This is a genomic window from Ruegeria sp. BC6 (genome assembly GCF_056539185.1).
In genome coordinates this window covers 1-106,148 of record NZ_JBQFUM010000007.1, presented here as the reverse complement: position 1 = coordinate 106,148, position 106,148 = coordinate 1, and the positions used below count along the sequence as shown (strand labels likewise).

At 59.4% G+C, this 106,148-nt stretch carries 121 protein-coding genes and 2 tRNA genes; 54 read left to right on the top strand and 69 right to left on the bottom strand.

Annotation, left to right across the window (positions count from 1 at the left end; all coding sequences use genetic code 11):
• Nucleotides 1–293: 293 nt before the first annotated feature.
• Complete coding sequence (msrQ, locus tag ACR0MM_RS17770; protein WP_480697665.1) at nt 294–908, bottom strand: protein-methionine-sulfoxide reductase heme-binding subunit MsrQ; 615 nt, start codon at nt 906–908, stop codon at nt 294–296.
• Between the two features lie 4 nt (nt 909–912).
• On the bottom strand, nt 913–1,815 hold the full coding sequence (msrP, locus tag ACR0MM_RS17765; RefSeq protein WP_480697663.1) for a protein-methionine-sulfoxide reductase catalytic subunit MsrP: 903 nt from the start codon (nt 1,813–1,815) through the stop codon (nt 913–915).
• Between the two features lie 224 nt (nt 1,816–2,039).
• Between msrP and ACR0MM_RS17760 the strand changes: the two genes are divergently transcribed.
• On the top strand, nt 2,040–3,023 hold the full coding sequence (locus tag ACR0MM_RS17760) for a hypothetical protein (RefSeq protein ID WP_170368111.1): 984 nt from the start codon (nt 2,040–2,042) through the stop codon (nt 3,021–3,023).
• 64 nt (nt 3,024–3,087) lie between these two features.
• On the opposite strand, the gene clpB is transcribed toward ACR0MM_RS17760, so the two are convergent.
• The 3 genes from clpB to ACR0MM_RS17745 all read right to left on the bottom strand — a co-directional run bounded on the left by clpB (nt 3,088) and on the right by ACR0MM_RS17745 (nt 7,504).
• Nucleotides 3,088–5,706 (bottom strand): ATP-dependent chaperone ClpB, encoded by a 2,619-nt coding sequence (gene clpB, locus ACR0MM_RS17755; protein WP_480697661.1) that lies wholly within the window; start codon nt 5,704–5,706, stop codon nt 3,088–3,090.
• Nucleotides 5,707–5,832: 126 nt separating this feature from the next.
• A complete protein-coding gene (locus ACR0MM_RS17750) occupies nt 5,833–6,147 on the bottom strand; it encodes a hypothetical protein (RefSeq protein WP_093965477.1) in 315 nt (104 codons plus the stop codon).
• Nucleotides 6,148–6,247: 100 nt separating this feature from the next.
• Nucleotides 6,248–7,504 carry a tetratricopeptide repeat protein gene (locus tag ACR0MM_RS17745; protein ID WP_480697659.1) on the bottom strand — a complete coding sequence of 419 codons (1,257 nt, stop codon included), beginning with the start codon at nt 7,502–7,504 and terminating at the stop codon, nt 6,248–6,250.
• An 87-nt stretch (nt 7,505–7,591) separates the two neighbouring features.
• Between ACR0MM_RS17745 and pyrF the strand changes: the two genes are divergently transcribed.
• Complete coding sequence (gene pyrF, locus ACR0MM_RS17740; RefSeq protein WP_170373399.1) at nt 7,592–8,308, top strand: orotidine-5'-phosphate decarboxylase; 717 nt, start codon at nt 7,592–7,594, stop codon at nt 8,306–8,308.
• Between the two features lie 373 nt (nt 8,309–8,681).
• Nucleotides 8,682–9,935 (top strand): DNA polymerase IV, encoded by a 1,254-nt coding sequence (locus ACR0MM_RS17735; protein ID WP_480697657.1) that lies wholly within the window; start codon nt 8,682–8,684, stop codon nt 9,933–9,935.
• 6 nt (nt 9,936–9,941) lie between these two features.
• On the opposite strand, the gene ACR0MM_RS17730 is transcribed toward ACR0MM_RS17735, so the two are convergent.
• Nucleotides 9,942–10,802 carry an N-formylglutamate amidohydrolase gene (locus tag ACR0MM_RS17730; protein WP_480697655.1) on the bottom strand — a complete coding sequence of 287 codons (861 nt, stop codon included), beginning with the start codon at nt 10,800–10,802 and terminating at the stop codon, nt 9,942–9,944.
• A 148-nt stretch (nt 10,803–10,950) separates the two neighbouring features.
• Between ACR0MM_RS17730 and ACR0MM_RS17725 the strand changes: the two genes are divergently transcribed.
• The 6 genes from ACR0MM_RS17725 to ACR0MM_RS17700 all read left to right on the top strand — a co-directional run bounded on the left by ACR0MM_RS17725 (nt 10,951) and on the right by ACR0MM_RS17700 (nt 14,866).
• Nucleotides 10,951–11,025 (top strand) — tRNA-Val (locus tag ACR0MM_RS17725).
• A 93-nt stretch (nt 11,026–11,118) separates the two neighbouring features.
• Complete coding sequence (gene ykgO, locus ACR0MM_RS17720; RefSeq protein ID WP_005648635.1) at nt 11,119–11,244, top strand: type B 50S ribosomal protein L36; 126 nt, start codon at nt 11,119–11,121, stop codon at nt 11,242–11,244.
• A gap of 115 nt (nt 11,245–11,359) precedes the next feature.
• Entirely contained in the window at nt 11,360–12,523 is a 1,164-nt protein-coding gene (locus tag ACR0MM_RS17715) for a WD40/YVTN/BNR-like repeat-containing protein (protein ID WP_480697653.1), read from the top strand.
• A gap of 151 nt (nt 12,524–12,674) precedes the next feature.
• A complete protein-coding gene (locus tag ACR0MM_RS17710; protein ID WP_480697651.1) occupies nt 12,675–13,688 on the top strand; it encodes a Fe(3+) ABC transporter substrate-binding protein in 1,014 nt (337 codons plus the stop codon).
• Nucleotides 13,689–13,796: 108 nt separating this feature from the next.
• Nucleotides 13,797–14,351 carry a helix-turn-helix domain-containing protein gene (locus ACR0MM_RS17705; protein WP_170342880.1) on the top strand — a complete coding sequence of 185 codons (555 nt, stop codon included), beginning with the start codon at nt 13,797–13,799 and terminating at the stop codon, nt 14,349–14,351.
• Entirely contained in the window at nt 14,348–14,866 is a 519-nt protein-coding gene (locus ACR0MM_RS17700) for a GNAT family N-acetyltransferase (protein WP_170436452.1), read from the top strand. The genes ACR0MM_RS17705 and ACR0MM_RS17700 overlap by 4 nt, the downstream gene beginning before the upstream one ends.
• Here ACR0MM_RS17700 and ACR0MM_RS17695 read toward each other — a convergent pair.
• The 4 genes from ACR0MM_RS17695 to ACR0MM_RS17680 all read right to left on the bottom strand — a co-directional run bounded on the left by ACR0MM_RS17695 (nt 14,863) and on the right by ACR0MM_RS17680 (nt 18,430).
• Nucleotides 14,863–15,501, bottom strand: coding sequence for a nucleoside/nucleotide kinase family protein (locus ACR0MM_RS17695; RefSeq protein WP_170530437.1), 639 nt, complete (start codon nt 15,499–15,501; stop codon nt 14,863–14,865). The two genes, ACR0MM_RS17700 and ACR0MM_RS17695, sit on opposite strands and share 4 nt — an antisense overlap.
• Nucleotides 15,498–16,274, bottom strand: a complete 777-nt coding sequence (locus ACR0MM_RS17690) for an ATP-binding cassette domain-containing protein (RefSeq protein WP_170442155.1) — start codon at nt 16,272–16,274, stop codon at nt 15,498–15,500. Before ACR0MM_RS17690 ends, ACR0MM_RS17695 begins: the two co-directional genes overlap by 4 nt.
• Nucleotides 16,274–17,347 carry an ABC transporter permease gene (locus tag ACR0MM_RS17685; RefSeq protein ID WP_480697648.1) on the bottom strand — a complete coding sequence of 358 codons (1,074 nt, stop codon included), beginning with the start codon at nt 17,345–17,347 and terminating at the stop codon, nt 16,274–16,276. Before ACR0MM_RS17685 ends, ACR0MM_RS17690 begins: the two co-directional genes overlap by 1 nt.
• Nucleotides 17,348–17,461: 114 nt before the next feature.
• Nucleotides 17,462–18,430 carry a sugar ABC transporter substrate-binding protein gene (locus ACR0MM_RS17680; RefSeq protein WP_170366448.1) on the bottom strand — a complete coding sequence of 323 codons (969 nt, stop codon included), beginning with the start codon at nt 18,428–18,430 and terminating at the stop codon, nt 17,462–17,464.
• Between the two features lie 306 nt (nt 18,431–18,736).
• Here ACR0MM_RS17680 and ACR0MM_RS17675 point away from each other — a divergent pair, with 306 nt between their 5' ends.
• The 6 genes from ACR0MM_RS17675 to ACR0MM_RS17650 all read left to right on the top strand — a co-directional run bounded on the left by ACR0MM_RS17675 (nt 18,737) and on the right by ACR0MM_RS17650 (nt 22,943).
• Nucleotides 18,737–19,861, top strand: coding sequence for an ROK family transcriptional regulator (locus tag ACR0MM_RS17675; RefSeq protein WP_480697671.1), 1,125 nt, complete (start codon nt 18,737–18,739; stop codon nt 19,859–19,861).
• Between the two features lie 259 nt (nt 19,862–20,120).
• Entirely contained in the window at nt 20,121–20,462 is a 342-nt protein-coding gene (locus ACR0MM_RS17670) for a hypothetical protein (protein ID WP_244952491.1), read from the top strand.
• Nucleotides 20,459–21,124: a MotA/TolQ/ExbB proton channel family protein gene (locus tag ACR0MM_RS17665; protein WP_480697646.1), complete on the top strand. Its 666-nt coding sequence runs from the start codon at nt 20,459–20,461 to the stop codon at nt 21,122–21,124. Before ACR0MM_RS17670 ends, ACR0MM_RS17665 begins: the two co-directional genes overlap by 4 nt.
• 31 nt (nt 21,125–21,155) lie before the next feature.
• Nucleotides 21,156–21,482 carry an ExbD/TolR family protein gene (locus ACR0MM_RS17660; RefSeq protein ID WP_480697644.1) on the top strand — a complete coding sequence of 109 codons (327 nt, stop codon included), beginning with the start codon at nt 21,156–21,158 and terminating at the stop codon, nt 21,480–21,482.
• Between the two features lie 4 nt (nt 21,483–21,486).
• Nucleotides 21,487–21,864, top strand: coding sequence for an ExbD/TolR family protein (locus ACR0MM_RS17655; protein ID WP_170343511.1), 378 nt, complete (start codon nt 21,487–21,489; stop codon nt 21,862–21,864).
• Nucleotides 21,861–22,943: an energy transducer TonB family protein gene (locus ACR0MM_RS17650; RefSeq protein WP_480697642.1), complete on the top strand. Its 1,083-nt coding sequence runs from the start codon at nt 21,861–21,863 to the stop codon at nt 22,941–22,943. Before ACR0MM_RS17655 ends, ACR0MM_RS17650 begins: the two co-directional genes overlap by 4 nt.
• A 44-nt stretch (nt 22,944–22,987) precedes the next feature.
• Here the strand turns inward: ACR0MM_RS17650 and ACR0MM_RS17645 are convergent, their stop codons facing one another.
• Nucleotides 22,988–23,902: a LysR family transcriptional regulator gene (locus tag ACR0MM_RS17645; protein ID WP_480697640.1), complete on the bottom strand. Its 915-nt coding sequence runs from the start codon at nt 23,900–23,902 to the stop codon at nt 22,988–22,990.
• A gap of 110 nt (nt 23,903–24,012) precedes the next feature.
• Between ACR0MM_RS17645 and ACR0MM_RS17640 the strand changes: the two genes are divergently transcribed.
• From ACR0MM_RS17640 to ACR0MM_RS17615, 6 genes are all read left to right on the top strand, one after another.
• On the top strand, nt 24,013–24,708 hold the full coding sequence (locus ACR0MM_RS17640; RefSeq protein WP_480697638.1) for an NAD(P)H-dependent oxidoreductase: 696 nt from the start codon (nt 24,013–24,015) through the stop codon (nt 24,706–24,708).
• Between the two features lie 54 nt (nt 24,709–24,762).
• Entirely contained in the window at nt 24,763–25,539 is a 777-nt protein-coding gene (locus ACR0MM_RS17635; RefSeq protein WP_480697636.1) for a CmcJ/NvfI family oxidoreductase, read from the top strand.
• A gap of 13 nt (nt 25,540–25,552) precedes the next feature.
• Nucleotides 25,553–26,518, top strand: a complete 966-nt coding sequence (locus tag ACR0MM_RS17630) for an LLM class oxidoreductase (RefSeq protein ID WP_480697634.1) — start codon at nt 25,553–25,555, stop codon at nt 26,516–26,518.
• Between the two features lie 12 nt (nt 26,519–26,530).
• A complete protein-coding gene (locus ACR0MM_RS17625) occupies nt 26,531–27,319 on the top strand; it encodes an SDR family NAD(P)-dependent oxidoreductase (RefSeq protein WP_170372801.1) in 789 nt (262 codons plus the stop codon).
• Nucleotides 27,320–27,397: 78 nt separating this feature from the next.
• Nucleotides 27,398–28,246, top strand: coding sequence for an enoyl-CoA hydratase/isomerase family protein (locus tag ACR0MM_RS17620; RefSeq protein WP_480697632.1), 849 nt, complete (start codon nt 27,398–27,400; stop codon nt 28,244–28,246).
• A 561-nt stretch (nt 28,247–28,807) separates the two neighbouring features.
• Nucleotides 28,808–30,355, top strand: coding sequence for an arylsulfatase (locus ACR0MM_RS17615; RefSeq protein WP_170446028.1), 1,548 nt, complete (start codon nt 28,808–28,810; stop codon nt 30,353–30,355).
• Between the two features lie 63 nt (nt 30,356–30,418).
• Here the strand turns inward: ACR0MM_RS17615 and ACR0MM_RS17610 are convergent, their stop codons facing one another.
• Nucleotides 30,419–30,658, bottom strand: a complete 240-nt coding sequence (locus tag ACR0MM_RS17610; RefSeq protein WP_480697630.1) for a hypothetical protein — start codon at nt 30,656–30,658, stop codon at nt 30,419–30,421.
• A gap of 42 nt (nt 30,659–30,700) precedes the next feature.
• Between ACR0MM_RS17610 and ACR0MM_RS17605 the strand changes: the two genes are divergently transcribed.
• Nucleotides 30,701–31,588: a sulfotransferase domain-containing protein gene (locus ACR0MM_RS17605; protein WP_480697628.1), complete on the top strand. Its 888-nt coding sequence runs from the start codon at nt 30,701–30,703 to the stop codon at nt 31,586–31,588.
• Nucleotides 31,589–31,688: 100 nt separating this feature from the next.
• Here ACR0MM_RS17605 and ACR0MM_RS17600 read toward each other — a convergent pair whose 3' ends face one another.
• Entirely contained in the window at nt 31,689–32,468 is a 780-nt protein-coding gene (locus ACR0MM_RS17600; protein ID WP_480697626.1) for an MOSC domain-containing protein, read from the bottom strand.
• A 398-nt stretch (nt 32,469–32,866) separates the two neighbouring features.
• Here ACR0MM_RS17600 and ACR0MM_RS17595 point away from each other — a divergent pair, with 398 nt between their 5' ends.
• The 16 genes from ACR0MM_RS17595 to ACR0MM_RS17520 all read left to right on the top strand — a co-directional run bounded on the left by ACR0MM_RS17595 (nt 32,867) and on the right by ACR0MM_RS17520 (nt 50,502).
• Nucleotides 32,867–34,186: an ABC transporter substrate-binding protein gene (locus tag ACR0MM_RS17595; protein ID WP_480697624.1), complete on the top strand. Its 1,320-nt coding sequence runs from the start codon at nt 32,867–32,869 to the stop codon at nt 34,184–34,186.
• Nucleotides 34,187–34,265: 79 nt separating this feature from the next.
• Entirely contained in the window at nt 34,266–35,213 is a 948-nt protein-coding gene (locus tag ACR0MM_RS17590) for a carbohydrate ABC transporter permease (RefSeq protein WP_480697622.1), read from the top strand.
• Nucleotides 35,210–36,148: a carbohydrate ABC transporter permease gene (locus tag ACR0MM_RS17585; RefSeq protein WP_010442361.1), complete on the top strand. Its 939-nt coding sequence runs from the start codon at nt 35,210–35,212 to the stop codon at nt 36,146–36,148. The genes ACR0MM_RS17590 and ACR0MM_RS17585 overlap by 4 nt, the downstream gene beginning before the upstream one ends.
• Complete coding sequence (locus tag ACR0MM_RS17580; protein WP_170343500.1) at nt 36,145–36,333, top strand: hypothetical protein; 189 nt, start codon at nt 36,145–36,147, stop codon at nt 36,331–36,333. Before ACR0MM_RS17585 ends, ACR0MM_RS17580 begins: the two co-directional genes overlap by 4 nt.
• Before the next feature lie 2 nt (nt 36,334–36,335).
• Nucleotides 36,336–37,433 carry an ABC transporter ATP-binding protein gene (locus tag ACR0MM_RS17575; RefSeq protein ID WP_480697620.1) on the top strand — a complete coding sequence of 366 codons (1,098 nt, stop codon included), beginning with the start codon at nt 36,336–36,338 and terminating at the stop codon, nt 37,431–37,433.
• On the top strand, nt 37,426–38,418 hold the full coding sequence (locus ACR0MM_RS17570; RefSeq protein ID WP_480697618.1) for an ABC transporter ATP-binding protein: 993 nt from the start codon (nt 37,426–37,428) through the stop codon (nt 38,416–38,418). The genes ACR0MM_RS17575 and ACR0MM_RS17570 overlap by 8 nt, the downstream gene beginning before the upstream one ends.
• Before the next feature lie 11 nt (nt 38,419–38,429).
• Complete coding sequence (locus tag ACR0MM_RS17565) at nt 38,430–40,052, top strand: dihydroxyacetone kinase subunit DhaK (protein WP_480697616.1); 1,623 nt, start codon at nt 38,430–38,432, stop codon at nt 40,050–40,052.
• 7 nt (nt 40,053–40,059) lie between these two features.
• Complete coding sequence (locus ACR0MM_RS17560; RefSeq protein WP_170366378.1) at nt 40,060–41,118, top strand: LacI family DNA-binding transcriptional regulator; 1,059 nt, start codon at nt 40,060–40,062, stop codon at nt 41,116–41,118.
• A gap of 26 nt (nt 41,119–41,144) precedes the next feature.
• A complete protein-coding gene (locus ACR0MM_RS17555; RefSeq protein ID WP_170436494.1) occupies nt 41,145–42,200 on the top strand; it encodes a sugar phosphate isomerase/epimerase family protein in 1,056 nt (351 codons plus the stop codon).
• On the top strand, nt 42,200–43,354 hold the full coding sequence (locus tag ACR0MM_RS17550) for a Gfo/Idh/MocA family protein (RefSeq protein ID WP_480697613.1): 1,155 nt from the start codon (nt 42,200–42,202) through the stop codon (nt 43,352–43,354). Before ACR0MM_RS17555 ends, ACR0MM_RS17550 begins: the two co-directional genes overlap by 1 nt.
• Before the next feature lie 732 nt (nt 43,355–44,086).
• Entirely contained in the window at nt 44,087–44,854 is a 768-nt protein-coding gene (gene hdhA, locus ACR0MM_RS17545; RefSeq protein WP_170436909.1) for a 7-alpha-hydroxysteroid dehydrogenase, read from the top strand.
• A gap of 36 nt (nt 44,855–44,890) precedes the next feature.
• Complete coding sequence (locus ACR0MM_RS17540) at nt 44,891–45,685, top strand: SDR family oxidoreductase (protein ID WP_170436912.1); 795 nt, start codon at nt 44,891–44,893, stop codon at nt 45,683–45,685.
• Nucleotides 45,648–46,406, top strand: coding sequence for a hypothetical protein (locus ACR0MM_RS17535; RefSeq protein WP_480697611.1), 759 nt, complete (start codon nt 45,648–45,650; stop codon nt 46,404–46,406). Before ACR0MM_RS17540 ends, ACR0MM_RS17535 begins: the two co-directional genes overlap by 38 nt.
• Nucleotides 46,407–46,447: 41 nt before the next feature.
• Complete coding sequence (locus tag ACR0MM_RS17530) at nt 46,448–46,918, top strand: hypothetical protein (RefSeq protein ID WP_216602383.1); 471 nt, start codon at nt 46,448–46,450, stop codon at nt 46,916–46,918.
• Nucleotides 46,919–48,341: 1,423 nt separating this feature from the next.
• Nucleotides 48,342–49,808, top strand: coding sequence for a peptidoglycan-binding protein (locus ACR0MM_RS17525; protein WP_480697609.1), 1,467 nt, complete (start codon nt 48,342–48,344; stop codon nt 49,806–49,808).
• Nucleotides 49,809–49,842: 34 nt separating this feature from the next.
• Nucleotides 49,843–50,502, top strand: coding sequence for a C39 family peptidase (locus ACR0MM_RS17520; protein WP_480697607.1), 660 nt, complete (start codon nt 49,843–49,845; stop codon nt 50,500–50,502).
• Nucleotides 50,503–50,997: 495 nt separating this feature from the next.
• On the opposite strand, the gene ACR0MM_RS17515 is transcribed toward ACR0MM_RS17520, so the two are convergent.
• The 9 genes from ACR0MM_RS17515 to ACR0MM_RS17475 all read right to left on the bottom strand — a co-directional run bounded on the left by ACR0MM_RS17515 (nt 50,998) and on the right by ACR0MM_RS17475 (nt 59,159).
• Nucleotides 50,998–51,624: a hypothetical protein gene (locus tag ACR0MM_RS17515; RefSeq protein ID WP_480534668.1), complete on the bottom strand. Its 627-nt coding sequence runs from the start codon at nt 51,622–51,624 to the stop codon at nt 50,998–51,000.
• Nucleotides 51,625–51,655: 31 nt separating this feature from the next.
• Nucleotides 51,656–52,072, bottom strand: coding sequence for a MarR family transcriptional regulator (locus ACR0MM_RS17510; RefSeq protein WP_480697605.1), 417 nt, complete (start codon nt 52,070–52,072; stop codon nt 51,656–51,658).
• A gap of 628 nt (nt 52,073–52,700) precedes the next feature.
• Nucleotides 52,701–52,910, bottom strand: a complete 210-nt coding sequence (locus ACR0MM_RS17505) for a MerR family transcriptional regulator (protein WP_058272409.1) — start codon at nt 52,908–52,910, stop codon at nt 52,701–52,703.
• 111 nt (nt 52,911–53,021) lie between these two features.
• Nucleotides 53,022–54,122, bottom strand: coding sequence for a hypothetical protein (locus tag ACR0MM_RS17500; protein ID WP_480697603.1), 1,101 nt, complete (start codon nt 54,120–54,122; stop codon nt 53,022–53,024).
• Between the two features lie 26 nt (nt 54,123–54,148).
• Entirely contained in the window at nt 54,149–55,315 is a 1,167-nt protein-coding gene (locus ACR0MM_RS17495; RefSeq protein WP_480697601.1) for a tyrosine-type recombinase/integrase, read from the bottom strand.
• 148 nt (nt 55,316–55,463) lie between these two features.
• Nucleotides 55,464–55,540 (bottom strand) — tRNA-Arg (locus tag ACR0MM_RS17490).
• 64 nt (nt 55,541–55,604) lie between these two features.
• Nucleotides 55,605–56,987: a sensor histidine kinase gene (locus ACR0MM_RS17485; RefSeq protein ID WP_480697599.1), complete on the bottom strand. Its 1,383-nt coding sequence runs from the start codon at nt 56,985–56,987 to the stop codon at nt 55,605–55,607.
• A gap of 18 nt (nt 56,988–57,005) precedes the next feature.
• Entirely contained in the window at nt 57,006–58,424 is a 1,419-nt protein-coding gene (locus tag ACR0MM_RS17480) for a dihydrolipoyl dehydrogenase family protein (protein WP_480697597.1), read from the bottom strand.
• Between the two features lie 3 nt (nt 58,425–58,427).
• The gene (locus tag ACR0MM_RS17475) at nt 58,428–59,159 is read right to left on the bottom strand and encodes a TVP38/TMEM64 family protein (protein ID WP_480697669.1); all 732 of its coding nucleotides are present in this window, start codon (nt 59,157–59,159) and stop codon (nt 58,428–58,430) included.
• A gap of 295 nt (nt 59,160–59,454) precedes the next feature.
• Here ACR0MM_RS17475 and rpmH point away from each other — a divergent pair, with 295 nt between their 5' ends.
• From rpmH to ACR0MM_RS17400, 15 genes are all read left to right on the top strand, one after another.
• Nucleotides 59,455–59,589 carry a 50S ribosomal protein L34 gene (rpmH, locus tag ACR0MM_RS17470; protein WP_005980833.1) on the top strand — a complete coding sequence of 45 codons (135 nt, stop codon included), beginning with the start codon at nt 59,455–59,457 and terminating at the stop codon, nt 59,587–59,589.
• Between the two features lie 26 nt (nt 59,590–59,615).
• On the top strand, nt 59,616–60,038 hold the full coding sequence (gene rnpA / locus ACR0MM_RS17465) for a ribonuclease P protein component (RefSeq protein WP_480697595.1): 423 nt from the start codon (nt 59,616–59,618) through the stop codon (nt 60,036–60,038).
• Nucleotides 60,035–60,274, top strand: a complete 240-nt coding sequence (gene yidD / locus ACR0MM_RS17460; RefSeq protein ID WP_149775064.1) for a membrane protein insertion efficiency factor YidD — start codon at nt 60,035–60,037, stop codon at nt 60,272–60,274. The genes rnpA and yidD overlap by 4 nt, the downstream gene beginning before the upstream one ends.
• A 78-nt stretch (nt 60,275–60,352) precedes the next feature.
• Nucleotides 60,353–61,975, top strand: coding sequence for an acyl-CoA dehydrogenase family protein (locus tag ACR0MM_RS17455; RefSeq protein WP_480697592.1), 1,623 nt, complete (start codon nt 60,353–60,355; stop codon nt 61,973–61,975).
• A gap of 42 nt (nt 61,976–62,017) precedes the next feature.
• Nucleotides 62,018–62,911: a tRNA 2-thiocytidine(32) synthetase TtcA gene (gene ttcA, locus ACR0MM_RS17450; RefSeq protein ID WP_480697590.1), complete on the top strand. Its 894-nt coding sequence runs from the start codon at nt 62,018–62,020 to the stop codon at nt 62,909–62,911.
• A 281-nt stretch (nt 62,912–63,192) separates the two neighbouring features.
• Nucleotides 63,193–64,530: a putative bifunctional diguanylate cyclase/phosphodiesterase gene (locus ACR0MM_RS17445; RefSeq protein WP_480697588.1), complete on the top strand. Its 1,338-nt coding sequence runs from the start codon at nt 63,193–63,195 to the stop codon at nt 64,528–64,530.
• Between the two features lie 116 nt (nt 64,531–64,646).
• Nucleotides 64,647–66,473, top strand: coding sequence for a membrane protein insertase YidC (yidC, locus tag ACR0MM_RS17440; protein ID WP_170366397.1), 1,827 nt, complete (start codon nt 64,647–64,649; stop codon nt 66,471–66,473).
• Nucleotides 66,470–67,207, top strand: a complete 738-nt coding sequence (locus tag ACR0MM_RS17435) for an MOSC domain-containing protein (protein ID WP_480697586.1) — start codon at nt 66,470–66,472, stop codon at nt 67,205–67,207. Before yidC ends, ACR0MM_RS17435 begins: the two co-directional genes overlap by 4 nt.
• Entirely contained in the window at nt 67,204–67,857 is a 654-nt protein-coding gene (yihA, locus tag ACR0MM_RS17430) for a ribosome biogenesis GTP-binding protein YihA/YsxC (protein WP_480697584.1), read from the top strand. The genes ACR0MM_RS17435 and yihA overlap by 4 nt, the downstream gene beginning before the upstream one ends.
• Before the next feature lie 8 nt (nt 67,858–67,865).
• A complete protein-coding gene (locus tag ACR0MM_RS17425) occupies nt 67,866–68,222 on the top strand; it encodes a DUF2946 family protein (protein WP_480697582.1) in 357 nt (118 codons plus the stop codon).
• 66 nt (nt 68,223–68,288) lie between these two features.
• Nucleotides 68,289–69,692: a PepSY-associated TM helix domain-containing protein gene (locus ACR0MM_RS17420; RefSeq protein ID WP_480697580.1), complete on the top strand. Its 1,404-nt coding sequence runs from the start codon at nt 68,289–68,291 to the stop codon at nt 69,690–69,692.
• Nucleotides 69,693–69,848: 156 nt separating this feature from the next.
• Entirely contained in the window at nt 69,849–70,712 is an 864-nt protein-coding gene (gene argB, locus ACR0MM_RS17415) for an acetylglutamate kinase (RefSeq protein ID WP_170583286.1), read from the top strand.
• 52 nt (nt 70,713–70,764) lie between these two features.
• Nucleotides 70,765–71,559, top strand: a complete 795-nt coding sequence (locus ACR0MM_RS17410; RefSeq protein ID WP_480697667.1) for a sterol desaturase family protein — start codon at nt 70,765–70,767, stop codon at nt 71,557–71,559.
• Nucleotides 71,496–72,209 carry a ferredoxin gene (locus tag ACR0MM_RS17405; protein WP_480697578.1) on the top strand — a complete coding sequence of 238 codons (714 nt, stop codon included), beginning with the start codon at nt 71,496–71,498 and terminating at the stop codon, nt 72,207–72,209. Before ACR0MM_RS17410 ends, ACR0MM_RS17405 begins: the two co-directional genes overlap by 64 nt.
• Nucleotides 72,206–72,703 carry a SixA phosphatase family protein gene (locus tag ACR0MM_RS17400; protein WP_480697576.1) on the top strand — a complete coding sequence of 166 codons (498 nt, stop codon included), beginning with the start codon at nt 72,206–72,208 and terminating at the stop codon, nt 72,701–72,703. Before ACR0MM_RS17405 ends, ACR0MM_RS17400 begins: the two co-directional genes overlap by 4 nt.
• A gap of 49 nt (nt 72,704–72,752) precedes the next feature.
• On the opposite strand, the gene ACR0MM_RS17395 is transcribed toward ACR0MM_RS17400, so the two are convergent.
• From ACR0MM_RS17395 to rpmC, 32 genes are all read right to left on the bottom strand, one after another.
• A complete protein-coding gene (locus ACR0MM_RS17395) occupies nt 72,753–73,544 on the bottom strand; it encodes an amino acid ABC transporter ATP-binding protein (RefSeq protein ID WP_170361666.1) in 792 nt (263 codons plus the stop codon).
• A gap of 12 nt (nt 73,545–73,556) precedes the next feature.
• Nucleotides 73,557–74,855, bottom strand: a complete 1,299-nt coding sequence (locus ACR0MM_RS17390) for an amino acid ABC transporter permease (protein ID WP_170342939.1) — start codon at nt 74,853–74,855, stop codon at nt 73,557–73,559.
• A gap of 3 nt (nt 74,856–74,858) precedes the next feature.
• Nucleotides 74,859–76,091, bottom strand: coding sequence for an amino acid ABC transporter permease (locus tag ACR0MM_RS17385; RefSeq protein WP_170361668.1), 1,233 nt, complete (start codon nt 76,089–76,091; stop codon nt 74,859–74,861).
• 126 nt (nt 76,092–76,217) lie between these two features.
• Complete coding sequence (locus ACR0MM_RS17380) at nt 76,218–77,234, bottom strand: amino acid ABC transporter substrate-binding protein (RefSeq protein WP_170343472.1); 1,017 nt, start codon at nt 77,232–77,234, stop codon at nt 76,218–76,220.
• A gap of 210 nt (nt 77,235–77,444) precedes the next feature.
• Nucleotides 77,445–78,152: an ATP12 family chaperone protein gene (locus ACR0MM_RS17375; protein ID WP_480697574.1), complete on the bottom strand. Its 708-nt coding sequence runs from the start codon at nt 78,150–78,152 to the stop codon at nt 77,445–77,447.
• 4 nt (nt 78,153–78,156) lie between these two features.
• Nucleotides 78,157–78,828 (bottom strand): HAD-IA family hydrolase, encoded by a 672-nt coding sequence (locus ACR0MM_RS17370; protein ID WP_480697572.1) that lies wholly within the window; start codon nt 78,826–78,828, stop codon nt 78,157–78,159.
• On the bottom strand, nt 78,825–79,868 hold the full coding sequence (locus ACR0MM_RS17365; protein ID WP_480697570.1) for an RluA family pseudouridine synthase: 1,044 nt from the start codon (nt 79,866–79,868) through the stop codon (nt 78,825–78,827). Before ACR0MM_RS17365 ends, ACR0MM_RS17370 begins: the two co-directional genes overlap by 4 nt.
• A gap of 133 nt (nt 79,869–80,001) precedes the next feature.
• Nucleotides 80,002–80,808, bottom strand: coding sequence for a crotonase/enoyl-CoA hydratase family protein (locus tag ACR0MM_RS17360; protein WP_480697568.1), 807 nt, complete (start codon nt 80,806–80,808; stop codon nt 80,002–80,004).
• A gap of 96 nt (nt 80,809–80,904) precedes the next feature.
• Nucleotides 80,905–82,218, bottom strand: coding sequence for a replication-associated recombination protein A (locus ACR0MM_RS17355; RefSeq protein WP_480697566.1), 1,314 nt, complete (start codon nt 82,216–82,218; stop codon nt 80,905–80,907).
• Nucleotides 82,219–82,222: 4 nt separating this feature from the next.
• Nucleotides 82,223–83,608: a trypsin-like peptidase domain-containing protein gene (locus ACR0MM_RS17350; protein ID WP_480697564.1), complete on the bottom strand. Its 1,386-nt coding sequence runs from the start codon at nt 83,606–83,608 to the stop codon at nt 82,223–82,225.
• 171 nt (nt 83,609–83,779) lie between these two features.
• Nucleotides 83,780–84,205, bottom strand: a complete 426-nt coding sequence (gene rplQ, locus ACR0MM_RS17345) for a 50S ribosomal protein L17 (protein WP_170583305.1) — start codon at nt 84,203–84,205, stop codon at nt 83,780–83,782.
• Between the two features lie 118 nt (nt 84,206–84,323).
• Nucleotides 84,324–85,340, bottom strand: a complete 1,017-nt coding sequence (locus ACR0MM_RS17340; RefSeq protein ID WP_170342951.1) for a DNA-directed RNA polymerase subunit alpha — start codon at nt 85,338–85,340, stop codon at nt 84,324–84,326.
• Nucleotides 85,341–85,456: 116 nt separating this feature from the next.
• Nucleotides 85,457–85,846, bottom strand: a complete 390-nt coding sequence (rpsK, locus tag ACR0MM_RS17335; protein ID WP_093965380.1) for a 30S ribosomal protein S11 — start codon at nt 85,844–85,846, stop codon at nt 85,457–85,459.
• A 15-nt stretch (nt 85,847–85,861) separates the two neighbouring features.
• Nucleotides 85,862–86,230, bottom strand: coding sequence for a 30S ribosomal protein S13 (gene rpsM / locus ACR0MM_RS17330; protein ID WP_093965378.1), 369 nt, complete (start codon nt 86,228–86,230; stop codon nt 85,862–85,864).
• A 199-nt stretch (nt 86,231–86,429) separates the two neighbouring features.
• Nucleotides 86,430–87,074: an adenylate kinase gene (locus tag ACR0MM_RS17325; RefSeq protein WP_170343464.1), complete on the bottom strand. Its 645-nt coding sequence runs from the start codon at nt 87,072–87,074 to the stop codon at nt 86,430–86,432.
• Entirely contained in the window at nt 87,071–88,435 is a 1,365-nt protein-coding gene (gene secY, locus ACR0MM_RS17320; protein WP_093965375.1) for a preprotein translocase subunit SecY, read from the bottom strand. The genes ACR0MM_RS17325 and secY overlap by 4 nt, the downstream gene beginning before the upstream one ends.
• 109 nt (nt 88,436–88,544) lie before the next feature.
• Nucleotides 88,545–89,018: a 50S ribosomal protein L15 gene (gene rplO, locus ACR0MM_RS17315; RefSeq protein WP_170342955.1), complete on the bottom strand. Its 474-nt coding sequence runs from the start codon at nt 89,016–89,018 to the stop codon at nt 88,545–88,547.
• 149 nt (nt 89,019–89,167) lie between these two features.
• Entirely contained in the window at nt 89,168–89,998 is an 831-nt protein-coding gene (locus ACR0MM_RS17310; RefSeq protein WP_480697562.1) for a hypothetical protein, read from the bottom strand.
• Between the two features lie 193 nt (nt 89,999–90,191).
• The gene (locus tag ACR0MM_RS17305; RefSeq protein WP_170343462.1) at nt 90,192–90,407 is read right to left on the bottom strand and encodes a DUF1127 domain-containing protein; all 216 of its coding nucleotides are present in this window, start codon (nt 90,405–90,407) and stop codon (nt 90,192–90,194) included.
• Nucleotides 90,408–90,557: 150 nt separating this feature from the next.
• The gene (locus ACR0MM_RS17300) at nt 90,558–91,013 is read right to left on the bottom strand and encodes an SRPBCC domain-containing protein (protein WP_170343461.1); all 456 of its coding nucleotides are present in this window, start codon (nt 91,011–91,013) and stop codon (nt 90,558–90,560) included.
• Nucleotides 91,006–91,341, bottom strand: coding sequence for an ArsR/SmtB family transcription factor (locus ACR0MM_RS17295; RefSeq protein WP_170342961.1), 336 nt, complete (start codon nt 91,339–91,341; stop codon nt 91,006–91,008). The genes ACR0MM_RS17300 and ACR0MM_RS17295 overlap by 8 nt, the downstream gene beginning before the upstream one ends.
• Nucleotides 91,342–91,578: 237 nt before the next feature.
• Nucleotides 91,579–91,767, bottom strand: a complete 189-nt coding sequence (gene rpmD / locus ACR0MM_RS17290; RefSeq protein ID WP_093965366.1) for a 50S ribosomal protein L30 — start codon at nt 91,765–91,767, stop codon at nt 91,579–91,581.
• Nucleotides 91,768–91,779: 12 nt separating this feature from the next.
• The gene (gene rpsE / locus ACR0MM_RS17285) at nt 91,780–92,343 is read right to left on the bottom strand and encodes a 30S ribosomal protein S5 (RefSeq protein WP_093965365.1); all 564 of its coding nucleotides are present in this window, start codon (nt 92,341–92,343) and stop codon (nt 91,780–91,782) included.
• Between the two features lie 114 nt (nt 92,344–92,457).
• Nucleotides 92,458–92,817: a 50S ribosomal protein L18 gene (gene rplR / locus ACR0MM_RS17280; protein WP_170366431.1), complete on the bottom strand. Its 360-nt coding sequence runs from the start codon at nt 92,815–92,817 to the stop codon at nt 92,458–92,460.
• Between the two features lie 11 nt (nt 92,818–92,828).
• The gene (gene rplF / locus ACR0MM_RS17275; protein WP_093965363.1) at nt 92,829–93,362 is read right to left on the bottom strand and encodes a 50S ribosomal protein L6; all 534 of its coding nucleotides are present in this window, start codon (nt 93,360–93,362) and stop codon (nt 92,829–92,831) included.
• An 11-nt stretch (nt 93,363–93,373) separates the two neighbouring features.
• A complete protein-coding gene (rpsH, locus tag ACR0MM_RS17270; protein ID WP_093965361.1) occupies nt 93,374–93,766 on the bottom strand; it encodes a 30S ribosomal protein S8 in 393 nt (130 codons plus the stop codon).
• A gap of 13 nt (nt 93,767–93,779) precedes the next feature.
• On the bottom strand, nt 93,780–94,085 hold the full coding sequence (gene rpsN, locus ACR0MM_RS17265) for a 30S ribosomal protein S14 (protein ID WP_093965360.1): 306 nt from the start codon (nt 94,083–94,085) through the stop codon (nt 93,780–93,782).
• Nucleotides 94,086–94,104: 19 nt separating this feature from the next.
• On the bottom strand, nt 94,105–94,665 hold the full coding sequence (gene rplE / locus ACR0MM_RS17260) for a 50S ribosomal protein L5 (RefSeq protein ID WP_093965358.1): 561 nt from the start codon (nt 94,663–94,665) through the stop codon (nt 94,105–94,107).
• The gene (gene rplX / locus ACR0MM_RS17255; RefSeq protein ID WP_093965356.1) at nt 94,658–94,969 is read right to left on the bottom strand and encodes a 50S ribosomal protein L24; all 312 of its coding nucleotides are present in this window, start codon (nt 94,967–94,969) and stop codon (nt 94,658–94,660) included. Before rplX ends, rplE begins: the two co-directional genes overlap by 8 nt.
• Nucleotides 94,970–94,971: 2 nt before the next feature.
• Nucleotides 94,972–95,340 (bottom strand): 50S ribosomal protein L14, encoded by a 369-nt coding sequence (gene rplN / locus ACR0MM_RS17250; RefSeq protein ID WP_005621870.1) that lies wholly within the window; start codon nt 95,338–95,340, stop codon nt 94,972–94,974.
• Between the two features lie 76 nt (nt 95,341–95,416).
• Complete coding sequence (gene rpsQ, locus ACR0MM_RS17245) at nt 95,417–95,647, bottom strand: 30S ribosomal protein S17 (RefSeq protein ID WP_170342963.1); 231 nt, start codon at nt 95,645–95,647, stop codon at nt 95,417–95,419.
• 4 nt (nt 95,648–95,651) lie between these two features.
• Nucleotides 95,652–95,858 (bottom strand): 50S ribosomal protein L29, encoded by a 207-nt coding sequence (gene rpmC / locus ACR0MM_RS17240; RefSeq protein ID WP_093965352.1) that lies wholly within the window; start codon nt 95,856–95,858, stop codon nt 95,652–95,654.
• 305 nt (nt 95,859–96,163) lie between these two features.
• Between rpmC and ACR0MM_RS17235 the strand changes: the two genes are divergently transcribed.
• Nucleotides 96,164–96,757 carry a thermonuclease family protein gene (locus tag ACR0MM_RS17235; RefSeq protein ID WP_480697560.1) on the top strand — a complete coding sequence of 198 codons (594 nt, stop codon included), beginning with the start codon at nt 96,164–96,166 and terminating at the stop codon, nt 96,755–96,757.
• A 16-nt stretch (nt 96,758–96,773) separates the two neighbouring features.
• Here ACR0MM_RS17235 and ACR0MM_RS17230 read toward each other — a convergent pair whose 3' ends face one another.
• From ACR0MM_RS17230 to ACR0MM_RS17160, 15 genes are all read right to left on the bottom strand, one after another.
• Nucleotides 96,774–97,394, bottom strand: coding sequence for a 2OG-Fe(II) oxygenase family protein (locus ACR0MM_RS17230; RefSeq protein WP_480697558.1), 621 nt, complete (start codon nt 97,392–97,394; stop codon nt 96,774–96,776).
• 75 nt (nt 97,395–97,469) lie between these two features.
• On the bottom strand, nt 97,470–97,871 hold the full coding sequence (locus tag ACR0MM_RS17225) for a YybH family protein (RefSeq protein ID WP_170457666.1): 402 nt from the start codon (nt 97,869–97,871) through the stop codon (nt 97,470–97,472).
• Between the two features lie 124 nt (nt 97,872–97,995).
• Nucleotides 97,996–98,409, bottom strand: a complete 414-nt coding sequence (rplP, locus tag ACR0MM_RS17220; RefSeq protein WP_005980704.1) for a 50S ribosomal protein L16 — start codon at nt 98,407–98,409, stop codon at nt 97,996–97,998.
• A 12-nt stretch (nt 98,410–98,421) separates the two neighbouring features.
• Nucleotides 98,422–99,132: a 30S ribosomal protein S3 gene (gene rpsC / locus ACR0MM_RS17215; RefSeq protein WP_093965346.1), complete on the bottom strand. Its 711-nt coding sequence runs from the start codon at nt 99,130–99,132 to the stop codon at nt 98,422–98,424.
• Nucleotides 99,132–99,512, bottom strand: coding sequence for a 50S ribosomal protein L22 (gene rplV / locus ACR0MM_RS17210; protein WP_039538267.1), 381 nt, complete (start codon nt 99,510–99,512; stop codon nt 99,132–99,134). Before rplV ends, rpsC begins: the two co-directional genes overlap by 1 nt.
• Nucleotides 99,513–99,515: 3 nt before the next feature.
• Entirely contained in the window at nt 99,516–99,794 is a 279-nt protein-coding gene (gene rpsS, locus ACR0MM_RS17205) for a 30S ribosomal protein S19 (RefSeq protein ID WP_005980699.1), read from the bottom strand.
• Nucleotides 99,795–99,797: 3 nt separating this feature from the next.
• Entirely contained in the window at nt 99,798–100,640 is an 843-nt protein-coding gene (gene rplB, locus ACR0MM_RS17200) for a 50S ribosomal protein L2 (protein WP_093965344.1), read from the bottom strand.
• Between the two features lie 207 nt (nt 100,641–100,847).
• On the bottom strand, nt 100,848–101,768 hold the full coding sequence (locus tag ACR0MM_RS17195; protein ID WP_480697556.1) for a hypothetical protein: 921 nt from the start codon (nt 101,766–101,768) through the stop codon (nt 100,848–100,850).
• The gene (locus tag ACR0MM_RS17190; protein WP_480697554.1) at nt 101,765–102,433 is read right to left on the bottom strand and encodes a class I SAM-dependent methyltransferase; all 669 of its coding nucleotides are present in this window, start codon (nt 102,431–102,433) and stop codon (nt 101,765–101,767) included. The genes ACR0MM_RS17195 and ACR0MM_RS17190 overlap by 4 nt, the downstream gene beginning before the upstream one ends.
• 192 nt (nt 102,434–102,625) lie before the next feature.
• Nucleotides 102,626–102,922: a 50S ribosomal protein L23 gene (locus tag ACR0MM_RS17185; RefSeq protein WP_093965341.1), complete on the bottom strand. Its 297-nt coding sequence runs from the start codon at nt 102,920–102,922 to the stop codon at nt 102,626–102,628.
• Nucleotides 102,919–103,536, bottom strand: a complete 618-nt coding sequence (rplD, locus tag ACR0MM_RS17180) for a 50S ribosomal protein L4 (RefSeq protein WP_170342972.1) — start codon at nt 103,534–103,536, stop codon at nt 102,919–102,921. Before rplD ends, ACR0MM_RS17185 begins: the two co-directional genes overlap by 4 nt.
• Entirely contained in the window at nt 103,533–104,258 is a 726-nt protein-coding gene (gene rplC, locus ACR0MM_RS17175; protein WP_170343454.1) for a 50S ribosomal protein L3, read from the bottom strand. Before rplC ends, rplD begins: the two co-directional genes overlap by 4 nt.
• Before the next feature lie 18 nt (nt 104,259–104,276).
• Nucleotides 104,277–104,591, bottom strand: a complete 315-nt coding sequence (gene rpsJ, locus ACR0MM_RS17170; protein ID WP_008756422.1) for a 30S ribosomal protein S10 — start codon at nt 104,589–104,591, stop codon at nt 104,277–104,279.
• Between the two features lie 222 nt (nt 104,592–104,813).
• The gene (locus ACR0MM_RS17165) at nt 104,814–105,761 is read right to left on the bottom strand and encodes an aldo/keto reductase (RefSeq protein WP_480697552.1); all 948 of its coding nucleotides are present in this window, start codon (nt 105,759–105,761) and stop codon (nt 104,814–104,816) included.
• A 235-nt stretch (nt 105,762–105,996) separates the two neighbouring features.
• Nucleotides 105,997–106,148, bottom strand: a 152-nt coding sequence (locus ACR0MM_RS17160) for an EF-Tu C-terminal domain-related protein (RefSeq protein ID WP_480696004.1), incomplete at its 5' end; no start/stop codon positions are given.

The window sequence follows — 106,148 nt, the reverse complement described above, 5'->3', positions numbered from 1 at the left end:
CCGGTCTCTCCCAGGCGTCTCAACCGTCTTTCCAGTCCGTCAGGCCGTCACTCCGACCAACCAACACCGCCTCAGCAGCGCCGGTGAAGGGCGTTCTAAGGATAACTACAAATCACCGCAAGCAGAAAATGACAGGAATTGGGAAAAAATCGCGAAAACAAGAATAATTGTTTATTTTCAGTATATTGATCCCGTCACGTCTCCCCTGGACTCAGTTTTCGCCCAGGCCTCGCAGTGCAAAAACACTCACTGTATGACTTGCCCACATGGTTACCCACAGGCCAGCGCCCGAGTCACGCGGAATCGGCGTGCCGGGACGCCGTATTGAATGCCGGTTTGGGCAGGCGCAGCAGCAACAGGACAAGAATCACTAACAGGTAGATCAGGGGCGCGATCTGAAAGCCCTTCGCCAGCATGGCGTAGTGCAGCCCCGCAAGAATGGCTGCCGGGTAGACCAGCTTGTGCAGGCGCCGCCAAGCCGCCCCCAGCCACCGGACCGAGGCATTGTTCGACGTGATCCCAAGCGGCAGCATCAGAACGAATGCCGCCATGCCGACCGTAATGTAGGGTCGCTTTATAATGTCTGCCCAGATTTGACCTGGGTCTTGCACGTCCAGAACCAGCCAAACCAAAAGATGGCACGCCACATAGGATAGGGTCAAAACGCCAATGGCCCGCCTGAACTTCATGAGGTTCAAGCCGGTGAGCCGCCTCAGCGGCGTGACCGCCAAACCCAGGATCAACAACTGAAGCGCCAGTTCTCCATATTCATGTTCCAAAGCCTCGATCGGTTCGACCCCAAGGCCACCGGTCATGCCTTGGTAGAACAACCAGGGCACCGGAACCAATCCGGCGATGTAGACCGCCCAGACAGGAACGCGGCGCAGTATGTGGTTCAGCTTGTGCATGGCCTCAGTAGTATTCCCTGAGATCCATGCCGTTATAAAGCCCTGCGACCTCTTTTTCGTAACCGTTGAACATCAGTGTTGGTTGTCGCTTTGCAAACAACCCGCCGCCGATGCGGCGTTCCGAGGCCTGAGACCACCGCGGATGATCCACGGTCGGGTTCACGTTGCTGTAGAACCCGTATTCACGCGGGTTGGCCATGTTCCAACTGGTTGGCGGCTCTTCCTCGGTCAAAGTGATGCGTACGATGGATTTGATCGACTTGAAGCCATATTTCCACGGAACCACCAGGCGCAGCGGGGCGCCGTTCTGATTGGGGATCGGGCGGCCATAGATACCCGTCGCCATGATCGTCAACGGATGCATGGCTTCATCCAGCCGTAGACCTTCCCGATACGGCCAGTCCAGAACCGGATATGCAACGCCCGGCATCTCGTCGGGGCGCAGCGCGGTTTCGAAGGCCACGTATTTCGCCCCCTCCTGCACACCGGCCATGTTCAGCAGATCGGCCAGTTCGAACCCGTTCCACGGCACGACCATCGACCAGGCCTCGACACAGCGGAAACGGTAGATGCGTTCTTCGATCGTCATTTCGGACATGATGTCCTGGAAATCGTACTCTCCCGGACGGTCAACCAACCCGTCGATCGTGACGCTCCATGGTTCGGTCTTGAGGGTATGGGCGTATTTCGCAGGGTCGTCCTTGCGGGTCCCGAACTCATAGTAGTTGTTGTAGGACGTGATCTCTTCCCACGTGTTCTGCTCCAGCGCATCTTCCGCACCTGCACGGCCCGCGATCATCGCCAGTCCCGATCCGGCGAGTCCCGCCATGATCTGTCGGCGGTTCAGGAACGCCGCCCGCGGGGTCGTATCGGCATGTGTCAGGGTGTTGATCCAGCGGTGCGCCATTCCGTTCTCCGTTCAATTACAAAAATCAGCCTTGAGTTAGCCCCGTTTTAGCACCGGACCAACGCAACTTGCGTCACGATTGAGAGACGGGACTGTAACGAAGCCTACGTTGCATTCCCGTCGCGCACAGACGAACACCTGTTTGGAACGGCATCAACGGGATGGAAGCTGCACATCCGATAAGGTATCGCCAAAACCACCAGAGACTGTGTGAAGGCCGCCCCGTGTTACTGACCAAAACCATTCCTTTGTCCCTTTCGATCCTGTGGCGCTTTGCGGTGACGTTCCCGATCCTGCTCATCGGCCTTTTTCTATACGGCGCGTTGGGTGGCGTGATCGGGTTCGTCATCGGGTTGATCCTGCCCGGAACACTGTTCATCGCAACCTTCCTGATCAGCGCCTCATCCGGCGTGATCCCGATCATGGTCGGCGCCCGGTTCGGGTTCCAGTCGAAGCTGATCCGACCCGGTGTGGGCTATCGCAAGCTGATCGTTCCCGCCATTGCCTATGGCGCGGCGGAGTCTCTTGCGATCGGCCTGATCCTTGCGCCAGTGGTCGGGTTGGCCTTTGTTCAGGTCGCGCCGAATCTGGTCGATCTGACCAAGACCCCCGAAACACCGGCCCTGGACTGGCTGACCTCGGCCGGCGCGTCGGTTTCGGTGGCGGGCCTCGTCGTCACGGTTGCGGTATTCACGGTAGCCTCGGCTGCGCGGGCCAGTCTGCTGGTTCCCCTGGCCGCCGCAGCCTTGGGCAGTGACCCGGACGACCGACCCTATACGCCCTTCCGCAATCTGGGTGCCTCCTTTTGGCCGCTCTTTGCTTTGGTAGCCATCAGCTATGTATCGATGATGGTGCTTTACGTCCTCGCCTTTCTGGCCGTGGCCTTCGTGGCGGGGCTACCGGCGTTGGCAACGTCCGTTACCGAAATCGAAGGCCTATTCCGCGGTGGCGCCATCGAAAACCCGATCTGGCCTGCAGTGGCCTTGTTTCTCAGCTTTATCCTGGTCGGGCTTTGGGGGCTGAGCCTGCAATCCGCTGGCGCGGTATTGGCCTATCTGAAACTGCAGGGCGGGCGCCCCAGCCGCCATATGGTGGATCCGGCCCAGCGCATGGCTCCGCCGGCACCACCACCATCGCCCGAGTCCGGTCCGCGCCTGAGTGCCGACGACTTGCGAGCATTGCGCAAAAGCCGTCAGAACCACGACTGATTGGTGCGCATGAAAAAGGCCCGCCATTTCTGGCGGGCCTTTCCTGTTTCAGCCAAGCCGCAGGTTAGTGGACCACGGCCTCGTCCGGGCGCGAGCGGTCGCTGGTGCCCAACCGGTCGCCGATGATCAGACCATCAGGTCCGGCAGTTACCGGCACGGTGTCGCCATCCCGGATGTCGCCGGCCAGCAAAGCCTCGGCCAGCGGGTTCTGCAGGGCACGCTGGATAACGCGCTTGAGCGGACGCGCCCCGAAGACCGGGTCGTAGCCTTCGTTGGCCAGCCACTCCTTGGCGGCATCGTCCAGCACAAGATCGATCTTGCGCCCAGCAAGCCGCTTCCGCAGGCGGGACAGCTGGATGTCGACGATTGCATCCATGTCCGACCTCTGAAGCCGGTCGAAGATGATGGTCTCATCCAGACGGTTCAAGAACTCGGGCCGGAAATGCGCCCGGACCGCGTCCATCACGTCGCGCTTGGCCTGCGCCGTGTCGGCCCCTTCGGCCAACTGGCTGAGCGCCTGCGACCCAAGGTTCGAGGTCAGCACTATCAGCGTCTGCTTGAAGTCGACCGTACGGCCCTGGCCATCAGTCAGGACACCATCGTCCAACACCTGCAACAGCACGTTGAACACGTCCGGATGCGCCTTCTCGACCTCGTCGAACAGCACCACCTGGTACGGCCGGCGACGGACGGCTTCGGTCAGAACGCCACCTTCCTCATACCCGACATAGCCCGGCGGAGCACCGATCAGGCGGGCGACGGCGTGTTTCTCCATGAACTCGGACATGTCGATCCGCACCATCGCCTGTTCGTCGTCGAACAGGTATTCGGCGACGGCCTTGGTCAGCTCGGTCTTACCCACACCGGTCGGGCCGAGGAACAGGAACGAGCCCAGCGGGCGGTTCTCGTCGTTCAGACCGGCCCGGGCCCGGCGCACGGCATTGGCCACGGCGCGCACGGCCTCGTCCTGGCCGACCACGCGGGTATGCAGCGCTTCTTCCATGCGCAGCAGCTTTTCGCGCTCGCCTTCCAGCATCTTCGAGGTCGGGATACCGGTCCAGCGTTCGACCACGGCCGCGATCTGTTCGGGACGCACCGTTTCCTTGGCCATGACCGCGTTGCTTTCCTGGCTTTCGGCCTCGGCCAGCTTGCGCTCCAGCTCGGGGATCACGCCATAGGACAGCTCACCGGCCTTGGCCAGGTTGCCCTCGCGCTTGGCGATCTCCAGCTCGGCGCGCGCCTTGTCCAGCTGCTCTTTCAGCTCTCGGGCGCTGGCCAGCTTGTCCCGCTCGGCCTGCCACTGGGCGGTCAGCTCGGCGGATTTCTCCTTGAGCTCGGCCAGTTCCTTCTGCAAGGCTTCAAGCCGATCTTTCGAAGCCGCGTCATCTTCAAGCTTCAGCGCCTCTTCCTCGATCTGGAGTTGCAGGATCTGGCGATCCAGCTGGTCCAGCTCTTCCGGCTTGCTGTCTACTTCCATGCGCAGACGCGAGGCGGCCTCGTCCACGAGGTCGATCGCTTTGTCAGGCAGGAAACGGTCGGTGATGTAGCGGTGCGACAAGGTCGCGGCCGACACCAGCGCCGAATCCGATATGCGCACGCCGTGGTGCAGCTCGTATTTCTCCTTGATGCCGCGCAGGATGCTGATCGTGTCCTCGACCGTGGGTTCCTGCACGTAGACGGGCTGGAACCGGCGGGCAAGGGCCGCGTCCTTCTCGACGTATTTGCGGTACTCGTCCAGCGTGGTGGCACCGATGCAGTGCAACTCGCCCCGCGCCAGCGCGGGCTTGATCAGGTTGGCCGCATCCATCGCACCGTCGGATTTGCCGGCACCCACCAGCGTGTGCATCTCGTCGATGAACAGGATGATCTCGCCGGCGGCGGCGGTGACCTCGTTCAGAACGGCCTTCAGGCGTTCCTCGAACTCGCCACGGTATTTCGCACCGGCGATCAGGGCACCCATGTCCAACGCCAGCAGCTTCTTGTCCTTCAGCGATTCCGGAACGTCGCCGTTCACGATGCGCAGAGCCAGACCTTCGGCGATGGCGGTCTTACCCACACCGGGCTCACCGATCAGAACCGGGTTGTTCTTGGTCCGGCGCGACAGAACCTGCATGGCGCGGCGGATTTCCTCGTCGCGGCCGATGATCGGGTCGATCTTGCCCTCGCGGGCGGCCTCGGTCAGGTCGCGGGCATATTTCTTCAGCGCGTCATAGCCTTCTTCGGCATTGGCGCTGTCGGCGGTGCGGCCCTTGCGGATGTCGTTGATCGCCTCGTTCAGCTTCTGGGCGGACACGGCACCAGCTTCCAGGGCCTCTTTGGCCTTGGATTTGACGATGCACAGCGCCATCACCACGCGCTCGACCGGCACGAAACTGTCGCCGGCCTTCTTGGCGATCTTCTCGGCCTCGTCCAGAACCTTGGCGGTCTGACCGTCCAGATAAACCTGGCCCGCGTCGCCGCTGACCTTCGGGATCTTGGCCAGGGCAACATCCAGCGCCTCGACCACGCGCTCGGGCGCGCCGCCCGCACGTTTGATCAGGTTGCTGGCCAGCCCCTGGTCATCATCCATCAGTGCTTTCAGAATATGTTCGGGAGCCAGTCTCTGGTGTCCCTCGCGCAGCGCAATGGTTTGCGCCGCCTGCACGAAACCTCGTGCACGCTCGGTGAACTTGTTCAAGTCCATGGCATTCTCCTTTTCCAAGCGCCCGTTAAATTTGCGCCTGCTTGGCAGCACGCAGTGGTCCGGGCCTCATGGATCAATTTGGGAAATGTTCCCGCTGCTTCAAGAGGGTAGCGGGCGAAAAAACGCTCAGCCGCGGGGAATCGTATAGACGGTATAGCCGCCGGTTTCGGCCACCTGCTGAGCATTCTGCATTTCGACCAACGACTGCGCGGCGGCGCTGCCGGTGGGGCACGAGACAAGGTCGGCCGTGTGGTCCAGGAAATTGACGGTAAAGGCGGTTTCGCCGGTCAACTGGCACCAGTCATCTTCGGACCGATAGCCGCCGACCAGGTACAAATCGTCGTTGGTGGGTGGCGGGGCAGCGCCCGTCTCGGGTTGTGGAGGGGTGTCGTCACAAGCGGCGAGCGCGGCCACGGCGGCCAGCGGAAATAGGTGCTTCATGGTCTGTCCCTTTGGTGCAATTTTTGGTCCTGAATGGCGGCATCATAGCACAGTTGGGCCAAAGCGGGGAAACCAGGGCCTCCCCTGCCAGCCGTGGCGGTCAATCGCCTTCGATTTCCCGGATCAGTTTTGTTGCAACGTCGTCGCCCTGCTCGGCCGCAAGACGGTAATATTTCAACGCGCCTTCGATCTCGCCCGCCTCGTGCAGCAGCCGGCCGAACTTACGCTGCGAGGCCATATGGCCAAGTTCGGCCGCTCTGCCCCACAGGACAAAAGCCGCCTGCGTGTCCTGGGGCACGCCGTCCCGCCCGTGATAGGTCAGCGACCCCAGATTATGCAGAGCCACGACGTCATCCTCTTCGGCGGCCCGGAAATAATACTCCAGCGCCTTTTCGATATCCTTGGGATATCCGTTCTGGCCGGTTTCGTAGATCAAGCCCAGATGCACCGCAGCATCGACGTTTCCGTGATCGGCGGCCCGCTCCAGATAGTCGACCGCGCGGTCCATATCCTGTGCGACATGCATTCCGTCGCGATGGAAGATGCCAAGGCGGACCATAGAAGGATCATACCCAAAGAACGCAGCCCGTTCATAATACTCGAGCGCCTTGTCGATGTCGGGCGCGACACCATCCCCGTGTTCATAGCCGTATGCCACGTTGTGCATTCCCATGGACAGGCCGGCATCGGCGGCCGCCATGTACCACCCGAACGCCGTTTCATCGTTTTCGGGAACGATCTGACCCTCGTTATAGAGCGAAGCGAGCGTGTTCATGGCGAGCCCGCTCCACTCCATCGCAGCCATTTCGGAAAACTCGAGCGCCATCTGCAATTCGCCGCCCTTCAGAAGCGCGCGGGCAAACGCCGCCACAACCTCGGCATCAGCTTCGTCCGCGTTCAACAGGGTATCGGCGCAGATGCCGATTGCGTCCTCAGCGTCCATGTCCGCCCATTCCACCCCGTCGAAATAGGGCGACTGGCCCGGAGCGGCAGCGGCCATCAGGCACTCATATTCTCCGTCCGAATAGTCGGGCTCGTATGGCGGATCGTCGGGGTTTGGTTCCGGCCGGGGTCGCAGGTCGGTGACAAGCAGGCGTCGTGTGTCTTCTTTGGGGACGCTGACCTCCTCCGGTTCGGGAGCACCTCCATTGAATTCGGCCAGTTGCTCGCGTGCAAGCTGCGAGTAGATCGGGCACTCCGCATAGACCTCGGCAAAGCTTTGGATGGCCGCCGCCGACCCGCTGTCTTTGACGTCCGCCCAGACCAGCCGGGCCTCTCCGCAATCCGTTTCGCCGGCCCAGACAGCGCCCGCCCCGGCCAAAACAGCTGCCGAAGCCACCACACCCAACCGTATCATCCCTTACTTCCCTGCGTCTTTTCTTGTCTGATTGCGCCACACGCTCTACAGAAGCGCCGATCCCGTCAAGCCTGAAAGGTCGAAACAATGCCCAAAGCCCTGCCCCAAACCGCAGATGACCGCCTGATCGTCGCCCTCGACGTACCCAACGCACTGGAAGGGCTGAAAATGGCCGAGACGCTGGGCGACGCGGTATCGTTTTACAAGATCGGTCTGGGGATGCTGACCGGTGGTGGGTTGGCCTTGGCAAACGAGTTGAAGCAGGAGCACGGCAAGCGCATCTTTCTGGACATGAAGCTGTTCGACATCGGCAACACGGTCGAGAATGCAGTGCGGGGGCTGGCGCAGTTCGATCTGGATTTCCTCACGGTGCATGGCGACCCCCACGTTGTGCGTGCCGCCAAGGAAGGCGCAGCAGGCAAGGACCTGAAGATCCTGGCGGTGACCATCCTGACCTCGCTGAACCGTGACGATCTGGATGCAGGTTTGATGAAGTCCGGCGACATGCAGGACATGGTTCTGGAACGCGCGGCCCGCGCATTCGAGGCGGGCGCCGACGGCGTGATCGCCAGTCCGCAAGAGGCGGCCCCGATCCGCGCCCTGCCCCAGGCCAACGGCCGACTGATCGTCACCCCTGGCGTGCGGCCGTCCGGATCGGATCTTGGCGATCAGAAACGCGTCGCGACACCCGCCGCCGCAATCAGTGACGGGGCCGATCACATCGTGGTCGGGCGGCCGATTTATCAGGCCGCCGACCCCAAAGCTGCAGCCGACGCCGTACTGGCCGAGTTGCGTTCGGTGTAACATTTCGAGGGCAAGTCGCGTCAAATCCCGATTCCAGAAGCACGATTTGGCCCGCAAGCGGTTGACCTTGCGTCACTTTTGGCCGCTGCCGCGCCAAATTGCCTCTGTGCCCCAAAACACACATGAAAAACACGAGTTTTGGGACCTGTTTCGTAGGCCTATCGAAATCGACATTTTTGGGCGATTCTGATCAAGAGACACTCCCCAACGGGCCGCGTCTTCCTGAGGCCCGTTACCTCCCCCCGCGAAACTGCGGGGGGTCTTCTTGTCGGCCCCACCTTTTCGTTCAATCGCTTTGCGCTGCAGCGTGCTGTGTTGTACTTTTGGCACCTCGGACAGACCGCTCATTCGCGGTGCCCGTGGAAAGGAAATGATGCCCGCTCTCTGTCGCGATTGCCTTGCCAGTCTTCACGACGAACGGCGCTGCCCCTCCTGCGGCAGCCCGCGGGTGTTGCGGCATCCAGAGCTGTTCGATCTGACCATCGCCCATATGGATTGCGATGCGTTCTATGCCTCGGTCGAAAAGCGCGACAACCCCGAACTGGCGGACAAGCCGGTGATCATCGGCGGGGGGCGGCGTGGCGTGGTGTCAACGGCCTGCTATGTGGCGCGTATTCGCGGCGTACGCTCGGCGATGCCAATGTTTCAGGCGCTGAAACTTTGCCCGGACGCAGTGGTGATCAAACCGCGCATGTCCGTCTACGTCGAGGTCTCACGGCAGATCCGCGCGATGATGGACGAACTGACGCCGGATATCGAACCCCTGTCACTGGACGAGGCGTTCATGGACCTGTCAGGCACCCAGCGACTGCATGGCGCGCCGCCCGCGGTGATGCTGGCACGGCTAGTCAAACGCATGAAAGACGAGCTGGGCCTGACAGGCTCGATCGGGCTTTCGCACAACAAGTTTCTGGCCAAGGTGGCGTCCGACCTGGACAAACCGCGCGGGTTTTCCGTGATCGGCAAGGCGGAAACCGCCGAGTTTCTGAACGACAAGCCGGTGCGGTTGATCTGGGGCATCGGACCGGCTGCGCAGGAGTCACTGGAACGGGCCGGCATTCGCATATTCTCGGACTTGCTGCGATGGGATCAAGAGGCCCTCACGGCGCGCTTCGGCTCGATGGGCTATCGGCTGTGGCACCTGGCCAGAGGGCAGGACAAGCGGCGCGTTTCAGCCCACGAGCCGATGAAGTCGATCAGCAATGAAACAACGTTTTTCGAGGACACCGCCAACCCCGACACTCTGGACGGCCACCTTTGGCGCATGGCCGAAAAGGTGGCCGACCGTGCGAAGGCCAAGGGGCTGGCCGGGCGGGTCGTGACGCTGAAGCTCAAGAAGGCCAACCACAAATTGCTGACCCGCCGGGTCTCTTTGCGGGATGCGACGCAGATGGCCGACCGCATCTACCGCACCGCCCGCGGGCTGTTCGATCAGGTCGGCGATCAGGGCCCTTATCGTCTGCTGGGCTGCGGATTGTCAGACCTGTGCGCCGAAGATCAGGCCGACATATCCGGCGACCTGCTGGACCCCGGAGCCACGCAACGCTCGAAAGCAGAACGTGCGACAGACGAGATCCGCCGAAAATATGGAACTGATGCAATCGTTAAGGGCCGAGCGCTGCGGTAGCTCTTACTATTCGGCGGCCAACCGTGCCGGCTGAGGACCAATTCGGGCGATATCCGCGATCACTTCTTCCAGGATATCCCTGAACGCCAGGAAATTGGCGTTGGGCTCGATCGTGTTCTCATTCATGTAGAGCGCCCGGTCGATCTCGATCTGAATCGCATGCTGATGGCGGGCAGGACGCCCGTAGGTCTGGGTCACGTACGCCCCTGCAAAGGGCGTGTTGCGGGCCACGGTCAGACCGGCGGACGAAAAGGCCGCTTCGATCTGATCAACAATGACGCCCGATGCCGAGGCACCGAATCGATCCCCCAGCACGATCTCGGGACGGCGCCCCTTGGGGTTCCCGGCCATGGCAACGGCCTCGTGCGGCATCGAGTGGCAGTCGATCAGAATGGCCTGTCCAAACATGTCGATCGATTCGGCCAAAAGAGACTTCAGGCGGGCGTGATAGGGGCGCCAATAGGTGTCGATGCGCAGGCGCGCTTCGTCCATCGTAAGCTTGCCGCTGTAGATTGCGCGACCGTTGGATACGACACGGGGGATCACGCCCAACCCCGATACCACGCGCGGGTTGTGCCCCTGGCGGCGCGCGCCCAGAATCAACGCAGGATCCAGTTCTTCGGCGCTGCGGTTGAGGTCAAGGAACGCGCGCGGCATCTGCGCCGCAATCAACGGTGCGCCATGGATCGAGGCGGAAGCGAACAGTTGATCGACAAAGGCATCTTCGGAAGAGCGAATCACATTGCGGTTCAGAACCGAACGATCCAGAAAGCCCGGCAAATAGTTCCGGCCGCTATGTGGCGAAGAAAAAACAACGCACGACGTGCGTTCTGCGGGCATTTCCAAAGCGTATGCGGCGCTGTGCATGGCCTCTCCTTCTTTGCCGATAACATAGACCGGAAAATTGTTGGACCAAACCCCTTGAACCCCTTCGCGACTCCTTTTATAGACCCCTCCACCGGCGCGGAGATCCGCGCCCCGTTTCGTTATGGGGCAGGATACGCAAAGGGAAAGTGGGCGGTTAGCTCAGCGGTAGAGCACTTCGTTGACATCGAAGGGGTCACAAGTTCGATCCTTGTACCGCCCACCATCGTTTCACTGTTTCGGGTCTGACCCGGGGCACCCGCTAACCCAGGCGCTGGCCACGTCCTTGATGAAGGCGCCGCAGAATTGGAGAGAGACCATGAAGGTCAAGAACTCGCTCCGCTCGCTCAAGAACCGGCACCGCGACTGCCGGGTTGTGCGTCGCAAAGGCCGCGTCTATGTGATCAACAAGACGCAGCGCAAGTTCAAAGCTCGTCAGGGCTGAGAACGGCAAATCGCTGTTTCAAAGAACCGCGCCTCCGGGCGCGGTTTTTTTGTGCCGCGCGCCGAGACTGACCGTTCGTGTTAGGCTGTTGAAAACAGCCGGGAGCGCGAAACGGATGAAACACTCTTGCATCGACATACTGGTGGGCACCACCAAGGGTGCCTTCGTGATCATCGGAGACCGCGAGCGCGCATCTTGGCGCGTTACGGGTCCGCATTGCGGTGGCTGGCCCATCAACCACGTCGTCGGAGATGACGAAACCGGGACACTCTGGGCCGGCGGCGGCGGCGACTGGCACGGAGCCGGCGTATGGCGCTCCGAGGATGGGGGCCAGAGCTGGGAGGTCACCAAGCTCACCCAAGGGCAGCAGGACGAGTGGGCCGCGAACGATCCCGACTTTGCCGAGTTAATCGGATGGACCGGGGAAGCAGCACCGTTCGGCGACGAGTTCTCGCAGATCTGGTCGCTGCATCATACGGGCGGGGCATTGTACGCGGGAACAAAACCGGCGCGGTTGTTGGTCAGTTCGGATGCTGGGCAGACCTGGGAAACGGTCAATGGCCTGACCGATCACCCCTCAGCCGAAGACTGGTCACCGGGGGCCGCAGGCTTGGTGCTGCACACGATCGTTGCCGATCCAGACGATGCGCAAAAGCTGTGGGTGGGCATATCGGCGGCCGGAGTATTCGCCTCGGAAGACGGCGGCACTACGTGGGAGCGGCGCAACCGGCTGTCGAACGCCGAGAGTTGCGGGCAGCACGACCATCCGGCCGCGCCGCGGGACGGTCAAATCGGTCATTGCGTACACAACATGGTCCGGGCGCCCGGCACCAAAGGGCTGCTGTATCAACAGAACCATCATGGTGTCTGGCGTTCGTCCGATGACGGGCGCAGCTGGGACGATATCTCGGGCGGGTTGCCGTCGACCTTTGGATTCCCAATCCACGTCCATCCCCACGATCCCAATACGATCTGGACCATTCCCCTGAATGGAGACAGCATCGGACGGTATCCGCCGGATGCGGCGGCGGCGGTCTGGAAATCGACCGATGGTGGCCAAAGCTGGACCGCTTGTCGCGAAGGGCTGCCGCAGACCAGCTGCTTTTTCACGGTTCTGCGCCAGGCGATGGCAGGAGATTGTTGCGACCCTGCGGGTGTCTATTTCGGAACCAACAGCGGCTCGGTGTTTGCAAGCGCCGACGAAGGCGAAACCTGGACCGAGATCGCCAGGCATTTGCCGACCATTTTGTCGGTCGAGACAATTCAACGCGCGCGCTAGCCATGCCTGTCCGGCGCACTTAAACACGCTGCGGCAAATTAGACCAAGTAATTTTGTCGGATTTTCTTGCATCCCACCCGGAATCGTTTAATTGAGCAAATCAGTCGGGAAATACCCCGCTCATGAGATTCGACAACCGGGACATCCACAGATGAAAACCACGAGCTTTATCGCCGCCGCACTGTCGGCCCTGATCGCCGGATCGGCCGCCGCTGAAGGCGAGCTGAACCTGTACTCCTCGCGCCATTACGACACCGACGAGCGTCTCTACACCGATTTCGAAGAAGCCACTGGCATCAAGATCAACCGCATCGAAGGCAAGGCCGACGAGCTGATCGCGCGGATGGAAGCCGAAGGCGCGAACTCGCCCGCCGACATCCTGCTGACCGTGGACACCTCGCGCCTGGCGCGGGCCAAGAACGCCGGCCTGCTGCAGGCGGTCGACAGCGACGTTCTGGAAGAGCGCATCCCCGCCAACCTGCAGGACGAAGACAACCAGTGGTTCGGCTTCTCGCAGCGCGCGCGCATCATCTTCTACGACAAGAATGACGTGACCAAACCGCCGGCCACCTACCTGGATCTGGCCGACCCTGAATACAAAGGGCTGGTTTGCATCCGGTCGTCCAGCAACACCTACAACCAGACCCTGCTGGCCTCGATCATCACCCATCATGGTGCCAAAAAGGCCAAAGAATGGGCCGAGGGCGTCGTGGCCAACATGGCGCGTGAACCTCAGGGCGGCGACACCGATCAGCTGCGTGGAATCGTGTCCGGTGAATGCGAAATCGCCGTGTCGAACTCGTACTACTTTGCACGTGCCCTGCGCAAAGACGTCAAGGGCCTGTCGGACAGCGTCGACATGATCGGAATTCAATTCCCCGCGCAGGATGCCGAAGGCGCACACATGAACCTGTCGGGTGCGGGCGTCGCGGCCCATGCCCCGAACAAGGACAATGCGGTCAAGTTCCTGGAATACCTCGCCAGCGATCAGGCACAGGTCTACTTCTCGAACGGCAACGATGAATTCCCCGCCGTCCAAGGTGTTGAGCTGGCCGAGAACGTGGCCGCTCTGGGTGAATTCAAGGCCGATGAAGTGAACCTGTCTGAAGTCGCCAAGGACATCCCCGAGGCCCAGAAGATCTTCAACGAGGTTGGCTGGAAGTAAGCCGACATCATATCGAGCAGTTGAAGGGGCGCAGCACAGGCGCCCCTTTTTATTTGATTTATTTCTGCTACATTTCTCATTATCGAAACTGATTCTCGGATATGAGAAATGCTAGACAACCTGTCCAGCCGCCTCGCGCGCCATCTGAGCGACCTGCGCCGCAGCCGGGGCTGGTCGCTTGAACAACTCGCGCAGGCCAGCGGGGTCAGCCGGGCCACCCTGTCGCGCATGGAGAAGGCCGAGGTCAGCCCGACGGCCGAGAATCTTGGCCGATTATGCGCAGCCTACGGGCTGCCTATGTCGCGCCTGTTGATGATGGTCGAGGACAGCTTCGACCCCAAGGTTCCTTACGAACGGCAGATCGAATGGCGCGACCCCGAAACCGGGTTCACGCGCCGGTCGGTGTCGCCCCCCTCGGCGGGGCTGACGGGCGAGGTTCTGGAATGTCACCTCCCACCCGGCACAACGATCACCTATGACGCACCGCCTCGTCCCGGGCAGGAACATCACTTGATCGTGCTGGATGGCGCACTGACCCTGACCGTTGATGGAACGTCCCATGCGCTGAACGGGGGTGATTGCCTGCGTTATCATCTGTCAGGCGCGACCCGTTTTGAAACCGAGGCGTCCCGCGGCGCCCGCTACATCCTGGTGCTGATATGATTACACGCCTGACCGAAACGACCTTTGACCAGGCGGTGGAGGATCTGGCGGATATCCTGCATGGCTGCGTGCATGCCGGCGCCAGTATAGGGTTCATTCTGCCGTTTTCCCATGACGCCGCGCGCGCCTATTGGCAGGAACGCGTGCGCCCGGCGCTGTCAGCCGGAGATCTGGATCTTTTCGTGGCCTATGGCGACGGACGCATCCAAGGGACGGTTCAGCTGATTCCGGCTGCGATGCCCAACCAGCCGCACCGCGCCGATGTGGCCAAGCTGCTGGTGCATCCCGACGCACGGCGGCGCGGGCTGGGCCGCGCCTTGATGCACGCCCTGCAAAAGCGCGCCACCGAACTGGGCAGAACCCTTTTGGTGTTGGACACGCGCAGCACCGACCCGTCGCGCATCCTGTACCAGAGCCTGGGCTTTGAAACTGCCGGAGAGATTCCCGGCTATTGCCGCAACCCGTTCGAACCCGTGTTCGAACCCACCACCTACATGTACAAGGCGCTGGGCTAACGCAGCACCAGGTCGGCCGCGCCCGAGTTCTGCACCACGCGCCGGGCGTTGGGAATGTCATTGGCGAAGGCTCGGCTCTCGGCTTCGTCGCGCGGCAGGCCCAGCCCTATCCAACGGTCCAGCAACCGCGCCTCGAGCGTCGGCAGGGGCACGTCCAGAAACACGGTCAGCGCCCACAGATCGCTCAGATCGTTCCATCCCGGTTCGTCCAGCAGGAGATAATTTCCCTCGACGATCACCACCTTCTGGTCGCGGGTCACGAACGAACAGGCGGCGATGGACTTGTCGAGCACGCGGTCGAACTCGGGCACGGCGACCTCGTCTTCGGCCTGAAGGCGGCGCACCAAGGCGTGAAAGCCCGGCAGGTCGAATGTCTCGGGCGCACCCTTGCGCGGCAGCAGATCGCGTGCCGTCAGGATCTGGTTGTCATAGTGGAAACCATCCATCGACAGCAGCCCGGTCGGAATGCCGCGCCCCTGCAGCGCCTGTTGGGCAAGCGCGGCCACCGTGGATTTCCCCGCGCCCGGCGGCCCGGCCACGGCGACAAGCTGGCGCGCTTCGCCGCTCGCCAGCCCGGCTGCGGCGTCGGCGATCCGCTCGGCCAGCGCCTGTGGCGATGACCCTTCGGCCGTCATGCCGCGCGATCCTGTTCCGGGGGCTCTTTGGCGCCCGTCATAAAGGCCACGGCATCGGACATGGTGTAGTCCTTGGGGTCGATCACGCAGAGCCGCTTGCCCAACCGATGCACATGGATGCGGTCGGCCACTTCGAACACATGGGGCATGTTGTGGCTGATCAGAATGATCGGAATGCCACGCGATTTCACGTCCTGGATCAGTTCCAGAACCCGCCGGCTTTCCTTGACGCCAAGCGCCGCGGTGGGTTCATCAAGGATGATGACTTTGGACCCGAACGCCGCGGCCCGGGCCACGGCCACACCCTGACGCTGTCCACCCGACAGAGTCTCGACCGCTTGGTTGATGTTCTGGATCGTCATCAGCCCCAGTTCGTTCAGCTTGTCGCGGGCGAACTTCTCCATCGCCGGACGGTCGAGCATCCGGAACACCGAACCCAACGGTCCCTTGCGCCGGATCTCGCGCCCCATGAACATGTTGTCGGTGATCGACAAAGCGGGCGACATGGCCAGCGTCTGATAGACCGTTTCGATCCCGGCTTCACGAGCATCGATGGGCGAGTGGAAATCGACCTTGCGGCCTTCCAGCCAGATCTCGCCCTCATCCGGGGTGACGGCACCGGAAACCGCCTTGATCAGGGTCGATTTACCCGCCCCGTTGTCGCCGATCACGGCCAGGATCTCGCCCGGCATCAGGTCGAAATCGCAATGATCCAGCGCCGTGACCTTGCCATAGCGTTTGACCAGATTGCGCCCTTTGAGAATGGGTTCCATCACGCTGCTACCTTTCTGATCCACTGGTCCACGGCCACGGCGGCGATGATCAGGATACCGATAAGAAGGAAGGTCCACTGCGCATCCGCGCCCAACAACCGCAGTCCGAGGGTAAACACGCCAACGATCAGCGCCCCGAACAACGAGCCCAGGATCGATCCGCGCCCCCCGAACAGAGAAATGCCTCCGATCACGACGGCGGTGATGCTTTCGATGTTGGCCAACTGCCCCGAGGTGGGCGAGACCGAGCCAATGCGCCCGATCAGCGCCCAGCCGGCAAAGGCGCAGATCAGCCCTGACAGCATGTAGACCGACATCAGCGTGCGATGGACGTTCACGCCCGACAGCTCGGCGGCTTCGGGGTCGTCGCCCACGGCATAGACATGGCGCCCCCACGCGGTATGCCGCAGCGCATAGGCCAGAACCAGGATCAGCACCAGCATGAAGATCACCCCGACCGTGAACACAGCCCCGCCGACATTGAACTTGGCGCCGAACAGTTGAAGGATCGGGGCGTTGGTTTCGATTTCCTGCGATCGGATGGTTTCATTCTGTGAATACAGGAAGTTGGCGGCCAGTACGATCTGCCACATGCCCAGCGTCACGATGAAGGGCGGCAACTTGACCCGGCTGACCAGGAAACCATTCACCGCGCCGATGGCGGTCCCGATGGCCAGACCGCACAGTATCGCCACCGTGGGCGGCAGCCCATAGCGGAAGGTGAACTGGCCCATCACCACCGAGGACATGACCATGATCGCGCCCACGCTCAAATCGATCCCGGCGGTCAGGATCACCAGGCTCTGGGCGGCGGCCACGATGCCGACGATCTGCACCTGCTGCAGGATCAGGGTCAGTGCAAATGGCGAAAAGAACTTGGCCCCAAGCAAGGCGCCGAAAATCAGGATCGCCGCGACCAGAACGATCAGCGGCACCAGCGACGGGTTCACATGCAGAAAGTGTTGGACCGTCCCTATGAAACCGCGGTGGTGATCTTCGAATTCGGCAACTTGTTCCGGGCTGCCTTTGGCCGCGGCTTCGAAATCGTCGGACTGTCTCGATGTTTCGGACATCAGTGAGGTTCCCCCATGCGTCAAGCTCCCGTCTTGGGGCGACTCTAGCAAAATTTCGGGTGAGGTCGTGGTTCAATTCAGGGGCCGCGTGCTGCGGCCCCTGAAGGGATCAGATCAGCCCCAGCAGAGGTCCATGCCCTCTTTGACCGAGATCGACTCGACGCCTTCGGCCGGCTTGTCCGTCACCAGCGCAACACCGGTGTCATAGAAGTCCTTGCCGGGCGTGTTCTCGGGCTTCACGCCCTCGTCGGCCCATTTCTTGACCGCCTCGACGCCAAGCGACGCCATCAGCAGCGGGTATTGCTGCGAGGTTGCGCCGATCACACCGTCGGCCACGTTCTGCACACCGGGGCAGCCGCCGTCGACCGAAACGATCAGCACATCGTTTTCGCGGCCGATGGCCTTGAGCGCCTCATACGCACCGGCGGCAGCCGGTTCGTTGATCGTATAGACCACGTTGACCATCGGATCCTTGGCCAGAAGGTTCTCCATGGCCTTGCGGCCACCCTCTTCGTTCCCGGCGGTGACGTCATGGCCTACGATGCGCGGGTCGGTCTCGTCGCCCCATTTGTTCGGGTCGCCCAAGTCAATGCCGAAGCCCTGCAGGAATCCCTGGTCGCGCAGCACCCCGACCGAGGGCTGGCTGACGGCCAGGTCCAGCATGGCAATCTTCGCATTCTGGGCTTCGTCTCCCAGCGTGGCTGCGGCCCATTTGCCGATCAGTTCGCCCGCCAGAAAGTTGTCGGTTGCAAAAGTCGCGTCCGCCGAGTCGATCGGTTCGAGCGGTGTATCCAGCGCGATGACCAACACACCCGCGTCGCGCGCCTGCTGGACGGCTGGAACGATCGACGAGGTATCGGATGCGGTCAACAGGATACCCTTGGCGCCGTCCAGAATGCAGGTCTCGATCGCCTGCACCTGTGTCTCATGGTCGCCGTCGATCTTGCCGGCAAACGCCTTGAGCGTCATGCCCAGCTCTTCGGCCTTGGCGGTGGCACCCTCTTTCATCTTCACGAAGAAGGGGTTGGTGTCGGTTTTGGTGATCAGGCAGACCGTGTCCTGCGCGGCGGCAGCGCCTGCCATGGCTGTAAAGGCCAGCGCGGTCGCGCCGGCAAATGCTGAAATCTTCAAGGCTTTTCCTCCCAATATCTCCGATACCCGACGGGCATCTAAGGAATCCGAACGGAATTCTGCCGGCTCCCATGTGTAAAACCATCCGGTGATTCTCGGGTTCTGTCAATAAATAAATCACTCTTATTTATTATTGACACTGGGTAGGCGCATCCACATTCTTGACTGAAGGAGGAGCGGCCCGTGCCCGAGGAACAATCAGCGCAGAGCAATCCGCCCGAGCGTGTTTCGACCGTGCGCGGGACGAACCAAAGTGGCATGCGCGCCCACAACGAGCGACTGGTGCTGTCGCTGGTTCGCCGGCACCAAGCGCTCGCCAAATCGGAGCTGGCCCGCATGACCGGATTGTCGGCGCAGACTGTGTCGGTGATCATGCGCCAACTGGAAAGCGATGGGTTGCTGCTGAGGGGCGAGCCACAACGTGGCAAGGTTGGGCAACCCTCAGTGCCAATGCGCCTGAATCCGGATGGGGCCTATTTTCTGGGGCTGAAGGTCGGCCGCCGCAGCACCGAGCTGGTATTGACCGATTTCCTCGGCAAAGTACGGGATCGCGCCCGCGAGACCTATGACTATCCCACCCCCGGTGCGACATTGGATTTCGCCACGGGCACATTGGACCGGATGATACACCAGATGCCGGCAACATCGCGTGACCGGGTTGCCGGGTTGGGCATTGCGATGCCCTTCTATCTCTGGGATTGGGCGCAGACCCTGAATGTCCCACAAGAAAGGATGGATCCATGGCGCTCAGCCGATCTGCAAGCCAGTCTTTCCCAAGCGCGAGACATCCCCGTCTATTTGCAGAATGATGCCACCGCGGCTTGCGGGGCAGAGTTGGTGTTCGGGCCATCCGAAAGGCCGCGGAACTTTCTGTATTTCTACATGGGGTACTTCATTGGCGGGGGAGTCGTCCTGAACGGCGTCATTTTTTCCGGGCGCGGGAATGCAGGCGCCTTGGGTCCGTTGCCGGTTCCCGTCGGCTCGGGCGAAGTCAAACCCCTGATCGATGTCGCCAGCCTGTGCGTGCTTGAGCAGAAGCTTGTCGCCGCAGGGCTGGATCCCTTCCACATGTGGGAGACCCCGGACCATTGGGACATCCCGGATATGCTTCTAGAGGCATGGATGGACGAGGCCGCGAAAGGTCTGGCCTACGCGATCCTGTCTTCCTGCAGCCTGATCGACTTTGAAACGGTGAAAATCGATGGCTGGATGCCCGAGAGCGTTACCGCGCGCTTGATCGAACGTGTTGAGACGCATCTCTGCCGGCTGAACTTTACCGGGCTCGAGCAGCCCTCGGTTCTGGCCGGGTCGGTTGGTCCGGATGCCCGCGCCCTGGGGGCAGCCAGCCTGCCTCTGTCGGACAGATATCTTGTCGAAACCTGAGCGACAGCCGCGGACATACAAGAATATTGGCGAGGTTTCGCCTGACGAACGATCACAAAGCCCCCGCCAACCCTTCCCCGTACAGCCGGTCTAAGATATTACAGGCACGGCGCTAGCACTGCTTGGCGGGCTGCAGGTACCACGTGTTCAGAATGAGGTTCTATCATTGAAACTGCGTCACCTTTTTCCCGCCCTTATCGCATGGTCAGCCCTCCCGTTTGCGGCCAGTGCGCAATCATCTGACGCCGATGGCGCAGGGTTGTCACTGGAACTCAACGCGGCGCAGGATGTGGGGCAGGCCTGTCGGCTGTCATTTCTGATCACCAACGAAACCGGACAGGCGATCGACAAAGCCGTTTTCGAAACCGTGATCTTCGACACGCAGGGTTCGGTGATCAAACTGTCATTGTTCGATTTTCGGGATTTGCCGCAGGACCGCCCGCGTGTGCGCCAGTTCGACCTGCCTGACAGACCATGCGCAACGGTCGGGCGCGTTCTGATAAACGGAGCCAGTTCCTGCGTAACAGGCGGTTCCGAGAGTGATCTTTGCAATTCGGCCCTGTCGGTGACCAGCCGCTTGGAAATGGAGCTTTTGGGATGAACATCTTCAACGCGCTTGGCCAGATCCTTGCACTGGGCGGGCCAGTAGTGGCGATCCTTCTTGTGATGTCGATCTTGACCGTAGCGGTTTCGATTTACAAGCTCTGGCAGTTTGCGGCCTGTGGCGTCGGCCGCCATAGGGTGCTGTCCCAGGCATTGGCGGCCTGGGATGCCGGAGACCACGACACTGCGCGCGAGCGTCTGGCCGCCAGCAGCAGCTACCTTGCCCCGATCGTGGGTGCGGCAATGAACGCCCCGGATACGGTGGGGCTGGACGAACGGCTGGACGCCGAAGCCGGACTGGCGTTGGCCGGGCTCGAGCGCGGTTTCCGGCTTTTGGATACGGTCGCGCAGTTGGCCCCGTTGCTGGGGTTGTTCGGTACGGTTCTGGGCATGATCGAAGCGTTCCAAAGCCTGCAGACGGCCGGAGCCGGTGTGGATCCGTCGCTGCTGGCTGGTGGGATCTGGGTTGCGCTGGTGACGACGGCGGTGGGTCTGGCGGTTGCGATGCCCACATCCATGGTCCTCTCCTGGTTCGAAAGCCGCACCGCGCGCGAGCGGGTGTTCGCAGACAAGGCCTTGCGCACGATCCTCGTACCGACCCAGGCGCTGCCTACAGCAACGACAAGCACCGCGTTTGTCGCCGCGCCGGGACATGCGTAACGCGGCCCCATTTGTTCGGCGCGCCATGTCGATGACACCGCTCATCGACGTGATTTTTCTGCTTTTGCTGTTCTTCATGCTGACGTCGACCTTTTCGACATTCGGAGAAATTCAACTCAGCAGCGCTGCCGCGGGCCCATCAGAGCCCAGCGCCCCGTCGGATCGCGCTTTTGTGCAATTGGGGGCGGACCGCGTGGTGCTGAACGGAGCACCGCTCTCGCTGGATGAATTGTCACAGGCACTGCAGCCCGGACAGGTGCTGGTCAGTCTTGACGGCGACGTCACCGCCCAACGGCTTGTTGACTTTCTGGTGAAACTGCGCGGCCTCGACGGTCTGTCGGTAACGGTTCTGGAGTGATGCCATGATCCGCCACGACCGCCCAAGCCGCAAGCGCGACTCGACCATTCCGTTGATCAACGTGGTCTTTCTGATGCTGATCTTCTTTTTGATCGCCGGAACCGTAGCTCAACCGTTGGACCCGGACTTGGAACTGGTCAACACATCCGATCTGGATGGCCGCGAACCACCCGATGCACTGGTTCTTCACGCTGACGGGACGCTCAGCTTTCGCGGGACCCCGACGGATCCGCAGACCTACATGACCGGCCGGGGGGAAGAACCCGTGCGGATCGTGCCTGACCGGAACGTTTCCGGGGCACGCCTGATCGAAGTCACCGGCGCCTTGCGCCGTCTCGGCGCCACCGCAGTCTTTGCGGTGACCGAACGGGCGCTCGAATGATCCGGGAATCTCTGTTTGTCGCGGCGCTGGCCGTTGTGCTTTCGGTGCTGCTCCACCTTTTCCTGCTGCTGCCAGCCGCGCGGGATTCTGCGGAACCTGCGACGGCCGGTTCGCAACCGGACACGGTTGCCTTGGGCAACGCGTTCGAGGATCTGGCGGAAACCGCGACCCCGCCCGAGCCGCCAACCCCCGCAGAAGAGCCGGAGCCCGATGTCGAACAGCCGACAGAGCCGGACCGGGCCGAAATACCCGTCAGCGAAACACTGGTCGCCTCGTCGGACCCGCAAAAGGTCAACTCGCCTGATATCGGACAAACCAACCCGGTGCAGCCTGATCAGCCCGTTCCGGAAATAGTTGAGCCGGCGGACTCGGTCGAAGGTGATCGGCAGGCCGCCGATGAGGTGGATGAAACACCCCCCGTCCAAGCCGAAACGCAGTCCGCAGCGGCGCCCGAAGCACCGGTCGAACCCATAGAGGACCCGGTTTCGGAACCAGAGCAACTGGCAGCCCTGCCGGCCCCCTCGCCGATCCCGGACCCCTCAGTGCCGGCGGAGGAGCAGCAACCGGTCGAAAGCGACACCGAAGACGGCGTCTCGGATCTGGCGGTTGCAACATCGATCCGCCCGCGCCTTCCGGACCGGCCCCCTGCTGCGGCCCCGGTACCCGACCAAAGGGCCAGCCGGCTGGACAGTTTTGACAACCTGCGATTTCCCAACAAGCAGATCGACTCACCGCTGACGACCTATCGCCGACAGGGGGTCGATGCCTTCACCCGAGGGAGCAATTCCAATCAGTCCGGCGGTCGAGGCCCGGGAAACTCGAATGTCACCAATTACGCCGGGCAGGTTCTTGTCCACCTCAACAGAACTCCCCCGGTCTATGTCTCGGTTCGCGGCTTTGCCAAAGTCTTCTTTGAAATCAATCCGGACGGAACACTGGCCTGGGTCGATATTATCGACAGTTCCGGCTCGACCGAGGTCGACAGGGCCGCCAAGGAACAGGTCCGCCGCGCATCGCCCTTCCCGAGACCTCCGGGCGGGGTCAGCCGGAAGCTGTCGTTCTACTTTCAGAACGGCTAATCGGGCCTTTGCTGCGCTGGCCCGAAGCAACTGGACGCAATCAGTCAGTCCAATGATCTTTCCCACGGAGGCTTCACGCCGATCTCGGTGATCAGAAAATCCATGAAGACCCGCACCTTTGGCGACAATACGTTCGACTTGGGATAGATCAGCCACAGCACGTTGTCTTCCGCCGCCTCATATTCGGGAAGGACATGACGCAACTTGCCCGAGGCAAGCTCCTCCTGAACGCTCCACAGTGAGTTCATCGAGATCCCCGCCCCTGCCACCGTGGCCAGCTTCTGGCTGAGACCGTCATCCATGATCAATGGACATTTCGTGGCTCCGGGATCGAAACTTGCGACAGCTCCCCGGGCAGTTTTCAGCGCCCGGGCCCGGGTGTGGCGAAAAGCGATCAGCCGATGATGCACCAGATCATCCGGCGTCTCGGGTTCTCCGTGGGCCGACAGGTAATCCGGTGCCGCGCACAGGATGCGTTTGTCATCCGCCAGCTTGCGCCCCTTGAGGCTGGTATCGATCAGCGGTGCGTTCCGCAAAGCAAGATCATAGCTGCCTTCGATCAGATCAAACTGAGCATCCGACAGACGCAGGTCCAGGGTCACACCCGGATGCTGTTCCTGGAACTTTGCAAGGATCGGAGCAATGTAGAGCTGTGCAAACGTGCTGGGCGCAGTAAACCGCAGTGTGCCGGTGGCTTGGGCCGACCCCTGCCCCAAAGCGGCCAAGGCCGCATTCTCCTGCGCCAGAATCTCGCGCGCATAAGGTAGAAACTCAGCGCCCTCCAGAGACAACGATACTTTCCGGGTCGAGCGGTGAAGCAACTCGACACCCAGATGATGCTCCAGCTTGGCAAGTCGGGCGCTGGAGACTGCGGGCACCAAACCCAGTTCGCGCCCGGCGGCTGATATGTTCAGCTTGTCCGCTGCAAGCACGAAAAGACGAAGCGCTTGTGTGTCCATTAGCTTATTATACGCAAAATCCGAAAACTGAAACCTGATATCCGCCGTTTCATCGGATTCTGCAAGTGATATTTCTGGCTCCACGGAAGACAAACCAAATGGAGCCACAAATGTCCGTTCGCCCGAACGTTCAGTCTCAGATCCTCGAAGCCTTCAATTTCCGGCACGCGACAAAGGTCTTTGATCCCGACCGCAAGATCAGCAACGCCGATTTCGAAACCATTCTTGAAGCTGGCCGCCTGTCGCCCACCTCTTTCGGGCACGAGCCATTCAAGATTCTTGTCATCCAATCGCCCAACAAACGCGAGCTTTTGCGCGAGTTTTCCTGGGGCGCCAATGGCATGATGAACGGCAGCTCCGGCCAGCTGGGGACAGCCAGCCACTTTGGCATCATTCTGGCCAGCACTGCGGCAACCATGACCGCTGGGTCTGATTATCTGCAGGACCACTATCGCAAGGTCAAACAACTGCCCGAGGACGTCATCGAATTATTCAACGGTGCGTATGGCAAGTTCCAGTCAACCGACCATCGCATCACCACTGAACGCGAAATCACCGACTGGTCCGGCAAACAGGCCTACATCGTTCTGGCCAACATGATGACGACCGCTGCTTTGATGGGTGTAGATTCCTGCCCCATCGAAGGGTTTGACATGGAACTCACCACCCAGACTCTGGCCGAGCATTTCGGGGTGGATACCTCGACGTGGAAACCCGCGGTGATGTTTGCCTTCGGGTATCGCGCCAGCGATCCGCAATTCCCCAAGACCCGCCGCCCGATGGCCGAAACCGTGAACTGGTTCTGAGCCAACGTCAAAAAAGCCAGGGGCTGCATCATCCGCAATTCAGTGAGGCTACAGATGCAACGAACCGGTATCGTAAACTATCACGTTCACAAACCTGAACGGCAGGCGTTCCAACTGGACGCCGGCGGGATTGTCGGCAACCTGATTTCGCCCGAACTGTTGCCGACACAAGTGAGCCTGACTGATATGCGGACATCCGGGCGGCCCCTGCGCTTTGACCCCGACGGCGTCGAGTTTCTGAAAGCGCCCAGTGCGATCTGCAATTTCTCCGGGGATCAGTGGAAAGGGACCTACGAACACGAGCTGGCTCAACTGCTGACAGCAAAGATCGGCGTTCGCGAGGTGGTGATCTTCGACCATACCTTGCGCGTGGACGACCCAAAGGCGACGCGCAAGCCGGCGCGCAACGTCCACAGCGATTACAGCGCGGACGGCGCTCGGCAACGGCTGGAGGATTTGCTGGGCGCCGAGCGGGCGGCCGAGTGGAGCAAAGGGCACTATGCCTTTGTCAATCTCTGGCGGCCTGTCGATCACCCGATCAACAGCGCGCCGCTGGGATTCGTCCGTCCTTCGTCCGTCGACCCAAAAGACTGGATCCTGCTTGACCTGATCTATCCTGACCGCAAAGGGCAGATCATGGGGCTTGTCGGGAATGCAAGGCATGACTGGGTCTATCTGTCTCGAATGAGCCCGGATGAAATCGCTATTTTCAACATCTACGACAATCGGGGATTGCCTTCCGTCGCGCACAGCGCGCTCGATATGGTCGAGGACCCGACCGTTAACACCATCCGGAAAAGCATCGAGACCCGCACTTTGGTGCGGTACTGAGCAAGGAACCATCATGTTGGACAAAAACCAAAACCTGTCCTTTGCCCCGATCAACAAGGCCTACGGTCAGGTATTTCGGCCAGATCAGCTGACGCTCGGGCTGGTATTGCCGCTTGAGGCCTACCCTGTGGGATCCGAGCCGACGATGAAGGGCCACATGAAGGCCGCGCAATTGGCCGAGTCTCTGGGCTTTGCCGCGCTTTGGCTGCGCGACGTGCCGTTCAATGTTCCAAGTTTCGGGGACCCCGGCCAGATCTTTGACCCGTTCGTCTATCTGGGTGCGCTAGCGACCGCGACGGATCGCATTGCCCTGGGGACCGCCAGCATCGTTTTGCCCCTGCGCCATCCGGCCCATGTGGCAAAGGCAGCCGCGTCGGCGGATGTATTGTCCGATGGCCGTCTGCTGTTGGGTGTGGCGTCCGGCGATCGACCGGAAGAGTATCCGGCAATGCGTCAATCCTTCCCCGATCGAGGTGAGCGGTTCCGCGACAGTGTCGACTATATCCGTGCGACGGCAACACCCTATCCCAAGCATGAAAGCCTGCAGGGGCATCTGCCCGGCGACATTGACCTTCTGCCAAAACCCTCGGGATCGCGCCTGCCGCTGTTGATCACGGGCGGCAGTCGACAATCCCCGGATTGGGTGGCTGAAAACGGCGATGGATGGATGACCTATCCGCGCGATGCGGCCTCACAGGGGCGCGCGGTGGCCGATTACCGGAACCGTCTGAAAACACTGGGGCAACCGGACAAACCGGTGATGCAGTCGCTCTATGTCGACTTGCTGGAAGACCCAAATGCCCCCGCACGCCCAATACATCTGGGGTTCCAGTCGGGTTCGAATTTCCTGCAGCGCTACTTGGCTGAAATCCGTGAGTTGGGGATGAACCACGTCGCCCTGAATCTGCGTTTCAACCAAGCAGCCATCGAACCGACACTCAAACGCCTGGCGGATACGATCTTGCCGGAATTTTCATAAGGAACGGATCACATGACCAAAACCATTCTGATCACTGGAGCAACCGATGGTATCGGACTGCTCACCGCCAAAAAACTGGCCGATGACGGTCACCGTGTTCTGTTGCACGGGCGGAACTCAGCAAAGCTGGAGGCAGCCGCCCAGGAGGTTGGAGGACAGCCGGAAACCTACAGCGCCGATTTGTCCGACCTATCAGCCGTGAGGTCTTTGGCGGAGGCCATCCGGTCCAATCACGACCGGCTGGATGTGCTGATCAACAACGCCGGCGTCCTGAAGGCTCCGCAGACCACTCTCGAAAACGGTCTCGATATCCGCTTCGTCGTGAACACGTTCGCGCCCTATCTGCTGACCGAACTTCTGCTTCCGATCATTCCCAAGACTGGCCGCGTCGTGAACCTGTCCTCGGCCGCCCAGGCCCCTGTGGATGTGGATGCTTTGACCGGCAAAACGCGGCTGGCCGATATGGGCGCATATGCGCAAAGCAAGTTGGCAATCACGATCTGGACACGCGAACAGGCCCGCGCCCTGCCCGATGGACCGGCGTTGATCGCGGTCAATCCGGGTTCGTTGCTGGCGTCCAAAATGGTCAAGGACGGTTTCGGAGTCGCCGGCAACGACCTCAACATCGGCGCCGACATCCTGATCGACGCCGCACTTAGCGATCGGTTCGCGCAGGCGTCGGGCGCCTATTTCGACAATGACGGCGGTACATTTGCAGACCCGCACCCCGCAGCGCTGAAGTCCGAACACGCTGCCGACGTCATGAAGGCCATTCAAGACACTATCCGCCGATACGGCTAAGCCGGGCGCACTCCCGCGCCCTGCCAATCCATGCAAACCCTCGCATCTTTGATGGCGAGAACAGGAGAGGACTGTCCAATGAAATACGAAAATTTCCAGACCTTCGACGTCGCGGTCGAGAATGCAATTGCCACCGTGACGTTCAACTTCGGAGCGGTCAATGTTCAGGGCCAGGAGATGCTGGCCGACCTCAACAGCCTTGCGATGCGGCTGGAGCGGGACCGGCAAACCAAAGTGGTGATCTTCCAGTCTGCGAACCCCGAAATCTGGGTCTGTCACTACGATACCGAGTTGCTCAAGGATCTTTCGACCGAGGCCGTTTCGCGTGAAGACGCCCGGCTGCTGGACCTGCAGTCCGTGTGCGAACGGCTGAGCAAGGTCCCGCAGGCAACAATCGCAAAGCTTGAAGGCTTCGCGCGTGGCGGTGGACACGAACTCGCACTCGCGCTGGACATGCGTTTTGCGGCACGCGGAAAGTTCAAGTTCATGCAGATGGAAGTTGGCATGGGTATCCTGCCCTGCGGCGGCGGAGCTTCTCGCATGGCGCGCCAAACCGGACTTGGCCGGGCATTGGAAATCATCCTGAGTGCGCAGGACTACGATGCCGACGATGCCGAGCGCATGGGCACCATCAACAAGGCGTTGGATCCCGACGAGATCGGTCCCTATGTCGATGCTCTGGCCAGGCGCATCGCCCAGTTCCCCGCCGAATCCATCAACGCGTGCAAGCAGATGGTCTACGAATCCATCGACAAACCTATTTCCGAGGCGTTGAGAGCCGAGGCCTATTGGCTGTACCAAGCGACAAGCAAGACGCCGGCGGTCAAACGCTTTCGAATTGCCGATGAACAAGGGCTCGAGCATGATATCGAGAGCCAGCGAAACTGGAACGAACTGGTCATGAAGGTGCAAGAAATCACCAACTGACCATTGCCCCTTGATCCGCTGAAATCGGTTTCAGCGGATCATATCCCGCAGCAGGTTTGGGCGTTCCGACGGCAAGGGGGCGGAGGCACGCAGGTCGCGATGCTGCGGTTGTCAAGGAATCCAAACACCAATGTTCCGAAGCCGGCGATAGGCCAAACGATGGACGGCAGCAGCACCGACAGCCGGGTTGATCAACGGTGCGCGGCGCTTTTCGGTCGCCAACGCACGGGATCGAATGTGCCGGAACGACCGACAGACTTACTGAACACACACCAAAAAACGTTCAGCAGGCCGTTCTTTGCTCCAAAAGCAGAAGAAGTGCTCCAGAAACCGCATTGGCGTGGCTCCGAGGTTCGGTGCAACTCGTCTTGATCAACCACGCCTTGAAGCGCGGAGAAAAGTTTCGGCCGGCTCGTAAATCAAAGCCATCGAAGTCGATCGGATCTCTTGGATCACTTGCGCGTTTCCGCCCGAAATCCCGAAAGCCGCAAGAACACCGACAAAACCGCCAAATTTGTGGTAGGTTACTCGGTATTAACAAGAAATTTTGGGAGGACGAAAATGAAATACAAAACAAGATCAACAATAATGGCAGCCTTGTTTGCTGCGGCTGCCACAGCCGTTTCCGCACAAGATGATCCCCCCCTGAACTTCCTGATTATTTGGGGAGATGACATTGGATTTTGGAATATCAGTGCCTACAACCATGGCATGATGGGGTATCAGACACCCAACATCGACCGTATAGCCAAAGAAGGCGCGCTATTTACTGATTGGTACGGTGAGCAGTCCTGCACCGCAGGACGAGCGGCGTTTATCACAGGACAATCTCCCATCCGCACGGGCCTGACCAAGGTCGGCCTACCCGGCGCGCCCGAGGGCATGCCCGTCGAAGACCCAACCATCGCCGGGCTGCTCAAAAACCACGGTTACATGACCGGCCAGTTCGGCAAAAACCATTTGGGTGACCGTGACGAGCACCTACCCACAAACCATGGTTTCGATGAGTTTTTCGGAAACCTTTACCATCTCAACGCAGAAGAAGAGCCCGAAAACCCTGACTACCCCAAGGATGAAGCCTTCAGGGAAAACTTCGGCCCGCGCGGGGTGATCAAGTCGACCGCTGATGGCTCGATCGAGGATACCGGGCCGCTTACGAAAAAGCGCATGGAAACCGTTGACGAAGAAGTCACGGCCAGCGCGTTGGATTTCATGGATAGAGCCGTCGAACAGGACAAACCTTTCTTCCTTTGGTGGAACTCCACCCGCATGCACATTTTCACGCATTTGAAGGAAGAGTCCGAGGGAGTGACGGGACTTGGAGTTTATCCCGACGGCATGGTCGAGCACGATGGGCATGTCGGCGTACTGCTTGATAAACTTGATGAGCTCGGAATCGCCGACAACACCGTCGTCATGTATTCAACCGACAACGGAGCGGAGACGTTCACATGGCCGGATGGCGGTACGACACCCTTCCGCGGTGAGAAAAACACGCAGTGGGAAGGTGGCTATCGTGTCCCGACGGTCATCAAGTGGCCGGGCGTCATCGAGCCGGGATCGAAGGTCAATGGCGTAGTATCGCATACGGATATGTTGCCTACCATTCTGGCTGCGGTCGGTGAGCCAGACATCAAAGAAAAGTTGCTCGATGGTGGCGTTGAAGCCATCGGTCGCCAATACAAGGCCCATCTTGACGGCTACAATCTTCTGCCGTCGCTCTCAGGTGAAACGGATGAGTGGCCGCGCAGCGAGTTCATCTATTGGACGGATGATGGCAGCGTCGCCGCCTTGCGATACGAACAGTACAAAGTGACATTCCTGAAGCAGAATGCGCATGGGCTTGATGTATGGCTCTCACCGTTTGAAGTCTTGCGCGCACCGATGCTGGCAAACCTCCGCAGCGATCCGTTCGAGCGAGCCGAAGAAGAGAACGCTATGGGATACCAGCGCTGGTTCCTCGAGCATATGTTCGCGATAGCTCCGGCCTCCGCCTTCGTTGGGCAATGGCTGCAAAGCTTCGAGGAGTTTCCGCCAAGGCAAAAACCCGGCAGCTTCAACCTCGACAACGTCATGGAGGAACTCACAAGCCGTGCCGGGAACCAATAGCACCAACGGGACGCCGTGAGCTGTGTTCACCAGCCTGAATTCGCAGACAACTGTTTGTCGAATTCAGGCTGGTAAATCATCCCCTTGGGCTGAAGACCAGCGCAGTCCAAGGGAAAGAATGAACGGCGGCTTGGTTCCGTTTTGCGGGTATTGAGCGCTGCTTGCTGGACAGAACCCTGAGAGGTCTTTGAAAAAACGTACAGGTGCTGCTCCGCTCTCATTCTGTTGCCGGCCTGACTCAACAAGGCAGCAACTGGCTTTTTGGGCTTTCTGCCATGAGAACCAGTCGCCTTTCACTTTCATTCCACTTTTCCTGAACCAATTCGCGCGGAGGAGTTTTCAGACGTGAAAAACCGAAAGCTCTACCTTGGCCCCCTGACCGACAATAGACGCTGGGATATGGTTCGCATCCGCCCCAACGATGTGTTCGTGGTAACACCTCCGAAATGCGGCACGACCTGGATGCAAACCATCGTATCGCTGTTGTTTTCTGGTGATCCCGAAGTTGAAACGGAGTTGTCCGTGAAAATGCCGTGGGTAGACATCCGAATCCGAGAAATGCCTGAAGTCGCAGAGCGGCTCGAAGCCATGCAGCATCGACGCAGCATGAAAAGCCACACACCGATGGATGGGTTACCTCTGGATGATCAAGCACAGTACATCTGTGTTTTTCGTCATCCCCTCGATGCGCATTTCTCGTATCGCAAACACGTCAGAAACATTCCAATGACCTGGTTTGACACCTGGTATCCCGAGAACGATGAAGAAGGTATCACATTCCGTCGCTTTCTGGACGGCGGGGCGGAAGGGTTCGATACCGATGCGATGCCACTGGCCCATATCATTCGGCATTACAAAGCTGCTGCGGCGCTTTCCGACCGGCCGAACGTATCGCTTTTTCACTACGCAGACATGACCCGGGACTTGAGAGGAACGTTCTTCAGGCTGGCTGACATCTTGGGCACGACCCATTCAGAGGCAGTCATGGATCAATTGGTTCAAGCTGCGACCTTCGACAACATGAAGGACAAAGCAGAACGCTATGCTCCCTCAGGTGGCAAAGGGTTCTTCAAGTCGGATGCCGAGTTTTTCCACAGCGGAACGAGCGGCAAATGGCACGGGAAACTGACGGCGGAAGAACTGGCAAGCTACGACGCGATGATGGATGCACACCTAGATCCCGAAGACCGAGACTGGCTGGAATATGGCTCTCAGGGGAGCCTCGCTGCGTAGACATCGCCACCCCGGGCGAACCAGCAAAAACCGAAGTTCTTTTTCACGATTGAATATGGAACAGGGTTTCCCGAGGTCGCCAAACTGAGGGGGGCGGCATTCAGGCAAGCATTTCCCCGGGTTGGCCGACACTTAGGGTTCCGCCTTTGGTCACCTCGACATAGACTCCCATATCCATGTGCCCCATCAACTTCCTAATAAGATAGGGTATTATCAAGTCACGCTCGGCCGTATCCGGGTTCACTTCAGTGGCCGCACACCTTTTCGTACGCGATAGTATCTTCAACTCAACATCGCCAAATCTCAGAACTGATCCAACTGCATCCAACTCGGAAAACGAAGGCAAGCCGTCTATCTCGATATTCGCGCGGAACCGCGCTGGCTGGATCTCTGCGTTCAGTTTTTCACCCAACTCTCTCACCGATGCGCGATTAAGAACGGATATCGCGTTCATCATCTTTGGGGAGACGACGGACACATCCGTAAACCGATGAGGAGCAGACGAGACGAATACCGGCAGTTCGGGATCTTTCAAGCCGATTTCTGAAGACAGGAAACTTGCTGCATTCATCCGGTCTTCTGGTGTTCGCATATTGAAGCTTTGTGTTTTGCCGTTCGCTTTGATCTCAAGATCTTGGGTCTCAAAATCAAAGCTTGTCTCAACGCCTGCCAGCGCGGCCTCATTCAACAAAACAACAAAGCGATCTTTCGGCAGTGGCTGAGGGTTCTGTGCGTCGAATCCGGAGTTGTAGCGCGCAAATCCGAACAGGCGATCACCCGGGATCCCCTCCCCTGCCCGCAGCGTCACGGTTTGCATCGGCTCGGCACTCAAGCCTTTGATTGGGTACCGGTTCAATCTGACGATAGAGAGCGCGTTCATACGTCTGCACCTGTCCAATCGAGTTATGCACGACCCAGAGTGATCCGTGCCGTTTGACGCTATCTCCAATCCTCAAAGGTATCGACCGAATAATCCGCTAGGGCTTCACAAGCGGGTGCCGAAAATCGGTTGGCCGCATGATGGCCGTGATTGTGAGCTGCGCCAATTTTGGCGGGTACGGCCCTTTAACGCCTCACTGCTGAAAATACATGCACACCGACCAAATGGAATAAAATTACATGAAATCAGCGGCTAAGAGGAGCACTAACCGTCAACCGCCGTCCGCTTGAGGTACGAACCTCAAAAATATCTAGACTTGATGTGCGTACCTCAAATAGCCTTGGAGGTATGCCGCGATTCGCACATCCTCGATTGACGGCGAAAAAAGGGAGGAATGGATGACTTACACAAAACTGGCCTCGGCCAGCGCACTAGTCCTTGCCGCTACTACTCTTTCCACCAAGGCGAATGCTGAAGATCTGACGCTTTGTTGGGCTGCATGGGACCCGGCCAACGCGCTTGTCGAGCTTTCAAAGGAATTCGAAGCCGAATCCGGTCACACGATGAACTTCGAGTTTGTTCCCTGGCCGAATTTTGCGGATCGGATGCTGAACGAGCTGAACTCCGGGGGCAAGCTCTGCGACTTGTTGATCGGCGACAGCCAGTGGATCGGCGGGGGTGCTGAGAATGGCCACTATGTCAAACTGAACGACTTCTTCGATGCTGAAGGCATCAGCATGGACGATTTCGCGCCGGCCACCGTCTATGCGTACTCGACCTGGCCCAAGGGCACGCCGAACTACTATGCGCTGCCAGCGATGGGCGATGCGAATGGCTGGTTCTACCGCAAGGACTGGTTCGAAAACCCGGATATCCAAGCCGCTTACAAAGAGGCGACGGGTCAGGATCTTCGCGAGCCTCAATCGCAAAAAGAACTTCTGCAGATCGCGCAGTTCTTCCAAGGTCGTGAGATCGACGGCAAGACTGTCTATGGCGCAGCCATCTTTACCGAGCGCGGCTCGGAAGGGATCACCATGGGTGTGACCGGAGCGCTGTATCCTTGGGGCTTCAAATACGAAAACACGCCGGGTTCCTATGACATGGAAGGCGCCGTGAACTCGCCCGAAGCGGTTGAAGCTCTGGAATTCTACAAGGAATTCTACGAAACGGCGACGCCTCCGGGATATACCAACTCTTACATGGGTGAGAGTCTGGACGCCTTTAAGTCCGGTCAGGTCGCCATGGCGATGAACTGGTTTGCGTTCTTCCCGGGTCTCTACGCCGATCCCAATACCGGCGGTGACAAGATCGACTTCTTTGTGAACCCACCACAAAATCAGGCAGGTTCGACACTGGGCGGACAAGGTATCTCGGTTGTCAGCTACTCTGACAAACAAGACGCCGCACTTGAGTACATCAAGTGGTTTGCACAGCCGGACGTTCAGGCCAAATGGTGGGAGCTCGGCGGCTACTCGGCCCATAACTCCGTACTGGAAGATCCGGGTTTCGTTGACAGCCAGCCGTTTGCCGGTGACTTCCTGGAAGCGATGGCCGGGGTGCAGGATTTCTGGCAGGAGCCTGCTTATGCGGAATTGCTGCTGGCGATGCAGAAGCGCATCCACGACTACGTGGTTGCGGACCAGGGCACCGCTCAAGAAGCGCTTGACCTTCTGATCCAAGACTGGACCGAAGTCTTCGAAGACGAAGGCAAGCTGTAGTCCGGACACAGGCAGGAGCGGGTGCAATCCCGCTCCACCTTCACCCGTGAGTCCTAAACCAACAAGAGCTGGCAAAGAGATGTCTGACAGGACCGTAGATCGCGTTGCGCAGGCAACGCCCGAGCGAGTTGCGCGAAAAATCCGAGGATTATCCGACCGCGCGATCGCCTGGATTTTCATCTCCCCAACGATTTTTCTATTGCTGGCGATCAACATCTTTCCGTTGATCTGGACCATCCAGCTGAGCTTTACCAACTACAAGGCCAACCGGATCGGGCGCGAGGTCAAAGACGTCGGACTCAGGAACTACGAGCGTATCCTGACGGACTCGGATACCTGGCTGAATATGCAGGCAACAGCGCATTTCCTGTTCTGGACAATCTTTTTCCAGGTCCTGATCGGGTTCACGCTGGCGTGGTTGATCAACAAGAAATTCAAGGGCAACGATCTTTGGACCACGATCATCGTGCTGCCGATGATGCTGTCCCCGGCCGTCGTCGGGAATTTCTGGAAATTCCTGTATCAGCCTCAAATCGGCCTGTTCAACTACATCGTGTCCTGGTTCACCGGCAAGGACCCCTCAAGCTTTGAAATGCTGGGGTCGGTCACTTTGGCCCCTTGGGCGATCGTGATCGTTGACACCTGGATGTGGACCCCCTTCGTGATGCTGATCTGTCTGGCCGGGCTGCGCAGCATCCCCGACTACATCTACGAGGCGGCTGAGATCGACAGGGCCAGCCAGCTGCGGCAGTTCTTTACGATTACCATTCCGATGGTGCTGCCGTTCCTGATGCTCGCGGTGCTGTTTCGAGGGATCGAGAACTTCAAGATGTTCGACCTGGTTGTTCAGCTGACAGGCGGTGGGCCGGGATCTGTAACGGAACTCACCTCAATCAATCTCAAGCGAGAGGCGTTTGAGAAGTGGCGGACGGGCTACGCCTCGGCCTATGCGATCATCTTGTTCGTCACCGTGTTCGGCCTTGCGTCGATCTACGTCAAAGCCCTGAACAAGGTGAAACAGCGATGAGCAGTTTTTCGGTCACTGAACCTTCGAACCGGTCCAAATGGATCGCAGGCTTCCTGGTCATCACTTATGCGCTGATCACGATGATCCCGCTGGTTTGGATCTTGCTGACTGGCTTCAAGTCTCCGGCCGACGCGATCAGCTACCCGCCCAAAGTGGTCTTTGACCCAACGCTTGAAGGCTACGTCAACCTCTTCACCACACGCACCAGGCAGACGCAGGAGTTTCTGGAAGCCAACCCGCCGCAGAACTGGGCCGATGAGATCGTACGCCAATACGACATGGTGATCGTTGGGCCCTCCAAGTTCGGCGAGCGCTTCATGAATTCGGTCATCATCGGATTTGGCTCGACGTTCTTGAGTATCTTCCTTGGCACGTTGGCTGCCTATGCGTTCAGCCGATTTAAGGTCCCGCTTAAGGATGACCTTCTGTTCTTCATCCTGAGTACAAGGATGATGCCTCCGGTCGCTGTCGCCATCCCTATCTTCCTGATGTTCAGAAACCTCGGTTTAAGCGACACGCATCTCGGGATGATCCTGCTCTACACGGGCGTGAATATCTCCCTGGCGGTCTGGTTGCTGAAAGGATTCATCGACGAAATCCCCAGAGAGTACGAAGAAGCCGCCCTTATCGATGGGTACACGAGGTTTCAGGCCTTCTACAAAGTGGTGCTGCCGCAAGCCGCTACCGGAATTGCGTCAACTGCGATCTTCTGCCTGATCTTCGCCTGGAATGAGTACGCGTTCGCCGTGCTGCTGACATCCGCAAACGCGCAAACTGCACCACCGTTCATCCCGACCATCATCGGTATCGGCGGCCTGGACTGGCCTGCCGTTGCGGCTGGCGCGACGATCTTCCTGATCCCGGTCATGATTTTCACCATCCTGATGCGCAAACACTTGCTGCGCGGGATAACATTCGGAGCCGTACGCAAATGAGCGAGTTTCTTTCCGGATTGGTGCGGCTCCGCCGCGGCCCATGGGAGATGGTCGCAACCATCCTCATCGCACTGGGTGTCTTCATGCTGATGCAGCCCTTTGTCCTTTGGGCCTTCACTTACTCTTTCATCGTCACGCTGATCGGAACCGTCATGTTCATCATCGTCAGCCATTTCCCGGAGTAGAAATGGCCCAGATCGTAGTCAAAAACGTAAAGAAGATGTTCGGCGATTTCACGGCTGTCCGCGAAAGTTCGTTCACGATTGAAGACGGCGAGTTTTTCATGCTGCTGGGCCCCTCCGGTTGCGGGAAAACGACGACGCTGCGGATGATCGCGGGATTGGAGCTTCCAACGTCGGGCGAAATCTATCTGGACGGCGAAGAGATCAGCCAGCGGCCGCCATCAGAGCGGGACATTGCCTTCGTGTTCCAGATGTTCGCGCTGTATCCCCACATGAACGTGCGCAAGAACATCAGCTATCCGCTTATTTCGCAGGGCATGCCGCGCGCTGCTGTCAAAGCCAAAGTCGAAGAAGTCGCGGGAATTCTGGGGATAAACGACATCCTCGACAGCCCGGTGGGTGGGCTTTCAGGTGGCGACAGGCAACGCGTGGCGCTGGGTCGCGCAATTGTTCGCGAACCCAAGGCATTCATGATGGACGAACCTCTTGGCGCTTTGGATGCCGAGTTTCGTGAGCACATGGCCGAAGAATTGCGCGCGCTCCACGATCGCATGGGCGCAACCACTGTTTACGTCACACATGACCAGCTGGAAGCCATGCAAATGGGCGACAAGATCGTTGTGATGAACAACGCTGTGATCGAGCAATTCGGCACGCCTCAGGAAATCTACGACAAACCGGCCACAATGTTCGTTGCGGATTTTATCGGGTCTCCTTCGATGAACTTCCTGTCGTTTCAAGGAAAGGTCGCACCTGGCTCGGAAGTGGTACGGCTGAATGGCCATGACGAAGCCGTACCCAAACTGATGGAAGGTGCGGAAGGTGACTTGGTTTTCGGCGTTCGACCCGAGCATGTTTTTCTGTCGGATGCCAGCGCCTACCGAGCCAAGGTCCTGGCCGCAGAATATCTTGGAACCACCCAGATCGTGACGCTGCAAAGCCCAAACGGAGAGTTGAAAGCCCGGATTGATGCACGCGAAACCGTCAATCCCGGCGAGACGGTTGGATTGGAATTTCGCTCATCCGCAGTGACCCTTTTCGAAAATTCTACCGGACGCGCGTTGAGGTCCGCACTGAACGACGAGGTACTGAGCAATGGCTGAAGTCGTTCTGGAAAACATTTCGAAGTCATTCGGCGACATCAAAGCGGTGGATGATATCTCAATGACGATCCCCAACGGTGCCTTCGTGGTGTTGTTGGGTCCGACGGGTGCGGGAAAAACAACAACGCTGAGATTGATATCCGGGCTTGAGAAGCTGGATTCAGGCACAGTTCGCATTGCCGGGCGCGACGTCGGGATGGATACACCCGCGCAGCGCGACGTGGCGATGGTCTTCCAGCAATACTCGCTGTACCCGCATATGACAGTGCGTGAAAACCTGTCTTTCCCTCTGCGGTCGCCGATCCTGAAGACACCAGAGGATGAGATCGCCAGGAAGGTCAACGAAGTCTCGGAGATCCTGCAGATCCCGCACAAGCTGGACAACAAAGCCACCGAATTGTCCGGCGGCGAAATGCAGCGTGTGTCGATCGGACGGGCGCTGGTGCGCGACCCCCAGATATTCCTGATGGACGAACCGCTCAGCTCTTTGGATGCCAAGCTTCGAGCGGATTTGCGCGTCGAGTTGAAGAGGATTCAGGCCGACCTTGGGTCAACCTTGCTCTATGTGACCCATGATCAGGTGGAGGCCATGACAATGGCGACGCATATCGGCGTGTTGGAAAACGGCAGGCTGGTTCAATACGGTACCCCCCGCGATATCTACGAAAATCCCGGCAGCGTTTACGTGGCCAGCAGGTTGGGTCTGCCACGGATAAACATCCTGCCGTCCGAGTTGTTCGGAGGCGATCACAAAGGCCCGCAGATTGGTCTTCGCCCGGAAAACATCATTGAAGGCGAAGGCAGCGAGGCTCGTGTGATACGCGCCGAGCATCTGGGAGATCAAACACGGCTACACCTGGACCTGAATGGTCACCCGGTTGTGACCCTGATTGATGTCCATCAGGACTACCCATCTGGAAAGATTATAAAAATCCGTCCCAATAACCCGTTGTATTTTGACGCGTCCGGCACGCGCGTGAACTAAGGAGCAAAAGCATGGCCCAGTTCCTCAACACAAAAGAAACCCTGGTGACAGAGGCGATAGACGGTCTTCTGGCTTCCTCTGGCGGTCAGCTTACCCGGCTGGACGGCTATCCGCATATCAAGGTTGTTTACCGGTCGGATTGGGACAAGTCGAAGGTCGCCCTGGTGTCCGGAGGAGGATCTGGTCACGAACCCGCCCATGCCGGTTTTGTTGGCGCTGGTATGTTGACGGCAGCGGTGTGCGGTGAAGTGTTCGCCTCACCCTCGGTCGAGGCAGTTTTGGCCGGTATCCTTGCGGTCACGGGTGAGGCCGGGTGCCTGCTGATCGTCAAGAATTACACCGGCGATCGGTTGAACTTTGGACTGGCGGCGGAACGCGCCCGCGCTTTGGGTCGCAAGGTTGAAATGGTCGTCGTCGACGATGACATCGCCCTGCCTGACTTACCGCAACCACGCGGCGTCGCGGGTACGTTGTTCGTCCACAAAATCGCCGGCGCGCTTGCCGAAAGCGGTGCCGATTTGGACACCGTCACCGCCGCAGCGAGATGCACTATAGCAAAGGTTGTCAGCATCGGTATGAGCCTGGACACCTGTACCGTTCCGGGTTCTCCGAAAGAAGACAGGATCGCACCCGGGAAAGCAGAGCTCGGCTTGGGTATCCATGGTGAGCCCGGCGTACAGCAAGTCGAGTTCTCAAATGCTGTTTCGGCTATGTCCACAGTCGTAGAAAAGCTGAAGCAAAGGGTTGGGTCCGGGGATTGCGTGGCGTTGGTCAACAACCTCGGTTCAACTACTCCGCTCGAAATGGCTGTCCTCACCCACGCCTTGTCCGAAACCGGGATTGCCCAGCATATCATTGGCCCGGCCCCCATGATGACATCGCTGGATATGCACGGGTTTTCGGTTTCCATTCTGCCCGTGGATCAGGACGATTTGTCAGCCCTTGAAGCTCCCATTGATCTGGCCGCGTGGCCCGGGGTCAATTCCATCGACCCGATCAAAGTAGCACCATTGCCTGATGGCCTGACCCCAATCGATCCAATTCCTTCGAACAATCCCGCAACAAAGGAAACGATCACCCGGTTGGCTAAGCTGCTGATCAACGCCGAGAAAACCCTAAACGAGCTGGATGCGAAGTCCGGAGATGGCGATACAGGAAGCACACTGGCCACTGCCGCAAGAGCATTGCAAGGTAGCCTTGACCGCATGCCGCTCGCTGATTTGACTCAGCTGTTTCCGGCGTTGGGCAATGAATTGAGCCAGACAATGGGTGGCTCCTCCGGTGTGATACTAGCAATTTTCTTCAACGCAGCTGGTGATGCATGTGCCAATGGGGCAACCGTAGCCAAATCCCTGGAAGAAGGCCTGAAACGCGTCAGCCAAGTTGGAGGCGCCAAGGTCGGCGACAGAACGATGATTGACGCCTTGGCACCGGCGCTTGCCGCTCTCCCATCGGGGTTGACCCATGCCGCAAATGCCGCCCGCGAAGGTGCAAACAATACAGCCAAAATTCGCCGTGCGAAGGCGGGCCGAGCAGCTTATGTTCCCGAAGAAAACCTAGTTGGACATAACGATCCCGGCGCTGAGGCCGTTGCCTTGTTGTTCGAGGGCTTGGCGCGGGAGCTTGAGGGCTGAGGAACACGTGGCAGACCAAAAACAAAAACTAGAATTGGTGAAGAAGCCAACCGTCAATGACATCGCGCGGGTTGCGGGTGTCAGTCTTGCGACTGTGGACCGGGTCTTGAACAGGCGCCCCGGCGTGCGCGCAGTAACCGTTCAGAAAGTACAAAAGGCAATTGATGAACTGGGGTATGTGCGCGACACCGCCGCGGCCAACCTCGCACGAAACCGGGTTTACAACTTCCTCTTTGTTTTGCCGGACACCGACAACGAATTTGTGGAAGCGATCAGCAACCAGATCGCAGAGCAATCCCGTGACCAGTTTATCGAGCGGACACGCATTACGATCAAAAGGGTCGCTCCGTTTGAACCGCAGGATATCGTCAACATTCTGGATGCTGTCGATAGTTTGGATGTTGATGGAGTTGCCGTTTTCGGACCCGAAACGCCTTCTGTTCGCGATGCCGTGAGACGGCTCAAGGACAAAGGGGTTCCGGTGGTTGCCTTGGTGTCTGACCTGCCGAGTTCCGAACGAGACCACTTTGTAGGAATTGACAACGTTTCCGCAGGACGAACCGCCGGTCAATTGATGGGGCGCTTCGTGCATCGGGAAGGCAAGGTCCTGGTTCTGACTGGCTCTCGTTTGGCACGTGACCACCTAGAGCGTCGCCAGGGCTTTGATCTTGTTGTGGCCGAGGAGTTTCCGCATCTCGAGGTCGTGGCGTCTGTTGAGGGCCGGGATGACCCGGATCTGATTTACAAGATGATGCCCGAGATCTTCGAAACCTACCCGGATCTGGTCGGAATATACTCGTCAGCAGCGGGCAATGCCGGCCTTATTCAATTCCTTTCGGAAAACAAGCTCAGCAAGGATTTGGTGATCATAGCGCATGAGTTGACTCCGCTTAGTCGAGAGGCTCTGAAGCTTGGCACGTTTGACGCCCTGATCTCGCAAGACACCGGGCACATTGTTCGTTCAGCCGTCCGCCTTCTGCGTGCGACTTCGGACAAAGTCCCATTCAACAAAGCGCAGGAACGTATCCGTATCGACATCTATCTGAGGGAAAATTTACCGCCATAGCGGCTTAGGTTTTGGGGAGGAAACTTATGAAAACGATCAAAGGTCCAGCATTGTTTCTTGCACAATTCGCAGGGGACGAAGCACCGTTCAATTCGTGGGACGCGATTACCAAATGGGCGGCTGACTGTGGATACAAGGGCGTCCAGGTTCCCAGTTGGGATGGCCGGTTGTTCGACCTTGAACAGGCCGCGTCCAGCACCGGTTACTGCGATGACTTCAAAGGCAAAGCCAGGGAAAATGGCGTCGAAGTCACTGAACTGTCAACGCACCTTCAGGGTCAGCTTGTGGCCGTTCACCCGGCCTATGACAGCGCCTTTGATGGCTTTGCCGCCGAGAGAGTCAGAGGAAACCCGAAAGCCCGGCAAGAATGGGCCGTAGACCAGGTCAAAAAAGCATTGTCCGCTTCGAAGAACCTGGGCATTTCGGCGCATGCGACATTCTCGGGCGCGTTGGCGTGGCCCTACGTCTATCCCTGGCCGCAGCGCCCTGCCGGCTTGATCGAAACGGCATTTGATGAACTCGCCCGCCGTTGGGTGCCAATCCTCGACCACGCCGAAGAATGCGGCGTCGATGTCTGCTACGAAATTCACCCCGGAGAGGACCTCCACGACGGCGTGACCTACGAGATGTTCCTCGAACGGACAGGCAATCACCCACGGGCCTGCATGTTGTACGACCCCTCGCACTACGTACTGCAATGCCTCGACTATCTGGACAATATCGACATCTACAAGGATCGGATCCGGATGTTCCATGTCAAAGATGCCGAATTCAACCCGACCGGGCGGCAAGGGGTTTATTCAGGATACCAAAGCTGGGTCGATCGTGCCGGCCGGTTCCGGTCGCTTGGCGATGGCCAAGTCGATTTCGGGGCGGTCTTCTCAAAAATGGCGGCGAACGACTTTGATGGCTGGGCTGTGGTCGAATGGGAATGCTGTCTCAAACACCCCGAGGATGGAGCGCGTGAGGGCGCTCAGTTTGTGTCGGATCACATCATCCGTGTGACCGAGAAAGCCTTTGATGATTTCGCGGACGGTGGCGCTGACGAAGCCGCCAATCGCAAAATGCTGGGAATCGAATAATGGTTACAGGACGCAGTGAAGAAGCCTCGGGACGCATTCGGCTTGGCATGGTCGGCGGCGGAAATGACGCCTTCATAGGCGGCGTTCATCGCATAGCAGCACGATTGGACGACAGGTTCGTGCTGGTTGCCGGCGCTTTGTCTTCGACGCCTGAAAAATCCGTCGAAAGCGGCCGGGCATTGGGTCTCGAACGGGTCTATGAAGACTTCAAACAAATGGCGATCCGGGAAGCCCGGCTCAAATCCGGGATCGAGGCGGTCTCAATCGTCACGCCAAATCACGTCCATTATATCGCCGCGCGTGAATTCCTGAAACGCGGGATTCACGTCATTTGCGACAAGCCACTCACCTCGACCCTTGCCGATGCAAAAAAACTGGTCAAAGCGGCGGAAAGCGCGAATGCCCTGTTCATATTGACCCACAATTACACAGGCTACCCGATGGTTCGGCAGGCGCGTGAAATGGTTGCCAACGGCGATATCGGCAAAATCCGCGTCGTCCAGGTTGAATACCCGCAGGATTGGCTGACCGAGCAGCAGGATTTCAAACAGGCGGAGTGGCGAACCGATCCCGAACGCTCGGGCGCGGGCGGATCAACCGGTGACATCGGAACCCATGCCTACAACCTCGCTTGTTTTGTGACCGGGCTGAGGGCGGAAAGCCTTGCGGCGGATCTGCAAGCCTTCGTCCCGGGGCGCCAAGTCGATGACAACGCCCACGTATTGCTTCGCTTCGAGGGCGGTGCGCGGGGTATGCTGTGGTCCTCTCAGGTGGCTCCCGGCAACGAAAACGCACTTCGGTTGCGGGTCTACGGCGAAAAAGGTGGGCTGGAGTGGGCTCAGGAAGACCCGAACTATCTCTGGTTCACGCCCTACAACGAACCAAAGCGTCTGATCACCCGCAATGGCGCTGGAGCTGGTGACGCTGCCAATCGCTTGAGCAGAGTTCCTCCGGGCCATCCCGAAGGATATCTTGAAGGCTTCGCCAATATTTACGGAGAGGCTGCTGAGGCGATCCAGGCTTTCCGAAATGGGATTTCACCTGAGGCACGCGTTGTTTACCCAACCGTGTATGACGGGCTAGACGGCGTCAAATTTGTAGCCGCTTGTGTGCAAAGCTCGTCCAGAAACGCGGCTTGGGTCAAGTTGGAGTAAGTCTGGCTGTGGGCATCGGGTAGGCACCGGAACTGAGCCAGCCAACCCTTCCCTGCCCCTCGGCTCGTCCAACCACCAGTTCGCCGCAGTATTGAAACTCTGTGGCCGCCAAAATCACAACCCTGCGGCGAAGTAACCCTTCGCCGCATGGTCCACCAATGGCCGCTCTGCGGACAAAGTAGATTTTCGCCGCAGTGTCGATCTGTGTCTGCATTCGGGTGGAAGCAAAAAAGAGAGTAGGCCGTCATTCACGGCCCCCTATCATTCATTCCGCAGCTTCAGGTATCGGCGATTGACCATCCGGAACAGGTTCGGCTTTTAGGATCGGAAGGCGGCACTGCGTGCATCTTTCAAGCTCAAAACCGTCTTGCCCCTGAATGCGGTTCGGGGGATGCGTTAGCACCAACCGAGTCGTAGTTTGCTCATGTGCCGTTTGCCAAATCGGCGACGTATAACAAAAACACTGCTCGGCACCAAACCAGCCTAAGGTCTGACTTTGGTTCGGAGCCACCCTCCGAACCACCTTAAGGCTAAAAACACTTGTTTAAACCGGAAGCAAGATTGATGGCGCACTCAGCCTCCCGGGAGCGCTCCCGCCACCCACATCTCTGCAAAAGAACGCACCGCACAATGCGGTTCTTCCGACAAAGTAAAGCGGAAGATATTTGATCCAGCGCCGGCTCCCCTGCGTATCGCCCCGGCGTAACACCGTTAAAGCTTCAGGAGGGTTTTATGTTCGATGCAAAGCGGTTTCGGCTGGACGGTCAGGTGGCACTTGTCACCGGCGCTGGAGCAGGAATTGGTCGAGGCGTGGCGCGGCTTTTTGCCGGGGCCGGCGCTGCGGTCGTAGTGAGTGATCTCAAAGCCGAGACCGCGCAGGCAGTTGCAGATGACATCAATGCCGCGGGCGGGAAAGCTGCTGCGCTGGCCTGCAATGTGACGGTCGAAGACGACCTTCAAGCGGCGGTGGACTTGGCTGTAACGCAGTTCGGCGGATTGTCCATTCTGGTAAACAATGCCGGGGGCGGAGGGCCCAAGCCGTTTGACATGCCGATGGATGACTTCCGTTGGGCCTATGAGTTGAACGTGTTTTCACTGTTTCGGTTGACGCAGTTGGCTGCTCCGCACATGCAAAAAGCCGGCGGCGGCGCAGTCCTGAATATCTCGTCGATGGCTGGCGAGAACAAGAACCAGCGCATGGCGTCTTACGGTTCATCCAAGGCGGCTGTGAACCATCTAACCCGCAACGTGGCCTTCGATCTGGGGCCGATGGGTGTGCGGGTGAACGCCATTGCACCTGGTGCGATCAAAACCGACGCGCTGGCTTCGGTGCTGAATGACGACATCGAGAAGGCAATGCTGAAGCATACTCCTCTCGGGCGGTTGGGCGAGCCCGACGACATCGCTTATGCCGCGCTTTTCCTTTGTGCACCTGCATCAGCATGGATCAGCGGTCAGGTGCTGACCGTTTCGGGCGGCGGCGTGCAGGAACTGGACTAACGGTTTTTCAACCCATTCCAAGATAGGGCATGACATATGAGCTTTGACGCTTTTGCAGAATTTCGCATGGACGGACATTCCGTCCTGATCACCGGTGGTGCGCAGAATATCGGCGCGGGCATCGCCAAGACTCTTTCCGGGGCGGGAGCCAAGGTGATGATTGCCGACCTTAACGGCGACATGGCCGCGGAAACCGCCGCAACGATTTCCGGGGAAACCGGTAACGCGTGTCTCGGAATGGCTTGTGACGTGACCGACGCGGATCAGATCAACGCCGTTGTGGCAGCAACTGCGGACGCCTTTGGCGGCATCTCGACACTTGTCAACAACGTGGGCTGGGGCGGTCGTCAACCCGATCCAGCGGCGATCCCCGAAGAAGAGTTCATCAACTCCTACAAACTCAACACGATCAGCGCCTACCGTATGAGCATGGCCTGCCTGCCGTATCTCGAGAAGGCCGAGAACGGGTCGATCACCAACTCAGGATCGTTTTCCTCGGCCGTACCGGCCTATGACATCCTGCCCTATGGCACGGCCAAAGCGGCCCTGAACCAGATGATGGTGTCGTTGGCACACATGCTGAACAAGCGGGTGCGCGTGAATTCGGTGCTGATCGGCACGGTGATGACAGCCGGCTATGGCGATGCGGGCATCTCTCCTGAAATGCAGGAAAAACTGGCCCATCCCGACAACCTGACCGGACGGCCAGGCCGCCCGCAAGACATTGCCAACGCGATGCTGTTCCTGTGTTCGCCGGCAGCGGGTTGGGTCAGCGGGCAAACGATCAATGTGCATGGCGGCGGCGCCGTTGTGCGCTTGTTCGGAAGCTGAGGGCCGCGCCGTGAAACTTCTGTCTTTGCGCTTGGTAGGAGCGTCAATCATCACGGCCACTCTTGCGATTGCTTCCCCTTGGGTTTCGGCACAGGAAGCAGCACAGCCGGACAAAGGCGCGCCTGTGACCAACGATCAAATTTTCATGATGATGTTTGCCGATCAGGGTCGATCGGTCGGGTTCCAGAGCATGTTGATTGCCATTCACCTGGAAACGCTTAAGGCACAGGTGGACCGGGACGCGGCCATATTGGCGCGAAATCTGGAACTGTTTGAGCGCAGCGCCATTTCCGAGCTTGAGTTGGAGATCTCGCAACTGAAGGATGCCTGGAACCGGTTGCAGTTGGTTGTTGCCGAGAAGAACCTGACCACGGTGGCGGCGCAGGTGGCGGCGTTGCAGTTGATCGGGGATCATTTCGCGGGCAAGTCGGTGCCGCTCGACGATCTTTATTCCGCCTATCTGGAAGGCTGGAACGCGGGTTGCGACAAGGGACCTGCTGAGGTGCGGGCGAACGAAGCTTGGATGGCCTATGCGGAGAAGGCACTGCAACGTGCGCGTGAACTGAACAGCCGAGGAAACCTCTCTGATGCCACCTTGCTGCAGCGAGAGGTCGACTTGCGCATTGCCCGGTCGAATTACGAGAACCGGGCAAGCCGCCTCGATCGTTGCCGCCAGGTGTTCTTCCCCAGTCTTGACGAGGTCGCGCGGCAGGGCCAGTGAGGTTGCTTGCACGCGAACCCGAACAAATGGAGCGTTACAAGATGACCAGATCGAGCGAGCTGCCGATGGCGTCGGATCAAATACTGCGTGGGGCAATTCTGTCCGGCCTGATCAATGCAGTTATCAATGGCATCATTCAGTATTTCATCTTGCGCGGGACGGCGCCGATCCCGCTCACTTTGGATTCAATCAGTGGCGGCAGTCACTCGGTTCTGGGTGGCGCGGTTTTACTGGCGGTTTCGCTCGCGATGATCCTGACTGCTGTGGCCCATGTCACGGTTAAGGGCCCCAAGAAGCCGTTTGTGCCGACCACATTGAGGCTGGTGTTCAAACACGGGCTGGTCGCCTTTGGCACGGTGGTCGCCCTGGCGGTGCTATGGCAGTGGGCATTCGGGACGGTCGAAGTGGGTTTGGTGTTTGCGGTGATCCTGCTGGGGTTGATCGCGGGCGTGGTCGCGGCCGCAGTGAATTATCTGACGATCGTTGAGGTAACCGGGGGCGGCGGTGCATAGTGTGGCTTGGTTGGGTGCAAGCAAGTTGCTTGCATCCGAAGTCAGATGTGCAGGCGATTGTTGATGAAACTTGGCAAAGAAATATCGTCTGATCGACCTGGTTTGATGGCTCGAGACTAAGGTTTAAAATCTGCACTTTGCCTTCTCAGCAAACGGAAATTATCGTCCCCGAATGTCGAATGCTGCGCCTTTAGCCAGTGAGCAGAACGGGCTCGGAGCAGTCGCTCGCAGAGTTTGGACGAATGACGGCTACGCGGACTTTTCCAACATTGGACCTTCGGGCTCCACTAACGCAGCATCAGTTTGCGGTCGAAGTGCGAGGGTTTTTGCGGCGCGTCGTGGGTCACCATTTCGGTTATTCGCGGATGTAGATTTCGTCCGAACCTATACCCTTCTTTCGCCGCAGCTTGGTCCGATAACTCAGACGCGGACAAAGTGGGTATTCATCAATGTTGAGCAGTGGAACGATCTATCCAGTTGTCAAATCGTCACTGTGTCCACTTGAATTTTCCAGTCTGTTTGCCGGTCATATCGTGAAAAGAGCCCTTTCCACCCGGTCTGAACAAATAGACGACACCAACATCCTTGAAGACGACCTGCAAGCCATTCTTAGTTTTTGTCATAGGATTGTCGACAGGAGAAGTATTGGTGTCTCGCAGACACAAGCCGCTGTTCGAATTGCAAGATACGATGTTTGGACTGTATGGCCCCCCGTTCTGCGCGTGCCAGTCTGAGGTCACAGTAACTCGGGAACCAGCTGCGATATCCTGAGCGAAAGTCGGCGTCACTGAAGTCAAGATGGCCGTTGCTATCCCCGCACAAAGTTCTTTCAAAGAGTAACCCTCCACAAAAAACCCTAGCTACTCTGCTATATGGTGGACGCATGTCAAGCGTACGGGGGATGCAGCTAAACCTCCGGCAACATTGGGCTCAATTACCCGGTTTCGCCACTCTTGGCATGAACAGAGGTTGCCAAAATGCGAACGGCGGGGTGCCGGATCAAGCGGCAAAAAGTCAACAGATTGGCCGTTTTTGCGCACGGCTGGTCGCATAGCGCCGTGGTTGGACTGCGTGCCGCGCTAGCGTTCGGCCGTGGAGAGCCCAAAGTGCAAAACTGCCGCTCAGTGCATTGATTCTAGCAAAGCGCAGAAGACCCACTTTGTAAATCCGACCAGTTTCCGGAGGTTGACCGTGGCAAAAAATTTAGAGTGGAAACTTGCACACTCTAAACGGTTGTAGTGTGGTTGTATTTGATCGCGGCACTCGTCTCTTTCGTAGGTCAAAGTAAGGTTGATCGATGCCAGTATTGGATCTAGTCGCGTATACCGTCGAACGAGATGGCGGATTTGTGTTAATTCGGGAGTTAGGCGAGGAATTTAGGTTTTCGCATTAGAAAGACCATTTTTAGACGGGAGGTCCAGCCTTGGAGCGTAGGGTTTCAGCCATTTTAGCTGCCGACATGTTTGGCTTTAGTCGCTTAACAGAGGTTGATGAGACAGGGACCATTTCTAGGCAAAAAAGGTACAGGTTAGACATCGTTGAACCACTCACCAAAAAGCACAATGGGAACTTTATCAAGTTCACTGGAGATGGATGGCTCGGAGAGTTTCCTTCCGTTGTTGAAGCTGTTCAATGTGCTGTACAGATCCAAGAAGAATTGCGAGCACGAGAATCCGATCAAGCGCCGGAACAGAGAATTCGCTATCGGATGGCGATAAACTTAGGTGATGTGATCTTCGATGAAGGTGATGTCTATGGAGATGGCGTCAACATAGCCGCTCGCCTTGAGCCATTAGCAGACCCTGGAGGCTTGATCATCTCAGGGACTGCCTACGATCTGTTGAAAAACCAGGTTGAGGTCTCTTATCGTTCACTAGGTCAAAAACGACTGAAGAATATAGCTAAACCTGTTCGAGCTTACGCCGTAAACTTAGCCACCGACAGCAGTAACCGGCAATACGCAAGCTCGAGGCTGGTAACGGCGAACTACCTTTTTGCCGTGTCCTTCTTCGTTTTTCTGCTAGGTGTTTCTATTTTCGTATGGATTACAAGTTCATCTACGAAGCCTTCCAGCATAGACCTACTTTCGCAAGTCGTTTCGAAGGCCCAACAAGAGTTAACGAAATTGGGCTTCTATGACGGCTTAGCTTCAGGCGATATTGACCACAAAACGCGGTCGGCAGTTTTGGAGTTTCAATCGGAAAACGGACTCCCAGAGACTGGAGTACTGACGCCACGAACCATTGAGCGTTTAGGTCTAAAGAACCCTCTGGACGGAAGCCTTTCAATAGCCGAGCTAGTCTCTGAAAAATTTGCCAGGCCAATAAAGCCTGACCACTTAGCTTTGGCGGGGTTTTCCCCACAATTGGTCGAGATTGCGAAGGTCTTTGAGCACTCCAAACTGACTTTCGAAGTCTTTGAAGACAACCTCTATGTCGCGGTTCAAGCTCCAACCCTAAGGTCCTGGAAAGAAATTGCCCAACTCGCTGGCGAGCTTAATGGCCACATAGTTTCGATTACCTCCCGCGCCGAGAACCAGTTTGTATTTGAAATGATATCTACGGATCCAGCGTTCTGGCATCCAGACGGGATCAAGACATCCTGGATTGGCCCTGCGATTGGATTTCACCAGAAAGTTGGTTACCGTGAACCTGATCAGGGGTGGGTTTGGCAGAGTGGTGAGGAAACTGACTATACAAACTGGTTGCCGAGCCAGCCAAACAACTGGAACAACGAAGAGCACATTGCGGTTTTTATGAACAGTACAGGAGCAATTAGCGAGGATTCCGCACCCAAGGTTTCCGACAAATGGGGCGATTACTGGGGAAATGCAAATGCTTTTGTGCTAGAATTTGCGAATATCCAGATGATGCAAAAACCTTTCAACTAGTTGGATAAAACACTGTTCAGGAGCAAGATGAAAAATGAAATACCGCCCCAAGCTGGCACTTCTCTCCTTAGTTGTGTGTCTCACGTTTGTGTTTCCGGCCACATCCATTTCTGAAATTGGGTTACGTGAAGGTGTTGTGTCTTCGAAGAAACTGCCATCACCACAAAAAGCGAAGTCCATTGTATTGTTGGACGTTCCTCACATGAAGCAAGGACACGACATGTGCGTTCCGACTTCTAGTTCAATGATTTTGGCATACTACGGTGAAAACCATAAGCCACTCAAACTTAAAAACCTTGCGGAAAACCACAAGCCACCAAGCGAAAGGAACAGTTTTACTCTTTGGTCGGACATGGATGTAGCGCTAAAGAGCGTCGGGCATAGGTGGCAGCAAAAGTGGTACAAAAAAACGAGCACTGGTTTTTCGCAGGGCCTCAGGGACATCAAGCGACACCTTCGAAAAGGCTATCCAGTAATGATAGATGTTGATCTAGAAGGTCCAGAAGGGCACACTTTTGTTGTGATCGGATACGATGATGCGCGTAAAGTTGTTTTTATTCGCGACCCCTTACTCAACAAAAATCAACATCGGATTCTAAGCTACTCAAAGTTAAGATCTGATTGGCACAACCATAGATATGCAGATGAGTTTGGCGCATGGAGAGGAGCATACTTTTCAAAGCCAAGGCGGTGATCGAGCACTAGATATCTCGCACTGTGAGCCACTCTAACGGCCAGATTCTCCCGAGAGGCAATTTTGCTCGCCTTACGAAATGGTTTCTGCTTAGGGCTGCTAGCGATCCAATGAACCCGCAGCGCCCCAGCGTGCAACAATGATCGCAAGGGGCTCGGTGCAGACATCCGACTAGTTCTGTCGAATGACTACTTTGTGTCGGTTACCAGCCCCTGCCCATTCAATGGATCAGCTTCTGCAGCGTCTTGTCTGTTCGGATCAATTCAGTGATCGTTTTGCGCAGTTCCTCAGCTTCTCTGGACCTTTGTCCATGTCTCCAGGACGGATGGCTTGGCCCAGCAACGTGCCCACCTCTAGCCCCATGCATGCGACAAACACTCCAGCCTTTAACGGCGGGTGCGCGGCACCGCTTGCCAGTGGATTTCGCCGTAGCGGTGCATCTGGGCGCATCATTGAGCCGTTTGGTGGGGTTTATGAGGTTGTCGTTGTTTTTTTTCATTCACCCCGCCCCCTGTTTTGGACGTTACCAACGATTGCCTGCCCACCTTCATTGACTTCCACGCGTTCGACCCGGACGGTTTGATCTGCCTTGGATCGATATCGTTTCAGGGTTTCAACCTGGCTGGTGAAGGTCCGCGCAAGTTTGTTGAGCGCTCGTTCCGCAGAATCTTGCTGCGGGAGAGTTTTTACGTGGTTCAGGCGACGTGCCAACATCATCGTGGCCTGATGGATCGCGCCCATCTGGATCGCAAGCATGGCTTCGATCTCGTCTTGCGGCTTAACCCCAGCGACAACCGACATCACAAAGTTCGATGCCGTCTCTGAGACAGAGCTGTCTTGTTGCCCAAGAGTCGCGATTTGATCCATGACGCCTTCGAAGAATCGGCAGTCTGTTGTGCCAAGCTCATGCATTGCTAAAGCACAAGCCGTCGTTGGATCATTTCCTTTGTGCCCAACCGTGAGCCGGCGTGTGCCCTCATCAAAATCCAACTTGATGTCCGGTGCCCTAACGCGTGATCTCTTCCGTTCCCTCAAATCGGCAACAGCAATGGTCTCCGCTTCGGTAAGCTCGGAGTTCTTTGTCTGCAGATCGTTGCCTTCGTCTTTCGGTGCCTTGGTCATTTCCGCCTCGCATAGCAGGGAGTGGTTAGTATTAGTGTTCCGTTTCAGCACCGAGGGACCTGATAGAAACCGGCCTGACGGGTTCTGATTTGGAACCATGGGAGGTCTTTGGGTTCTCAAACGGAACCACAGAGGATGGTGACGGGTCCGTCCCAGAACCGCGTTTTGTTTTTTCGGGCTGCCAAAAGCGCCAGTCGTTTGTGGCGGCTTTCTTGCCGGACCGGGCCTGCGTCGCCTTGGTCGTCAACCGCCATTCATGCGCTCGCCGATGATACCAGTTGCCTTCCTGCTCCAGCACAAGGAAGCCTTTGTCCTGCAGATCCTCGAAAGCGCGTTGAACGGTGGCCTTGCCCAACCCCAAGGTTTCTGCCGCCTCGTTCATCGACAGAAACACCTTGCCGTTGTTGCCGCCATTGAAGCGGGTGTGAAGCTCCAGCCAGAGCTTCACCGCAGGTCCGGACAGAGCCCGCCACGCCGGGGACTTGATCATTGCGTAGGGCAGAGGGACGTATTGACCCTCATCTGATCGTTTACCCGCCGGAGACCTCCGCCTACTCATCGCGAGACCTCCGCGGGAAATGCTCGGGCAAAGCATCCAGTTCGGGTATGTCACAGCCGACATGTGCCCGGACGAGCCTAGTTAGGCCGGATTTGGACACACAGTAGCCGAGCGTGTCCCAGGCCGCTCCCCCGGCCGGAAAATGGGGTCTCTGACGCTGAAACAGCCATTGGACGCCATCTCGGCATACGGCAACCCGGTAAATGCCGAGGCGAAAGAGCTCGCCGCTGTAGTTCTCGGCGGTTTCCCGATGATCAATTTGTGGAAGAGGGCCGGTTTCGGCTCCCCTTTCGCGACTGGCATTGGTAGAATTGGAAAAGGACATATCAGCCATGCTCGATCCGTCCTTTCCGTACGATCACCCGTTCGACCGAGTGGCTCAGGGGCGACCAGTAGTACCGGCGCTCGTTTTGACTTGTCGGCGCGGGGCATCCTGTGGCATCAACTGGACTTGCTAGGGTGGCAGTCGATGTCACTGGAAAAGCCCCATCTCCGCGCTTGGAGTTGGGGTTTTTCATTATGCAGCCTCGTTGTTTGGATCGGTGCGCCGCGCCGCAAGCCAGGCGTTCAGGTCAGCGCCGTGATAGGCGATCCGCCGACCGATGCGGATAAAGGCCGGACCACACATGCGGTGGCGCCATTGAGCCAGCTTTTCGCGGTTTCCCAGCAGTTGCATTTCAGGGTCTTCTGGGAAATAGACCCGATCGTCATTGAAGACGTTTGCCATCGTTAGAATCCTCTTGGATCAGTTGCGATGGCTCCCGATTATGGGCAGCTTTGCCGAAGTGTCACCAGACTTTTTCCAGCGCTTAAGCGTCTTCCCGACGTGAGAAAATGCTTAAGCGTTTTTTCTGAACACCGCTTCGTACCTTGATTTGAAAGGCTCTTCAGATCTCAGAGTAGTGAGGTAGTTTTCCGCCGTTTTATTGGACTGAGGCATTTGAGGGTTTTGTTTGCGCGCACGTTCAAAAGCCTCGGCCACAATGCGATCTTCGCTAATGAGACCAGCGGCACTTCCCAGTTTCTCGATCTCTTGCAACAGCACTTCCAGGTTGGCCAACCTGCGTTCCCGGGACGCACGCGCACCTGCGTCACCTGCCCTTTTTCGAATATTGGCCGACTGCATTCCTGCTATTGCTGCATCCTCGTAGCTGAACTTCCAGCGGTAATGTTCAACCATCCGACCCAATGCCATGAGTTCGCCGTACATATAGTGTCGCAATTGCCCAGCTAAGGCTTTGCTCAGCTCGCTATCCCTTGAACCATCATGAACGTAACTTTTAAACCCCGCTAACTCGTCTAGTATTTTGAACTCAAACCAACGCTTGCTGAATACTGAATCGAGCTTCTTGAGCTCGAATGCCAACGCTTCTCTTAGTTTGTCTAGCGGACTCCTCGAACGCTGTGGAACTTCTTCGTAGTCGCTGAAGTCAAGAGGGTAGCTTCTATCAAAAACTGCGAGCGCGGCATCTATCTGCTCTTGGGAGTATTTGGTTTTGTTTAGTTTACTAACTCGAAGGATATGCCGAGCCTCTTCCAACTCATCTAGAGATGCAATTAGAAAGTCAAAATACTCTCTCATGTGGTCGATTTCATAGTTCTTTCGACATTGCTCCACGAAAAAATCCCAGAGGTCATCTATGGAAAACTGAAAGAAATTCATCTCCCACCATTTGGGCGCAGAACTAACCTGTCTTTCTTCCAAAATCTCGTTCAAAATTTGGATGCGAACTTGATCTGGCAGCTCGTCGAAACCAATCCGGTCGAGCTCGGCATTCGCATCGGAAGGTAAATTCATTCGAGTTTCGAATAACCAGTCCTTCGATTTCCTGCCAATTGGAACTGGTTTCTTTTTACCCTCGCCATGAACGAATGGGTTTAGTTCATAGGAAAGAACTCTGTTTAACCGTTCAATTTCTTCTTCCGAAAAACGTTCCAATAAACTCGTTTCCTCCGATCATGTCGTTAGCAAATGAACCTGCACCAGCGCTCAATCAATTCGCGCCGCCTTTCCAACAAATCCGACCGTGCATAGGCCCGCTCCACATCGGACCCGATCTGATGAGCCAAGGCCGCCTCTGCCAGTTCGCGCGGCGCGTTCGCCGCCTCTGTCGCCCAATCCCGAAACGAACTGCGGAAGCCATGCACGGTAACGCCACCCTGCCGCATCCGGCGCAGCAACATTAGCATGGACATGTTTGACAGGGGCTGATGCCGCTTTTGCCCCTCGAACACATAGTCAGAGGCCAACGCGCGCAGCGGTTCTAGAATGGCCAGCATTTCGTCGGTGAGAGGAACACGATGGACCTGCCCGCCTTTCATGCGCTCCGCAGGTATGATCCAAAGTCTCGTATCGACATCGACCTCGGGCCATTTCATCTCCAGGGCCTCTGAGGTCCGGCAAGCGGTCAGGATAGTGAACTGCAGCGCCTTGGCTGCCATGGCCGAGCGGGTCTGCAACTCGACATAGAACGCGGGCACCTCTTGCCAAGGCATTGCGTCGTGGTGCTGGACCTTGGCTTTGACGGTGGGCAGCACCTTGCCTTCGCGGATCGCGGTCACCGGGTTCTCGCCCGAGCGGAAGCCCTTGGACTTTGCCACGTCGAGCACCGTCTTAATCCGCTGCGACAGCCGCTTTGCGGTTTCGTGTTTCTCAGTCCAGATGGGCGATAGGCACATCAGCACTTCGGGCTGATCGACGCTATCCACAGGCATTCGTCCGATCTTGGGGAACGCATAGTCGCGCAAAGTGTTGAGCCACTGCTGACCGTGTTTGGCATTCTTCCACGTCGGCAACCGGTCGATGTGAACCTGACGGCTGAGTTCTTCGAAAGTAGGAATTTTACGCTGGGCATTAAAACGAGGGTTCAACCCAGCTTTCGCCATTCGCCTGTATTCGAGCGCTCTTTCTCGGGCCTGGTTCAATGTGACGACGTCGGCGCCGCCCAAACCGAAGTCCGTTCTCAGCGGAGCGCCCTTGCGATTCTTCTGTCCTTTGACCGTTACGCGTACGATCCAACGCCGTGCACCTGATGGATCAACAACAAGATACAAGCCAGAACCGTCGCCATGCCGGCCCGGGCCCAGATTCTCTACCAGCTTTTTTGTCAGCTTCCCGCTGAGCGCAGACATGAAAATACCACAAAATATACCACTCAATGGAAGTATACGAGTATGACCGGACAAAAGCCAACAAAACCCAGAAGCACGACTATGGCCATAAAACACAAAGGTTCAAACGACCTAGTGTATCTCATCGAAATCAGGGAGAATTACCAAGTGGCGGACCGAGGAGGATTCGAACCCCCGACCCCTTGATTCGTAGTCAAGTACTCTATCCAGCTGAGCTATCGGTCCGCGTTGGTGAGGCGGTATTTAGACCCGGCGTTCGGGACGTGCAACCCGATTCTTCAAAAATATTTCAAAAACCCATCTCCCCCCTTGGGAGCCTTATTTCAAAGACCGTGCCCTCCGGGCCGGTGCTGGTCAGCACCAATTCTCCCCCGTGGCCGCGCACCAGTTCCTGCGAAATCGCCAGACCCAGGCCCGAGCCACCTTTGCGCACACCACCCTGAAAAGGCGTGAACAGATTCTCCTGCGCTCGTGGCGGCAAACCGGGGCCGGTATCCCGAACCTCGATGACCCATGCGTCCTGATCTTCGGAGGCCGAGATCGTGATTTTTCCCGGTTGGCCGGATGTCATAAGTGCTTGGCGTGCGTTGCGCACAAGGTTCATGATGACCCGGAACATCTGTTCCGGATCGGCCCGAACGACCAGATCGTCCGGAACGTCGTTGGCAATTTCGATACAGCCACCGTCTACGGCCAGAGCCTCGCTGGACGCTACGTCGGCAGCGATATCGCGCAACCGCACCATGGTCAGGGCGGGCGCGGGCTCTTCGGCCCGCCCGAAGGCCAGCGTACTTTCGCACAGGGACACCGCCCGGGCGATCGAGTTGACCAGCTTGGGCGCCATCCGTCTGACCAGCGGGTCGTCACTGGCTTCGATCCGGTCAGTGAACAGCTGGGCCGAGGTCAGGATGTTGCGCAGATCGTGGCTGACCTTGGCCACCGCGCCACCCAGCTGAGCCAGCCTCTCGCGCTGTTTCAGGGCCTGGGTCAGGTCGGTCTGCAGCATCTGCAGGGCTTCTTCAGCCTCGCGCAGTTCGGTCACCTTGGATTGGGGGGAGATGATGCCGCGCGCATCCTCGGGTGCACGGGCGTAACGCTGCATGTAGCCCACCACGCTTTTGATGGGGCGGACCAGAACCACCCGCACCGCAAGGAACAGGAAAAACGCGGTGATGATCGAGATGACAAAGGACAAGCCGAGGATGCGCAGGCCGTAATCAATCATCGCCATACGCAGGGGCGCGCTGTCCATGGTGACTTCGATAAGCAGGCCCGCATCCCGGACAGGCTGCCCGATGACGCGAATGACCTGGTTCTCGGGCGTGAAGAAACGGATCATCGCGTCCCGAATGAGAACCCAAGGCCCGGCGCCTCGCAGATCATAGGTCTTGGCGACTTGGTCTGGGATAGGGGAAGACAGCATCAGCTGGCGCACCTCGTCCCGGCGCAGCACCACGTTGTAGACCCCGGCATTGGCCAAAAGCTCGGCCTCCAGCTCGTCGGCCAGCATGTCGTCTGCCAGCAGCGCGAGCGAGGCGATCTGGGCGCGTTCCAGCCGGTTCAGAAGAAAATCCTCGCGGAAGCGCGCGATCGACGGCACGAAGATCAGCACCTCGGCCAACATCACGAAGACCGTCGTCAAGATCAGGAAACGACCCGACAGCGAGTTCAAGTGGCGCTCCTTTCCCGATCAGGGGATCCAGCGCTGGACCAGCCTGACCACTCGTTCAACCATCTGATTCTCAAACAGTCTTGGCGAGAAATAGGCGCCCGCCACCCGTTTGTTAAGCTCTCCGATCGTGGGATAGGGCGACACCATCGCCGCGATCTGGCTCATCTTCAGGTTATTGGCCAGCGCCAGAGACCACAAGTTGATCAGTTCGCCCGCCTGATGACCCACGATTGTGGCCCCCACCGGGCGCCCCTTGACGACCATGACCTTGATGAACCCGGTCGTTTTGCGTTCGGCCACGGCGCGATCGTTGTGGGCATAGTCGAACCGGGCGATCTCGATCTTGTCGCCATGGCGGTCGCGCGCCTGCGCCTCGGTCAGGCCGAGCTGGGCCAGTTCGGGGTCGGTATAGGTTGCCCAGGGGATGTGCGCCGTCTTGGCTTTGGACGGCAGCCCGAACAGGGCCGAACGGATGATGACCCCGGCATGATACCCCGCCACATGGGTGAACTGCAGCCCGCCCGCAACGTCACCAATCGCATAGACCCGCCGGTTGGTGGTGCGCAGGCTGTCATCCACCTTGATGCCCGTACGCGTCTGGTCGATGCCGGCAGCCTGCAGGTTCAGGCGGTCGGTGTTGGCCTTGCGTCCCACCGCCAGCAGCAGGTGCGAGCCCGCATGGACCGCGCCATCCTCGGTGACGACCTCGACCGCGCCGGCCTTCCCGCGCACCCGGGCCACCATCGCGTGTTCCAGAATTTCGACCCCTTCGGCGCGCAGAGCCTCCAATACCACGGCGGCCGCATCGGGGTCATCCTTGCCCAGCGCCCGCACACCTTCGATCACCGTCACCTTGCAGCCCAGCCGGACATGCGCCTGCGCCATTTCCATGCCGATGGGGCCCCCGCCTATGATCAGCAGGTGGTCGGGCTTGTCGCGCAGGTCGAAGATGGTCTCGTTGGTCTCAAACGGCACGCCATCCAGCCCCGGAATCGGCGGCACCAGCGGTGACGAGCCCGTGGCCAGCACCACGCGGCGGGGGGTGATGACGAAATCGCCGGCCTGAACCTGCGTGGGCGACAGAAAGCTTCCCCAGTCACGAATGACGCGCACGCCGAACCCTTCGAACCGTTCCTGACTGTCCATGGGCTCGATCTGCGCGATCACGTCCCGAACATGGTCTTTGGCGGCGGCATAGTCCACCTGCGGCGCGTGGTCGGCAACGCCGAACGGCGCGGCATGGCTCTGTGCATGGGCCAGCTTGGCGCTGGCCAGCAGGGCCTTGGACGGGACGCAGCCATAGTTCAGGCAGTCGCCACCCATCTTGTGCCCTTCCAGCAGGATCACGTCGGCGCCCATCTGGCTGGCCCCGGCGGCCATCGACAGGCCGCCCGACCCGGCCCCGATCACCAGGATGTCGGTCTTTAGCTCTTGCATGGATCAAAGGCCCCTTCGGCCGCGAATGAGTTTGATGAGAATCGGCAGAGCCGCCAGTGCGCACAGCCCCAGGATCGGGCCGATCACGAACGGCTCGGTCAGCAGCGACAGGTCTGGTGTCTCGCCTCGGTCGAACACGCCACCCAGGCCGACGCCGATCCAGGTATAGACAATGCCGCCCGGAATGATGCCTAGCGCCGTGGTCAGCAGAAAGTTCCGGAACTTCACCCCCACCAGCGCCGGCACAAGATTGGCGACGAAGAACGGCACCACCGGCACCAGCCGCATCAGGAACAGCACCGGAACCTCGTTCTCGCGCAACCCGTCCTTGATTCGCTTGACGGTGCCTTCCGACGCCTCCAGCCGAGCCGTCAACGCCTCGCCCAACCCCCAGCGGGCCGCCAGAAAGATCGCCGAGGCCCCCACGGTTGCGGCAAAGACGTTGAACACGGTGCCCGCGAACAGCCCGAACAGGAACCCGCCCGTCATCGAGGCCACGGCCGCACCGGGCAGTGAAAAGGTGACGATCAGGACGTAAACCAGGATGAAAACGCCCGCCAACGACCAGTAATTGGCATCGCGCCAGGCCAACAGCGCCTCGCGATTGTCGCGCAGGGTTTCAAAGGTCAGGTAGTCGCCCAGCGCAAAGAATCCGACAGCGGCAACCATCAGGATCACAAGCAAGGGAATATGTCGCGCCAGCCCGCTGCGCGGCACCTGGGTGGTTTCGGTCATCTCGTCGTCCGGGTTCGAATGCTTCATCTGCCCCACAAGATGCGCGCTTGAACTTCTGTGCAACAGGGTCCTCACGCCGGGTTGAACACGCACCGGTTCAATGTGAAAAATTCGCCGTCCTCGGGCTGATTCTGAAACTTTTGCCCAGTCATCCGACAGAATTGTTGCAAAAGGCACGAAAACCGTTGCGATGGGGTTTGACTTGCCCGCCGGTTCCCAGTAGAGGACGGGCTTCGAACACCACGGGCAGGCGAATCCGCGCCGCACCCGACCGCCAAAGATTGGAGACGGAGCGATGAAACGCACCTATCAGCCTTCGAACCTGGTTCGCAAACGCCGCCACGGTTTCCGCGCGCGCATGGCCACCAAGGCCGGCCGCAAGATCCTGAACGCTCGCCGTGCCCGCGGCCGCAAGTCGCTGAGCGCATAAACCGCGCGACCTTTCAGGTTTTGAACATGACGCCGCCGGAGGCCCCTGTGGATGGCACTGACCACCCCGGGGATATGCCCCCGGCGGCGTCCGTTTGCGCGCCTGCCCTGTCGGTACTGCGCAAGCGCAGCGATTTCCTCAGGGCTGCACGGGCGCGCAGACAGGGCACGCCTTCCATGATGGTGCAGGCCCGCAAGCGCGCACCGGATGAGGCCGAGGGCATTCGTGTCGGGTTCACCTGCTCGAAAAAGGTCGGCAATGCCGTGGCCCGCAACCGGGCCAAGCGCCGCCTGCGCGAGGCGGCCCGCGCCGTTCTGCCGGACCACGGCCGGGACGGGTGGGACTACGTCCTGATCGGACGGGCCGAGGTGACCGCCGCCCGCCCCTTTGACGCCCTGCTGGACGATCTGCGTCAGGCCCTGCGCAAGATCCACAGCCCGAGCAGATGACCCTGCTTGCCCATATCCTCGCGCTGCCCATCCGGGCCTATCGGCTGATCTTCAGCCCGTGGGTCGGATTCAACTGCCGCTATCAGCCGACCTGTTCCGCCTATGCGCTGGAAGCATTGGAAAAGCACGGCCCGATCAAGGGCGCGTGGCTGGCCGCGCGCCGCATCGGGCGCTGCCACCCCTGGGGCGGCGACGGCTATGACCCGGTGCCCGACGACACCCCCGACGCCCCCTGATCTGACACCCCGTCACGCTTGACCCAAGGGGGGTGCGCCGCTGAACATCGGTTTCAGCAACAACCGTCCGAGGCGCCCATGTTCAGATCCAACGCCCGCCAGTCTCTGCCCACGCATGAGGTGACGAACCAACCGCCCGAGCGCGGCGACGTTGACCTGTGGACCTCGGACCCGGTTCTGCGCGATTGCGCCACGCGCGCCGGGGCGCGCCCCGGTCCACTGGCCGCCTACGGGGCCGCTCTGGGCCGGGCCGAAACGCGCGACGCCGGGCGCGACGCCAACCTGCACCCGCCCGAACTCTGCCTGTTCGACCGGGGCGGCCGCCGCCTGGACGAGGTGCGGTTCCACCCGGCCTATCATCACATGATGGATCTGAGCCAATCGGCAGGCTATGCCGCGCTTGCCTGGGACGGAGCACCGGGCGGTCACGCTACCCATGCCGCGATGGTCTATCTGGCCAGCCAGGTCGAGCCGGGCCATTGCTGCCCGCTGACCATGACCTATGCCGCCGTGCCGGCGCTGGCCGCCAATCCCGAACTGGCCGAAATCTGGCGCCCGAAACTGACCGCCGACACCTATGACCCAGCCCCCCGCCCGATCCGGGAAAAACGCTCGGCAACCTTGGGCATGGCGATGACCGAGAAACAAGGCGGCTCGGACGTGCGCGCCAATACCACCACCGCCACCCGCGACGGCGATGCCTGGCGGCTGCGCGGCCACAAATGGTTCTGCTCGGCCCCGATGTCCGACGGGTTCCTCACGCTGGCGCAGGCTCCGGGCGGGCTGACCTGTTTTCTGCTGCCCCGCTGGCTGGAGGGCGAGCGCAATGCCATCCATCTGATGCGCCTCAAGGACAAGCTGGGCAACCGCGCCAATGCCTCGTCCGAGGTCGAGTTTCACGACGCTTTGGCCTATCAATTGGGGGACGAGGGGGCCGGTGTGCGCACGATCATCGAGATGGTGCATCACACCCGGCTCGACACCGCGATGGCACCCGCCGGCCTGATGCGCGCGGCCCTGTCCGAAGCGCATCACTGGGTCAGCCACCGCAGCGCCTTTCAGCGCCGCCTGATCGACCAGCCTCTGATGCGGGCCGTTCTGGCCGATCTGGTGCTGGACTGGGAGGGCGCGCTGACCTTGGGCCTGCGCGTGGCCCGCGCCTTTGACGGGGACACTGCCGAAGACCGCGCCTTTGCCCGGATCGGGGTGGCGCTGGCCAAGTTCCTGTCGAACAAGCGCTGCCCGGTCGTGGCGGTCGAGGCGATGGAGGTGCTGGGCGGCATGGGCTATGTCGAGGACACGCCGATGCCGATGCTCTATCGCGAAGCGCCCCTGAACGGCATCTGGGAGGGGTCGGGCAACGTGATCTGCCTGGACATCCTGCGCAGCCTTGCGCGCGACCCGCTGGCCGCGCAGACCGTGCAGGCCGAACTGGACGCGGCAACCGGAGCCGACCGCCGCTATGACGCCGCCCTGAAGGCGCATCGCGACCGTTGGCCGACCCTGCCCCCCGGGGCCGAGGCCCGCTGGTTCGCCGATGCCACCGCGCATCTGCTGACCGCCGCACTGCTGCTGCGCCACGCGCCCGCTGCGGTGGCCGATGGATACATCGCCACCCGGGTTCTGGGCGAAAGCGGGCGCATACCCGGATCGGTTTCGGGGCTGGACACCGACGCCCTGCTGGGCCGGCTGTCCGGCTAGGCGGGCCTTGCCCGGTCGGCGCATCTGCGGTAGGGGCTGCGCATGTTTGACGAAGCCGACGATATCCATCCGCTGTTTACCGGTGCGCCCTCGACCACCGAGTTCAAGAAACTGCGCAAACGCATCGTGCGCCAGACGCGCGAGGCGATCGAGCAATACGGCATGGTTGACCCGTCGGCCCACGACAAGGACGGCAAGCCGCCGCGCTGGCTGGTCTGCCTGTCCGGCGGCAAGGACAGCTATACCCTGCTGGCCGTTCTGTACGAGTTGAAATGGCGCGGCCTGCTGCCCGTGGACCTGCTGGCTTGCAATCTGGATCAGGGGCAGCCGGGCTTTCCGGCCACCGTGCTGCCCGAGTTTCTGGAACGCATGGGCGTGCCGCACCGGATCGAGTATCAGGACACCTATTCCATCGTGGTCGACAAGGTGCCGCAGGGGCGCACCTATTGCGCGCTGTGCTCGCGTCTGCGCCGTGGCAACCTCTACCGGATCGCGCGCGAGGAAGGGTGCTCGGCCGTGGTGCTGGGGCATCACCGCGATGACATTCTGGAAACCTTCTTCATGAACCTGTTCCACGGCGGCCGTCTGGCGACCATGCCCCCGAAACTGGTGAACGAAGAAGGCGACCTGTTCGTCTATCGCCCGCTGGCCCATGTGGCCGAGGCCGACTGCGAGAAATTCGCCAAGGCGATGAACTATCCGATCATCCCCTGCGACCTGTGCGGCAGCCAGGACGGCCTTCAACGCCAGCAGGTCAAACAGATTCTGGACCAGTGGGAAAAGAACAGCCCCGGCCGCCGGCAGGTGATGTTCCGTGCGCTGACCAATGCCCGGCCCTCGCACCTTCTGGATTCGAAGCTGTTCGATTTTGCCGGCCTGATGCTGGATCCCGGCAAAAACGGCGAAAATTCGGAAGAAATTCCGCTTCTGCGTTAACGTCTGACTCAGAATGATTTCCTAGCCTCCGATTGGACGCAGTTCGCCCAATTGGAAGGCCGGAATCGATGCTGAAAAGGTTCTCACCCCAGAGTCTCCAGAATGCTCTGCTGACCGTTCTGGCAATGCCGCAGGTTTTGGCATTCGTACCTGCATTGTGCCTCGCTGCTTTCTGGCTGGGCGGCGACACGGCGTTGGTCGTTGTCGCTCTAGGACTGCCTCTCTTGTTTTCGGCCGCCCAACGGCTTCAACCGGGCGCAGGTCTTGGTTCGGCGACGCACATGCGGCCCAGGGGACTGTTGCCACGTGATGTTTTCTACGCCGAGATGGAGTATTTGCACAGCACATCGCGGGCAACCGGAGAGGATTCAGCCTGCATCGTTGTGTCACTGGATGATTTCGACGATATCGAAGAGCTGCACGGAACCGCGGCAGCCGACTATGTGGCAGGGCGCTTCTGCGACCGCCTCCTGGCGGTGATCCGGAGCGAGGACATTGCAACACGCCTGTCGAGAAACACGTTCCTGATCGGGTTGCGCCCCTCACGGCATCTGGACCTGGAAAGCTGCATCCAAACCTCGGGCCGCATACAAAGCACGGTGGAGGAACCGATCCCTTTGGACAATGCCAGCCTCTATCTGTTCTGCTCCGCCGGATTTTGCCTGCACTCTGCCGTTGCCGATGAAGCGCCGGACGGCTGGATCGAGGCCGCACGGGCCGCGCTTGCCGAAGCACAGCGGAACGGGCCGTCCACGATCCGCGCCTACTCCGAGGCCACGCGACGCAGATCAGTCGCCCATATCAATTTCCGCAAGGAGTTGGAGACCGCTCTGGAAACCGGTCAGATCCGCCCATGGTTTCAGCCACAGATTTCAACGGACACCGGCGACATCACCGGGTTTGAGGCCCTTGCTCGATGGGAACACCCTTCCAAGGGAGTTGTCGGGCCGCAGGTGTTTCTGCCTTTTGCCGAACAGGCCAAGCTGATGGACAAGCTGGGCCAGACGATCCGCCACCACGCCTTTCGCGCGATGCGTGACTGGGACTGCGCTGGCGCCGTCATTCCTCGGATCGGCATCAACTTTTCGTCGGACGAAGTGCGGGACCCCTCACTTGTTGACCGGGTGCGATGGGAGTTGGACCAGTTCGACCTTTCGCCGGACCGGCTGGCCGTGGAAATCCTTGAAACCGTTTTTTCGCGCCGCCCCGATGATGTCATCACCCGCAACGTGACCCAGTTGTCCAAGCTCGGCTGTTGCATCGATCTGGACGATTTCGGCACTGGTCACGCATCATTCTCGTCGATCAAACGCTTTGATGTCTCCCGCATCAAGATCGACCGGTCTTTCGTGTCCAATGCGGACCGGGATCCGTCCCAGCAGCAAATGGTCAGCGCCATTCTGATGATGGCCGAGAGGTTGAACCTTGAAACCTTGGCCGAGGGGGTGGAAACCCCCGGCGAGCACGCGCTGATGGCGCAATTGGGGTGTCACCATGTCCAAGGCTTTGGGATCGGTAAGCCGATGCCGGTCGAGCATACGCTCGGCTGGATAAAGGACCGCCGCGCGAAACTGGAAGGCGCACCGCGGATTGGCCGCGAAATGGGCCGGAAATCCTGATTTCGGGGACTGGATTGCCCTACACTCACGATTTCCGGGGCGATTCCGCTTGACCTTTTGGGCTGCACTCTGTTGAACCCTGCGGTGTCTTTCACTGCTCAAGGTGGCTGTCCCAGATGGACGATCAGAACAAGAATCTCATCCTTGCAACCGCGCTTAGTTTCCTTGTGATCCTGGTCTGGTTTGTGCTGTTCCCCCCACCGGAACCGACCACAACTCCTGAGCAGGCTGAAATCAGCGCCTCGGAGGGGGAAGAGATTCAGACGCCCAGCGCCGGAAGCACGACTGTCGGCGAGGCAACCGCCACCGCAGAGGAAACCCTGCCGGAAGCCACCGCGCCGCGGATCCAAATCGACACGCCGCGTCTGTCGGGCAGCCTGTCGCTTTCGGGTGGACGGATCGACGAACTGTATCTGAAAGACTACAAGGTCTCGATCGACGAAGGCGCTCCCATCGTCGAACTGCTGTCGCCCGTTGGGTCCAACTCGGCCTATTACGCCCTCTACGGGTGGGCGCCCGGTGCCGGTTTGGCTGGCTCGGACGTGCCGGGCCCGAATACCATCTGGACACTGGAACAGGGCGAGACCCTGTCGGTAGACAGCCCCGTAACCCTGAAATGGGAAAATGGCGCGGGCCTGACATTCCGCCGCACGATCGGTGTGGATGCGGACTACATGTTCACCGTGACCCAATCCGTCGAAAACGGCACCGGAGCCGAGGTCGGAATGGCCCCATACGGCATTCTGGCCCGCCACGGCATCGGCGAGGATGGCGATCTGCCGGGGTTGAAGAACTTCTTCATCCTGCATGAAGGTGTGATCGGCATGGCCGACGGGACCCTGTCCGAGGTCGACTATGGCGATGTCCGCGATTTCGACATCGACCCCAACGAACGGGCGCAGGCCGAGGTCTATCAGGTCAAGGAAAACGGCTGGATCGGCTTTACCGACCATTATTGGATGACCACGCTGATCCCCGATCCGGGGTCGGCTTTCAAGGCGGCCGCAAAATATGACGCGCGTCGGAAGATCTACCAAGCGGAAACGGTGTTGCCGACGATGACGGTTGCCCCCGGCGAATCCGCCGAGGTTACCACCCGACTGTTTGCCGGGGCCAAGGAATGGGAGACCATTCGCGAATATCAGGCCCAGGGCGTTCAGAAGTTTATCGACAGCATTGACTGGGGTTGGTTCTTCTTCCTGACCAAGCCGATCTTCTGGCTGCTGCACAACATCAACGCCCTGATCGGCAACATGGGTTGGTCGATCATCGGGCTGACCCTGATCATCAAGGCAATCCTGTTCCCGCTGGCATTCAAATCCTACGTCTCGATGGCGAAGATGAAGGAATTGCAGCCACAGATGGAAGCCCTGAAAGAAGCTGCTGGCGACGACCGTCAGAAGATGCAGCAGGGCATGATGGAGCTATACAAGAAGGAAAAGGTGAACCCGGCCGCCGGCTGTCTGCCGATCCTGATGCAGATCCCGATCTTCTTTTCTCTCTACAAGGTGATCTTCGTCACCATCGAACTTCGGCAAGCCCCCTGGTTCGGCCCTTTCCGGGACCTGAGTGCGCCGGATCCAACCTCGATCATAAACTTCTTCGGCTGGCTGCCGTGGGCCGGACCTGAGCCGGGCACGCTGATGGCGACGATTTTCATCGGCATCCTGCCGCTGCTGCTGGGGATCTCGATGTGGCTGCAGCAAAAGCTGAACCCGGCGCCCACCGACGCGACCCAGGCCATGATCTTTGCCTGGATGCCATGGGTATTCATGTTCATGCTGGGCAGCTTTGCCAGCGGGCTGGTCGTTTACTGGATCGCAAACAACACCATAACGTTCACCCAGCAATACCTGATCATGCGCAGCCAGGGCTATACGCCGGATGTGTTTGGCAACATCAAGTCGGGGTTCAAGAAAACCCCCAAGACGGACAAGAAATGACCGGACAAGTCACGCAGATCTGGCGCCATCCGATCAAGAGCCATGGCAGGGAACTCCTGCAGGAAGCCACCGTTATCCCCGGGCAGACCATGCCCGGGGATCGCGTTTGGGCGGTGGCGCATGAGATGTCCAAGGCCGACGGATCCGAGTGGGCGCCCTGCGCCAATTTCAGCCGCGGCTCTAAGGTGCCCCAGCTGATGGCGATATCGGCCGTTCTGGACGGGGATCGCGTGACCCTCAGCCACCCGGATCGGCCCGAACTGATCTTTCGCCCGGACACAGAACAAGACCTGTTTCTGGAGTGGGTCCGCCCGCTGATGCCCGCCGACCGCGCCGCATCGGCACGGATCGTCCGGGTTCCTGGCCGTGGTATGACCGACAGTGACTATCCCTCGGTCAGCCTGTGCAACAGGGCCTCGCACCGGGCGGTCGAGCAGCGTCTGGGCCGCGAACTGTCGATCTGCCGCTGGCGTGGCAACATCTGGTTCGATGGCCTTCCTCTTTGGGAAGAATTCGATTGGCTGGATAAGGATGTGCAGATCGGCGAGGCCGTATTTCACGTGCGCGAACGGATTACGCGCTGCATGGCAACGACTGCGAACCCCGACACCGGAGTGCGGGACGCGGATACGCTAGGCGCTCTGCGCAGCTGGGACCATCAGGATTTCGGAGTATACGCCGAAGTCATTCGCCAAGGCACGATCCGCCCCGGAGACAAGGTGCAGGTTCTATGACAGCTCTGCCATTTCCCCTGGCGGCCGATCCCGACGAGCAGGCAAAAGAGGCCGGCCGCAAGCTGTTTGCCGGACCGTCCGAGTTCGTCAAGGGCGTGGTGGCGATGAACGGCCTGCCCGCCCCCGACCGGCTTGAGGTCTGTTTCGCCGGCCGGTCGAACGTGGGTAAATCCAGCCTGATCAACGCTCTGACCGGCACCAAGGGGTTGGCCCGCGCCTCGAACACGCCGGGCCGCACGCAAGAGATCAACTTCTTCACCCAGGGGCCCGACCTGTATCTGGTTGACCTGCCCGGCTATGGCTATGCCAATGCGCCGGTCAAGGTGGTCGAGAAGTGGCAACGCCTTCTGAAACAGTATCTGAGCGGGCGGCAGACCCTGCGCCGAGCCTTCGTGCTGATCGATTCCCGCCACGGCGTGAAACCCGTGGATGACGAGATCATGAAACTGCTGGACACCAGCGCCGTGACCTTTCAATGCGTGATGACCAAAGCCGACAAGGTCAAGGCCAAGGACCGCGAAAAGGTTCTGGAACAGGTGCGGGGCGCCCTGTCCAAGCACCCCGCCGCTTATCCCGAGATCGTGCTGACCTCGTCCGAGAAGGGCGACGGCATCCCAACCCTACGTTCGATCATCGCCAATTTGGAATGATGCTGCGGATGCGCGTCATTTCGGTGCTGACGCTGGTTGCCGTGATGGTAGCCGGTACAATCCCGATGGGCTGGATGCCCTCGCGCAGCTCGGACGGGGCGATCCTGATGGTGATCTGCACCGGCGACGGCCCGGTCGAGCGCTGGATCGATCCGGGCGAGGACGCCCCGGACCACAACGAAACCGACGAACGCAGCGCCTGCCCCTATGGCGGGATTGTTCTGGCAGGCCAATTGCCCGAAGTCGGAGCAGTGCTGCCCGCCGACTGGCCGATTGCCGCGCGTTGGGCGCATGTGGATTTCACCCATCGCAGCGCGGGCTTTTACGCCCGGTACGATGCCCGGGGTCCACCCCACCTCTCCTGAAACCGCGAACAAGACCTGAAACCTCGGCCGCCCGGCCGGGGACGTTCCGAATTTCTGGAGACTGAAATGGCACAAGACAGCCAAACCGGGGTCGCGCAGACGGCCCGGCGCGAGAATGCGCAAAAATTCTATAGGGCCGCCTGGCGGTGGCACTTCTATGCGGGACTCTTTGTTGTCCCGTTCCTGATCATCCTGGCGGTGACTGGCCTGATGATGATGTTCATTACCCAAACCGATGGCCGCGACGGAGAAAAGATCGCGGTCGAGATCACGGGCCAGGCGATGCCCGCATCCGAGCTGGCCGATCTGGTGCAGGCCCGCGTACCGGGCCGCGTGGTCGAATGGATCGGCCCCAAGGCGCCGGATCTGGCAACCGTGTTCCGCGTCAAGGCCGAAACCGGCCAGCGCATGGTGGCGATCGACCAGTATTCCGGCGAGGTGATCCAGGTCTGGGACCGCCGCGCGGGGTGGTACGATCTGGCCGACAACATCCACTCGACCCTGCTGATGGGCGATACCGGCGATCGCATTCTGGAAATCGCGGCCGGGATGGCGCTGCTGTTGGTATTCACCGGCCTTTACATGTGGTGGCCGCGCGGAAACGTTGTGGCGGCCCTGGTGCCTGACTTGCGGGCGCGGGGCCGGGCCCTGTGGAAATCGCTGCACGCGGTCACCGGGTTCTGGATGTCGCTGTTGCTGGTCGGGTTCCTGATCTCGGGCATGTCCTGGACCGGGATTTGGGGCGGCAAGTTCGTGCAGGCCTGGAGCAGCTTTCCGGCCGAGAAATGGGACAATGTCCCACTGTCGCACGATTTGCATGCCAGCATGAACCACAGCAGCCAGAACGACGTGCCCTGGGCACTGGAACAGACACCGATGCCGGCCTCGGGTTCGGAAGCGGGCGTCGCCGGGGTGCCGACGGGTGTTCCGGTCAATATCGATGCGATGGTTGCGCTGGGCGAGGTCCTGGGCATGCAGAACCGGTTCCGCGTCGCCTATCCCAACGGCGACACGGGCGTGTGGACCCTGAACCGCGACAGCATGAGCGGCGATTCAACCAACGCCACCGAGGACCGCACCGTCCATGTCGACCAGTACACCGGCAAGATTTTGGCCGACGTGCGGTTTCAGGACTACTCGCTGATGGGCAAGGCCATGGCGGTGGGCATTCCGCTGCATATGGGTCTGGCGGGTCTGTGGAACTTTGTCCTGAACGTGGTGTTCTGCCTGTCGGTGATCTTTGTCTGCGTGTCCGGCGTGGTCATGTGGATCAAGCGGCGGCCCTCCGGCGCCAGCCGTCTGGCGGCGCCGCCGATGCCGGCCGAGATGCCCTTGTGGAAGGGCGCGGTGCTGGTCGGGCTGTTCACGGCCATGGCCTTTCCGCTGGTCGGGCTGACGCTGCTTGCGGTGCTGGCCGTCGACCTGCTGGTGTTCAGCAACATACCCGCGGTTCGGCGCGCATTCAACTGACCGGTTCGGGCGGTGCCCCTGTGGTGCCGCCCGTCTGCGTGGCGCGACAGCGTCCCCCTTTTGGCGCGCCACGCAACAAAACCTGTGGCCAGCCCGTTCCGGGCTTGGCAGGTCCGGCCAAAGGCCCTAACAGGGAAGGCCAGAGGGACGACAGCCATGAAGAAACAGGACATGAACCGGGATTGGATAGCCACCGCCGCCACGCTCAACAGCGCCCTGCCCTATCTGCAGCGCTATGACGGGGCAATCGTCGTGATCAAGCTGGGCGGGCACGCCATGGGCAGCGACGAAGCGATGGAGAGCTTTGCCCGCGACGTGGTGCTGATGCGTCAGGTCGGCGTGAACCCGGTTGTCGTGCATGGCGGCGGGCCGATGATCAACGCGATGCTGGACAAGCTGGACATCCAGTCGGACTTCGTGAACGGCAAGCGCGTCACCGATGCCGCCACGGTCGAAGTGGTCGAGATGGTTTTGTCCGGCGTGGTGAACAAGCGCATCGTGCAGGCCATCAATGCTCAGGGCGGAACGGCCGTTGGCCTGTCGGGCAAGGATGCCAACCTGATGACCTGTGACCAGACCGACGCGTCGCTGGGCTATGTCGGCACGCCCGCCGAAATGAACCCCAAGATCCTGCATGATCTGTTCTCGCATGACGTTATCCCGGTGATCGCCCCGCTGGGGGCGGGCCGCAATGGCGAGACGTTCAACGTGAACGGCGATACCGCGGCCGGCGCAATTGCCTCGGCGCTGAAGGCCGATCGCCTGCTGCTGCTGACGGACGTGTCCGGCGTCAAGAACGCCGCTGGAGAGGTCGTGACCGAGTTGAAGGCTGGCCAGATCCGCGAGATGACCCGCGACGGCACCATCGCAGGCGGTATGATCCCCAAGACCGAAACCGCGCTGGACGCGCTGCACAGCGGCGTGCGCGCCGTGGTCATTCTGGACGGCCGTGCCCCCAATGCCGTGCTGCTGGAACTGTTCACCGAACATGGTGCGGGGTCTCTGATCCGCCCCGACTGACGCGAGCAAGCCCGCCCTTGCAGTTCACATTCACATGCTTAAATCTGAATGCATGGAGCGTGAACTCATCATCCGCTTGGGTATCTTTCTGACGCTGTTTCTGACCTTCGCGTTGGCTGAAAGGCTTGCCCCGCGCCGCCCGCTACGCGTGCCTCGATCGCGCCGCTGGCTGACCAACCTGACGGTCACCCTTTTGAACACACTGACACTGCGGGCGATGGCGATCGGGTTCCCTTTGCTGGCGGTCGGGGCGGCCTTGGATGCCGGCCGGTTGGGCGTCGGAGTTTTCAACACTCTGGACTGGCCCAAATGGGTCGAGGTCACCCTTTGTGTACTGGTGCTGGATTTCGCAATCTGGGCGCAACATCTGATCACCCACAAGGTGCCGATCCTGTGGCGTCTTCATCGTGTGCACCACGCCGACCGGGATATGGATGTCACCACGGCCGTTCGCTTTCACCCGGTCGAAATCGCCTTGTCGATGGGTTTGAAGATCGGTCTCGTCTACCTGCTGGGACCCAGCGCGCTGGCGGTCATCCTGTTCGAAATCCTGCTGAACGGCACCGCTTTGTTCAACCATTCGAACATCCGCCTGCCCGCCGCCGTGGATGCCGCCATGCGCCGAATTCTGGTCACGCCGGACATGCATCGGGTCCACCATTCGGTGCTGCGCAGGGAACATGACAGCAATTATGGCTTTGCATTATCCATCTGGGACCGTTTGATGGGGACGTATGTGGCACAGCCCGAGGCCGGCCACGATGACATGACGGTGGGGCTGGAATGGCAGGACGATCGACCGACGAAGCTGGGGTGGAGCCTCGCTCTGCCGTTTCGGCGCAAGTGACCTATGATCAAGTGGTGTCCACATCCGAGGCCGCGGGCTTGATCGTCATGGGCGCACAACACCCGCGGGTGAGTGGCGCCAAACAGTTGGATACTGGCACGCTTATTCTGCTCGGGGCAGGCAGCAGCTTTTGGCCAGTCCTCACCGCTTCGGCCGAGTGGTTGGCCGGCAAGCCGGACCCGGTCGACCGTTGGTCGCTCCGAGTGGTCGGCACCCTTGCGGAAAACCTGGGCGCCCAAGCGTGGTATCCATTCGGCGGCCCCCCGTATGCGCCATTCATAGATTGGGCGTTGAAATCGGGACGTACGTTTCAAAGCCCGGTGGGCGCTCTGGTGCACGACACGGTGGGAATGATGATTTCATTCCGTGGAGCCCTGCATTTTGATCACGAGTTCGACATTCCCGTCGCAGACGACCCTTCACCCTGTATCAATTGCCCTGCGCCCTGCGCATCGGCCTGCCCGGTCGGGGCTTTGAACGCCAAGTCGTTCTATGACGTCGACGCCTGCCACGGCTACCTGAGAACTCCGCCGGGTCAGTCCTGCATGACACAGGGATGCGCGGCCCGGCTGGCCTGTCCGTTCAGCGCGGGGGCCGGACGTCGGGCCGAGCAATCCGCCCATCACATGAGAGCCTTTCACCCGGAATGACCCGCGCGCTTATCCTGACCCGCCACGCAAAATCCAGTTGGGACCATCCCGACCTGCCCGATCATGACCGACCGTTGAACAAGCGCGGCCGAGCCTCCGCCTCCGCCATCGGCGATTGGCTGCGGCGCAAGGGGTATAAGCCCGACGAGGTCCTCAGTTCTTCATCCGAACGCACGCGCGAGACCTGGCTTCGGATGGGATTGAGTGCGTCCAACATCCGGTTCCTCCCCGAACTCTATCATGCCTCGCCCGATCAGATCCGGCAGGCTCTGTCCAGGGCGACGGGTGAAACGGTCCTGCTGCTGGGCCACAATCCGGGGATCGCGGAATTCGCGGAACGTATTGCTCAGTCTGCACCGGAGCACCCGCGGTTCCTCGACTATCCGACCTGTGCGACCACGGTTCTTCGTTTTGATCTGGCGGACTGGTCCGGAATAGGTTGGCACGACGGCCAGGTGATCGAATTCGTCACGCCGCGCGCGTTGCTGGAATGAAAAAAGGGCGGGATCACCCCGCCCTTTCCAACGTAGTACTCAACCCGCGTCAGTGACCCAGAATCTGGCTGAGGAACAGCTTGGTGCGTTCGCTCTGCGGGTTGTTGAAGAACTCTTCCGGCTCGTTCTGTTCAACGATCTGACCAGCATCCATGAAGATCACCCGGTTTGCCACCTGGCGGGCAAAGCCCATCTCGTGCGTCACGCAGAGCATGGTCATGCCTTCCTCGGCCAGTTCGATCATGGTGTCGAGCACCTCTTTGATCATCTCGGGGTCCAACGCCGAGGTCGGCTCGTCGAACAACATGATCCGCGGCATCATGCACAGCGAGCGGGCAATCGCCACACGCTGTTGCTGACCACCGGACAGCTGTCCCGGATACTTCAACGCCTGATCGGGGATCTTCACCTTCTCAAGGAAATGCATCGCGCGCTCCTCGGCCTCTTTCTTGGGCGTTTTACGCACCCAGATCGGGGCCAGCGTGCAGTTCTCCAGAATGGTCAGATGCGGGAACAGGTTGAAGTGCTGGAACACCATGCCAACCTCGGACCGGATCTTGTCGATGTTCTTCAGATCGTTCGACAACTCGGTGCCGTCCACCACGATCTTGCCCTGCTGGTGTTCTTCCAACGCGTTCAGGCAGCGGATCAGAGTGGATTTGCCCGACCCCGACGGCCCCGCGATCACGATCCGCTCGCCCTGATTGACGGTCAGATTGATGTCGCGCAGCACGTGGAAGGACCCGTACCACTTGTTCATGTTTGTGATTTCGATGGCGACCTCGTCGCTCACCTGCATTTTAGAGCGGTCAATTTCGCGGTCGATTGCAAGTTCAGACATGTGTTGAACTCCTTAGTGATGATCCGTGGCAAGGCGACGCTCGAGCCACTGGGAATATTGAGAGATGCCGTAGCAGACGACGAAGAACAGAAGCGCGGCAAAGCCCAGAAGCTCCCAATAGACGCCGTTCCATTCGGTCGACGCCAGGATGGGACCCCGGATCATGCCCACCAGATCGAACATCGAGATGACCGAAACCAGCGTGGTATCTTTGAACAGACCAACGGCCACGTTCACGATACCAGGGATTGAGATCTTCAAGGCCTGCGGCAGGATGATCAGACGCATCGCCTGCGGGTAGTCCAGACCCAGACTGTCTGCTGCCTCATACTGACCGCGTGGAAGCGCAGCCAGACCGCCGCGGATCACCTCAGCGATATAGGCGGCAGAGAACATTGTAATCATGATCACGACGCGCAGGAACAGGTCGACCGTGCTGTCAGGCGGGAAGAAATAGGCCAGCATCACCGAAGCCACGAACAGCAGCGTGATCAAAGGCACGCCACGGATGAATTCGATGAAGATGACGCAAACCCACTTGATCAGCGGCATATCGGACTGACGACCCAGAGCCAGTGCAATACCCAGGGGCAAGGACAGCGACACACAGGTCACGCCCAGCATCAGGTTCAGCATAAAACCACCCAGGTCACGGCTGGGCACCGCAGTCAGCAGCGCACCTTCGTTGGCGTCTTCGGGAATGAGTGCCCCGCCGACATTCCACACGACCAGCGCCACGACAATGGCCCCAAAGAACCCGGCTGCAAAGCTGTTGCGGCCAAATTTCTGGAACACCACGCCTGCCGCGACACAGCCCAGCAGGGCCACGATGGGCACCATGATGGTTCCACCCCAAATCAGCCAGAAAGCGATAAACGGGTAGAGCGCCGTAAACAGCAGCAACTTACGAGGCAGGTCGAAGAACAGAACAGGTGCCACAGCGACCAGCATCAGCACAAACGCCAGGTTCGGGCGCCAATACGCTTCTACTGGATATTTGAACCCGTAGATCAGTTGATGCCAGCGTTCGGTCAGAACTGCGAAACAGGCCCCGGTCTTGCCGTCCAGAATCTCGCGGCATTGCGCCAGCGAGTCCGCATTCCAAACGCCGTTCAAAATCCACGGCAAGGTGTTCTTGAGAAGCACATAGATCAGCAGAATCGACAGAAGGGTAAGGATCGTGTTTGTGACACCCGAGAAAAGATTCTCACGCAGCCATTTGACGATACCCGTCTGGTTCGCCGGCGGAGGCGACGGAGGAATGGTGCCGTCGGCCACAAATGCGATCGGATTTGTTGTTTGATCAGCCATGGCTCAGCGCTCCTTCAACTTGACGGATGCGTTGTAGATGTTCATCGCCATCGAAATCAGCAGCGAGGCTGTCAGATAGAACAGCATCAGCAGCAAGACGCACTCGATCGCCCGACCGGTTTGGTTCAGCGTGATGCCACCCAGCGTTGCGGTGATATCCGCATAGCCGACTGCAATCGCAAGCGACGAGTTCTTGGTGATGTTCAGATATTGCGAGATCAACGGCGGGATGATGACCCGCAGCGCCTGAGGCAGGATCACAAGATTCATGATCCGACCGGGACGCAGGCCCAACGCGGCCGCAGCCTCGGTCTGGCCTTTTGAAATCGCCTGAATACCCGCACGTACGTTTTCTGCGATGAAGGCGCCGGTATAGATCGACAAAGCGAACCACAATGCGATCAGCGGGCCGCCGACCTTGATACCACCGCTGAAGTTGAAACCTTTCAGTGCGGGGACGTCCCAGGTCAGGCCCATCAAAATCATCAGCAGCGCAAAAGGCACGAGCCAAACTGCAAGTTTCACAAGGCCGGTCTTAGGACGCTCGCCCGTCTGTTCCTGTTTGAGCGTGGCGCGTTTCTCAATTTCACGAGACGCAAACCAGGAAGCGACCAAAACCGCGATGACCAGCAGCCAATTCAGAAAGGTCGAACCGAACAGCCCATTCGCAAACTCTGGGCGCGGGACATAGACGCCGCGGTTGGTAAAGGCGAACAGATCAAACAGCATGCTGGATGTTGGGTTATCGCCGCGGAACTCCCTCGGTCCCGGCAGCACGGCGGTCATGATCGTGAAGATGATGATGATCCAGATCAGAACCGGAATATTCCGGAATATTTCCACGTAGACCGCCATCAGCTTGGATACAAGCCAGTTGTTTGACAGGCGCAAAACGCCTGCGATCACGCCAAACACCGTCGCAGTGATACAAGCCAGGAATGCAACCAAAAGCGTGTTGAGAATGCCGACGACAGCCGCACGCCCATGCGAGGACTGGCTGTCATATTCGATCAAACGCTGGTTGATGTCATACCCGGACGGATCGCCCAGGAAAGAATAGGAAATGTTGAGCCCTGCGGCCCTAAGGTTCTGGATCAGGTTGTTGCCAAGATACCAGATGCTGAGCGCAATAACGATTGCCGCGATCACCTGAAATGTAAGAGAGCGATAGCGTGTATCGTTTATGAGCATCGACAACCGAAAGTCAGCCTTCGGTGGGTCAGTCATAGTCGACATATTTTGGGATCCCCGTGCTTTTCGGACGCTTCCTTCCCGGCAGGGTTTTCCCCGCTCCCGAGCAGCCCGTAGCATTCTGTTCTGCGTAAAAGGGCGCAGGTTACCCTGCGCCCTTTTCCGTGGATTTTAGCGGAACGGCGGCGAGTACAGCAGGCCACCATCGGTCCACTGTGCGTTCAGACCGCGTGCCAGACCGATCGGGGTTTCCTCACCGATGTTCTTGGCAAACACTTCGCCGTAGTTGCCACCCGCCTTGATGGCGCGCATGGCCCACTGTGCGTCCAGACCCAGCATCTCGCCCAGGGTGCCTTCGCTACCCAGCAGACGGTTGATTTCCGGGTTCTCGGTGCCTGCAGCCATCTCGTCGATGTTCGCAGAGGTGATGCCCAGCTCTTCGGCCGAGATCAACGCGTTCAGGGTCCAGCGAACGATGTCGCCCCACTCGTTGTCGCCGTGACGGACCAGCGGGCCCAGCGGCTCTTTCGAGATGATTTCGGGCAGCAGAACGTGATCACCGGGGTTTTCGAACGTGGCGCGGGTTGCGGCCAGGCCCGAAGCGTCGGTGGTGTAAACGTCACAGGCACCTGCCAGGTACTGCTGCTGCGCTTCGGCGTTGGTTTCGATCGGAACCGGCTCGTAGCTGATGTTGTTCGAGCGGAAGAAGTCCGCCAGGTTCAGCTCGGTGGTGGTGCCGGTCTGGATGCAGACAGTGGCGCCGTCCAGTTCCTTGGCCGAGCTGACGCCCAGTGCCTTGGGAACCATGAAGCCCTGACCATCGTAGTAGTTCACACCCACGAATTCGAACTTCAAGTCGACGTCGCGGCTGAAGGTCCAGGTGGTGTTACGGGCCAGCATGTCAACTTCGCCCGAAGCCAGAGCGGTGAAGCGGGTCTTGCCGGTGGTGGGAACGAATTCAACAGCATTCGCGTCACCCAGAACGGCGGCGGCTACTGCGCGGCATACTGCAACGTCAAAGCCCTGCCATTCGCCATTCGCGTCAGGTGCAGCAAAGCCAACCAGGCCGGTGGTCACACCGCAGTTCAGCTTGCCGCGCGCTTTGACGTCGTCCATGGTTCCTGCCGCGGCCGCGCCGGCAGCAAGACCGGCAATCGTCGCCGCGCCCAAGATTACGGATTTTTTCATTTTTACCTCTTCCTGATTTCCCGCCCCATCCCGGGACGGATCTTGTCCGACACACAAAGGTAGCCGGATAGGTTACCCCAAAGGTGTCTCCCCTTTAGTGCGCCCGAGTTTGGGCGCATTCATAAACAAACGTCAAGGGTCGGATCAGTGAAAACGATATGTTCCCGGCAAGGCAACTGCCCAAGCCTCTCAAATCAGGACCAGAAAGGCTCAAACCGATAGATCATAGAAGGTTTTCGCGTGCAAAAAGGCGATCTTCTTCAGTTCGGCGGCTTGGACCGCCTCGTCGTCATCCCCCCATTGCTCGGCCTGCCACGATTCATCCAGCCGAGAAATGCGCCATATCTCGTCCGGGTTGCGCCAGTTTTGGGCAGCGGCAAAACCCAGAATCAACGAACCCGACAGACTCACAAGGTCGTGAAACGCCGCCAGACGGAACGCGTCCAGGTCGTGAACCTGCCGACGCAGCCGATCCAGCGCCTCGGGGGCCTGAGGCTGATGCCGGACGCCTTCGACCGGGATCAGTCTGGCGCCCAGCGTTTCCGCGGCCCAGTCCAGCGCGGGATCCCATTCGCGGCGCTGACGTTCGATCAGGACTTCGGGGTGGGTTGCGCGATAGCACAGCAGGTCCGAATCGCCATAGTCCGACAACATGTCGGCCACTTCCGCGTGCTGATGCTGCACCTTGTCGATTGCCGCGTTGGCCGAGCGGGTGAAGGGCATTGTCGCCGGATCGATTTCCTTTTCCTGCGCATCCCATTCGCGGGCCACCGCCTCGGCCATGGCCCGGGTGGACAGGACCAGAGCAGCCTTGGCCGGTGTCCGTACGCGGCGGCCGTCCAACTCGACGGTATAGCCGCCATCGGTCGCGACCACTGCACTGGCTGTCCAAAAGCGTTTCGGTTTCCACTCACTCATATCGTTATCCCCAGACTTCGGCCAGGACGCCAGGCAACTGCTCGAACCGGTCGATCACCGCGGACGCCGCACCCAGCTGCGACCGTTCATGATAGCCCCAGCCCACACCGATCCCTGCAACCCCGGCGGCCCGCGCCATTTCCATGTCAAAGCTTGTGTCGCCGATCATCACGGCGTCACCGGCCGAAACCCCTGTTTCAAAAAGCGCCGTTTCGATCATCGAGGGATGCGGCTTGGAAGGATGATGGTCCGCCACCTGACGGGTAACGAAGACCGAATCCAACCCGTGCGCCTCGAGCAAGGCATCCAACCCCCGCTCCGATTTACCCGTCGCCACGCCCAGAAGGATCTCGGGCACGGCCTGCAACGATCCGATAACCTCGCGCGCGCCGGGATAGAGCGGTGAACTTGCTGCCCCCATCTCAAGCCGATGAGCGTGATACGCCTCTTTGTAACCCTCGACCAAACGGTGTTGAGTTGCCGGCGACTGATCCGGCGCGAGGCGCGCGATTGCAATCGCCAAGGACAGCCCCACGATCGACAGGATCGCCGCGCGATCCGGCACCGGAAGGGACAGAGCCTGAAAACTGGCGGTCATGGCTGACACGATGCTGGCCTGGCTGTCCACCAGCGTCCCGTCGACATCGAACAGAACCAGGCGCAGAGGCGCGGTCATTGCAACTCCTCGAACGGGTCCTCGGCGGCCAGATCCTCTGTCCAGCCCAAAGTATCCCAGCTGTCCTTCATGTGCGGCGGCAGCGGGGCGTTGATCGTGACCTGCTTGCCGGTCATCGGATGGTTGAACGACGCAGTTCGGGCGTGCAGATGCAGCTTCTTGCTGATGACCCCACCCAATTGTGCGCCCCAGCCATCGCCCAGGTTTTCCTGACCCGAGCCGCCGTACTTACCATCGCCGATGATCGGGTGCCCGATGGCCGCCATGTGCGCGCGCAACTGGTGCGTGCGGCCGGTGACGGGCTCCATCGCGACCCAAGATGCACGCCCCGCCACCCGATACAGCGTGGCATAAAGCGTATGGGCCCGTTTGGCGCCCGGCGTGCTGTCGATCTCGTTCAGGTGGACGGCGATCATCTTTTCGCCCTCGCCCTGCTTGCCATGGCCGGGGGCCTTGACCAGCCCGGTCTTGATCTCGCCCAGATACGGCGTCGGCACACCAGCCACCAGAGCCCAGTAGATCTTGCGCGTATTGCGGTGCCGGAAGGCTGCGGTCAGCCCCTTGGCCGCTTCGCGCGTACGCGCCATCAGCAGCACGCCCGAGGTGTCCTTGTCGAGCCGGTGCACCAGCCGCGGGTTCTCGTCATAGCCAAAGCGCAGCGCCTCGGCGAGGCCGTCCACATGCCGGGCCTGACCGCTGCCGCCCTGAACGGGCAGGCCGTGGGGCTTGTTCAGGGCCAGCACGTGGTCGTCGCGATAGATCACGCAGGACTGGATCATTTTCGCATCGGCATCGGTCACGCGCGGGCGGGCCGGGGCCGGTTTGTGATCCGGGTCCGGCAGGGGCGGCACACGCACCACCTGCCCCGCCTGCAGCCGGGTCGAGCCCTTGACCCGCCCCCCGTCCACCCGCAGTTCACCCTTGCGGCACATCTTTTCGATCCGGCCCTGGCTGACATGCGGGAACAGGCGCCGCAACCAGCGGTCCAACCGTTGGTCGCCGTCGCCCGGCTCGACCGTGATCATCTGTACGCCGCTCATGCCAATACCCCTTGCGACCGGATGCTGCGCGCCCGGAAAATCGCCCGTGTCAGTGCCTCAGAAAACATCCGCGTCTGTCGCGCGCCGCACGGCAAGAGTCAAGCAGGCTTACGGGTTCGCGGGCCAAGGCCGCTCATATATCGGTGAAATCCCCGTGCCGCCCGGCCCCATCGCGGAACCGAGCCGCGCCGGATGTGCCCTCGCGGCGGATGGCGTCCAGCCCGTTGGCCCATTCGACCTTCAACGCCTCGCGCATCGGCATCCCCCGGGTTTCGATGATCGAGCGGCGGTCGGCGCGGACGGCCTCCTGCGGGAACCGGGCAATCTCGTGCGCCATCGCTTCGGCCGCCATGCGGGTTTCACCCTGCGGCACGATTTTCTCAGCCAGCCCGATCCGTTCGCACTCGTCAGCCCTGACCTTGCGCCCCGTCAGCGCGATCTCGAGCGCCTTGCCCTGCCCGACCAGCCGCGGCAGACGCACCGAACCGCCATCCATCAGTGTGATCCCCCAGCGGCGGCAATAGACGCCCATATAGGCGTCCTCAGCCATCACCCGGATGTCGCACCACAGGGCCAGTTCCATGCCGCCGGCCACTGCGGCACCCTCGATTGCGCCGATGACCGGCTTTGACAGCTCCAGCCGCGATGGGCCCATCGGCCCAAGCAACGACGGCGCCGCCCCGATCGGAAAAGCGTGCTTGTCGAAATAGGGCTCGCGCAGGTCCGGGTCAGACAGCGTGGCTGCCATCTTGAGGTCCCAGCCCGCGCAGAAATTGCCACCCTTGCCCCAGAACACAGCGGCCTTGGCCGTGCTGTCCTCGAAGGCGATGAAGGCCTCGGCCAGTGCTGTCGCGTGTTCGGCATCCGCGGCGTTTCTGGCCTGGGGCCGGTCGTGGATGATGGTCCACACGTCGTCTGTTTTGTCTATGGAAACGGTCATCTGTGCTCCTCCCTGGCGGCATGTAACCCTAGGGAAACCCGGGCACGCCTTGGGTGTCGCGCAGAACGCGACGGCACGGCCTGATCTGACCTTGCGTCACGGCCCCTTGCGTCGACTGCGCAGTTTCGAAAAGTAGTCCAGACGCTTTTTCAATTCGCGCTCGAACCCGCGTTCAACCGGCTGGTACAGGACCGGGCGCTTCATGGTCTCAGGAAAGTAGTTCTGCCCCGAGAACCCGTCCTCAGCATCGTGGTCATAGGCATAGCCCGCGCCGTAGCCCTGATCCTTCATCAACCCGGTCGGCGCATTCAGGATGTGTTTGGGCGGCGGCTCGCTGCCCGACTGCTTGGCCAAGCGCATCGCCGCCTTGTAGCCCACATAAGCCCCGTTGGATTTGGGCGCCAGCGCCAGATAGACGACGGCCTGCGCCAGCGCCAACTCACCCTCGGGCGACCCGAGCCGCTCGTACACTTCCCAGGCATGCAGGCAGATCGATTGGGCCTGCGGATCGGCCAGACCTATGTCCTCGACCGCCATCCGGGTGATGCGGCGGGCCAAGTACCGCGGATCCTCGCCACCGGTCAGCATCCGAGCAAACCAGTACAGCGCCGCATCCGGGTCGGACCCGCGCACCGATTTGTGCAGCGCCGAGATCAAATTGTAGTGCTCGTCCCCCGACTTGTCGTATTTCGCGGCGCGGCGCATCAGGCGCTTGGCCAACGCGTCGGGGTCCAGCGGCGCGTCCACCGACCAGGCCGCGATCTGTTCGATCAGGTTCAACAACGCCCGGCCGTCTCCATCCGCCATTTCCTGCAGCGCGTCCCGCGCCGCGGGTGTCAGGGGCAGCGCCTTGCCCAGCTCTTTTTCGGCACGCTGTGTCAGGCGTTCCAGATCGGCCAGCCCCAGCCGCTCCAGCACCAGCACCTGCGCGCGGCTGAGCACGGCGGCGTTCAACTCGAACGAGGGGTTTTCGGTGGTCGCGCCCACCAGAAGGATCGTCCCGTCCTCCATATGCGGCAGGAACCCGTCTTGCTGGGCCTTGTTGAAACGATGGATCTCATCCACGAACAACAGCGTCCCCTTGCCGTTCCGCCGCCGCAACTTGGCGGCCTCGAACACCTTCTTGAGGTCAGGAACACCGGTGAAGATCGCGCTGATCTGTTCGAAATGAAGGTCGGTTTCCTTGGCCAGCAGCCGCGCGATCGTGGTTTTGCCCACCCCCGGTGGCCCCCAGAAGATCAGGCTGGACAGGCTGCCCGACGCCAGCATCACCCCCAGCGGCGCCTCTGAGCCCAGAACCTGTTGCTGCCCGATCACGTCGGACAGCGCCTGGGGCCGCAGGCGGTCGGCCAGCGGGCGGTTCGGGGCCGGTTCCGAGGACTGGCCTTCGGTGTCGAAAAGGTCACTCATGCCGTCAGAGCCTGAACCGCAACGACACAGGCTTGCCACCGCGCACCAGGTCGATCTGCACCCGCCGCCCCGGATCGCGCAACGCCCGAACGATGTCGCGCGGGCGTTCAGCATGTCGCCCGTTCACGGCATTAATGACATCGCCGGGCCGCAAGCCGGCCCGAGCACCATATGGGCCGGGGTCGACCACGACCACCCCGGTCTGCGACAGAAGCAGGCCCATCTTGGCAATCATTGCCGGGTTGATGCGCGCAACCGTCATACCCGGCAGAACCGTGCGATCGTCCAGAGTGGTTTCCTCGGCCGGAGGCGTCTCGGGCGCGGGCACCAGATCGACGCTGACCTCAGCACGCTCGCTACCGCGGAGCCGGGTCAGAACGGATGTCCCACCAACACCCGCCACAGACATGCGGAACTTCATCTCAGCCGGAGAATTCACCTCTTCGCCGTCCACATGCGTGACGATGTCCCCGACCCGCAGGCCGGCCTCGGCCAACGGGCTGAGCGGATGGAGGTCCGAGATCACAACGCCTTGCGGCAACGAAAGCCCAAGGGATTCGGCGATGTCGGCGCTCATGGTCTGTCCGGCCATACCCGCCCAAGGGCTGACGAAACCATCGTTTCCTTCCTGGGCCTGCCGCAGAAACTCTGCGACCAGATTGGCCGGAATGGCGAAGCCAATCCCATTGGACCCACCCGACCGCGTCAGGATCGAGGTGTTGATGCCGATCAGGTCACCATTCACGTCGATCAGGGCGCCACCGGAATTGCCCGGGTTGATGGGCGCGTCTGTCTGGATGAAATAGCCCCGTGCATTGCCGGTGGCGGTGCCAGACCGCGCCAGCCCCGAGATGATGCCAGACGACACGGTCTGCCCCACGCCGAACGGGTTGCCGATGGCCAAGGCCAACTCCCCCACCTCGACATAGTCAGAATCCCGCAGACGCAGGAACGGCAGTCCTTGAGCATCCTGCAGGCGCAGGATGGCGATGTCGCTTTCCTCGTCGCCCAGAACGACCTCGGCCTGGAACTCGCGACGATCCGTGGTCACGACCCGGATCTCGGTCGCGGTGCCGACAACGTGATAGTTCGAGACGACATAGCCGTCCTCGGTCAGGATGACGCCCGACCCCAGCGAGTTTTGCACCCGCGGCCGCGGTGCACCGAACCCACCGCCGAAAAAGTCGCGAAAGAACGGATCCGTGAAAATCGGACTGCTGCGTCCAGGCCGGACGATCTTGGCATAGATGTTCACCACCGCCGGGGCCGCCTTTTTGACCACCGGGGCAAAACCCATCGAAATCTCGACCTGTGACTGAGGAACCCGTGTCTCGGCACCGGCATGGGTGGCCAGTGTCATCAGGCATACGGCCAGGATCGTGCGTATCATGACAGCTCCGTTCATCATCCGCCGAAGATATGCGGAGGTCGGCACGCGAATGCAATAGAGCACGCGAAACCTTGCCGCTGCCATGTCCGCCGTGAGCGAGGCGATCCACAAGAAAAAGCCCCTGACCGGGATATCCGGACAGGGGCCTTGAAGCGGCAATGCAGCCGGTTCTTATTCTTCGTCAACGTCCACTTCTTCGGCGGCGACGCGGGCCTTGTCGGCTGCGCCTTTGGCGTCGATGTCACGATCAACGAATTCGATGATCGCCATCGGAGCCATGTCGCCATAGCGGAAGCCAGCCTTCAGGATGCGGACGTAACCGCCCTGACGCTCGGCATAGCGGGGGCCCAGAACTTCGAACAGCTTGGCGACGTCCTTGTCTTCCTTCAGCTGAGCTGCGGCCTGACGGCGGGCGTGCAGATCGCCGCGCTTGCCCAAGGTGATCAGTTTTTCAACGATCGGGCGCAGTTCTTTTGCCTTGGGCAGGGTCGTCTTGATCTGTTCGTGCTCGATCAGCGAGCCGGCCATGTTCGAGAACAGGGCCTTGCGGTGCTCATGAGTACGGTTCAGGCGGCGGTAACCACGTGCGTGACGCATTTTTCAATTCCTTCTTTCGCGTTTTGCTTTGTCTGGCCGGCGATGCGTGTCACCGGCTCTCCTTGGGGCGGAAATGCCCATACGGTCCCCGGCAGCCCGGGCATTGGCGAAGACGCGCTTAGAACGCGTCTTCGAATTTCTTCGCCAGATCTTCGATGTTGTCGGGCGGCCAATCCTCGACATCCATGCCGAGGTGCAGACCCATGCCGGACAGCACTTCCTTGATCTCGTTCAGCGACTTGCGGCCGAAGTTCGGAGTGCGCAGCATCTCGGCTTCGGTCTTCTGGATCAGATCGCCGATATAGACGATGTTGTCGTTCTTCAGGCAGTTTGCCGAACGGACCGACAGCTCCAGCTCGTCCACTTTCTTCAGCAGCAGCGGGTTGAACTCCAGACCATCGTCCTCGTCCTGGCGGCCAGCCGATTCCGGTTCGTCGAAGTTGACGAAGATCGACAGCTGATCCTGCAGGATGCGCGCGGCAAAGGCCAGCGCGTCCTCGGGTGTGATCGAGCCGTCGGTTTCGATCTTCATGGTCAGCTTGTCATAGTCCAGAACCTGACCTTCACGGGTCGGCTGAACGTCATAGGCGACCTTCTTGACCGGCGAATAGATCGCGTCGATCGGGATCAGGCCGATGGGTGCATCTTCGGGCTTGTTCTTCTCGGCCGAGACATAGCCTTTGCCAGTGTTGACGGTCAGTTCCATGAACAGCTCGGCGCCATCGTCCAGGTGGCAGATGACGTGATCACGGTTCAGAACCTCGATGCCGGCGCTTTCGCTGATATCACCGGCGGTGACAACTGCGGGGCCTTTGGCATTGATCGACAGGCGCTTGGGCCCTTCGACTTCCATGCGCAGAGCAACCTGCTTGAGGTTCAGGATGATGTCGGTGACGTCTTCACGAACGCCTGCGACCGAGCTGAACTCGTGCAGGACGTTGTCGATCTGGACGCTGGTGATGGCCGCGCCTTGCAGCGAGCTCATCAGAACACGGCGCAGCGCGTTGCCCAGGGTCAGACCAAAGCCACGCTCCAGCGGCTCCGCAACCAGGGTTGCCTGCCGCGCGGGATCGTTGCCCGGCTTGCCTTCCAGCTGGGTCGGCTTGATCAATTCTGCCCAATTCTTGTGGATCATGTAATCCCTCCATTCCTGTCTGCGCCCCATGACCAATCAGGTGCAGACGCCCGAGGTTTCAAAACGGCGAACCGGGGCCGTGTAAAAACACGGCCCCAGCCTGGTAATTCGATCGGTTAGACGCGGCGGCGCTTCGGCGGGCGGCAGCCATTGTGGGCAATCGGGGTCACGTCGCGGATCGACGTGATATTGAAGCCCACGGCAGCCAGCGCACGCAGAGCCGATTCACGACCCGAACCGGGGCCCTGAACTTCGACTTCCAGCGTCTTGACGCCATGTTCCTGCGCCTTCTTGCCTGCGTCTTCTGCAGCCATCTGAGCGGCGTAGGGGGTCGATTTCCGCGATCCCTTGAAGCCCATGGTGCCGGCCGACGACCAAGCGATGGCGTTGCCCTGCACGTCCGAGATCAGGATCTTGGTGTTGTTGAAGGTCGAGTTCACATGGGCGACGCCCGATGCGATGTTCTTACGCTCTTTGCGCTTAACGCGAGTCTTGTCACGTGCCATCAGTCAGACCCTCCCTTATTTCTTCTTACCAGCAATGGCCTTTGCGGGGCCTTTGCGGGTACGAGCGTTGGTGTGGGTACGCTGACCGCGAACCGGCAGGTTGCGGCGGTGACGCAGACCGCGATAGCAGCCCAGGTCCATCAGACGCTTGATGTTCATCTGAACTTCGCGACGCAGGTCACCTTCGACGGTGAAGTTGGCGTCGATGTATTCGCGGATGGCCAGAACTTCGGCATCCGACAGTTCATTGACGCGACGGGTCGTGTCGATGCCAACGGCTTCGCAGATCGCTTTGGCCGAGGTGTTGCCGATACCGGTGATATATGTGAGGGCGATTGGTACCCGCTTTGCAGTCGGGATGTTTACGCCGGCAATACGTGCCACGTGTCACTTTCCTTTCGTTGCGGTTCCGTAGTTCCAGAACCTTTTTTCACAACGCCTAACCGTGGCAGTGTGGCCAGAGGGTTCAGCATTATTCGAGGTGGTCTATACATGCGGAACGAATCCCGCGTGCGCGATTGATTCCCCAAAGGGATGGGGGTCGATATGGGCTTTTGCGCTTGGCGTCAAGCCCTTTGCAAGCTTAACCCAATATGGCTGCGATCGAGGCCCGGACTTCCTTGATGTCCGCCAGCCCGTTCACCGGTCGAAGATCGCCCTTGGCGTAGTAATAGCCAATCAACGGCGAGGTCTTTTTGTAATACTCCATAAGCCGGGTGCGCAGGCTTTCCTCGTTGTCGTCGGCACGACGGACGAAATCGTTTTCCTTGCCGCAATTGGTGCATTTACCATCGGCCGGGATCGGTTTGGTCTTGTCATTGTAGACCTCGCCGCAACCGCCACAGGTCGACCGGGCAGTGATCCGATCAACCAGGGCCTCGTCATCCACGCGCATTTCGATCACGGTGTGCAGCGACTGGCCCAGCTTGGTCAGAAGGGCCGACAAGGCGTCAGCCTGGGCCAAGGTTCGCGGGAAGCCGTCGAAGATGAAGCCTGCGCCCTTTTCGGTGGTCAGTTTCTCTTCGATCAGGCCAATCACGATCTCGTCGGTGACAAGCTTGCCCGCGTCCATGATCGCGGCCACCTTCTTGCCCATCTCGGTTCCCGAGCTGCGGGCCTCGCGCAGCATGTCACCGGTGCTGAGCTGGATCATGCCCCGCGTTTCAACCAGGTGACGTGCCTGCGTACCCTTGCCTGCCCCCGGGGGGCCCAGAAGAATGATATTCATCGACGAGCGGGTCCCTTCCTGCCGCGTTTCTTGCCTTTACCGCGCAACTGGGACTTTTCGATCAGCCCTTCGTATTGATGCGCCAACAGGTGGCTCTGAACCTGTTGGATCGTGTCCATGGTCACAGAGACGATGATCAGAACCGAGGTGCCGCCGAAATAGAACGGGATGGCGAACTGGCCGCGCAGAATTTCAGGCAGCAGGCAGACCGCCGCCAGATAGGCCGAGCCCAGAACCAGTACGCGGTTGACCACGTATTCCAGATATTCGGCGGTCTTTTTGCCGGGGCGAATGCCGGGCACAAAGCCGTTCTGCTTTTTCAGGTTGTCCGCCACGTCATCCGGTTTGAACGACACGTTGAACGTGTAGAAGTAGGCAAAGAACACGATCATCGACGCAAAGAACAGCAGATAAAGCGGCTGTCCCGGTCCGAAATTGGCCAGCAGCCACGACATGATCGGTCCGTTTGCAGCGCCCGACGAAAAGGTCGAGATCGTGACCGGCAGCAGCAGCAGCGAGCTGGCGAAGATCGCCGGAATCACGCCGGCCGGGTTGACCTTGACCGGCAGGTGGCTCGAGCCGCCCTCATAGACCTTCATGCCGACATTGCGGCGCGGGTACTGGATGTGGATCTTGCGCAGCGCGCGTTCCATGAACACCACGAAGGTGATAACGGCGATCACCATCACGATCACGCCGACGATCACGGCCGGGCTGATCGCGCCCGAACGGCCCGAGGCAAGGAACTGGGCCAGCGCGGCAGGAACCTCGGCGATGATGCCGACAAAAATGATCAGCGAGATGCCGTTGCCGATGCCGCGCGCGGTGATCTGTTCACCCAGCCACATCAGGAACATGGTGCCGCCGACCAGAGTGATCATCGTCGACAGGCGGAAATACAGACCCGGATCGGTGGCCAAATCGCCCGATTCCAGAGAAACCGCCAAGCCATAGGCCTGCACAGTGGCCAGCGCCACGGTGCCGAAACGGGTGTACTGGTTGATCTTCTTGCGGCCCTGCTCGCCCTCTTTCTTGAGTTGTTCGAGCGCGGGCACCATCGAGGTCAGCAGCTGTACGATGATCGATGCCGAGATATAGGGCATGATGCCGAGGGCAAAGATACCCATCCGCCCCAGCGCCCCGCCGGTGAACATCGAAACCATCCCACCGATGCCCTGCCCCGCCTGTTCCATGAACTCGCGCAGCGCCTGACCGTCGATCCCCGGCACCGGAATGAAGGTGCCCAGACGATAGACGATCAGCAAACCCAGCGTGAACAGGATGCGGTTGCGCAGATCGGTGGCCTTGCCCAGAGCAGCCCAGCTTGTGTTGGCTGCCATTTGTTCTGCTGCTGATACCATAAATCGGTCTCTCTTATGAAAACGCCGCCCGGAACCGTTTTCCGGCTCGGGCGGCGTCTTGGAAAACTCTGAGGTCTATGTAAGCGGGTCGGCGCCCGCTCACAAGCGCTTACTCTGCCGCAGCGGCTTTTGTGACCTTCAGTGAACCGCCCGCTTTTTCCACGGCTTCGATCGCCGCTTTCGAGGCGCCGGTCACTTCCAGGTTCAGCTTGGCGCTGATTTCGCCTTTGGCCAGAACGCGGATACCGTCCAGCTTGCGGCGCACCAGACCCGAGGCAACCAGTGCGTCCTCGGTGATGGCCGATTTAACGTCCAGTTTGCCGGCGTCGACGAATTTCTGGATCAGGCCCAGGTTGATGACGGCAAATTCCTTGCGGTTCGGCTTGTTGAAGCCGCGCTTGGGCAGGCGCTGATACAGCGGCATCTGGCCGCCTTCGTAGCCGTTGATGGCCACACCCGAACGAGATTTCTGGCCTTTGATACCGCGGCCACCCATTTTACCCTTGCCAGAGCCGGGACCACGGCCAACGCGGGTGCGTTTCTTGACAGCGCCGGGATTGTCGCGCAATTCGTGCAGTTTCATGTCGCTTCTCCTAAGCCGGATATGACCCCGAAGCGTAATGGGCCAAACACGGCATTTCTTGGTTTTGATTCTCGTGGCAAACACGCCACCGGAGCGCAGTACAGCCTCGCGCCCCGAGTTGCAAGTTTTGATTGCCCGGCAGCAGCGGCTCAGTCGTCGCGGCCAGCAATGGGCGCGTCTTTGGGCACAATTCCATGTTTGGCCACAAGTCGCCCGACCAGGCTGTCGGGATGTGGTATTCCACCATGGTTCTTGCGCATGATCGCCCGCATCCGGCGCCCGTACAAATGGATCGAGACGGTATCCTCGTGAAAAAACCGGTCAAGATTTTCGTTCGGCCGGGCAAGGGCTCGTCGGCGCGAAAAGTTGATCGGATAGAAAACATGCTCCGGCAGGACATATTTTATTTCGCCCGTTTGCTTGAGTGCCCAAGCGAATGCCTTCGGCCCCCACACGCCCCACAACGCCTCGGGAACGTTGGTCGGATTTCCGGCGTCCCGCGCCTCTTCCAGCGGTCGGCGGTGGCGCGGGGGTAACCAAGGCGGAATAAGGTAGGGATCATTCGTGTACTCGATCAGCTTGGCCAGGGTTTCACTGTCCTGCGGCAGGCCCAGAACCCCGATCGCCACCTCACCCTCGAGATACCCATAGTAATGACCATTCGCCGTTGAATAGGGTTTCAGGCAATAGGCATCGGTGTCGGCCCAGATCAGGTCGGGCTCCTGAGCCAGCATCCGGTAGCGGAACTTGTCGGAATGCGGCGCGGGGCTATTGGTCCGCTCATGAGTGATAAATTCGGAATCCGGCAGGATCTCGCGGGCATCACGGTGCTCGACACCCTCGGGGATGTTCGTCACATTGCTATAGGTATAAATCCGCACGCTGTGGCCCATATCCAAGTACGACTGGATGCACAGCAGTTCCAAAAAGCTGAGCGGCCCCTCGACCCACAGCATTGCAATCTGGAAGTCCCGTGCCATGTTCTGCCCTCTCTGCCCTCTCTGCCCAATGTGTTCATGCCTTGACGGCTTGCCTGCATTGGAGTGACCCAATTCCCGGCGCCGTGCAACGTCGCAGTTGTGGTACCAGCTATTTTCCTGCCCGTGTGGGATCCGTAAACACAAAAGAGGCGCCACTTGGGCGCCTCTGCTTCATATGTTGTCGTCCCGTATCTTACGAGCAGTAGGCGTGCTCACGGGCGATGTCGGCGATGTCGCACCGGCGGATGCCGATGTCGTTCAACTCGCGGTCGCTCAGACGCTGCAACTCGGTATACGTGCGGGTGTACTCGCTGGCCCGGGCGCGGTTTTCTTTCACGCGCTCGATCAGGTTTGCGATACGGGCGGTCAGGTTGAAGCCGCCATGTGTCAGGGTCGCTGTGTGTGCCATTATCTCATTTCCTTTCGAATGTCGGGGCGTATTCCCCGATGTCACTTACTTGGTTCCTGTCTTGGACAGGGTTGAGATAGGGAGTTCAGTTATCGCTAACAACGATGGTTTTGGACTGGCCGCTATGCATTTTTGGCATAGCGGCGCAAATCAGGAGTGACCGCTACCGGCCGCAAGCCGGGACAGGTTGTCCAAAGCAGCAGACCAGCCACCTTTGTAGTCCTGAAATAGTTCTGGCCCGGCCAGGCTTGTGATCTGCAACGTGACGCGCAGCGTACTGCCTTGGCCATTCGGCATGATTTCGTGTCCGCACAGCGAGACCGAGACCAACTCTCCCTGAATGACCAGTGTTTCGGTCAATGAAAGAAACTCCGGCGAGACCACGTGGAACAGGCTGGTCGTATTGAACTCTGGCGCCTCTTTCGGTCCACACCGCGTTTCCTCACGGCCTCCGGGTCGACAGTCAAAAACATCAATCAGAACTACGCTTTCATCGTCTGGTGCGGCCCATTTCTGGCGTAACTCGCGGTCGGTCAACACCTGAAACAGCCGGTCGGGAGCGCAGGAAATCTCGCGTTCCAGGATCAAAGTTTCGTAATCAGCCATCATCGGATTCCTTTTCAATTTGCTCGGCAAGTGCAGACAGGCGATCCAGCCGGCCTTCCCAGAGGTGACGTTGTTGTTTCAACCAACCTTCCGCCTCGGCGATCGGGGCGGCTTCGATATGCAACATGCGAACCCGACCGATCTTCTCCGAACGGATCATTCCAGCGGATTCCAGTTTGCCGAGATGCTTCAGAAACGAAGGAAGAGCCATGTCGTGCGCTTCGTGCAGCTCTGACACGGCCGCTGGGCCAGTGATCAGCCGTTCGATCACGGCACGCCGGGTCGGATCGGCCAGCGCAGAAAAAAATGTATCGAGTTTGTTAGCCATTAGGCTAAGTATTTCAACGCGCCGCCCGCGTCAAGAAAAAGTTAGCCGTTTGGCTATGTTTTAAATTTAAAGGTCAGGACAGAGGGCAAAAAAGGTGTCTACCTGTGAGTTCCTGGCCAGGCCTTGGCCAAGTTCAACGCAAAAGGCGGTCTTCCGACATTCCGCGCAGGCGACGGCCAAAAATGAAAACGCCCCCGATCAAATCGGAGGCGTTCATTAGGCTTTCGAAGTTGGCGCTCAGCCGCGCTCTTCGATGATCTCAACCAGATGCGGGATCTTGTTGACCATGCCGCGGATCGACGGAGTGTCTTCCAATTCGCGGGTCTTGTGCATCTTGTTCAGGCCCAGACCGATCAGGGTTGCGCGCTGTTCGGCGGGGCGACGGATCGGGGAACCGATCTGCTTGACGACGATGGTTTTTGCCATTGCTCGCTCTCCTTACGCTTCGGCTTCAGCCGGTGCTTCATCCCGCTTGGGCAGGATATCGGCGACCTTCTTGCCACGACGCGCGGCAACCGAACGCGGGCTCTGTTCTTTCTTCAGGCCGTCGATGGTGGCGCGGATCATGTTGTACGGGTTCTGCGAGCCCAGCGACTTGGACACAACGTCCTTCACGCCCAGCATTTCGAACACAGCACGCATCGGACCACCGGCGATGATACCGGTACCTTCCGGCGCGGTGCGCATGACCACTTTACCGGCGCCGTGACGGCCCTCGATGTCGTGGTGCAGGGTCCGGCCTTCGCGCAGCTGCACGCGGATCATCTGACGCTTGGCTTGCTCGGTCGCCTTGCGGATGGCTTCAGGTACTTCTTTCGCTTTACCTTTGCCAAAGCCCACGCGGCCTTTCTGATCGCCAACAACCACCAGAGCGGCGAAGCCAAAGCGCTTACCACCTTTTACGGTTTTCGACACGCGGTTGATTGCGACCAGACGATCGGCAAATTCCGGTGCTTCTTCACGGTCGCGGCCACGGCCCCGACGGTTTTCACGTTCTGCCATTTGGCATCCCTTTTCTCATGTGGCGCTTGGCGCCGTTTTCTTCAATCCAAGTGAGCCTCGGCTAACGCCGAGGCCCCCGGATCATCGGGGCGGATCGAAACCCGCCCACAGGTCTTAGATTTTCAGGCCGCCTTCACGCGCAGCGTCGGCAACTGCCTTCACCTTGCCGTGGAACAGGAAGCCGCCACGATCGAAATAAGCCTCTTCGACGCCGGCCTTCCTGGCCCGCTCGGCGATGGCTGCGCCCACTTTGGTGGCCGCTTCGACGTTGTTCTTGCCAACAACACCCAGATCCTTTTCCAGGGTCGAGGCCGAGGCCAGGGTCACGCCACGTACGTCGTCGATCAGCTGAACGGAGATGTTCTTGTTCGAACGGTGTACGGACAGACGCGGACGACCCGCGTTGACCTTGCGAAGTTTGTTCCGAACGCGCAGGCGGCGCTTCAGAAACAGGGTTCTTTTGCTGTTTGCCATTGTGTTCGTCCTTACTTCTTCTTGCCTTCCTTGCGGAAGATGAACTCGCCCTTGTAGCGGATGCCTTTGCCTTTGTACGGCTCGGGACGGCGCCACTCGCGGATTTTCGCCGCGGTTTCGCCCACCAGCTGCTGGTCGATGCCTTCCACAACGATCTCGGTCTGCTTCGGCGCGGTGATGGTGACACCTTCCGGAGCAACGAAATCAACATCGTGGCTGTAGCCCAGGTTCAGCTTCAGGGTGTTGCCCTGCATCTGAGCACGGTAACCCACGCCCTGGATTTCCAGTTCCTTCTTGAAGCCTTCGGTCACACCGGTCACCAGGTTGGCGACCATGGTGCGGCTCATGCCCCACTGCTGACGCGCACGCTTGGACGAACCACGCGGGTCGATTTTGACCACGTTGTCTTCGACCGTCAGGGTGACGTCATCGGTTGCGGTGAAGCTGCGGGTGCCTTTCGGACCTTTGACTTCGATGGTCTGACCCGACACAGAGGCGGTAACGCCGCTGGGCAGCTCGACCGGTTTCTTACCAATACGAGACATTGCAGACCTCCTTAGAAGACGGTGCAGAGCACTTCGCCGCCAACATTGTTGGAGCGAGCGTTTGCGTCCGACATCACACCTTTCGGAGTGCTGACAATCGACACGCCCAGGCCCTGACGAACCTGCGGGATGTCATTGACGCCCATGTATACGCGACGGCCGGGCTTCGAGACCCGCTTCAGTTCGCGAATGACAGGGGTGCCTTCGTAGTATTTCAGGCTGATTTCCAGAGCCGGATGACCGTTTTCACCGGTCGTCTTTTCATAGCCGCGGATATAGCCTTCGTCCGCAAGCACGTCCAGAACCCAGGCGCGCAGTTTCGACGCCGGAGTGATCACGGTGGACTTGCCGCGCATTTGCGCGTTGCGGATGCGGGTGAGCATATCGCCGATAGGATCGTTCATATCTGTCTCTCCCTTACCAGCTCGATTTCACCATGCCGGGGATCTGACCAGCAGAACCCAGCTCGCGCAGCGCGATACGGCTGACCTTCAGCTTACGGTAGTAAGCGTGGGGACGACCGGTCAGCTGACAACGGTTGTGCAGACGGGTAGCCGAGCTGTTGCGCGGCAGTTTCGCCAGTTTCAGACGCGCTTTGAAGCGCTCTTCCATCGGCTTGCTCTCGTCATTCGCGATCTCTTTCAGAGCCGCACGCTTTTCGGCATACTGTGCCACCAGGCGTGCGCGCTTCTTCTCGCGTTCGATCATTGCTTTTTTAGCCATGTCTCAATCCTCCCGGCGCTTACGCGTTGAACGGCATGTTGAAAGCTTTCAACAGTGCCTTTGCTTCAGCGTCGGTTTTCGCTGTGGTGGCAATTACGATGTCCATGCCCCAGACCTCGTCGACCTTGTCGAAGTCGATTTCCGGGAACACGATGTGCTCTTTCATGCCCATGGCAAAGTTGCCACGGCCATCGAAGGACGGTTTCACACCGCGGAAGTCACGTACGCGAGGCATCGCGATGGTGATCAGACGGTCCAGGAATTCGTACATCCGGTCGCCGCGCAGGGTCACCTTGGCGCCCAGCGGCATGTCTTCACGGACGCGGAAACCCGCGATCGACTTCTTCGCCTTGGTCGAAACGGCCTTCTGACCGGCGATCGCCGTCAGATCCTCGACCGCGGCTTTCGCCTTCTTCGAGTCCTTCACCGCCTCGGCACCACAGCCGATGTTCAGAACGATCTTCTCCAGCTTGGGGATCTGCATATCGTTCTTGTAGCCGAACTCTTCTTTCAGAGCGGCACGGATGGTTTCAGCGTACTGAGCTTTCAGACGCGGGGTGTAGGTTGCAGCATCAAGCATCGATCACGTCCCCCGTGGTCTTGGCGTAACGAACCTTCTTGTCACCTTCCATGCGGAAGCCGACGCGGGTTGCCTTGCCGTTCTTGTCCAGCAGGGCCAGGTTCGACAGGTCGATCGGCAGAGCTTTGGGCAGGCGGCCACCTTGCGACGTTTGCGACTGGCGGGTGTGGCGAATGGCGATGTTCACGCCATCAACGACAGCTTTGCCGGCTTTGGGGTCGACCGAGGTGATAGTCCCCTCTTTGCCCTTGTCCTTGCCGGCCAGCACGACGACCTTGTCGCCTTTGCGGAGTTTAGCAGCCATGATTACAGCACCTCCGGAGCCAGCGAGATGATCTTCATGAAGTTCTTCGCGCGCAGTTCACGAACAACGGGGCCGAAGATACGGGTACCGACGGGCTCGTTGTTGTTGTTCAGGATGACGGCGGCGTTGCGATCGAAGCGGATCGCGGTGCCGTCTTCGCGACGGACTTCTTTGGCGGTGCGCACGACGACGGCCTTGCGGACGTCACCTTTCTTCACGCGGCCGCGCGGGATGGCTTCCTTCACCGAGACGACAATGATGTCGCCGACGGAGGCGTATTTACGCTTGGAACCACCCAGGACCTTGATGCACTGAACTCGGCGGGCGCCGGAGTTGTCAGCGACATCCAGATTGGTCTGCATCTGGATCATGTGGTTTCTCCCGACCTGTGGGGGCTGGTCTTGTTAAATCCCCCAGGGTTTCGACAAATGGAAAAGTCCCGGAGGCTTAGGCCTCCAGAACCTCCCAACGTTTCGTCTTCGATTTCGGCGCGCATTCGATGATGCGTACGGTGTCGCCGACCTTGAAGGCGTTCTTTTCGTCGTGAGCCCGGTATTTCTTGGACTTACGAACGGTTTTCTGCAGCAGAGGGTGCTTGAAACGGCGCTCGACCAGAACGGTGATGGTCTGTTCGTTGGCGTCGCTGGTCACGGTGCCTTGCAGGATACGCTTGGGCATCTGATTACTCCTCGGATGCCGCGGCAGCGGCCTTTTCGTTCAGAATGGTTTTGACGCGGGCAGCATTGCGGCGGGCCGCTTTGATACCAGCAGTGTTTTCCAGCTGACCGGTGGCCTGTTGAAAGCGCAGGTTGAAGCTTTCTTTCTTCAGGTTGGCCAGTTCCTCGCGGAGCTGGTCCGGGGTCTTTTCACGCAGTTCTTGGGCGTTCATCGCCTTTTCCTTTGCTCAAAACACCAGAAGGCCCCGTACACGGGTCACCTTGGACCTGGTGGATGAATGATAGACATGCGAATCGCCCGACAACGCCGGGAGACCGCAGGATGCCGCCGTATAAGGGTTTGATGGGTGGGTGGCAAGGGAAAGTTTTGCAGCCAGAACCGGGCAACCAACCGGTCACGTCAGAACCTGACCACTTGCGCGTTGTCTTCTGTGGAAACGGGTTTGGCCGAAACTCAAAAGACACGTGAAACCCTTGAAGTATCTTTAGCCCGCTGACTTAGGAACGGTGGAAAAAAATGGAACTGGTTGTCCTAATTGGGTTTGCGGCACTTCTAGTTGTTTTAATATCAAGAAAGCCACGCCTTGTCGCCCGTCATAGAGGCCATCAAAAACCTCCGCAAGCCTCCACACGGAAACGCGCAATCCCGCGACAACAGCCGAGTGTTGTTCCCTCCAACCGCGTTCTGACGGGGCGCGCTTATGTGATCGATGGCGACACAATCATTGTCCGTGGAACAAAGATCCGTCTAGCCGGCATTGATGCGCCCGAGCTGGACATGCCATGGGGCCTAAAGGCAAAGTGGACGATGGTCGAAATCTGCAAAGGTCAGGAGATTACCGTCAAGCTGAACGGCGAAACATCCTACAACCGGTTAGTTGGAATTGGATACCTACCCAATGGGCAGGACATCGGCGCGGAGCTGGTCAAAAGGGGGCTTGCGCTGGACCTGCCTTTCTTTTCACAGGGAAGGTATAGGCATCTCGAACCGACCGGCGCCAGAGAACGACTGCGGAATGGGGCTTTCGGTCACGCATCGATTTCGGTTCGCAGGACGACGACAGTCGTCGCCTATCGGCGCAGATCAAACCGGCACAATGCGGGCAGTTGAATACGCCCCTAAGGGTTCACTCCCACTTGTAGTTGAAGCTCACCGAAATCCGTTCTTCTTCGGCCATGTTCATCGGCACCTCGTGGCGCAGCCAGCTTTCCCACAGCAGAACGTCGCCGACCTTCGGCTTCATATAAATGAAGGGCTGTAGTTCGCGTCGGGCGCCCTTGCGGCGCACCGGCGCGGCCATCATGCGGCCCGAGCGGGGGTCTTCAAGCTTCAGCGCGCTGGCGCCTTCCGGCATTGACACATAGGTCGTTCCAGAAATCACACTGTGTGGATGGATGTGGCTGGCATGCATTCCACCCTCGGGCAGGATGTTGATCCAAAGATCCTCCAGCTTCAATTCCCGGTCATCCAGATCAAACTCAAGGTCTTTTGCGAATACAGCCACGTGCTGATCCAACGTCTTCACCAAGTCCTGAAAGATCGGAAACCGCCAGGGCAGATCAGTCAACGAGGCATAGCTGGTGTAACCCGGATAGCCGTTCTTTTCGCACCACTCCTGCCCGGCCTCGTCATCCTCAGCGATGACAAGGCACGAGTTCTCCAGCTCCTCCGGATCGATCCTTGGTTCGAACTCAGACAGAGCGGCGCGGTAGAGACGGGTAACGAAGAGTGATTCAATCTGTGCCATGGGCGTCCATTACCCCATTCGACACCAAGGCGCGATAGAGGAACTTTCTTCGAATCGGGGAAACCCCTGCTGCTGTCACAAGTCAATATAGGGCAACGGGTCGCTGTGATGCGCGATCAGCTTCCACGCTCCACCTTCATGGCGATAGACATTCGTGCCGCGCATCCGGATACCGGCCCCATCGCCCTGCCCCGATGCTTCGGCGACGTGATGCACAGTGGCAAGCGTATCCCCAACCACAACATGCCGGTTCAGCACTTTGATCGACCCGCCCAGATGCGCCCGACCCTGCGCGACCCAATCCTGATCCGTGACTTTCCACCCGACGTGGAACAGATCGGGTGACGGCCCCATATAGATGACATCGTCCGCATGCGACCACAGCGCCTCCATCGGCGCAACGTCACCCGCGAACATTGCGTTCAGTGCGGCAAAGAAGCCGTCGTCAATCTTTTCAATCTCTGACGTCGAAACCATTTGAGGCCCCCTGTTCTAGGCTTTTCTGAAATATCAAAAGCTGAAGCCGAGCCTAACCCAAACCATCCGAAAAACAAAAACCCCGCCGGTCGGCGGGGTTTTCTGAAGTCTTGGCAAGACCGGTTTACCAGTCCTCGCGGACCACCACACGGGTCTTGATCGGCAGCTTCATCGCAGCCAGGCGCAGAGCCTCGCGCGCGATTTCATCGTTGACGCCGTCGATCTCGAACATCACGCGACCGGGCTTCACTTTGGCTGCCCAATAGTCGACCGAGCCTTTACCTTTACCCATACGGACTTCGGTAGGCTTCGAGGTCACGGGAGTATCCGGGAAGATCCGGATCCAGACGCGACCTTGACGCTTCATGTGACGGGTCATGGCACGACGAGCAGCTTCGATCTGGCGTGCGGTGACGCGCTCGGGCTGCAAGGCTTTCAGACCGTAGGTGCCAAAGTTCAGATCAGAGCCGCCCTTGGCTTCGCCCTTGATCCGGCCTTTGTGCATCTTGCGGAATTTTGTACGCTTTGGTTGAAGCATATCTTTCCCTCCTTAGCGACGACCGCCACCAGCACCACGAGGTGCAGGGCCGTCCTGGAGTTCCTGTGCTTTACGGTCACGTGCCTGCGGATCGTGCTCCATGATCTCACCTTTGAAGATCCAGACCTTGATCCCGATGATCCCGTAGGGGGTCATCGCTTCGGCATGTGCGTAATCGATGTCGGCACGCAGGGTGTGCAGAGGCACGCGGCCTTCGCGGTACCATTCGGTCCGTGCGATTTCGGCTCCGCCCAGACGACCAGCGACGTTCACCCGGATACCCAGGGCGCCCATGCGCATGGCATTCTGAACCGACCGCTTCATCGCGCGGCGGAACGAAACGCGGCGCTCCAGCTGCTGAGCGATCGACTCGGCAACCAGCTGCGCGTCGAGTTCCGGCTTGCGCACTTCGACGATGTTCAGGTGCAGTTCGCTGTCGGTCATCTGCGCGATCTTCTTGCGCAGAACTTCGATGTCCGCGCCTTTCTTGCCGATGATGACACCGGGACGCGCGGTGTGGATCGTGACGCGGCACTTCTTGTGCGGACGTTCGATGATCACACGGGCGATGCCGGCTTGCTTGCACTCTTTCTTGATGAACTCACGGATCTTGAGGTCTTCCAGCAGAAGATCACCGTAGTCCTTGGTATCTGCGTACCAACGGCTGTCCCAGGTACGGTTGACCTGAAGGCGCATGCCGATCGGATTGACTTTATGTCCCATTAGGCTTGCTCCTCAACTTGACGCACCTTGATGGTGATCTCCGAGAACGGCTTCATGATCTTGCCGAAACGGCCACGGGCACGCGGACGGCCGCGCTTCATGACCAGGTTCTTACCAACCCATGCTTCGGCGACGATCAGCTCGTCCACGTCCAGGTTGTGGTTGTTTTCGGCGTTCGCGATTGCGGACTGCAGGCACTTCTTGACGTCCTGCGCGACACGCTTGTTCGAGAAAGTCAGGTCGGTCAGAGCCTTCTCGACTTTCTTGCCGCGGATCATTTGCGCAACCAGGTTCAGTTTCTGCGGGCTGGTGCGAAGCATACGGGTTTTTGCCATTGCTTCGTTTTCAGCCACGCGGCGGGGGTTCTTTTCCTTGCCCATGACTTACTTCCGCTTCGCTTTTTTGTCTGCGGCATGGCCATAATAGGTCCGGGTCGGCGAGTATTCACCGAACTTCTGACCGATCATGTCTTCCGAGACGTTTACCGGGATATGCTTCTGGCCGTTGTACACACCAAAGGTCAGACCCACGAACTGGGGCAGAATGGTGGAACGACGCGACCAGATCTTGATGACTTCGTTGCGGCCCGACTCGCGCGCAGCTTCGGCTTTTTTCAGCACGTAAGCGTCGACGAAAGGACCCTTCCAAACAGAGCGAGACATGTCTTAACGCCCTTTCTTCTTGGCGTGCCGCGAGCGGATGATCAGCTTCTGGGACGCTTTGTTCTTGTTGCGGGTACGCTTACCCTTGGTGTCTTTACCCCAAGGCGTAACCGGCGTACGGCCACCCGAGGTCCGGCCTTCACCACCACCGTGGGGGTGATCGATCGGGTTCATGGCAACACCACGGACCGACGGACGCACGCCCTTGTGGCGCATACGACCGGCTTTGCCGAGGTTCTGGTTGCTGTTGTCGGGGTTCGACACGGCACCGACGGTGGCCATGCATTCCTGGCGCACCATGCGCAGCTCGCCCGAGCTCAGACGGATCTGGGCATAGCCGCCATCGCGGCCGACGAACTGGGCGTAGGTGCCCGCTGCACGCGCGATCTGACCGCCCTTGCCGGGCTTCATCTCGATGTTGTGCACGATGGTACCGATCGGCATACCCGAGAACGGCATCGCGTTGCCGGGCTTGATGTCGGCCTTGGCCGAAGCGATGACCTTGTCGCCAACCGCCAGACGCTGCGGCGCCAGGATATAGGCCTGCTCGCCGTCGTCATATTTGATCAGTGCGATGAATGCGGTCCGGTTCGGGTCGTATTCGATCCGCTCGACGGTTGCCGCCACATCCAGTTTGTTCCGTTTGAAGTCAACGATCCGGTAGAGACGCTTTGCGCCACCGCCACGGCGGCGTGAAGTGATCCGTCCGGTGTTGTTCCGGCCGCCCGATTTGGTCAAACCCTCAGTGAGAGACTTGACCGGACGTCCTTTCCAAAGCTCCGAACGGTCGATCAGCACCAGCCCGCGCTGGCCCGGCGTCGTCGGTTTGTACGACTTGAGTGCCATGCTTTCTGTCTTCCGTTTAGCAAGCGCGAGGATCAATCCCCGCTATGTGAGAGGCCCCCGTAGGTGCCCAGGTTATAGGGCCCCGAAGGTCCCCGGTTTCAAATATCAGAGGCCCCGGAACGAATCCGAGGCCGCAAGATTGGGAGCGTGTAGCAGGGTTGGGGGCGGGGGGCAATAGGGTGCAACACACTCTCTTAGTGAGCACTGTCACTTGATACTGAAATCATGTTGGATCAAGGGAGCGAACGTGCGGCGTGCGCCTGACCAGTCAAAGTGAAAAAGCGGGTCCGGTATGCGCCAGTTTTCCCCATAACTCTGGACCAGCAGGGCCGGCGGGTCATGCGGCAGCATAATCTGCCCGTCACTTAATGCTCTGAGCGGAAAGATCGAACTCTCGGGCACGCCGTTGAAAGAGTAGGGGTAGACGCTGAAGCGTCCGTTTTCAGTCCAGGCCGGAAACAGATCAATGTCGATCCCCAACCCATTTCTCACCTTGAATATAGGAGAGCTTCGGGTTGATGGCGTGGCATCCAGACAGCCGCTTTCCAACAGGGCTTTTTGGTACATGGCCCATTTTTCGGGTATGTCTTCAAGCGTGGACTCACCCATGTGCACCGCAAAATCCACGTCATCGTCATGGTCGATCAATCGACCATCGCGCACGTAGCCCAGCAACGCACCAGCGTAAAGGAATATCGATTTTCCGAGTTGGATGACGGGTGCCAACTCAGCTTCGAGCTTCAGGAAAATGTCGCCGGTATTCATTTCCCCGAAGGTTCTGTTATAGCCATGCGGCGTGATGAAATCGGGGTGAAGAGCCTGTTTGACACACTCGAAAAACGCCGCAAACCGCGCTTCCTGCCCCTTGCGCGCATAGCGTCTTTCCATCCGCTTGAGTCTGCCATGCGTTCGCGCGGCCCTTGATCGCCGGTGACAACAAAGCAGAAGATCGATTTCTTCCCAATCGTCAAACAACGCCGGGTTGTTCAAGTCCCGAACAGGATCTTGCAAGGCTTGAACGGCCAGACGGATTTTGCGCGGACGCGGAAGGGCGGACTGTGCTGTTGCATGTTCAAACACAACAGCACGAAGCGACGCCAGCTTTTTGATGATTTCTGTTTCGGTCATAGGCCTTTTTCATAGATTGCCCGGGCGACGATCGCATCCTCTGCCTTGTATTTTGCGAACCCGACTCCTTCGACACCGTATCGTTTGGTAAACTGAAATTGCTTCATTTTTTCGTCCAGCTCCGCGGCGCATAGATAGCGCCGGAAATGCGGCGGTGCTACTTTTGTTGTGTCGCGGTCCGCCAGCGTCCGATACTCGAACGCAACAATGTCCCCCGGCTGGCACCCCTCATGCAGGGCATCGATCAAGGAATCTTCTTCGTCATCAGTGATTGCGTGCAAAAAGAAGCGCGCATAGATACAGACCGCCTTCGCGCGCCGATTGGATAGCACCTGTTGAACCATACCGTCTTTGAGGTTTGTAATTGCAAATTCTAGACCGTCTCCACCCTGTGTCTTTGTGTGTTCTCTGGCTGAGGCAACAGCGACTTCTGATGCGTCCAATCCGGTCACTAGAAACCCGTGTCGCGAAAAGAAAAAACTGTCACGAGCGTTGCCGCACCCGATGTCAACAACATGCGCCTTCCGATCAATTTCGTTGGCCACAAACGCAGCGAACTGCGATGGTAGCGACAACTCCCACGAATCTGCAGAACTCTGATAGAACTGGTTCCAAAAATCGCGGCGGCCGTCCGACCGCGCCTGCTGAGCTGGCTTGGGGATCATTAGTTTTTCTTCTATCGCAAGACTGTTGAACGACACTGGGTCGAAATCTGTCAGACCTCAAACTCAAGTTCAATCGCTTCTTTGCGCATTAGTTTCGGTCACCTTGAAACACAGTCAGTCAACTTAGGTCTAAAATCAAAAAACCCCCGCCTTTCGGCGGGGGCTTTCGTCTCTCTCCAAAGACGGGTCCGATCAGAGACCGGTGGTCACGTCGATGGTGTTGCCCTCTTCCAGGGTCACATAGGCCTTTTTGACGTCTTTCCGCTTGCCCAGCTGGCCGCGGAACCGCTTGACCTTGCCTTTGGTCACGGTGGTGTTCACCGCCTTGACCTTCACACCAAACAGCGCCTCGACGGCCTCTTTGATCTGCGGCTTGTTGCTGTCGATCGCGACCTCGAAGACAACCGCGCCGTTTTCGGACGCCATGGTCGTTTTCTCGGTGATGATCGGCTTGCGGATCACGTCGTAGTGTTCTGCCTTCGCGCTCATTTCAGTCGAGCCTCCAGTGCTTCGACACCCGCCTTGGTGAGCACCAGGGTGTCACGCTTGAGGATGTCATAGACGTTTGCGCCCATCGACGGCAGGATATCCAGACCTTCGATGTTGCGGGCTGCGCGGGCGAACCCTTCGTTCACGGTGGCGCCGTCGATGACCAGAGCGCGCTTCCAGCCCAGGTTTGCAACCTGTTTGGCCAGTGCGGCGGTCTTGCCTTCGGCTTCGGCACTTTCGATCACGACCAGCTCACCGGCTTTGGCCTTGGCCGACAGTGCGTGGCGCAGGCCCAGCTTGCGGAACTTCTTCGGCAGGTCGTGGCCGTGCGAACGCGGGGTCGGACCCTTGTAGATGCCACCCTTGCGGAAGATCGGCGCGTTGCGGTCACCGTGACGTGCGCCACCGGTGCCCTTCTGGCGGTAGATCTTCTTGGTCGAGTAGCTGGTTTCCGAGCGGGTCTTCACCTTGTGGGTGCCAGCCTGCGCGTTGTTGCGCTGCCAACGGACCACACGGTGCAGGATGTCCGCGCGCGGCTCCAGGCCGAACAGGTCCGCATCCAGCTCGATGTTTCCGGCTTTCTTGCCGTCCAGTTTGATTACATCAAGTTTCATGCTTCACCACCTTCCGCGGGTGCTTCTTCCGCAGGTGCTTCGGTTGCAGCCGATTTCACAGCAGCCGGGAATGGCAGGCCTTCCGGTGCTTTCTTCTTGACGGCGTCCTTGACGGTAACCCAGCCCGATTTCGGTCCGGGAACGGCGCCTTTGATGAAGACCAGACCACGGTCGGCGTCGGTTTTGACGACCTCGAGGTTCTGGGTGGTAACACGGGCAGCACCCATGTGACCGGCCATCTTCTTGCCTTTGAACACCTTGCCCGGGTCCTGACACTGACCGGTCGAACCGTGCGAACGGTGGCTGATCGAAACACCGTGCGAGGCGCGCAGACCACCGAAGTTGTGGCGCTTCATTGCACCGGCAAAACCTTTACCGATCGAGGTGCCCGAAACGTCAACTTTCTGACCGGCCAGGAAGTGATCTGCCGAGATCTCCGCGCCCACTTCGATCAGCGCGTCTTCCGACACGCGGAACTCGGCCAGCTTGCGCTTGGGCTCGACCTTGGCGGCGGCGAAGTGGCCGCGCATGGCCTTCGAGGTGCGTTTTGCCTTGGCAGCACCGGCTCCCAGCTGAACGGCGGTGTAGCCGTCTTTGTCAGCGGTGCGCTGTGCAACGACCTGCAGGTTGTCCAGGTGAAGAACGGTCACAGGGATCTGCTTGCCGTCTTCCATGAACAGGCGGGTCATGCCGACTTTTTTTGCGATAATACCAGAGCGCATCATCAATACCCTCCGATCTTACGACTGCAGCTTGATCTCGACGTCCACACCAGCAGCCAGGTCGAGCTTCATCAGCGCGTCCACGGTCTGGGGGGTCGGATCTACGATGTCCAAGAGACGCTTGTGCGTACGGATCTCGAACTGATCGCGGGATTTCTTGTCAACGTGAGGGCCACGGAGAACCGTGAACTTCTCGATCTTGTTCGGCAGCGGGATCGGGCCGCGCACGTTCGCACCGGTCCGCTTTGCAGTGTTGACGATCTCTTGCGTGCTGGCATCCAGGACGCGATAGTCAAATGCCTTCAGCCGAATACGGATGTTTTGGCTTTGCATATTAACAGCCTTTTTTCAGGCGTTGGAGTTGAGAGGAGGACGGGCGCTCATCGCCAACCCTCATCGAACCCAAAAGGCGGGAATCACCCCGCCTTCGCGTTCTCACCGAGAACTCGCGCGGTTTAGTGGGGTTGGCGCTGTTTGGCAAGGGGGAAATGCCACCAAGTCCCAAATGCGGATTGTCCAACGAGCGTTGAGCCGCCGCGCTGAATCTTGAAGACCCTACCCGGCTTCAGGATCGTTTTGGGATTGCCCCAATTCCGCCAGCTCTGTCCAGACCGCATCCGGGATAGACCAGTCGGCCCATTCGAATGTCTGGTCCACGTGCTGCGGCCATGTCGCGCCGCAGATTATCGAAGCTATATCTGCGTTTTTGACCGAGAATTGCAACGCTAGCGCCCCCAACGGGACATCGTAGCGGGAACAGAGACTCTCGACAGCACGAACCGGGCCCAGAACAGCTTCGGTTGCAGGCCGATATACGTAGAAATGATGAGCGGAACTTCCCTTGGCCAATATTCCTCCGGAATAGGGCGCCGCATTCAGAACGGTCACTCCCTTGGAACGCGCAAGTTCAATCAACGGAGCGGAATTCATGTTGACGACTGTATGCCTGTTGTGCGTCAGAAGGACGTCGAACTCACGATCGCGTAGCATAGGCATCAGGACGTCAATTCGACCACCGGCAAGCCCCACAGCTTTGGCCAAGCCCTCTTCCTTCATCCGAAACAGCTCATCAAGCGCGCCGCCCGTGCCGGTCACTTCGGAAAGATCTGCGGCGTATTCAGGGTCATGAAGGTGAAGAACGTCCACCTGGTCGACGCCAAGGGCTTCAAGGCTTGCTTCAAGCGACCTTCGCGCTTGTGTCGCATCAAACCTGTTGCTCTCCATGTCGCGGTCCAGTTTCGTGGACAGAACCCGGCCCTCGGGCCACCCGCCCAGCTCACGAATGACTTGCCCGATACGTTCTTCGCTTCGGCCCAACGCATACCCGCGCGCTGTATCAATGAAGCCATCCGGACGTTGGAGAATTGTCCTGATGGTATCCAGTGCACGGCTTTCGTCTACTTCGTATCCATATATCTGTGGAATGCTTCCCAGCCCTGTTGAACCGAACCCTATTTGCGGCAACCTGACCCCAGTCCGGCCGATCTCAACATGCTTGGTCATCCCATTATCCTCCCCTACAGGACATTTCTGACTGCAATTGTGTCGAGGGGCGCCACTCAACGCAAGCTTGGCGTATTCGCGTGCGACACCAAGATGTGTGCAACCAATGTTTTGGGGACTTAACGAAAAAGGCCGCCCCGGATTGGGACGGCCTTCTTTGGTTTCTCACCGAGTTGCTTTCGGCTGGCTTCGCTTTGGGAAACCACCTGCCGCAACCGGGCGCGACAGGCGCGCCTTACTCGATGATTTTGGACACGACGCCTGCGCCGACGGTGCGGCCGCCTTCGCGGATGGCGAAGCGCAGACCGTTTTCCATGGCGATCGGGGCGATCAGCTCGACGCCGAACGACACGTTGTCGCCGGGCATGACCATCTCGGTGCCTTCGG

Excerpts from the sequence above, each read along its gene's own strand:
- ACR0MM_RS17600 (WP_480697626.1), bottom strand. The coding sequence starts at position 32,468 with ATGAACGCGCTCTCTATCGTCAGATTGAACCGGTACCCAATCAAAGGC.
- ACR0MM_RS17585 (WP_010442361.1), top strand. The coding sequence starts at position 35,210 with ATGAGCAGTTTTTCGGTCACTGAACCTTCGAACCGGTCCAAATGGATC.
- ACR0MM_RS17685 (WP_480697648.1), bottom strand. The coding sequence starts at position 17,347 with ATGTCCGAAACATCGAGACAGTCCGACGATTTCGAAGCCGCGGCCAAA.
- msrQ (WP_480697665.1), bottom strand. The coding sequence starts at position 908 with ATGCACAAGCTGAACCACATACTGCGCCGCGTTCCTGTCTGGGCGGTC.
- ACR0MM_RS17435 (WP_480697586.1), top strand. The coding sequence starts at position 66,470 with ATGACCGGACAAGTCACGCAGATCTGGCGCCATCCGATCAAGAGCCAT.
- ACR0MM_RS17185 (WP_093965341.1), bottom strand. The coding sequence starts at position 102,922 with ATGAGCGCGAAGGCAGAACACTACGACGTGATCCGCAAGCCGATCATC.
- yidC (WP_170366397.1), top strand. The coding sequence starts at position 64,647 with ATGGACGATCAGAACAAGAATCTCATCCTTGCAACCGCGCTTAGTTTC.
- ACR0MM_RS17420 (WP_480697580.1), top strand. The coding sequence starts at position 68,289 with ATGGCACAAGACAGCCAAACCGGGGTCGCGCAGACGGCCCGGCGCGAG.
- ACR0MM_RS17715 (WP_480697653.1), top strand. The coding sequence starts at position 11,360 with ATGAAACACTCTTGCATCGACATACTGGTGGGCACCACCAAGGGTGCC.
- ACR0MM_RS17350 (WP_480697564.1), bottom strand. The coding sequence starts at position 83,608 with ATGATACGCACGATCCTGGCCGTATGCCTGATGACACTGGCCACCCAT.
- ACR0MM_RS17365 (WP_480697570.1), bottom strand. The coding sequence starts at position 79,868 with ATGAGCGGCGTACAGATGATCACGGTCGAGCCGGGCGACGGCGACCAA.
- ACR0MM_RS17495 (WP_480697601.1), bottom strand. The coding sequence starts at position 55,315 with ATGTCTGCGCTCAGCGGGAAGCTGACAAAAAAGCTGGTAGAGAATCTG.
- ttcA (WP_480697590.1), top strand. The coding sequence starts at position 62,018 with ATGTTTGACGAAGCCGACGATATCCATCCGCTGTTTACCGGTGCGCCC.
- ACR0MM_RS17690 (WP_170442155.1), bottom strand. The coding sequence starts at position 16,274 with ATGGAACCCATTCTCAAAGGGCGCAATCTGGTCAAACGCTATGGCAAG.
- rpsH (WP_093965361.1), bottom strand. The coding sequence starts at position 93,766 with ATGAACGATCCTATCGGCGATATGCTCACCCGCATCCGCAACGCGCAA.
- rpmC (WP_093965352.1), bottom strand. The coding sequence starts at position 95,858 with ATGAACGCCCAAGAACTGCGTGAAAAGACCCCGGACCAGCTCCGCGAG.
- clpB (WP_480697661.1), bottom strand. The coding sequence starts at position 5,706 with ATGGACTTGAACAAGTTCACCGAGCGTGCACGAGGTTTCGTGCAGGCG.
- yidD (WP_149775064.1), top strand. The coding sequence starts at position 60,035 with ATGACCCTGCTTGCCCATATCCTCGCGCTGCCCATCCGGGCCTATCGG.
- ACR0MM_RS17695 (WP_170530437.1), bottom strand. The coding sequence starts at position 15,501 with ATGACGGCCGAAGGGTCATCGCCACAGGCGCTGGCCGAGCGGATCGCC.
- rplP (WP_005980704.1), bottom strand. The coding sequence starts at position 98,409 with ATGCTTCAACCAAAGCGTACAAAATTCCGCAAGATGCACAAAGGCCGG.
- ACR0MM_RS17650 (WP_480697642.1), top strand. The coding sequence starts at position 21,861 with ATGATCCGGGAATCTCTGTTTGTCGCGGCGCTGGCCGTTGTGCTTTCG.
- ACR0MM_RS17445 (WP_480697588.1), top strand. The coding sequence starts at position 63,193 with ATGCGGCCCAGGGGACTGTTGCCACGTGATGTTTTCTACGCCGAGATG.
- rplC (WP_170343454.1), bottom strand. The coding sequence starts at position 104,258 with ATGCGCTCTGGTATTATCGCAAAAAAAGTCGGCATGACCCGCCTGTTC.
- ACR0MM_RS17235 (WP_480697560.1), top strand. The coding sequence starts at position 96,164 with ATGGAACTGGTTGTCCTAATTGGGTTTGCGGCACTTCTAGTTGTTTTA.
- ACR0MM_RS17645 (WP_480697640.1), bottom strand. The coding sequence starts at position 23,902 with ATGGACACACAAGCGCTTCGTCTTTTCGTGCTTGCAGCGGACAAGCTG.
- ACR0MM_RS17680 (WP_170366448.1), bottom strand. The coding sequence starts at position 18,430 with ATGGCAGGCGCTGCCGCCGCGCAGGACACGGTCTGCCTGATCACCAAA.
- ACR0MM_RS17455 (WP_480697592.1), top strand. The coding sequence starts at position 60,353 with ATGTTCAGATCCAACGCCCGCCAGTCTCTGCCCACGCATGAGGTGACG.
- ACR0MM_RS17635 (WP_480697636.1), top strand. The coding sequence starts at position 24,763 with ATGCAACGAACCGGTATCGTAAACTATCACGTTCACAAACCTGAACGG.
- ACR0MM_RS17655 (WP_170343511.1), top strand. The coding sequence starts at position 21,487 with ATGATCCGCCACGACCGCCCAAGCCGCAAGCGCGACTCGACCATTCCG.
- ACR0MM_RS17710 (WP_480697651.1), top strand. The coding sequence starts at position 12,675 with ATGAAAACCACGAGCTTTATCGCCGCCGCACTGTCGGCCCTGATCGCC.
- ACR0MM_RS17700 (WP_170436452.1), top strand. The coding sequence starts at position 14,348 with ATGATTACACGCCTGACCGAAACGACCTTTGACCAGGCGGTGGAGGAT.
- ACR0MM_RS17300 (WP_170343461.1), bottom strand. The coding sequence starts at position 91,013 with ATGGCTGATTACGAAACTTTGATCCTGGAACGCGAGATTTCCTGCGCT.
- secY (WP_093965375.1), bottom strand. The coding sequence starts at position 88,435 with ATGGTATCAGCAGCAGAACAAATGGCAGCCAACACAAGCTGGGCTGCT.
- rplV (WP_039538267.1), bottom strand. The coding sequence starts at position 99,512 with ATGGGCAAGGAAAAGAACCCCCGCCGCGTGGCTGAAAACGAAGCAATG.
- ACR0MM_RS17610 (WP_480697630.1), bottom strand. The coding sequence starts at position 30,658 with ATGAAAGTGAAAGGCGACTGGTTCTCATGGCAGAAAGCCCAAAAAGCC.
- rplE (WP_093965358.1), bottom strand. The coding sequence starts at position 94,665 with ATGCTTGATGCTGCAACCTACACCCCGCGTCTGAAAGCTCAGTACGCT.
- ACR0MM_RS17565 (WP_480697616.1), top strand. The coding sequence starts at position 38,430 with ATGGCCCAGTTCCTCAACACAAAAGAAACCCTGGTGACAGAGGCGATA.
- ACR0MM_RS17745 (WP_480697659.1), bottom strand. The coding sequence starts at position 7,504 with ATGATACGGTTGGGTGTGGTGGCTTCGGCAGCTGTTTTGGCCGGGGCG.
- ACR0MM_RS17295 (WP_170342961.1), bottom strand. The coding sequence starts at position 91,341 with ATGGCTAACAAACTCGATACATTTTTTTCTGCGCTGGCCGATCCGACC.
- ACR0MM_RS17615 (WP_170446028.1), top strand. The coding sequence starts at position 28,808 with ATGAAATACAAAACAAGATCAACAATAATGGCAGCCTTGTTTGCTGCG.
- ACR0MM_RS17660 (WP_480697644.1), top strand. The coding sequence starts at position 21,156 with ATGACACCGCTCATCGACGTGATTTTTCTGCTTTTGCTGTTCTTCATG.
- rpsN (WP_093965360.1), bottom strand. The coding sequence starts at position 94,085 with ATGGCTAAAAAAGCAATGATCGAACGCGAGAAGAAGCGCGCACGCCTG.
- rplR (WP_170366431.1), bottom strand. The coding sequence starts at position 92,817 with ATGGCAAACAGCAAAAGAACCCTGTTTCTGAAGCGCCGCCTGCGCGTT.
- rpsK (WP_093965380.1), bottom strand. The coding sequence starts at position 85,846 with ATGGCACGTGACAAGACTCGCGTTAAGCGCAAAGAGCGTAAGAACATC.
- ACR0MM_RS17475 (WP_480697669.1), bottom strand. The coding sequence starts at position 59,159 with ATGACCGAAACCACCCAGGTGCCGCGCAGCGGGCTGGCGCGACATATT.
- ACR0MM_RS17385 (WP_170361668.1), bottom strand. The coding sequence starts at position 76,091 with ATGTCGACTATGACTGACCCACCGAAGGCTGACTTTCGGTTGTCGATG.
- ACR0MM_RS17390 (WP_170342939.1), bottom strand. The coding sequence starts at position 74,855 with ATGGCTGATCAAACAACAAATCCGATCGCATTTGTGGCCGACGGCACC.
- ACR0MM_RS17195 (WP_480697556.1), bottom strand. The coding sequence starts at position 101,768 with ATGACCGAAACAGAAATCATCAAAAAGCTGGCGTCGCTTCGTGCTGTT.
- rplD (WP_170342972.1), bottom strand. The coding sequence starts at position 103,536 with ATGAAACTTGATGTAATCAAACTGGACGGCAAGAAAGCCGGAAACATC.
- ACR0MM_RS17375 (WP_480697574.1), bottom strand. The coding sequence starts at position 78,152 with ATGAGTGAGTGGAAACCGAAACGCTTTTGGACAGCCAGTGCAGTGGTC.
- ACR0MM_RS17625 (WP_170372801.1), top strand. The coding sequence starts at position 26,531 with ATGACCAAAACCATTCTGATCACTGGAGCAACCGATGGTATCGGACTG.
- ACR0MM_RS17515 (WP_480534668.1), bottom strand. The coding sequence starts at position 51,624 with ATGACCAAGGCACCGAAAGACGAAGGCAACGATCTGCAGACAAAGAAC.
- rnpA (WP_480697595.1), top strand. The coding sequence starts at position 59,616 with ATGACGCCGCCGGAGGCCCCTGTGGATGGCACTGACCACCCCGGGGAT.
- ACR0MM_RS17340 (WP_170342951.1), bottom strand. The coding sequence starts at position 85,340 with ATGATCCACAAGAATTGGGCAGAATTGATCAAGCCGACCCAGCTGGAA.
- ACR0MM_RS17575 (WP_480697620.1), top strand. The coding sequence starts at position 36,336 with ATGGCCCAGATCGTAGTCAAAAACGTAAAGAAGATGTTCGGCGATTTC.
- ACR0MM_RS17395 (WP_170361666.1), bottom strand. The coding sequence starts at position 73,544 with ATGTCTGAACTTGCAATCGACCGCGAAATTGACCGCTCTAAAATGCAG.
- ACR0MM_RS17630 (WP_480697634.1), top strand. The coding sequence starts at position 25,553 with ATGTTGGACAAAAACCAAAACCTGTCCTTTGCCCCGATCAACAAGGCC.
- ACR0MM_RS17735 (WP_480697657.1), top strand. The coding sequence starts at position 8,682 with ATGCCCGCTCTCTGTCGCGATTGCCTTGCCAGTCTTCACGACGAACGG.
- rpsC (WP_093965346.1), bottom strand. The coding sequence starts at position 99,132 with ATGGGACATAAAGTCAATCCGATCGGCATGCGCCTTCAGGTCAACCGT.
- ACR0MM_RS17355 (WP_480697566.1), bottom strand. The coding sequence starts at position 82,218 with ATGAGTGACCTTTTCGACACCGAAGGCCAGTCCTCGGAACCGGCCCCG.
- ACR0MM_RS17620 (WP_480697632.1), top strand. The coding sequence starts at position 27,398 with ATGAAATACGAAAATTTCCAGACCTTCGACGTCGCGGTCGAGAATGCA.
- ACR0MM_RS17570 (WP_480697618.1), top strand. The coding sequence starts at position 37,426 with ATGGCTGAAGTCGTTCTGGAAAACATTTCGAAGTCATTCGGCGACATC.
- ACR0MM_RS17540 (WP_170436912.1), top strand. The coding sequence starts at position 44,891 with ATGAGCTTTGACGCTTTTGCAGAATTTCGCATGGACGGACATTCCGTC.
- ACR0MM_RS17595 (WP_480697624.1), top strand. The coding sequence starts at position 32,867 with ATGACTTACACAAAACTGGCCTCGGCCAGCGCACTAGTCCTTGCCGCT.
- rpsQ (WP_170342963.1), bottom strand. The coding sequence starts at position 95,647 with ATGCCCAAGCGTATCCTGCAAGGCACCGTGACCAGCGACGCCAACGAA.
- rplX (WP_093965356.1), bottom strand. The coding sequence starts at position 94,969 with ATGGCTGCTAAACTCCGCAAAGGCGACAAGGTCGTCGTGCTGGCCGGC.
- ACR0MM_RS17305 (WP_170343462.1), bottom strand. The coding sequence starts at position 90,407 with ATGGCACACACAGCGACCCTGACACATGGCGGCTTCAACCTGACCGCC.
- ACR0MM_RS17520 (WP_480697607.1), top strand. The coding sequence starts at position 49,843 with ATGAAATACCGCCCCAAGCTGGCACTTCTCTCCTTAGTTGTGTGTCTC.
- ACR0MM_RS17590 (WP_480697622.1), top strand. The coding sequence starts at position 34,266 with ATGTCTGACAGGACCGTAGATCGCGTTGCGCAGGCAACGCCCGAGCGA.
- ACR0MM_RS17230 (WP_480697558.1), bottom strand. The coding sequence starts at position 97,394 with ATGGCACAGATTGAATCACTCTTCGTTACCCGTCTCTACCGCGCCGCT.
- hdhA (WP_170436909.1), top strand. The coding sequence starts at position 44,087 with ATGTTCGATGCAAAGCGGTTTCGGCTGGACGGTCAGGTGGCACTTGTC.
- ACR0MM_RS17370 (WP_480697572.1), bottom strand. The coding sequence starts at position 78,828 with ATGACCGCGCCTCTGCGCCTGGTTCTGTTCGATGTCGACGGGACGCTG.
- ACR0MM_RS17535 (WP_480697611.1), top strand. The coding sequence starts at position 45,648 with ATGGCGGCGGCGCCGTTGTGCGCTTGTTCGGAAGCTGAGGGCCGCGCC.
- rplN (WP_005621870.1), bottom strand. The coding sequence starts at position 95,340 with ATGATCCAGATGCAGACCAATCTGGATGTCGCTGACAACTCCGGCGCC.
- rplQ (WP_170583305.1), bottom strand. The coding sequence starts at position 84,205 with ATGCGTCACGCACGTGGTTACCGCCGCCTGAACCGTACTCATGAGCAC.
- ACR0MM_RS17325 (WP_170343464.1), bottom strand. The coding sequence starts at position 87,074 with ATGAATATCATTCTTCTGGGCCCCCCGGGGGCAGGCAAGGGTACGCAG.
- ACR0MM_RS17640 (WP_480697638.1), top strand. The coding sequence starts at position 24,013 with ATGTCCGTTCGCCCGAACGTTCAGTCTCAGATCCTCGAAGCCTTCAAT.
- argB (WP_170583286.1), top strand. The coding sequence starts at position 69,849 with ATGAAGAAACAGGACATGAACCGGGATTGGATAGCCACCGCCGCCACG.
- ACR0MM_RS17380 (WP_170343472.1), bottom strand. The coding sequence starts at position 77,234 with ATGAAAAAATCCGTAATCTTGGGCGCGGCGACGATTGCCGGTCTTGCT.
- msrP (WP_480697663.1), bottom strand. The coding sequence starts at position 1,815 with ATGGCGCACCGCTGGATCAACACCCTGACACATGCCGATACGACCCCG.
- ykgO (WP_005648635.1), top strand. The coding sequence starts at position 11,119 with ATGAAGGTCAAGAACTCGCTCCGCTCGCTCAAGAACCGGCACCGCGAC.
- rpsJ (WP_008756422.1), bottom strand. The coding sequence starts at position 104,591 with ATGCAAAGCCAAAACATCCGTATTCGGCTGAAGGCATTTGACTATCGC.
- ACR0MM_RS17705 (WP_170342880.1), top strand. The coding sequence starts at position 13,797 with ATGCTAGACAACCTGTCCAGCCGCCTCGCGCGCCATCTGAGCGACCTG.
- yihA (WP_480697584.1), top strand. The coding sequence starts at position 67,204 with ATGACAGCTCTGCCATTTCCCCTGGCGGCCGATCCCGACGAGCAGGCA.
- ACR0MM_RS17480 (WP_480697597.1), bottom strand. The coding sequence starts at position 58,424 with ATGCAAGAGCTAAAGACCGACATCCTGGTGATCGGGGCCGGGTCGGGC.
- ACR0MM_RS17550 (WP_480697613.1), top strand. The coding sequence starts at position 42,200 with ATGGTTACAGGACGCAGTGAAGAAGCCTCGGGACGCATTCGGCTTGGC.
- ACR0MM_RS17410 (WP_480697667.1), top strand. The coding sequence starts at position 70,765 with ATGGAGCGTGAACTCATCATCCGCTTGGGTATCTTTCTGACGCTGTTT.
- ACR0MM_RS17425 (WP_480697582.1), top strand. The coding sequence starts at position 67,866 with ATGCGCGTCATTTCGGTGCTGACGCTGGTTGCCGTGATGGTAGCCGGT.
- rpsE (WP_093965365.1), bottom strand. The coding sequence starts at position 92,343 with ATGGCAGAACGTGAAAACCGTCGGGGCCGTGGCCGCGACCGTGAAGAA.
- ACR0MM_RS17730 (WP_480697655.1), bottom strand. The coding sequence starts at position 10,802 with ATGCACAGCGCCGCATACGCTTTGGAAATGCCCGCAGAACGCACGTCG.
- pyrF (WP_170373399.1), top strand. The coding sequence starts at position 7,592 with ATGCCCAAAGCCCTGCCCCAAACCGCAGATGACCGCCTGATCGTCGCC.
- rpsS (WP_005980699.1), bottom strand. The coding sequence starts at position 99,794 with ATGTCTCGCTCTGTTTGGAAGGGTCCTTTCGTCGACGCTTACGTGCTG.
- ACR0MM_RS17165 (WP_480697552.1), bottom strand. The coding sequence starts at position 105,761 with ATGACCAAGCATGTTGAGATCGGCCGGACTGGGGTCAGGTTGCCGCAA.
- ACR0MM_RS17360 (WP_480697568.1), bottom strand. The coding sequence starts at position 80,808 with ATGACCGTTTCCATAGACAAAACAGACGACGTGTGGACCATCATCCAC.
- ACR0MM_RS17665 (WP_480697646.1), top strand. The coding sequence starts at position 20,459 with ATGAACATCTTCAACGCGCTTGGCCAGATCCTTGCACTGGGCGGGCCA.
- ACR0MM_RS17580 (WP_170343500.1), top strand. The coding sequence starts at position 36,145 with ATGAGCGAGTTTCTTTCCGGATTGGTGCGGCTCCGCCGCGGCCCATGG.
- ACR0MM_RS17310 (WP_480697562.1), bottom strand. The coding sequence starts at position 89,998 with ATGGCACGGGACTTCCAGATTGCAATGCTGTGGGTCGAGGGGCCGCTC.
- ACR0MM_RS17750 (WP_093965477.1), bottom strand. The coding sequence starts at position 6,147 with ATGAAGCACCTATTTCCGCTGGCCGCCGTGGCCGCGCTCGCCGCTTGT.
- rplO (WP_170342955.1), bottom strand. The coding sequence starts at position 89,018 with ATGAAACTGCACGAATTGCGCGACAATCCCGGCGCTGTCAAGAAACGC.
- rplB (WP_093965344.1), bottom strand. The coding sequence starts at position 100,640 with ATGGCACTCAAGTCGTACAAACCGACGACGCCGGGCCAGCGCGGGCTG.
- rplF (WP_093965363.1), bottom strand. The coding sequence starts at position 93,362 with ATGTCTCGTATTGGTAAGAAACCGGTCGAGCTGCCCAGCGGCGTTACC.
- ACR0MM_RS17675 (WP_480697671.1), top strand. The coding sequence starts at position 18,737 with ATGCGCGCCCACAACGAGCGACTGGTGCTGTCGCTGGTTCGCCGGCAC.
- ACR0MM_RS17555 (WP_170436494.1), top strand. The coding sequence starts at position 41,145 with ATGAAAACGATCAAAGGTCCAGCATTGTTTCTTGCACAATTCGCAGGG.
- ACR0MM_RS17530 (WP_216602383.1), top strand. The coding sequence starts at position 46,448 with ATGACCAGATCGAGCGAGCTGCCGATGGCGTCGGATCAAATACTGCGT.
- rpmH (WP_005980833.1), top strand. The coding sequence starts at position 59,455 with ATGAAACGCACCTATCAGCCTTCGAACCTGGTTCGCAAACGCCGCCAC.
- ACR0MM_RS17400 (WP_480697576.1), top strand. The coding sequence starts at position 72,206 with ATGACCCGCGCGCTTATCCTGACCCGCCACGCAAAATCCAGTTGGGAC.
- ACR0MM_RS17505 (WP_058272409.1), bottom strand. The coding sequence starts at position 52,910 with ATGGCAAACGTCTTCAATGACGATCGGGTCTATTTCCCAGAAGACCCT.
- rpmD (WP_093965366.1), bottom strand. The coding sequence starts at position 91,767 with ATGGCAAAAACCATCGTCGTCAAGCAGATCGGTTCCCCGATCCGTCGC.
- ACR0MM_RS17190 (WP_480697554.1), bottom strand. The coding sequence starts at position 102,433 with ATGATCCCCAAGCCAGCTCAGCAGGCGCGGTCGGACGGCCGCCGCGAT.
- ACR0MM_RS17405 (WP_480697578.1), top strand. The coding sequence starts at position 71,496 with ATGGCAGGACGATCGACCGACGAAGCTGGGGTGGAGCCTCGCTCTGCC.
- ACR0MM_RS17225 (WP_170457666.1), bottom strand. The coding sequence starts at position 97,871 with ATGGTTTCGACGTCAGAGATTGAAAAGATTGACGACGGCTTCTTTGCC.